General features: G+C 59.5%; 107 protein-coding genes, 1 tRNA gene and 1 pseudogene (2 of these 109 cut by a window edge). 54 read left to right on the plus strand and 55 right to left on the minus strand.

Features of this window, described 5'->3' with window-relative positions:
- The 7 genes from VWZ81_RS00280 to VWZ81_RS00310 all read right to left on the minus strand — a co-directional run.
- Positions 1-358, minus strand: partial view of a LysR family transcriptional regulator gene (locus VWZ81_RS00280; protein WP_416541724.1) — the 5' end (the start) only. It extends 533 nt beyond the left edge of the window; the window shows 358 of its 891 coding nt (coding positions 1-358); the start codon lies at positions 356-358; its stop codon lies off the left edge, out of view.
- Between the two features lie 283 nt (positions 359-641).
- Positions 642-1565 (minus strand): LysR family transcriptional regulator, encoded by a 924-nt coding sequence (locus tag VWZ81_RS00285; protein WP_416541725.1) that lies wholly within the window; start codon positions 1563-1565, stop codon positions 642-644.
- A gap of 50 nt (positions 1566-1615) precedes the next feature.
- Positions 1616-2650 (minus strand): ABC transporter ATP-binding protein, encoded by a 1035-nt coding sequence (locus VWZ81_RS00290; protein ID WP_416541726.1) that lies wholly within the window; start codon positions 2648-2650, stop codon positions 1616-1618.
- The gene (locus VWZ81_RS00295; protein ID WP_260102075.1) at positions 2647-3639 is read right to left on the minus strand and encodes an ABC transporter ATP-binding protein; all 993 of its coding nucleotides are present in this window, start codon (positions 3637-3639) and stop codon (positions 2647-2649) included. The genes VWZ81_RS00290 and VWZ81_RS00295 overlap by 4 nt, the downstream gene beginning before the upstream one ends.
- 5 nt (positions 3640-3644) lie before the next feature.
- The gene (locus VWZ81_RS00300; RefSeq protein ID WP_260102074.1) at positions 3645-4592 is read right to left on the minus strand and encodes an ABC transporter permease; all 948 of its coding nucleotides are present in this window, start codon (positions 4590-4592) and stop codon (positions 3645-3647) included.
- The gene (locus tag VWZ81_RS00305; RefSeq protein WP_340547639.1) at positions 4589-5569 is read right to left on the minus strand and encodes an ABC transporter permease; all 981 of its coding nucleotides are present in this window, start codon (positions 5567-5569) and stop codon (positions 4589-4591) included. The genes VWZ81_RS00300 and VWZ81_RS00305 overlap by 4 nt, the downstream gene beginning before the upstream one ends.
- Before the next feature lie 152 nt (positions 5570-5721).
- Positions 5722-7278: an ABC transporter substrate-binding protein gene (locus tag VWZ81_RS00310; protein ID WP_416535444.1), complete on the minus strand. Its 1557-nt coding sequence runs from the start codon at positions 7276-7278 to the stop codon at positions 5722-5724.
- A 532-nt stretch (positions 7279-7810) separates the two neighbouring features.
- On the opposite strand from VWZ81_RS00310, the gene VWZ81_RS00315 reads away from it, so the two are divergent.
- From VWZ81_RS00315 to VWZ81_RS00335, 5 genes and pseudogenes are all read left to right on the plus strand, one after another.
- The gene (locus VWZ81_RS00315) at positions 7811-8734 is read left to right on the plus strand and encodes a calcium-binding protein (RefSeq protein WP_416541727.1); all 924 of its coding nucleotides are present in this window, start codon (positions 7811-7813) and stop codon (positions 8732-8734) included.
- Positions 8735-8819: 85 nt separating this feature from the next.
- A complete protein-coding gene (locus VWZ81_RS00320; protein WP_416558261.1) occupies positions 8820-9305 on the plus strand; it encodes a DUF995 domain-containing protein in 486 nt (161 codons plus the stop codon).
- A 103-nt stretch (positions 9306-9408) separates the two neighbouring features.
- Positions 9409-9485 (plus strand) — tRNA-Arg (locus VWZ81_RS00325).
- A gap of 165 nt (positions 9486-9650) precedes the next feature.
- The gene (locus VWZ81_RS00330; protein ID WP_416541729.1) at positions 9651-9881 is read left to right on the plus strand and encodes a helix-turn-helix domain-containing protein; all 231 of its coding nucleotides are present in this window, start codon (positions 9651-9653) and stop codon (positions 9879-9881) included.
- A gap of 95 nt (positions 9882-9976) precedes the next feature.
- Positions 9977-10785 (plus strand): annotated as a pseudogene (locus VWZ81_RS00335) (IS3 family transposase).
- Between the two features lie 388 nt (positions 10786-11173).
- On the opposite strand, the gene VWZ81_RS00340 reads toward VWZ81_RS00335, so the two are convergent.
- Both VWZ81_RS00340 and VWZ81_RS00345 read right to left on the minus strand, forming a co-directional pair.
- Positions 11174-11761: a YceI family protein gene (locus tag VWZ81_RS00340; RefSeq protein ID WP_416535447.1), complete on the minus strand. Its 588-nt coding sequence runs from the start codon at positions 11759-11761 to the stop codon at positions 11174-11176.
- A gap of 43 nt (positions 11762-11804) precedes the next feature.
- Complete coding sequence (locus VWZ81_RS00345) at positions 11805-12638, minus strand: nuclear transport factor 2 family protein (protein ID WP_416541730.1); 834 nt, start codon at positions 12636-12638, stop codon at positions 11805-11807.
- 105 nt (positions 12639-12743) lie between these two features.
- Here VWZ81_RS00345 and VWZ81_RS00350 point away from each other — a divergent pair, with 105 nt between their 5' ends.
- The gene (locus VWZ81_RS00350; protein ID WP_340547645.1) at positions 12744-13118 is read left to right on the plus strand and encodes a winged helix-turn-helix transcriptional regulator; all 375 of its coding nucleotides are present in this window, start codon (positions 12744-12746) and stop codon (positions 13116-13118) included.
- Positions 13119-13146: 28 nt separating this feature from the next.
- Here VWZ81_RS00350 and VWZ81_RS00355 read toward each other — a convergent pair whose 3' ends face one another.
- Together VWZ81_RS00355 and VWZ81_RS00360 are read right to left on the minus strand one after the other, a co-directional pair.
- A complete protein-coding gene (locus VWZ81_RS00355; protein ID WP_416541731.1) occupies positions 13147-14547 on the minus strand; it encodes an aldehyde dehydrogenase family protein in 1401 nt (466 codons plus the stop codon).
- Positions 14548-14570: 23 nt separating this feature from the next.
- Positions 14571-14948: a nuclear transport factor 2 family protein gene (locus VWZ81_RS00360; protein WP_416541732.1), complete on the minus strand. Its 378-nt coding sequence runs from the start codon at positions 14946-14948 to the stop codon at positions 14571-14573.
- 139 nt (positions 14949-15087) lie between these two features.
- Here VWZ81_RS00360 and VWZ81_RS00365 point away from each other — a divergent pair, with 139 nt between their 5' ends.
- The 8 genes from VWZ81_RS00365 (at position 15088) to VWZ81_RS00400 (ending at position 23203) form a co-directional block, all read left to right on the plus strand.
- Positions 15088-16035 (plus strand): helix-turn-helix transcriptional regulator, encoded by a 948-nt coding sequence (locus VWZ81_RS00365; protein ID WP_416541733.1) that lies wholly within the window; start codon positions 15088-15090, stop codon positions 16033-16035.
- A gap of 180 nt (positions 16036-16215) precedes the next feature.
- Positions 16216-17496, plus strand: coding sequence for an ABC transporter substrate-binding protein (locus VWZ81_RS00370; RefSeq protein WP_416541734.1), 1281 nt, complete (start codon positions 16216-16218; stop codon positions 17494-17496).
- Positions 17497-17499: 3 nt separating this feature from the next.
- The gene (locus VWZ81_RS00375; protein WP_416537994.1) at positions 17500-18213 is read left to right on the plus strand and encodes an ABC transporter ATP-binding protein; all 714 of its coding nucleotides are present in this window, start codon (positions 17500-17502) and stop codon (positions 18211-18213) included.
- The gene (locus tag VWZ81_RS00380) at positions 18210-18914 is read left to right on the plus strand and encodes an ABC transporter ATP-binding protein (protein WP_416541735.1); all 705 of its coding nucleotides are present in this window, start codon (positions 18210-18212) and stop codon (positions 18912-18914) included. The genes VWZ81_RS00375 and VWZ81_RS00380 overlap by 4 nt, the downstream gene beginning before the upstream one ends.
- Positions 18911-19780, plus strand: coding sequence for a branched-chain amino acid ABC transporter permease (locus VWZ81_RS00385; protein ID WP_416541736.1), 870 nt, complete (start codon positions 18911-18913; stop codon positions 19778-19780). The genes VWZ81_RS00380 and VWZ81_RS00385 overlap by 4 nt, the downstream gene beginning before the upstream one ends.
- Complete coding sequence (locus tag VWZ81_RS00390; RefSeq protein WP_416537997.1) at positions 19777-20703, plus strand: branched-chain amino acid ABC transporter permease; 927 nt, start codon at positions 19777-19779, stop codon at positions 20701-20703. Before VWZ81_RS00385 ends, VWZ81_RS00390 begins: the two co-directional genes overlap by 4 nt.
- A gap of 32 nt (positions 20704-20735) precedes the next feature.
- A complete protein-coding gene (locus tag VWZ81_RS00395; RefSeq protein ID WP_416537998.1) occupies positions 20736-22064 on the plus strand; it encodes an outer membrane beta-barrel protein in 1329 nt (442 codons plus the stop codon).
- Positions 22065-22090: 26 nt separating this feature from the next.
- A complete protein-coding gene (locus VWZ81_RS00400; protein ID WP_416541737.1) occupies positions 22091-23203 on the plus strand; it encodes a class II histone deacetylase in 1113 nt (370 codons plus the stop codon).
- 177 nt (positions 23204-23380) lie between these two features.
- Here VWZ81_RS00400 and VWZ81_RS00405 read toward each other — a convergent pair whose 3' ends face one another.
- The 7 genes from VWZ81_RS00405 to VWZ81_RS00435 all read right to left on the minus strand — a co-directional run bounded on the left by VWZ81_RS00405 (position 23381) and on the right by VWZ81_RS00435 (position 30490).
- Positions 23381-23881 (minus strand): DUF3299 domain-containing protein, encoded by a 501-nt coding sequence (locus VWZ81_RS00405; RefSeq protein ID WP_340547655.1) that lies wholly within the window; start codon positions 23879-23881, stop codon positions 23381-23383.
- A gap of 22 nt (positions 23882-23903) precedes the next feature.
- Positions 23904-25154 carry an ABC transporter permease gene (locus VWZ81_RS00410; RefSeq protein ID WP_416541738.1) on the minus strand — a complete coding sequence of 417 codons (1251 nt, stop codon included), beginning with the start codon at positions 25152-25154 and terminating at the stop codon, positions 23904-23906.
- Positions 25151-25846, minus strand: coding sequence for an ABC transporter ATP-binding protein (locus tag VWZ81_RS00415; RefSeq protein ID WP_416541739.1), 696 nt, complete (start codon positions 25844-25846; stop codon positions 25151-25153). The genes VWZ81_RS00410 and VWZ81_RS00415 overlap by 4 nt, the downstream gene beginning before the upstream one ends.
- A gap of 6 nt (positions 25847-25852) precedes the next feature.
- The gene (gene zrgA, locus VWZ81_RS00420) at positions 25853-26506 is read right to left on the minus strand and encodes a zinc uptake protein ZrgA (protein WP_416541740.1); all 654 of its coding nucleotides are present in this window, start codon (positions 26504-26506) and stop codon (positions 25853-25855) included.
- A 24-nt stretch (positions 26507-26530) separates the two neighbouring features.
- Complete coding sequence (locus VWZ81_RS00425) at positions 26531-26917, minus strand: Fur family transcriptional regulator (RefSeq protein ID WP_340547659.1); 387 nt, start codon at positions 26915-26917, stop codon at positions 26531-26533.
- 110 nt (positions 26918-27027) lie between these two features.
- A complete protein-coding gene (locus VWZ81_RS00430) occupies positions 27028-29298 on the minus strand; it encodes a glycosyltransferase family 2 protein (RefSeq protein ID WP_416541741.1) in 2271 nt (756 codons plus the stop codon).
- A 154-nt stretch (positions 29299-29452) separates the two neighbouring features.
- A complete protein-coding gene (locus VWZ81_RS00435) occupies positions 29453-30490 on the minus strand; it encodes an AraC family transcriptional regulator ligand-binding domain-containing protein (RefSeq protein ID WP_416541742.1) in 1038 nt (345 codons plus the stop codon).
- Positions 30491-30611: 121 nt separating this feature from the next.
- Here VWZ81_RS00435 and VWZ81_RS00440 point away from each other — a divergent pair, with 121 nt between their 5' ends.
- The 3 genes from VWZ81_RS00440 to VWZ81_RS00450 all read left to right on the plus strand — a co-directional run bounded on the left by VWZ81_RS00440 (position 30612) and on the right by VWZ81_RS00450 (position 34823).
- Positions 30612-32384 carry an acyl-CoA dehydrogenase gene (locus VWZ81_RS00440; protein ID WP_416541743.1) on the plus strand — a complete coding sequence of 591 codons (1773 nt, stop codon included), beginning with the start codon at positions 30612-30614 and terminating at the stop codon, positions 32382-32384.
- Positions 32385-32439: 55 nt separating this feature from the next.
- Entirely contained in the window at positions 32440-33246 is an 807-nt protein-coding gene (gene dmdD, locus VWZ81_RS00445; RefSeq protein WP_416541744.1) for a methylthioacryloyl-CoA hydratase, read from the plus strand.
- 83 nt (positions 33247-33329) lie between these two features.
- Complete coding sequence (locus tag VWZ81_RS00450) at positions 33330-34823, plus strand: PLP-dependent aminotransferase family protein (RefSeq protein ID WP_416541745.1); 1494 nt, start codon at positions 33330-33332, stop codon at positions 34821-34823.
- A gap of 80 nt (positions 34824-34903) precedes the next feature.
- Here VWZ81_RS00450 and VWZ81_RS00455 read toward each other — a convergent pair whose 3' ends face one another.
- The 5 genes from VWZ81_RS00455 to VWZ81_RS00475 are packed head-to-tail and all read right to left on the minus strand — an operon-like array spanning position 34904 to position 41179.
- Complete coding sequence (locus VWZ81_RS00455) at positions 34904-35971, minus strand: dihydroorotate dehydrogenase (RefSeq protein WP_416541746.1); 1068 nt, start codon at positions 35969-35971, stop codon at positions 34904-34906.
- Positions 35972-35974: 3 nt separating this feature from the next.
- Positions 35975-36871 carry a 3-keto-5-aminohexanoate cleavage protein gene (locus VWZ81_RS00460; RefSeq protein ID WP_416541747.1) on the minus strand — a complete coding sequence of 299 codons (897 nt, stop codon included), beginning with the start codon at positions 36869-36871 and terminating at the stop codon, positions 35975-35977.
- Positions 36868-38070 carry a pyridoxal-phosphate-dependent aminotransferase family protein gene (locus tag VWZ81_RS00465; protein ID WP_416541748.1) on the minus strand — a complete coding sequence of 401 codons (1203 nt, stop codon included), beginning with the start codon at positions 38068-38070 and terminating at the stop codon, positions 36868-36870. Before VWZ81_RS00465 ends, VWZ81_RS00460 begins: the two co-directional genes overlap by 4 nt.
- Positions 38063-40036: a TRAP transporter permease gene (locus VWZ81_RS00470; protein ID WP_416541749.1), complete on the minus strand. Its 1974-nt coding sequence runs from the start codon at positions 40034-40036 to the stop codon at positions 38063-38065. Before VWZ81_RS00470 ends, VWZ81_RS00465 begins: the two co-directional genes overlap by 8 nt.
- Positions 40037-40039: 3 nt before the next feature.
- The gene (locus VWZ81_RS00475) at positions 40040-41179 is read right to left on the minus strand and encodes a TAXI family TRAP transporter solute-binding subunit (protein WP_416538049.1); all 1140 of its coding nucleotides are present in this window, start codon (positions 41177-41179) and stop codon (positions 40040-40042) included.
- 245 nt (positions 41180-41424) lie between these two features.
- Between VWZ81_RS00475 and VWZ81_RS00480 the strand changes: the two genes are divergently transcribed.
- The gene (locus VWZ81_RS00480) at positions 41425-42201 is read left to right on the plus strand and encodes a DNA-binding transcriptional regulator (RefSeq protein WP_416541750.1); all 777 of its coding nucleotides are present in this window, start codon (positions 41425-41427) and stop codon (positions 42199-42201) included.
- An 8-nt stretch (positions 42202-42209) separates the two neighbouring features.
- On the opposite strand, the gene VWZ81_RS00485 is transcribed toward VWZ81_RS00480, so the two are convergent.
- From VWZ81_RS00485 to VWZ81_RS00515, 7 genes are read right to left on the minus strand one after another with little or no spacing between them, the layout of a single operon-like run.
- Positions 42210-42839, minus strand: a complete 630-nt coding sequence (locus VWZ81_RS00485; RefSeq protein WP_416541751.1) for a fumarate hydratase C-terminal domain-containing protein — start codon at positions 42837-42839, stop codon at positions 42210-42212.
- Positions 42836-43702, minus strand: coding sequence for a fumarate hydratase (locus VWZ81_RS00490; protein ID WP_340547671.1), 867 nt, complete (start codon positions 43700-43702; stop codon positions 42836-42838). The genes VWZ81_RS00485 and VWZ81_RS00490 overlap by 4 nt, the downstream gene beginning before the upstream one ends.
- Before the next feature lies 1 nt (position 43703).
- Entirely contained in the window at positions 43704-44333 is a 630-nt protein-coding gene (locus tag VWZ81_RS00495; protein WP_416558263.1) for a flavin reductase family protein, read from the minus strand.
- Positions 44323-45204, minus strand: coding sequence for an NAD(P)-dependent oxidoreductase (locus VWZ81_RS00500; RefSeq protein WP_416549215.1), 882 nt, complete (start codon positions 45202-45204; stop codon positions 44323-44325). Before VWZ81_RS00500 ends, VWZ81_RS00495 begins: the two co-directional genes overlap by 11 nt.
- Positions 45205-45230: 26 nt before the next feature.
- The gene (locus VWZ81_RS00505; protein WP_416541754.1) at positions 45231-46130 is read right to left on the minus strand and encodes a hypothetical protein; all 900 of its coding nucleotides are present in this window, start codon (positions 46128-46130) and stop codon (positions 45231-45233) included.
- A 3-nt stretch (positions 46131-46133) separates the two neighbouring features.
- A complete protein-coding gene (locus tag VWZ81_RS00510; RefSeq protein WP_416541755.1) occupies positions 46134-46919 on the minus strand; it encodes an HpcH/HpaI aldolase family protein in 786 nt (261 codons plus the stop codon).
- Positions 46920-46930: 11 nt separating this feature from the next.
- Entirely contained in the window at positions 46931-47878 is a 948-nt protein-coding gene (locus VWZ81_RS00515) for a DUF6282 family protein (RefSeq protein WP_416541756.1), read from the minus strand.
- A gap of 314 nt (positions 47879-48192) precedes the next feature.
- Here VWZ81_RS00515 and VWZ81_RS00520 point away from each other — a divergent pair, with 314 nt between their 5' ends.
- The 4 genes from VWZ81_RS00520 to VWZ81_RS00535 are packed head-to-tail and all read left to right on the plus strand — an operon-like array spanning position 48193 to position 53283.
- Complete coding sequence (locus VWZ81_RS00520; protein ID WP_416541757.1) at positions 48193-49443, plus strand: sarcosine oxidase subunit beta family protein; 1251 nt, start codon at positions 48193-48195, stop codon at positions 49441-49443.
- 12 nt (positions 49444-49455) lie between these two features.
- Positions 49456-49764, plus strand: a complete 309-nt coding sequence (locus VWZ81_RS00525) for a sarcosine oxidase subunit delta (RefSeq protein WP_340547678.1) — start codon at positions 49456-49458, stop codon at positions 49762-49764.
- Positions 49761-52727: a sarcosine oxidase subunit alpha family protein gene (locus VWZ81_RS00530; RefSeq protein ID WP_416541758.1), complete on the plus strand. Its 2967-nt coding sequence runs from the start codon at positions 49761-49763 to the stop codon at positions 52725-52727. The genes VWZ81_RS00525 and VWZ81_RS00530 overlap by 4 nt, the downstream gene beginning before the upstream one ends.
- Entirely contained in the window at positions 52720-53283 is a 564-nt protein-coding gene (locus VWZ81_RS00535; RefSeq protein ID WP_416541759.1) for a sarcosine oxidase subunit gamma, read from the plus strand. Before VWZ81_RS00530 ends, VWZ81_RS00535 begins: the two co-directional genes overlap by 8 nt.
- A 21-nt stretch (positions 53284-53304) precedes the next feature.
- On the opposite strand, the gene VWZ81_RS00540 is transcribed toward VWZ81_RS00535, so the two are convergent.
- Entirely contained in the window at positions 53305-54312 is a 1008-nt protein-coding gene (locus tag VWZ81_RS00540) for a GlxA family transcriptional regulator (protein ID WP_416538060.1), read from the minus strand.
- Positions 54309-55205, minus strand: coding sequence for a LysR family transcriptional regulator (locus tag VWZ81_RS00545; RefSeq protein WP_416538061.1), 897 nt, complete (start codon positions 55203-55205; stop codon positions 54309-54311). The genes VWZ81_RS00540 and VWZ81_RS00545 overlap by 4 nt, the downstream gene beginning before the upstream one ends.
- A gap of 110 nt (positions 55206-55315) precedes the next feature.
- On the opposite strand from VWZ81_RS00545, the gene VWZ81_RS00550 reads away from it, so the two are divergent.
- From VWZ81_RS00550 to VWZ81_RS00575, 6 genes are all read left to right on the plus strand, one after another.
- Positions 55316-56767 carry an aldehyde dehydrogenase family protein gene (locus VWZ81_RS00550; RefSeq protein WP_416539610.1) on the plus strand — a complete coding sequence of 484 codons (1452 nt, stop codon included), beginning with the start codon at positions 55316-55318 and terminating at the stop codon, positions 56765-56767.
- 137 nt (positions 56768-56904) lie between these two features.
- On the plus strand, positions 56905-57894 hold the full coding sequence (locus VWZ81_RS00555; protein WP_416535481.1) for a membrane dipeptidase: 990 nt from the start codon (positions 56905-56907) through the stop codon (positions 57892-57894).
- 62 nt (positions 57895-57956) lie between these two features.
- Entirely contained in the window at positions 57957-59501 is a 1545-nt protein-coding gene (locus tag VWZ81_RS00560; protein ID WP_416538064.1) for a BCCT family transporter, read from the plus strand.
- A gap of 105 nt (positions 59502-59606) precedes the next feature.
- The gene (locus tag VWZ81_RS00565) at positions 59607-61298 is read left to right on the plus strand and encodes a hypothetical protein (RefSeq protein WP_416538065.1); all 1692 of its coding nucleotides are present in this window, start codon (positions 59607-59609) and stop codon (positions 61296-61298) included.
- The gene (locus VWZ81_RS00570) at positions 61295-61945 is read left to right on the plus strand and encodes a DUF3726 domain-containing protein (protein WP_416541760.1); all 651 of its coding nucleotides are present in this window, start codon (positions 61295-61297) and stop codon (positions 61943-61945) included. The genes VWZ81_RS00565 and VWZ81_RS00570 overlap by 4 nt, the downstream gene beginning before the upstream one ends.
- A gap of 63 nt (positions 61946-62008) precedes the next feature.
- Positions 62009-63016 carry an Ldh family oxidoreductase gene (locus VWZ81_RS00575; protein ID WP_416535485.1) on the plus strand — a complete coding sequence of 336 codons (1008 nt, stop codon included), beginning with the start codon at positions 62009-62011 and terminating at the stop codon, positions 63014-63016.
- A 71-nt stretch (positions 63017-63087) separates the two neighbouring features.
- Here the strand turns inward: VWZ81_RS00575 and VWZ81_RS00580 are convergent, their stop codons facing one another.
- The 5 genes from VWZ81_RS00580 to VWZ81_RS00600 all read right to left on the minus strand — a co-directional run bounded on the left by VWZ81_RS00580 (position 63088) and on the right by VWZ81_RS00600 (position 69059).
- Positions 63088-65508, minus strand: a complete 2421-nt coding sequence (locus VWZ81_RS00580; protein ID WP_416541761.1) for a GcvT family protein — start codon at positions 65506-65508, stop codon at positions 63088-63090.
- 144 nt (positions 65509-65652) lie between these two features.
- On the minus strand, positions 65653-65892 hold the full coding sequence (locus VWZ81_RS00585) for a hypothetical protein (protein ID WP_340547690.1): 240 nt from the start codon (positions 65890-65892) through the stop codon (positions 65653-65655).
- 15 nt (positions 65893-65907) lie between these two features.
- Positions 65908-67062 carry an aromatic ring-hydroxylating oxygenase subunit alpha gene (locus VWZ81_RS00590; protein WP_416535488.1) on the minus strand — a complete coding sequence of 385 codons (1155 nt, stop codon included), beginning with the start codon at positions 67060-67062 and terminating at the stop codon, positions 65908-65910.
- A gap of 89 nt (positions 67063-67151) precedes the next feature.
- Positions 67152-68057: a LysR substrate-binding domain-containing protein gene (locus tag VWZ81_RS00595; protein ID WP_416539615.1), complete on the minus strand. Its 906-nt coding sequence runs from the start codon at positions 68055-68057 to the stop codon at positions 67152-67154.
- Positions 68058-68300: 243 nt separating this feature from the next.
- Positions 68301-69059, minus strand: a complete 759-nt coding sequence (locus VWZ81_RS00600) for a hypothetical protein (RefSeq protein WP_416541762.1) — start codon at positions 69057-69059, stop codon at positions 68301-68303.
- 83 nt (positions 69060-69142) lie between these two features.
- Here VWZ81_RS00600 and VWZ81_RS00605 point away from each other — a divergent pair, with 83 nt between their 5' ends.
- Both VWZ81_RS00605 and VWZ81_RS00610 read left to right on the plus strand, forming a co-directional pair.
- Positions 69143-69700, plus strand: coding sequence for a MarR family winged helix-turn-helix transcriptional regulator (locus tag VWZ81_RS00605; RefSeq protein ID WP_416539617.1), 558 nt, complete (start codon positions 69143-69145; stop codon positions 69698-69700).
- On the plus strand, positions 69687-70388 hold the full coding sequence (locus tag VWZ81_RS00610) for an MOSC domain-containing protein (protein ID WP_416541763.1): 702 nt from the start codon (positions 69687-69689) through the stop codon (positions 70386-70388). Before VWZ81_RS00605 ends, VWZ81_RS00610 begins: the two co-directional genes overlap by 14 nt.
- A gap of 77 nt (positions 70389-70465) precedes the next feature.
- Here the strand turns inward: VWZ81_RS00610 and VWZ81_RS00615 are convergent, their stop codons facing one another.
- Positions 70466-71953 (minus strand): flavin-containing monooxygenase, encoded by a 1488-nt coding sequence (locus VWZ81_RS00615; RefSeq protein WP_416541764.1) that lies wholly within the window; start codon positions 71951-71953, stop codon positions 70466-70468.
- A 131-nt stretch (positions 71954-72084) separates the two neighbouring features.
- The gene (locus VWZ81_RS00620; RefSeq protein ID WP_416541765.1) at positions 72085-72525 is read right to left on the minus strand and encodes a cupin domain-containing protein; all 441 of its coding nucleotides are present in this window, start codon (positions 72523-72525) and stop codon (positions 72085-72087) included.
- A 155-nt stretch (positions 72526-72680) separates the two neighbouring features.
- Between VWZ81_RS00620 and VWZ81_RS00625 the strand changes: the two genes are divergently transcribed.
- The gene (locus VWZ81_RS00625; protein ID WP_416541766.1) at positions 72681-73688 is read left to right on the plus strand and encodes an AraC family transcriptional regulator; all 1008 of its coding nucleotides are present in this window, start codon (positions 72681-72683) and stop codon (positions 73686-73688) included.
- Between the two features lie 97 nt (positions 73689-73785).
- On the plus strand, positions 73786-74394 hold the full coding sequence (locus VWZ81_RS00630; protein WP_416535496.1) for a TetR/AcrR family transcriptional regulator: 609 nt from the start codon (positions 73786-73788) through the stop codon (positions 74392-74394).
- A gap of 2 nt (positions 74395-74396) precedes the next feature.
- Here VWZ81_RS00630 and VWZ81_RS00635 read toward each other — a convergent pair whose 3' ends face one another.
- Both VWZ81_RS00635 and nirK read right to left on the minus strand, forming a co-directional pair.
- Positions 74397-75155, minus strand: coding sequence for a formylglycine-generating enzyme family protein (locus VWZ81_RS00635; protein ID WP_416541767.1), 759 nt, complete (start codon positions 75153-75155; stop codon positions 74397-74399).
- 38 nt (positions 75156-75193) lie between these two features.
- Entirely contained in the window at positions 75194-76417 is a 1224-nt protein-coding gene (nirK, locus tag VWZ81_RS00640; RefSeq protein ID WP_340547701.1) for a copper-containing nitrite reductase, read from the minus strand.
- A gap of 296 nt (positions 76418-76713) precedes the next feature.
- On the opposite strand from nirK, the gene VWZ81_RS00645 reads away from it, so the two are divergent.
- Positions 76714-77403, plus strand: coding sequence for a Crp/Fnr family transcriptional regulator (locus VWZ81_RS00645; protein WP_416535498.1), 690 nt, complete (start codon positions 76714-76716; stop codon positions 77401-77403).
- A 55-nt stretch (positions 77404-77458) separates the two neighbouring features.
- Here VWZ81_RS00645 and VWZ81_RS00650 read toward each other — a convergent pair whose 3' ends face one another.
- On the minus strand, positions 77459-77683 hold the full coding sequence (locus tag VWZ81_RS00650) for a DUF1858 domain-containing protein (RefSeq protein WP_340547744.1): 225 nt from the start codon (positions 77681-77683) through the stop codon (positions 77459-77461).
- A 133-nt stretch (positions 77684-77816) separates the two neighbouring features.
- On the opposite strand from VWZ81_RS00650, the gene VWZ81_RS00655 reads away from it, so the two are divergent.
- The 9 genes from VWZ81_RS00655 (at position 77817) to VWZ81_RS00695 (ending at position 85999) form a co-directional block, all read left to right on the plus strand.
- A complete protein-coding gene (locus tag VWZ81_RS00655; protein WP_340547703.1) occupies positions 77817-78269 on the plus strand; it encodes a c-type cytochrome in 453 nt (150 codons plus the stop codon).
- Positions 78270-78281: 12 nt separating this feature from the next.
- Positions 78282-79640: a cbb3-type cytochrome c oxidase subunit I gene (locus VWZ81_RS00660; RefSeq protein WP_416541768.1), complete on the plus strand. Its 1359-nt coding sequence runs from the start codon at positions 78282-78284 to the stop codon at positions 79638-79640.
- Positions 79641-79642: 2 nt separating this feature from the next.
- Entirely contained in the window at positions 79643-80437 is a 795-nt protein-coding gene (locus tag VWZ81_RS00665) for a CbbQ/NirQ/NorQ/GpvN family protein (protein WP_416541769.1), read from the plus strand.
- Between the two features lie 4 nt (positions 80438-80441).
- Positions 80442-82379 carry a nitric oxide reductase activation protein NorD gene (locus tag VWZ81_RS00670; RefSeq protein WP_416541770.1) on the plus strand — a complete coding sequence of 646 codons (1938 nt, stop codon included), beginning with the start codon at positions 80442-80444 and terminating at the stop codon, positions 82377-82379.
- A 1-nt stretch (position 82380) separates the two neighbouring features.
- The gene (locus VWZ81_RS00675; protein WP_416538079.1) at positions 82381-82563 is read left to right on the plus strand and encodes a protein NnrT; all 183 of its coding nucleotides are present in this window, start codon (positions 82381-82383) and stop codon (positions 82561-82563) included.
- A gap of 65 nt (positions 82564-82628) precedes the next feature.
- Positions 82629-82799 carry an NnrT protein gene (locus VWZ81_RS00680; RefSeq protein ID WP_416535503.1) on the plus strand — a complete coding sequence of 57 codons (171 nt, stop codon included), beginning with the start codon at positions 82629-82631 and terminating at the stop codon, positions 82797-82799.
- A gap of 32 nt (positions 82800-82831) precedes the next feature.
- On the plus strand, positions 82832-84055 hold the full coding sequence (locus VWZ81_RS00685; protein WP_416541771.1) for an NnrS family protein: 1224 nt from the start codon (positions 82832-82834) through the stop codon (positions 84053-84055).
- A gap of 115 nt (positions 84056-84170) precedes the next feature.
- Entirely contained in the window at positions 84171-84551 is a 381-nt protein-coding gene (locus tag VWZ81_RS00690; RefSeq protein WP_416541772.1) for a DUF2946 family protein, read from the plus strand.
- 59 nt (positions 84552-84610) lie between these two features.
- On the plus strand, positions 84611-85999 hold the full coding sequence (locus tag VWZ81_RS00695; RefSeq protein WP_416541773.1) for a PepSY-associated TM helix domain-containing protein: 1389 nt from the start codon (positions 84611-84613) through the stop codon (positions 85997-85999).
- 93 nt (positions 86000-86092) lie between these two features.
- Here the strand turns inward: VWZ81_RS00695 and VWZ81_RS00700 are convergent, their stop codons facing one another.
- The 7 genes from VWZ81_RS00700 to VWZ81_RS00730 are packed head-to-tail and all read right to left on the minus strand — an operon-like array spanning position 86093 to position 90985.
- Positions 86093-86398 (minus strand): hypothetical protein, encoded by a 306-nt coding sequence (locus tag VWZ81_RS00700; protein ID WP_340547712.1) that lies wholly within the window; start codon positions 86396-86398, stop codon positions 86093-86095.
- A gap of 35 nt (positions 86399-86433) precedes the next feature.
- Positions 86434-86820, minus strand: coding sequence for a response regulator (locus tag VWZ81_RS00705; protein WP_340547713.1), 387 nt, complete (start codon positions 86818-86820; stop codon positions 86434-86436).
- A 37-nt stretch (positions 86821-86857) separates the two neighbouring features.
- Positions 86858-87721 carry a CheR family methyltransferase gene (locus VWZ81_RS00710; RefSeq protein ID WP_340547714.1) on the minus strand — a complete coding sequence of 288 codons (864 nt, stop codon included), beginning with the start codon at positions 87719-87721 and terminating at the stop codon, positions 86858-86860.
- Entirely contained in the window at positions 87718-88206 is a 489-nt protein-coding gene (locus tag VWZ81_RS00715) for a chemotaxis protein CheW (protein ID WP_340547715.1), read from the minus strand. The genes VWZ81_RS00710 and VWZ81_RS00715 overlap by 4 nt, the downstream gene beginning before the upstream one ends.
- Positions 88190-90325 carry a chemotaxis protein CheA gene (locus VWZ81_RS00720; protein ID WP_416535507.1) on the minus strand — a complete coding sequence of 712 codons (2136 nt, stop codon included), beginning with the start codon at positions 90323-90325 and terminating at the stop codon, positions 88190-88192. Before VWZ81_RS00720 ends, VWZ81_RS00715 begins: the two co-directional genes overlap by 17 nt.
- A 1-nt stretch (position 90326) precedes the next feature.
- On the minus strand, positions 90327-90701 hold the full coding sequence (locus tag VWZ81_RS00725; RefSeq protein ID WP_340547717.1) for a response regulator: 375 nt from the start codon (positions 90699-90701) through the stop codon (positions 90327-90329).
- Positions 90698-90985: an STAS domain-containing protein gene (locus tag VWZ81_RS00730; protein WP_340547718.1), complete on the minus strand. Its 288-nt coding sequence runs from the start codon at positions 90983-90985 to the stop codon at positions 90698-90700. Before VWZ81_RS00730 ends, VWZ81_RS00725 begins: the two co-directional genes overlap by 4 nt.
- Before the next feature lie 389 nt (positions 90986-91374).
- Here VWZ81_RS00730 and VWZ81_RS00735 point away from each other — a divergent pair, with 389 nt between their 5' ends.
- The 7 genes from VWZ81_RS00735 to VWZ81_RS00765 all read left to right on the plus strand — a co-directional run bounded on the left by VWZ81_RS00735 (position 91375) and on the right by VWZ81_RS00765 (position 99777).
- A complete protein-coding gene (locus VWZ81_RS00735; RefSeq protein WP_416541774.1) occupies positions 91375-93807 on the plus strand; it encodes a methyl-accepting chemotaxis protein in 2433 nt (810 codons plus the stop codon).
- A 156-nt stretch (positions 93808-93963) separates the two neighbouring features.
- Positions 93964-94902, plus strand: coding sequence for a CheB methylesterase domain-containing protein (locus VWZ81_RS00740; protein WP_340547745.1), 939 nt, complete (start codon positions 93964-93966; stop codon positions 94900-94902).
- Positions 94903-94926: 24 nt separating this feature from the next.
- Positions 94927-95481 (plus strand): chemotaxis protein CheD, encoded by a 555-nt coding sequence (locus VWZ81_RS00745; protein WP_340547720.1) that lies wholly within the window; start codon positions 94927-94929, stop codon positions 95479-95481.
- Positions 95482-95668: 187 nt separating this feature from the next.
- On the plus strand, positions 95669-96484 hold the full coding sequence (modA, locus tag VWZ81_RS00750) for a molybdate ABC transporter substrate-binding protein (RefSeq protein ID WP_416541775.1): 816 nt from the start codon (positions 95669-95671) through the stop codon (positions 96482-96484).
- A 9-nt stretch (positions 96485-96493) separates the two neighbouring features.
- On the plus strand, positions 96494-97192 hold the full coding sequence (gene modB / locus VWZ81_RS00755) for a molybdate ABC transporter permease subunit (RefSeq protein WP_416535347.1): 699 nt from the start codon (positions 96494-96496) through the stop codon (positions 97190-97192).
- Positions 97186-98304 (plus strand): molybdenum ABC transporter ATP-binding protein, encoded by a 1119-nt coding sequence (gene modC, locus VWZ81_RS00760; RefSeq protein WP_416541776.1) that lies wholly within the window; start codon positions 97186-97188, stop codon positions 98302-98304. Before modB ends, modC begins: the two co-directional genes overlap by 7 nt.
- A 171-nt stretch (positions 98305-98475) precedes the next feature.
- Positions 98476-99777, plus strand: coding sequence for an NAD(P)/FAD-dependent oxidoreductase (locus tag VWZ81_RS00765; RefSeq protein ID WP_416541777.1), 1302 nt, complete (start codon positions 98476-98478; stop codon positions 99775-99777).
- Here the strand turns inward: VWZ81_RS00765 and VWZ81_RS00770 are convergent.
- Positions 99771-100775 (minus strand): zinc ABC transporter substrate-binding protein, encoded by a 1005-nt coding sequence (locus VWZ81_RS00770; protein ID WP_416541778.1) that lies wholly within the window; start codon positions 100773-100775, stop codon positions 99771-99773. The genes VWZ81_RS00765 and VWZ81_RS00770 overlap by 7 nt on opposite strands.
- Before the next feature lie 96 nt (positions 100776-100871).
- Here VWZ81_RS00770 and VWZ81_RS00775 point away from each other — a divergent pair, with 96 nt between their 5' ends.
- The 3 genes from VWZ81_RS00775 to VWZ81_RS00785 are packed head-to-tail and all read left to right on the plus strand — an operon-like array spanning position 100872 to position 102924.
- Positions 100872-101354, plus strand: a complete 483-nt coding sequence (locus VWZ81_RS00775; RefSeq protein WP_340547726.1) for a Fur family transcriptional regulator — start codon at positions 100872-100874, stop codon at positions 101352-101354.
- Positions 101351-102130 (plus strand): metal ABC transporter ATP-binding protein, encoded by a 780-nt coding sequence (locus VWZ81_RS00780; RefSeq protein ID WP_340547727.1) that lies wholly within the window; start codon positions 101351-101353, stop codon positions 102128-102130. The genes VWZ81_RS00775 and VWZ81_RS00780 overlap by 4 nt, the downstream gene beginning before the upstream one ends.
- Positions 102127-102924 (plus strand): metal ABC transporter permease, encoded by a 798-nt coding sequence (locus VWZ81_RS00785; protein ID WP_416541779.1) that lies wholly within the window; start codon positions 102127-102129, stop codon positions 102922-102924. Before VWZ81_RS00780 ends, VWZ81_RS00785 begins: the two co-directional genes overlap by 4 nt.
- A 148-nt stretch (positions 102925-103072) precedes the next feature.
- On the opposite strand, the gene VWZ81_RS00790 is transcribed toward VWZ81_RS00785, so the two are convergent.
- Positions 103073-105355 carry a response regulator gene (locus VWZ81_RS00790; protein ID WP_416541780.1) on the minus strand — a complete coding sequence of 761 codons (2283 nt, stop codon included), beginning with the start codon at positions 105353-105355 and terminating at the stop codon, positions 103073-103075.
- 20 nt (positions 105356-105375) lie between these two features.
- Positions 105376-106257, minus strand: coding sequence for a PhnD/SsuA/transferrin family substrate-binding protein (locus VWZ81_RS00795; protein ID WP_416541815.1), 882 nt, complete (start codon positions 106255-106257; stop codon positions 105376-105378).
- 392 nt (positions 106258-106649) lie between these two features.
- On the opposite strand from VWZ81_RS00795, the gene VWZ81_RS00800 reads away from it, so the two are divergent.
- Together VWZ81_RS00800 and VWZ81_RS00805 are read left to right on the plus strand one after the other, a co-directional pair.
- Entirely contained in the window at positions 106650-110510 is a 3861-nt protein-coding gene (locus tag VWZ81_RS00800) for a PEP/pyruvate-binding domain-containing protein (RefSeq protein WP_416541816.1), read from the plus strand.
- Positions 110511-110616: 106 nt separating this feature from the next.
- Positions 110617-111525, plus strand: coding sequence for a MurR/RpiR family transcriptional regulator (locus VWZ81_RS00805; RefSeq protein WP_416541781.1), 909 nt, complete (start codon positions 110617-110619; stop codon positions 111523-111525).
- Between the two features lie 25 nt (positions 111526-111550).
- Here the strand turns inward: VWZ81_RS00805 and tviB are convergent, their stop codons facing one another.
- The 3 genes from tviB to VWZ81_RS00820 form a co-directional block, all read right to left on the minus strand.
- Positions 111551-112822 carry a Vi polysaccharide biosynthesis UDP-N-acetylglucosamine C-6 dehydrogenase TviB gene (gene tviB, locus VWZ81_RS00810; RefSeq protein WP_416541782.1) on the minus strand — a complete coding sequence of 424 codons (1272 nt, stop codon included), beginning with the start codon at positions 112820-112822 and terminating at the stop codon, positions 111551-111553.
- Positions 112823-112944: 122 nt separating this feature from the next.
- Positions 112945-113727 (minus strand): dimethylarginine dimethylaminohydrolase family protein, encoded by a 783-nt coding sequence (locus tag VWZ81_RS00815; protein ID WP_416541783.1) that lies wholly within the window; start codon positions 113725-113727, stop codon positions 112945-112947.
- A 3-nt stretch (positions 113728-113730) separates the two neighbouring features.
- Positions 113731-114391, minus strand: the final stretch of a protein-coding gene (locus tag VWZ81_RS00820) for a 5-guanidino-2-oxopentanoate decarboxylase (protein WP_416541784.1). Its footprint extends 995 nt past the window's final position; 661 of the gene's 1656 nt are visible here — the last part of the coding sequence; its start codon lies beyond the right edge, outside the window — the gene reads right to left on this strand; it ends in the stop codon at positions 113731-113733.

Below are 114391 nucleotides of genomic sequence, written 5' to 3' on the forward strand. Positions count from 1 at the left end.
GATCTGGAAAGTTCTTTGAAAGATCAGCGAGCAGGCGGCTCACCTCGGTCGACCCCAGGTTGCGCCCGGCGCCGACTCGCAGCTGGCCGGCCAAACGCCCACGCAACCGGGAGGCCTCTTCCAGAAATTTCTGATGATTATCAAGCAGCTGCCTGGCCTCTACCAGAAGCCGCTGTCCGTCGGTGGTGACACTCATCCCGCGCGGTGTACGCTGGAATAGTGTCAGGCCCAGCGTGTCTTCCATCGTTTTGATATGGGCGCTGACGGCCGGTTGACTGCGAAACAACAGCTCGGACGCGCGCGTGATACTGCCTTCCCTTGCCACTGTGACAAAGGTCTTGAGTTGACTGATATCCATGGTTACCCCTTCAAATGCCATAGGGCGCATCGAATGCCTGCGCCTCTATTAGATGGCGCGCCACCACCCCTGGCTGACACGCGCGAGACAACTTTTATGCCCTCTTTGCGAGAAGTCAAAATATAAACACCCGCAATAGATGAGTTGGGCTGTATTCCGCCGGTTAGGAGAGAAACGTCATGACCAGCGCCTTTTTGCCTACCCTGGATTGCGAGGGGTTCAAAACATTCCTAGCATGAGGCCGACCGGTAACAGTCAGATAACAGTCCGCGCGTTGTTGCTGTCAGCCGACGATCGCTGCATTGTTGCCCATCTTGCGCCAAAGGCTATTCAATGTGGGTTTGGTATTCTCGGTCTCGCGGTACAGACGGACCGAAATTGGCGTGACAAACGACTCTCCGCCGGCAAGCGCCAGACGCCCATCGCTCAATTCATCCTCGCACAGCTTGCGCGGCAGCCAGCCAAGGCCGAACCCCTCCAGGATCATCGCCTTGACCGAATTCGCGAGAGAGTTCTGGTTTACAACCAGCAGATTTGGAGGCGAGATTTGCTGGCGCAAGGTGTGATCCAGAACCGATCTCAGCGCGGATGCGCTGCCATAAGACAGCAGCGGAATCTGTCGTTTGGTATCGCGGCCGAGGTGGAAAAGCGGGTGTCCACCTGCATCCGTTTTTGACACCGGGATGAATTCATCCTCTGATAGCGTCAAGTAATCGCATTTGCTGACCTCCAGCGGCGACAGGAAATCCATTGCGGGATGCCAGTAGGTCAGGATCACGTCGCAATAGCGCTGCTGCAAGGCAGTGACGAATTGATCTGCCGCCCAACTGGTGGAGTTGAGATCGACATCCAACCCGCCGGCCTCCATCAACGGTTCGATATGGTCCCGGAAATGGGTCATGTAAAGCGACTGAGATGACGCAAAGCGGATGACATTTTCCCCTGCAGCATCAATCGTTTGGCAGCGTTCCAGCGTCTCGGAGTAGGTGCGTAGGATGATTTTGGCCTGCGATAGAAACACATCCCCAGCAGGCGTCAGCGACAGCGGGAAGGTCTGTCGATTGATCAGCTTCACACCAACCTCATCCTCCAGGGCGCGGATACGCCTGGAGAATGCGGGTTGGCTGACATTCCGCTCTTCTGCAGCACGCGAAAAATTCTTGTGCGTTGTCAGCGCTTCAAAGTCTCTGAGCCAGATTATATCCAACTTGCCTAGGTCCGTTCTGGGGTCATCCAGTGGGCCGGGGGTCCCGGTGTTTAGCCGTCGAGCCGGTTCTCTTCGACCGCGTGGCAGGCAACGGTGCTGCCATCTGCTTGCCGTAGTGGACGCGGACGCGACTCGCGACATCTAGCATTCGCAAATGCGCAGCGCGTTTGAAAGGGGCAACCTTGAGGCAAGTTGATGGGTGTCGGGATTTCGCCCTGCAGCCGGATGTGACTTGGCCCTTCATCCTTGAGCTGTGGCACCGCGGACAACAGCGCCTTGGTATAGGGGTGTTTGGGGTTTTCGAACAATGTCCGGGTATCGGCCAACTCACACAGCGTACCAAGATAGAGCACCGCAACGCGCGTTCCGAAATGCTCCACCACGCTGAGGTCGTGGGTGATGAAGAAATAGGTCAGTCCCCGCTGGTCCTTGGCTTCCAACATCAGGTTCAAAACCTGTGCCTGGATCGAGACATCCAGTGCCGAAATCGGTTCATCCGCGATGATGAACTCGGGGTCGACAGTCAATGCCCGGGCGATTGCGATCCGCTGGCGCTGGCCACCCGAGAATTCATGCGGATAGCGGCTGGACCAGCTCGGATCCACACCAACAGACCGCATGACCTCCGACACTTTATCACGCACTTCGCCACGCGACAGCGACGGATTGTGGTGGCGAACGGGTTCTTCCAACGCCTGCTGGATTGTCATGCGCGGGTTCAGGGAGGCATAGGGATTCTGAAAGATCATTTGCATCTTCTTGCGCAGGGGCATCATTTCCCCGCGGGAGCGATCGTCGATCCGTTCACCATCATAGTGGATTTCGCCGCCGCTAGGCGTCAGCAGCCCGGCAACCAGCCGCGCTACAGTAGATTTTCCGCAGCCGGATTCACCAACAATACACAGCGCTTCGCCACGGTCGGCGGTGAGCGAGACATTGTTGACCGCATGCACCGCGCGTTTCTCACGGGTGATGCGACCACCGCGCAGCTTGATGGTTTCTAGAAACCCGCGGTCCAGTTCAAAGCGTTTCTCAAGATTCTTCAGCTCAAGCAAAGGTTTGCTGTCTTGTGTCTGGATTGTCATACGCTTGCCTCCTCAAGGCTGGTATTCTGCAGGCGGGAGACTTCGTGGCAGGCGACCTCGACCTGGCGATAGCTTACTGTTTCCGGCAACACCTTGCGGCAGTGGTCGACAGCATATTCGCAGCGAGGGCTGAAGGGACAGCCGGGGGGGATGGATGTCAGCCCTGGCATGTTGCCCGGGATCTGTTTCAGTCGTTGGCCGGGCAGGGTCTGTTGCGGCAACGCGTTGATCAGCCCTTGGGTATAGGGGTGTTGCGGGTCGTTGATAATCTCGCGCGTCGGACCTGCCTCGATCAGACGACCGGCGTACATGACGAGGGTGCGCTCGGTCATCTGACTGACCACGCCAAGATCATGAGTGATCAGGATCAGGCCCACCTTGTTGGACTGGCAGAGTTCCAGCAGCAACTCCATGATGTCCGCCTGAATTGTCACATCCAGCGCAGTTGTCGGTTCATCTGCGATGATCAGCTCCGGATCCAGAAGCAGCGCCATCGCGATGATGATCCGTTGCCGCATGCCGCCGGACAGCTCGTGGGGATATTGGTTCAGCCGTTCTTCGGGCGAGGGGATATAGACCTCCCGCAACTTCAGAATAGCGATCTGTTCCGCTTCAGACTGGCTGAGCGAGCGGTGCGCCTTGAGCGTTTCGACCATTTGCTGGCCGATCGTCAGGACCGGGTTCAGAGTGACCATCGGATCCTGAAAGATCATCGCCATGCGATTGCCACGGATCGTACGCATCTCGGCGTCGGACAGTTTGACGATATCCTTGCCACCAAAAAGGATCTCACCACTGTCGATATATCCGGGCCGGCTGAGAAGGTTCATCAGAGAGAAACCGGTGATGGATTTACCGGCCCCGGATTCACCTACGATGCCCAGACGCTCGCCTTTTCCAAGGTCGAAGGAAATCTGGTTCAATGCGGTGACGGTGTGATCACGCATCGCAAATTTGACCGTGAGGTCGCGAACGGAAAGCAACGACATCGCTATTATCCTTTGTAGAGTTTCGGGTTCAGCACGTCACGCATCCAGTCACCCAAGAGGTTGATGACAAGAACGAGGACAACGAGAACCACACCGGGGATGGCGGTGATCCACCAGCTGCCGGAGAAGATATAGTCAAAACCGGAGGAGATCAGAGATCCGAGCGAGGGCTGACTGGGGGGCATCCCAAGACCCAGGAAGCTGAGTGACGCCTCGGAAATAATCGCATTCGCCACCTGCACCGTCGAAATCACAAAGATCGGCGACAGCGAGTTCGGCAGAATATGCCGCACCATAATCCGCATCGGGCCGAAGCCCAGCACGCGGGCGCTGTCGATATATTCCTTCTTTTTCTCAGCAAGAACAGTGGCGCGTACCGTTCGGGCATATTGCGGCCATTCGGCGACGCCGATCACTGCAATCAGGAAGTAGATCGCATATTGGTTGAAGGTCTCGCTGCCAAACATCGCCTGTGTCACCGCGAGGAAGATGATAGCGACCATCAACGTCGAGAAAGACAGCTGGATATCGGCAAAGCGCATCAGAAGGCTGTCGAGCCGCCCACCGACATAGCCGGCCACCAACCCGATTGAGATCCCGAGGAAGGCTTGCAAGGCGACGGCGCAAAGACCGATCAGCAGGGACAGGCGGGTGCCGTAGAGGATCGTCGACCACAGATCCCGTCCCTGATCATCGGTGCCAAACACGAACTGGGGGTCGGCTCCGTCAATCCAGGCTGGCGGGTATTCGCTGTTCATAATGTCGATCTGGGCCGGATCATAGGGATCAAACGGTGCCAGCACCGGTGCCAGGATCGAGGCGAGGGTGATGACCATGAACACCGCAAAGGATACCATCGCCACGGGGTTGCGCCGGAAGCTGTAGCCCATGTTGGAGTTCCACAGGCGACTAAACCGCGACGGGGTGGTTTGGTTTGTACTAAGGCTGCTCATGCGCCCATCCTCGCAATATTGACTGTTGGATTGACGAGCCCATAGATCAGGTCGACGATTGTGTTGGTCACCACAAAGATGAAGCCCACAATGATGAGATATGCCACGATCAACGGGGTATCGACGCGGTTCACCGCCTCAAGGAACATGAACCCCATGCCTGGCCACTGGAAGACGGTCTCCGTCAGAATAGTGTAGGCGACCATAGTTCCGATCTGCACACCACCAACGGTGATCACCGGCAACAAGGTATTCTTCAGCGCATGCACAAAATAGATGCGTCCGGGGCGGATGCCCTTGGCGCGGGCATATTTCACGTATTCGCTTTGCAGCACTTCCATCATCTCAGCCCGGATCAGGCGTACGAACAGCGGCAGCATGATCGATGCCAGCGCGACCGAAGGCAGCAGGATGTGCACCCAGCCATCTGCGGTAGCAAAATTAGTTTCCCAATAGCCAAAGACATGCACCACATCGCCCCGCCCGTAAGATGGGAACCATCCGAGTTCCACCGAGAAGACAAAAATCATCAGGATTGCGGTCAGGAAAACCGGGATCGAGATGCCGACAATCGAGACCCCCATGATCAAGCGGCTGAAGAACGCATTCGGTTTGATCGCTGTATAAACGCCCAAGGGTACGGAGAGGCCGACGATGATCAGGGTTGCACCCATAACCAGTTCCAAAGTGGCGGGCAGCTTCTTCAGGATCACGTCGAGTGCGGGTTCTTTGAAGAAATAGCTGGTGCCGAGGTCGCCCTGAAGGGCATTTCCAAGAAATCGGATGTACTGTGTCACGAAACTGTCGTTCAGACCCAATTCGTCGCGCAGTTGCTGGCGGACCTCTTCCGAAACGGACTGACCGACCAGTTCGCGCAGGGGGTCGCCGAGATTGTCCTGGATGGCAAAGCCGATCAGCGAGATGGCAAACATCACCGCGATAGCCTGAAACACGCGTTTCACGAGGTAGGCGAGCATGTTGGAGTTACCTTGTATCAGTCACTTGTTGATGGGCACAACGCCATTGACGCCCGACGGGCGGCAGGGACATGCCCATAAAGAAGTGGTGAAAATCTGGGAATTGGTGGCAAATCGGCCGGGGCAGCGACGCCGCCCCGGCCTAAGAGTTATCAGTCTACTTTCAGATCGCCGAAGTAGGGGAAGTTCAGAGCGTTCACGATCTTCTCAGCGTGGACACCATCACGAGCACCCCAGGCCAGATTCTGCCAGTGCAGCGGAATGAAGGCCGCGTCTTCATAAAGGATGCCTTCCAGCTTGCGCAGCAGTTCGCCACGTTTCGCCTGATCGGTTGTCGCATTGGCTTCAGCCATCAGAGCATCGGCTTCCGGGTTGCAGTAGTTGCCGGAATTGTACTGACCGTTGCCGGTGGCTTCGTCCGGGCAATGCGTCAGGAACTGGTGGAAGTTCGCGGAGTCTTCGGTGTCGGAGTGCCAGCCGATCATCATCATGTCGGCAGCGCGTTCGTCAAATGTCGGCCAGTACTGCGCTTTGGGCATGGTCTGCAGGTCAACTTTGATGTTGATCTTTGCCAGCATCGAAGCAACGGCCTGAGCGATTTTATCGTCGTTCACATAGCGGTTGTTCGGCGCCATCATGGTGACCGAGAAACCATCGGCGTAACCAGCTTCGGCCATCAGAGCCTTGGCTTTTTCAACGTCAAAGCGCGGTGTCAGGTTCTCGTCATAGCCGAGATAGCCGGCCGGGCTTGCCTGGGCGCCAACGGTGCCAAAGCCGCGCATAATGCGATCCACGATGCCGGCGTTGTTCACCGCATAGTCGATCGCCTTGCGAACACGTGCGTCTTTGAACGCTTCAACACGGTTCTGGTTCAGTTGGAACGTGATGATACGGGTGCCGGGTTCGGTGATCAGGGTGGTGCCTTCGTGTTCTTCGACACGCTTCAGATCAGTTGGCGGAACCGGTGCGATAAAATCAACGTCACCAGACAGCAGGGCTGCGACACGTGTCGGGTCTTCCTTGATCGGCGTCAGGATAATCTTGTCGACGTTGCCTTCGGAAGCGGTGTCCCAGTAGCCATCAAAGCGATCAAAGACGACTTTCACGCCCTGTTCACGCTCGGTGACAGTGAAGGGGCCGGTGCCGGACAGGTTGCGCGATGCAAAGCTGTCGCCGTGCTTGACCAGCTCAGCCTTTTCTTTGCCATCCTCGGTGGTGCCGGAGTAAAACTGGCTGTCCATCGGGAAGATGTAGGTCGCCGTGTGCAGGACCAGCGGATACGGCTCGGAGGTCTTCAGGTCGAAAGTCAGCTCGTCGATGACTTCGACGTCAGTGAAAGACGCGAAGATACCCTTGAAATCGGGGCTGGACTTCAGACGATCAAACGTCCAGTCAACATCTGCCGAGGTCAGCGGGTTGCCGCTGTGGAACGTGACACCGTCGCGCAGCTTGAACCGCATGGTGGTTTCATCGATCTGCTCCCAGCTTTCTGCCAGCCGCGGAGCGAACTGCAGATCCTTGGTCCAGCGGACCAGCGGATCAAATACCATGTGCGACAGCTGCAGCGTGCCGCCGGAAAGCTGCTCATGCGGATCCAGCGAAACCGGATCAGCGTCATAGGCGACCTTGATGGTCACCTCGGCCATCGCGGCCGTGCTCAGGGTTGCCGTCAGAGTGGCAACAGCGAGCGTACTCGCAAAATGTTTCATTATTCGTCCTCCCGTTACTGTATTGTTACTTCATCGGTATCGCAGGGGTCGCGAACAATCCAATGCCGATTGCAAAGCGGCTATGCAAAATGCGTATAGCTTGTTTTTCAAAAATATTTCAAAAGCTTATGGGACATTTGCTGGCTCAATCACCTCGGCGGATGCGCATTCTGCATAGCAAGAACCTATCAGAGGGTGGACGGGAATCGGCGGTTCTGACTGCTATACTGAGCACCTCAGCGGCGAAAAACAGCGCATCGAGGCGACGCATTGGCGCAGAAGACCGCCGGCCGAATCGAGATGAGAAAAACGACCTAAACTAAGAGAATCAGTGTTCCCCCTAGAGCGGAGAGCGCGGGTCGTTCCATGGCGGCATTGGAAACAGTCGCACGAAATTTCGTCGTTTGTACGTCGCAGACGCCCATTAACAGTCCGTTAATATGGTTAAGGCGCCAAATATTTGCCCGCAGCGCCGAATAAACCTATCAGCTTTTAGTCAAATCGTTCCAACCAGTGTGAAAGAGAGCCCACAATGGCAAATGTATTCGTTGCGTCGTTTCCAGGCGTATCTTCACTGAGTAACTATCTGGCCTTTGACAGCTTTGAAACCTCGCGCGACTCTTTCGGTACCGTTGTTTCTGCCACCGAGCTTGAACAGACGGGCGCCGATGGATCCGTGCTGCGCCTCGGCGGGGATTTTTCCAGCGAGGACCAGGCGGATTGGCAGATCTACTCGATGGACCACTCCCTGAACGGCACCCCAATCGTATCAGTTTCCAATATCTCGATGACCTTTGATCGCTTTGCCTCACTGCCTGCCGACGATTTGGCCCGTGAGTTGCTCTCTGGTGACGACGAGATCACTGCCCTCCTCAACAGCAATGTGACTGCCATCCGTACCTATGGCGGCGGCGATCGCATTTCACTTGGCGCCGGAAACGACACGGTCGCTGCCGGCGGGGGTAATGATTTCGTGACGGGTGGTCTGGGGATCGACAACCTCCGCGGAGGCTCCGGTGCAGATACGCTCCACGGGAACGGCGGCGACGATATCCTGCGCGGCGGAATCGGCCGTGACCGTATCTTTGGCGGTCTTGGTGACGATTTCATCGGGGGCGGACGGGGCAACGATCGTTTGATCGGTGGGGCTGGCAACGACACGATTCGTGGCGGCGCCGGTGTGGACCGACTATTTGGCGGGGCCGGTGATGACGTGATGACCGGCGGCGCGGGGGCGGATATATTTATCTTCAATGAGGGCGATCACACTGATCGCATCACCGATTTTGAGGCGGGGGTGGACCGCATCAAGCTTGGCCGCGGAGCGGAGAGCATGCAGGATGTCGATTTTGGTCAGGTCGGCGATGATGCGGCAATCTATTTTGCCGATGTCACCGTGCTCGTCGAAAACATGACATACACAGAGTTGCAGGACGCCGATCACTTCTTGTTCTGATATACTGACGCTCCAAGCTTCGCGCCTGGAGAGCGGTTCAGCAGATCAAGATGACAGATCCCAGGTAGACCCGAGGAGGTAAATGATGACTAGTGTTAAACGTAACCTGATTGCTGCGGCGCTGCTTTGCACTCTACCTGCGGTGACATCCGCAGACCCGTTGCCGCGCAGTGCAAAAATTGCCAATCCGCAGAAAATTGCAAAAATATACTCGGGAAAGACTGAACTCTGGACCAACAACTGCGGCGGAGGCATCTATTTCGCACCGGGCGGTCAGGCGCGCGCCTGGTGTGCCGACCGAAGCGATAACCTGGGCGCAGGAACCTGGGCGGTCGATGCAAACGGGCAGATGTGCCAGGATCTCGTTTGGTACTACCCAAGCGGACGCCGTGCCGGAGCCAGCTCGAACGACAAATCCTGCATCAGCCATGTGGTTGACGCCTGGGGTGTCATCTGGCGAAGCTGGCCGAACGATCCCGAATGGTGGCCGATGGGGAAAGATGCGGGTCTCGTCCGTGGATATAAATTCCAGGCCCAGGTTCAACAGACCCGGTCCAAACTGGGGTTCTGATTGATCCGGGTAAGAAGCCGTTTCAGGGGTCAGCCAAAAAAAGGGCCGACCCCTCGCTTTTGACTTGCACCCCCGCGCCGCTACGCTTAAACCCCGCCGGAGTGGACCGATAGCTCAGCTGGATAGAGTACTTGACTACGAATCAAGGGGTCGGGGGTTCGAATCCTCCTCGGTCCGCCACTTTCCCCATTTGTATGACGTCAGAGGTGTTTGACTTTTCCGTCACATCATTGACCCAACAGAGTCCCGGCCGAACTCATCCGCCGCAACATTCAGCCAGCATCCGAACACTGCTCGCTGGCGTTCCGTGTTGTCCTAAAACTTGCGCTACGTCATTGTGCCAACATGCGTCAGCCCACAAAACAACAGTTAGATCGACTTGAACGCCTCAGGGCCGATCTTCGCGTCCGGGGAAGCTCTCTCACAAAGATCGCCCGCGAATTGGGCGTGACTGACTCTGCTGTCACTTTGGTAGGAAAAAGAATGTGTCGATCTGCGAAGATTGAGCAGGCTTTGGCGGACGCTTTACAAACTACGCGAGAGCAGCTTTTCCCTGATCTTTGCGAAGAGAGATAGAGCGGCCATTAGATTTGGCCCGAGAAATATGGACAGTTGAGCTAGGTGGATTTTCCGCTCCTGATCCGGCAGCGTGCTGGGACGAAGGAGCAACGATGGCAAGGCGATCCAGACAGAACCACAGCCCGGCATTCAAGGCGAAAGTCGCATTGTCAGCTTTGAAGGGCGACAAAACGATGAGCGAATTGGCGACGCAGTTTGACGTTCACCCAAATCAGATCAAGCAATGGAATGACCAGCTCCTAGACGGCGTGACAGACGTTTTTGACGACAAGCCGAAGGCGTCGAAGGAGCTCGAGATCGATGTGAAATCGTTGCACGCGACGATAGGCCAGTTGACGCTGGAAAACGATTTTTTGGGCGAAGCGCTCGCCAAGGCCGGTCTGCTAAGAACGCATGCTGTGACACGGCCAAACCAGGTCTGGCGATGGACATTACCTACATCCCCATGGCGCGCGGATTTGTTTATCTCGTTGCGGTGCTGGACTGGTTCAGCCGAAAGATTCTGGTCTGGCGATTGTCGACAACGCTGGAAACCGGCCCGGGCATCGAGGCTTTGAAAGATGCCTTGCGCGGTCATGGCAAGCCCGAGATCATGAACACGGATCAGGGCAGCCAGTTCACGTCCATCGACTTCATCAAGACGCTGAAGGACGCGGGCATCCAGATCAGCATGGATGGCAAAGGTGCGTGGCGGGACGACGTCTTTGTCGAACGGCTGTGGCGGACGATCAAATACGAGGAGGTCTACCTGCGCGCGTATGAAAGCGTGTCAGCAGCCCGCGAGAGCCTGTGCCGATATCTGGCGTTCTATAACAGCAGGAGGCCGCACTCATCGCTGGACGGGCAGACGCCCGATCAGGCCTATCTCAAACCGTTGCGACAAATCCCGGTCGCAGCATAATCGAGCGGGAAATCTACCTACGAAACGGCCGGAAACTGTTCAAACGACCCGAACCACCTCTGCTTAGGGTGTCCAGTCGCTTGAAGAACCTTAGAATGCGTTGCAGCTGTGCGGCTCCTTTGACTTAGAACGCTCGCTAAGCTTGCTGCAGCGCAGTAAAGCGCAAGTGATTACCTACGTTCTGAATGGTCAATAACTGAACAGCACGATGGATGTCGGCTTCAGGCATTTCGCGAACCCTTGATTCGCAGCCGCAAGCTGTGACCAATTCCATGGTGGATATACTCCATTATGGACCGTCTCGCTGAATCTACCAGTCTGATGTGCAGACTCCGACCCCGAAGCTGGCGCCCCGGCGTCGGTATATTTGGTATATTGAGACCTGAGCTTATTCGGCAGCTTTAAGCTCGGTGTCGATTTCGATGGTCAGCTGGCCCACCGGGATGCTGCTGCCGACGCCGAAATCTGCCGGGTCGATTGTGCCCGACGCGGAGAAAGCCACCCAGTCGCCTTTGTAGTAATCAAAGAACTGACCGACCGGATGCGCGCCAAGGTGTGTCAGGCGGGCCTCAAGCATCACCGGTTTGGTGACACCGTGCAAGGTCAGATCGCCGGTAATCTCGGCTGTATCCTCACCGGTGAGTTTTACACCGGTGCTGGTAAAGGTGATCTCCGGATAGGTGCCTGCGTCCAGGAAATCCGGACTTTTGGCATGTTGATCAAGCGCCTCGACACCGGAGAAGAAGCTGTCCGTTGCGATGGCCGCTGTGACGCTGGCGGTCTCCGGGTTTGCAGGATCCAGTTCCAGCGTGCCGCTGACCGCAGTGAATTCGCCGTGCTGCATTGAGACGCCGGCGTGGTTCCAGCCCACGCGAACCTCAGTGTGGCCAGGATCTGTCTTGTAAGTTGCTGCAGCGGCTGCGCCTGTCATGATGGCAAGAGCGGCGAGGGCGCTGAGAAAGTGGATTTTGGTCATTGCGTATCCTTTCCGTTGGACGTGAAGTTAAAGGGGTTGTGAATCAAAACATGCCGTTGCCGTGGGCGAATTCGGCGGGGATTTCCTGCACCGCGTCCCAATGCTCGGCGATCAGCCCGTCCTCGACGCGCCAGAGGTCATAGAAAGCGGTGGGTTTGCCGTCGTAGATGCCTGCAGCTTGGGTCATTACGAAATTGCCTTCAGCCACCACGTTGTGCAGTTCGGTGTAGCCGAAGGAGATTTCGTTCTCGGCCAGATAGGCGATGAACCCCTTCAGCCCGTCGCGGGTGTCTGGCACATAAGGATTGTGCTGCATGTAATCGGCGCGGATGTAGTCGTCGATCCTGGCAAGGTCGCCGCCCATCAGCACGTCGGTGACGAGGCCGGTAACCAGTGCCTTGTTGGCTTCGGTCTTGTCCAGATCTGTGATTTCGGTGGTGCCATCAATCATGGAACGGCCGCTGGCGGTCTCAGTCACTTCATCCTGGATCGCATCCCAATGCTCTACCAGCTTGCCGTCTTCAAAGCGGAACAGGTCGATGATCACCTTCGGCCCGAAGAATTCCGCTGTCTGATGGATCACCACAAAGCTGTCATCACCGAACACCCGGATGGGGTTGACCTGCACGGGCGGATCCAGCGTTTCAAGGAAGTCCACAAAGCCCAACAGCCCTTCGCGCCCATCGGCGGCCTGCGGGTTGTGCTGGATGTAATTCTCGGCGACATGCGCGCGGATAAACTCGCGGTCGCCTTTGGCGAGGCCCTGCTCAAGAAGAGCCCGGGCGGTGGCCTTGTTTTCTGCGGGATCAGCGGCTGCAGAGGTTGCTACGGCTGCGGCCAGCACCGCTGTTGTTGCCGCTTTCTCGAAAATGGTCATTCAAGTCTCCTTCGTGGCTGTTGCCTGAGTCGGTCACATAAGTTACTATTAAGAAGTGTGGTTCCTATGTGGAAGAAGGCACTTTTTAGTAACTAAGGAAAATTCATGAAGCGGCGTGAGGAAATCGAACGAGAGCTGGGGCTGGATCTTTGCCCGATCCGAACCGTGCTGGCGCAGATCAGCGGCAAATGGAGCCTGCTGGTGATCCTGTTGCTGCGGGACGGGGAATACCGGTTTTCAGAAATTCAACGGGCAATCCCCGATGTTTCGCAGCGGATGCTGACCCAGACCCTGCGGCAGCTAGAACGCGATGGGCTGGTGGCGCGCAAGGTCACACCGGTGATCCCGCCGCGGGTTGATTATGCCATTACCGAGCTGGGCAGATCCTTGTTTGACCCTATCGGCGCGATGGCCGCCTGGGCGGTAGAGAAGCACCCGGAAATCATGACTGCAAGGGAACGCTACGACAACGCAGGATAGGGCCGGGGCTGCGACCCCGGCCGCCCGTTCAGGTGAACACCACTTGGATATCGGTGTATTCTGCCAGTCCTTCCTCGCCGAATTCCACGCCGAGGCCGGAGGATTTCACCCCGCCGAATGGCGCGTTGGGCTGGATTGCCCCGTGCTTGTTGATCCAGACTGAGCCGCACTCCAGTCGTGCCGCCACTGTTCGCGCCTTGGCAATATCGCTGGACCAGACCGATCCGCCCAGCCCGTTGGGGCTGTCATTGGCGGCTGCAATCGCCTCCTCAACGTCACGGAATTTGATAACCGGCAGGGCTGGACCGAACTGCTCCTCATCCACCAGCGCATCACCATTGGCGAGGCCGGCAATGATGGTCGGCTCAAAAAACAGCCCTTCACCAGGGTTGCCGCCCAGCAGCAACTGGCCTTTATCGCGGGCCGCGGCTACGAGACGGGACACCTTGGCGTGCTGCATCGGATTTTGCAGCGGGCCAAGGATGGAGGACTCGTCGGATCCCGGACCCACAGGAATGGTGCGGGCAAATTCCACCAGCGCGGCACAGACTGCATCGTGAATGTCTTCATGCACATAAAGGCGCTTCAGCGCAGCGCAGGTCTGGCCGTTGTTGATGAAGGCGCCCCAGAACAGCCCCTCGGCGATTGCTTGCGGATCGGCGTCCGGCAGCACGATGCCCGCGTCATTGCCGCCCATTTCCAGCGTCAGCCGCTTCATTGTCGGCGCGGCCGAGGCCATGATCTTCTCGCCCGTTGCACAAGAGCCGGTGAAGACAATTTTGCGGATCCCCGGATGGGCAGACATTGCTGCCCCCAGGTTGTCAGTCTGGTCGTCGCCGGTGATACAATTAAGAACACCCGCTGGCAGCACCTCGTTCAGCAAAGCCACAAGCCGCAGCGTGCTGAGCGGAGTCAGCGGCGAGGGTTTTATCACCACGGTATTGCCGGTCCGCAGCGCGGGCAGAATGTGCCAAATCGCAATCATCACCGGGTAGTTCCAAGGGGTGATCGAGCCGACGACACCAAGCGGTTTGCGATGCAGCTCAATCCGACCTTCGGCGTCTTCCTGCAGAACTTTGACCGGCAGCGACAGCTGAGCGGTGTAACCGGCCCAGGCCTGAGCTCCACCCATCTCAAAACGTGATCCGAGGCCATTGAGCGGCTTGCCCTGTTCGGCGGTGATTAGCTGCGCGAGCTCCTCGGCGTGCTCCGCGATCTTGTCCGTGACGGCTTCGCAATAGCACCGCAGTTCGGTGTCGGGCAGCTGCGACCAGCTGGCAAAGGCTGCTTGCGCGGCTGCCACCGCACGATCCAGGTCCGCCAGCGTTCCGTTTGGTGCTTGGCCTGCCAGCCCGCCTGCCGGGTTGGCAACGTCGAAACTGGCGGCAGCTGGCGCGGGCGCGCCGCCGATTGTCATCTCAAATGTCATAGGGTGTCCTCCTTGGCTGCAGGTCAGGCGGCGGGCATGAAATAGTCCATATGGACCTTCCAGCCGTCGTCACCGTTCTGCCAGACAACCACATAGGCCAGATGGATATCGGCTGCGCCCTCGGCCCGCGGCGTCAGTACCACGCGGCCTGTCTCAATCGCGCTGCAGCCTTCTTGCTGCACCGATGTTGTTGAGAGCTGGGCCAACTTCATGTCTTGCACCGCGCCCAGGAAGTAGGCTGAGGCACCGTCGCGCCCGGTAAAGGTTCCGATCCCCTGGCCAATCACCACCGGGTCGGCGGTGTAGTAGCCCTCCACCAGCGCGGCGACATCGCCAGCGGCAAAGTCCGCCTCGAACTGGCGCGACTTCTCGGCGATCACGTCTTTCAGGGTTGCAGTCATGGTGTAATCCTCCCTTGGATTTGCGCATGCCCTCGGCAGTCCCGGGGTGCTGACGCCAACGCTAGCCAGGGAAAGGGAGGTGCAGTATAGTGCAGATGCACTATGTGTTTGGCAGCTTGGCGCGGGATACCCGGACCCCATGAACCGCTATGATCTAAGTGAATTTGTACTGAGCCTGATGGACAAGGCCAACACCCACACGCCGCTGCATTTCCAGCAGTACATGATCGGGCTGATGCGCGGCATTACGGTGTTTGATTCCGCCTGGTGGGGCTGGTCGGTGTTCCGGGGCGGCAAGATCGCCATGGTCCATACGATGGTCAGCGGTTTGCCGGAGGGGTTCGAGCCCAAGGTCAAAGCGCATCTGGTGAATGACCCCTTTGTGCGCACCGGCCGTTCCCTGAAACGGTACGCCCGGTCGCTGTCGGTCGAGGATGCTGTGACAGATCCCGGGTTTAAGGTCTTCGCCGAGGAATTCGATCTGACTCAGATGCTGAACGGCCATTGCAAGGTGCGCGAAGGGCCGTTCAACTTTTTCATGTCGCTTTACCGGCATGGCCAGAAGCCAGCCTTTACCGACACAGAGACTGCGGATTTTCTGGCCATCCTACGGCATCTGGAGCAGGCGTTGTCGATGTGCTTACAGCTGGACCTAGGATTGCGGGTGGACCCCTGCAACGAATGGGCGCTGCTGGACCATGAGGGCGAATTGTTCTTGTGCTCTTCCGGCTTCAATGCGGCGGTGAAAGACGGGCTTGAGCCGGGGCAGAAGCCGACGGCCATGATGCGGGAACTGGCGGGTCATACTGTGATCACCGCGCCCTCCGGGACGACCTTCGGCCGCTCCCGTTACTCTGACGACCTTTGGCTGATTTCGGCACAGCCGGTCAGCCCCCTGAGCCGCCTGTCCCCGAAGGAACGCCATGTTGCGGAGCTGCTGATTTCCGGCGCGACGATGCGGGCGATTGCCGAAGACGTCGGCGTTTCGGTCAATACCGTGCGGAATCAGGCGGCCTCCATCTATCGGAAAACCGGCGTTCACAGCAAAGTCGAACTGCTGCGACTGGCGGGCAGCCAGCTGCGCTAGAGCTGCACCCGTAGCGTTTCAGGCACCTTCATTCCTTCGCTATGCCGCTGATTTCATGTGGCTCCATCGACGTTCCTGCGAGCGCTGCAAAGCTGTAAACAATCCGGTCGATGATAGTGCATATGCACTATGTCTGAGCCGCGGGCCCTTCCGTACCGTTTTGGAAAAGGGAGGATCACCATGACCAAACTCACATCTTTCAGCCGCCGCAGTTTCCTCGCCGGAACGGCCGCCGCAACCGGCGCACTGGCGATGCCGTCCATTGCAACCGCCGCCTCCAAGAAGGTGCGGATCGGATTCATCTCGCCGCTGAGCGGACCGCGCGCCTCGTTCGGGACATCGGATCAGTGGATGGTCGACAGCATCCGCAAGCAGCTGGAGGGCGGGCTGAACGCTGGCGGCAGCACCCATGAAGTCGAGATCATCGTGAAGGACAATCAGTCCAACATGAACCGGTCGATCTCTGCGGGCAATGAGCTGATCCTGCGCGATCAGGTCGATATGCTGCTGATCAACGACGGCGATGCGGCGGTGGCTTTGGGCGAGATCGCCGATATTCATGGCATCCCGACGATGAGCACGATGCAGCCCTGGCAAGCCTGGATGTTCCCGCGCGGCTCCAACCCGGAACAGGGCTTTCCCTGGACCTTCCATTTCTTTTGGGGCGCAGATGACGCCATGAGCACCTTTGTGCGGCTTTGGGATCAGATCGACACCAACAAGAGCGTTGGCGATTTCTATCTCGACAACCCGGTCGGACAGGCCTTTGCCGATCCGGCGATGGGGTTGCCTGGCTTCATCGAGCGGGGCGGTTATTCGCGTACCGATGGCGGCATGTTCAAGATCGACGCGGATGACTATTCCGCTCAGGTCAGCCGTTTCCGCGACGCCAGCGCCGATATTGTGACCGGCTTCGGCTTCCCGCCGCATTGGATCACCTTCTGGAATCAGGCGGGGCAGGCGGGCTACACCCCCAAGGCCTGCACCTTTGCTGCGGCCTTTCTGTTCCCACAGGCGATTGAAGCGATGGGCGCGCGCGGCGATGGCATGACGACTGAGGTCTGGTGGACCCCGAATATGCCCTTCGCCTCCTCCTTCACCGGGCAAAGCGCCCGCGAACTGGCCGGTGCCTGGGAAGCAGACAGCAACGCGCAATGGGTGCAGACGCTGGGCTACAGCCATGCGCTGTTCGAGGTGGGCCTGAATGCGCTGGTGCAGTCCGGCGCCCCCAAGGACCGCGCCGCAGTCCGCGACGTGTTTGCTGCCACAAAAATGGACACGGTTGTGGGGCCGGTGGATTTTGCCTCCAGCCCTGTCAAAAACGTGGCGAAGACCCAGCTGGCGGGCGGCCAGTGGCGCAAGTCCTCGGGCAAGCATGCGTTTGAACTGGTGATTACCGAAAACACCCTCGCGCCTGACATTCGCGTCGAAAGCGAAACCATCGCACTGCCCAAGGTCTGAGCCATGTTGGAAGCACGCAATCTCAGCAAGGCGTTTGGCGGCCTGCGGGTGATCGAGGATGTCTCGGTCACCGTCGCACCGGGCAGCTGCCTTGGGATCATGGGGGGCAATGGCGCGGGCAAGAGCACGTTCTTTGACCTCTTGACCGACGTCACACGCGCCGATGGCGGATCGGTCCATGTGGCAGGGCGGGATGTAACCGGGCTGGACACAGCCGGGCGGGTCCGTGCCGGGCTGGCACGTGCCTTTCAGGTGCCGCGCGCATTTGCCTCTCTCAGCGTTCAAGAGACACTCTATCTGGCACAGCACGCAAGCCACGGCATCGCGCCCAAGGCCGCACGGGCGCGGGTGGAGGAGATCCTGGAGATCACCGGTCTGGGACCACACCGCAACAATCCCGGCACCGCGCTGCGGTTGTTGGACCGCAAACGGCTCGAACTGGCAAAGGCGCTGGCCTCTGATCCCAAAGTGATCCTGCTGGACGAGGTGTCCGGCGGGCTGACCGATCAGGAAACCGCCGAGATGGTGCTACTGGTCAAGCGGCTGAAGGAAGCGGGGCTGGCGGTCCTGTGGATTGAGCATATCGCCCACGCACTGCAGGAAGCGTCTGACAGGATCATGATGCTGGCGCTGGGGCGCAAGCTGATTGAGGACCGCCCGGAGGTGGTTGCAGCCGACCCGCAGGTGCGCGCGCTGTATCTGGGGGCGGCGGCATGACCCTGTTGCAGATGCAGAACCTGACCGCGCGCTATGGCGATTTCCAGGCCCTGTTTGGAATTGATGCGCATGTAGCCAAGGGCGAGACCGTCGCGCTGATCGGTGCCAATGGCGCGGGAAAGACCACGCTGCTGCGGGCGATTGCAGGCTTGGGCACACGCGAGGCGGGGCAGCTGACCTTTGCCGGGCAGGACATTCTGGCGCTGGATCCCGGCGCGCTGGCGCAGCGCGGCATTGCCATGGTGCCGGAAGGCCGTCGGCTGTTTCCCAGCCTGACCGTGGCGGAAAACCTGATGATCGGCGGCGATGTCGGACGGCGCGGCCACTGGACCCTGCCGCGGGTGCTGCAGCTGTTCGACGAAATCGCGCCGATGGCGCAGCGACCTGCAGGTCTGCTGTCGGGCGGCCAGCAGCAAATGGTGGCCATCGGCCGCGCGCTGATGACCAACCCGGAGCTTTTGCTGGTGGATGAGGCCTCCCTCGGGCTGGCGCCGGTGATTGTTGATCGGGTGTATGAGGCTTTGGCCGACCTCAAGGCGCGCGGCACCACAATTGTGCTGGTCGAACAGGATATCCGCAGGGCGCTGGCAGCCTCTGACCGTTTCTACTGCCTGCTGGCAGGGCAAGTGTCGCTGGCAGGCGCTTCGGATGGTGCCTGTTTCGAGCAGGTGAGTCAGGCCTATTTCGGAGAGAACCAATGAGCACAGCCATAGAAATCCTGATGAACGGGCTGTTCCTGGGCGGGCTCTATGCGCTGTTCGGGCTGGGGCTGTCGCTGATCTTCGGTGTCATGCGAATTGCCAATATTGCTCATGGAGAGCTGGCCATTGCCGGCGCGCTGGCGCTGTTTACCCTCAGCGCGGACTGGCCGGTCAGCCCATTTCTGCTGATGCCGCTGGTCTGCCTGGGCGCTTTCGCCTTTGGCTGGCTGCTGCAGACCCAGCTGCTGAACCGGGTGCTGAGCCCCGATCCGATGCCCGCGCTGCTGGTCACCTTCGGCCTGTCGGTGGTGATGCAGAATGCGATGGTCGGCTTATACGGCGCCAACAGCCGCAGCATCGACCTAGGCGCGGTCAAAACCGCCAATCTCACCATTGCTGGCCAGACAATCGGCTGGCTGCCGCTGGGCATCTTTCTGCTGTCGCTGTCGCTGTTCGGCGGGCTGCATCTGATCCTGAGCAAAACCCGGCTGGGCCGTGCCGTGCGCGCAACCTCTGATGATGCGGAAACCGTGGCGCTGTTTGCAATCCGCCGCCGGCGCATCTTTGCCATTGCCATGGCAGTCTCCGCCGCCTGTGCGGCGCTGGCAGGAATGCTGCTGGCCTCACGCAGTTCGATCACGCCGTTTTCCGGTGCGGAGCGGCTGCTCATCGCCTTTGAGGTGATCGTGATCGGCGGCCTTGGCTCAATCTGGGCCAGCTATCTTGGCGGCATCGCCCTGGCGCTGGTGCATGTGGCGGGCTTCTACTTTGATCCGGCGTCGGGGCTGCTCTACGGGCACCTGCTTCTGCTGGTCTTCCTTCTCATCCGCCCGCAGGGGCTTGCCGGAAAGGTGGTGACACGATGACCCGCGCTATTCTTGCCCTTTTGCTGACGGCACTTACCGCCGCGCCTTTTGCGCTGAATGCAGGCGGGCTGGCGCTGCTGACCGAAATGCTGGTGCTGCTGGCCATCGCCCAAAGCTGGAACCTGCTGGCGGGTTATGGCGGCCTCCTGTCGCTTGGCCACCACGCTTTTGTCGCCACCGGGGCGTACCTCTTGTTTGCTGTCACACGGGACCTGCCTGTCTCTCCCTACATCATGGTCCCGTTGTCCGGGGCCGGGGCGGCGCTGCTGGCGCTTGCCCTGACCCCGGTTCTGTTCCGCCTGCGCGAGGTCTATTTCGCCATCGGCATGTGGGTGGCGGCAGAGATCATAAAAATCGTTGTCGGCCGGCTGGACTACTTCGGAAGCTCGTCCGGCCTGCCGCTTTATGCGGCTCGGCGGATCGACACCAGCTGGCTGCCCGCGTCGGCGCACTGGTTTGCGCTGGCACTGTCCGCGGGGCTGTGTCTGGGGCTGTGGCTGCTGCAGCAAAGCCCCTATGGCCTGCATGTCCATGCGATGCGCGATGACGAAACCGCCGCCCGCTCGCTGGGGGTGAAAACCCGGCGGATCAAAGGGACCATCTTTGTCCTTTCGGCGGCGGGGTGCGGCATGGCCGGCGCCATCAGTTTTCTTGGCACGCTCTATGTCTCGCCAATCGCCGCCTTCGACATCAACTGGACGGTGAACGCGATCTTTATCTGCGTTATCGGCGGGCTTGGCACCATCCGCGGCCCGGTGCTGGGCGTGCTGCTGTTCGTTCTCCTGCGGGAGGGGCTCGCCGCCTATCCCGGCTGGAGCCAGATTGCCCTCGGCCTCATCGCGGTTGCGGTGATGCTGTTGGCGCCGCGGGGGCTGAGCGGCCTGCTGGACCGCCTGCTCCCCAATATCAGAAGGGCCGTCTGAGGCCTGCAAGACCATACCTTCAGGAGGGGAAAATGAAGAAGAGTTTGACGCTGGCCGCCTGGCTGGCCGGATCACTGCTGCCTGCCGCTACCCGTGCTCAGGATGCGCCGCCACCGGACGCCTACGGCTCCTTGTTCCGCAGCATCGCGGGTGACGGCCTGGAAAAGAACCACCGTATTGGTGTCTTGGGCTGGGTGGATGCAACCGCCATCACGGCGTCCAGCACTGGCGTGGACGGAGCGCTCGGCAATGGCGCGTTCTTCTCCGGCGAGGAGGGGCTGAACCTCAACCAGCTGGGATTGGTGTTCTGCCGCGGCATCAGCTGCCCCGGTCCGCTGGCCGGCCGCCCGCAAGGCGTTATCGCCCGGGTCGGCCCGTTTCCGGGGCCGCGCGGCGAGCAGGTGGAGTTCGGTTTCAATATCACCGCGACCTATGGGAGGGATTCCGACTTCTTCCGTACTGCGGGGTTTGACGACTTCACCTCCGATCTGGACGATGACAACAAGCTGGCCTTCCCGCAGGCCTATGCTGAGGTCTATCTGCCGGTGCTGGGCGGCACCACGGTCTTGGCGGGGAACTTCCTGTCGCCAGTCTCTGGTAAGGAAATCGGCCTGCCGTTCACCCCGCCCAACTGGTTTTCCACCCATACCTACAGCCTGCAGCATGGGCCTGGGACCCATACCGGCGTGCTGATCAGCTCTCGTCTGCCCACGCGGGAGGGAGCCGGACTCTGGGGCTTTGAGCTGGGCGCCGTGACCGGCTGGAGCACGGTGGAAGACAGCCGCCTGACGCTGATCGGCGCGCTGCGCTGGCGCAGTGCGGATTTCCGAACCTGGGTCGACTTCGAGGCGATCTATGGAAACGGCGAGGGCGATGCCTACGGCCCGTCCCGCGGCGGTTCCGCCTATATCGCGCTCAGCAGCACCGGTGAACGGCTCGACCGGGCGGCGGCCTACCTGACGGTTGGCCATCAGGTGAACCCTGATCTGTCCCTGGCTTTTGAGGCCAGCTACGGCTTTCAGGAGGGCGGCGATATTCCGGCCCCCGGCGCGATCACCCAGAAAAGCGAATGGTACGGCCTCAATGCCCAGGCCCGTTACCAGCTTGCGGACAATCTGCACCTGAACGGGCGTGCCGAATGGTTTCGCGACGACAACGCCGCCAACATCCTGTGGGCCGCGAACGGCGCCACCGGCGGCAATGTCTATGCGGTGACGGCGGGGCTGGAGTGGCAGGCAACCCCCGCGCTGCGGATCCGGCCAGAGCTTCGCTACGACACCTATGACGGCGGCGGCACACTGTTTGGCGGCGGCCGCAACGACCAGTTCACCGCGCTGCTGAACGCAACGCTGCGCTTCTGAAACCTGCACATCGAGGAGAGACGACAATGCCGGGTACAGGATTTTACTTTGACGAGCATTGCCTGTGGCACACCACTGGCGAACACGCGCTGATCATGCCGGTCGGGGGCTGGGTGCAGCCGCCCGCTGGCGCCGGTCACGCGGAATCGCCAGAATCCAAGCGGCGGCTGAAGTCGCTGATGGATGTGTCCGGACTGACCGCCCAACTGGGCGTGCAGTCCGCCCGGCCCGTCACCGAATGCGAAATGGCGCGAGTCCACAGCAGTGACTACATTGAGCGTTTCAAGGCGCTCAGCGATGCGGGCGGCGGAAACGCTGGTCTGTTCTCACCTTTCGGAGCTGGCAGCTACGAAATTGCCGCGCTGTCGGCCGGGCTGGCGCGACAGGCGGTTTTCGATGTGCTGGACGGGACCTATCAGAACGCCTATGCCCTGTCGCGCCCGCCGGGCCACCATGCCGGGCGCGACGGCTCCATGGGCTTCTGCCTGCTGGCCAATATCCCGATCGCCATCGAGGCTGCGAAGGCTGAAAAGGGGCTGGGCCGGGTGGCAGTGCTGGATTGGGATGTGCATCACGGCAACGGCACGCAGGACATATTTTATGAGCGCGGTGATGTTCTGACGATTTCGATTCACCAGCAAAGCTGCTTCCCACCTGGCTCCGGCTTGGGGGAGGAGCGCGGCGCGGGAGCAGGAGCCGACTGCAACTTGAACGTGGAGCTGCTGCCGGGCGCAGGCCACCAGTCTTACGCCGATGCGATGGAGCTGCTGGTGTTGCCCGCGCTTTACGAATTCAAACCGGATCTGATCATCATCGCCTGCGGGCTGGATGCCAATAACTTCGATCCGCTCAGCCGAATGACGGCCCACAGCGGCACATTCGCCTATCTCACCCGCACGGTGATGAAGGCCGCGCGCGATCTATGTGGTGGCAGACTGGTTGCGGTACATGAAGGCGGCTACGCGGAGGCGGTGGTTCCCTTCTGTGCGCACGAAGTGATCGCGACGATGGCAGGCATCAAGAGCGATGTCGAAGACCCCTTCCGCGGCGTTGCCGAGGCCAACCAGCCCGCAGCCGATTTCGTCGAATTTCAGCGGAACCGGCTGATAAAGTTCGCGGAGCAGATTGCATCAACATAGTCAGGAGCTCTGGCTCACGGCGCCGGCCGGTTTCCTGGTCTTCGCCTCACCGCTCAATTGCAAGACTACCCCGCGATCACACGCGGCAGTTTGTTAAAAAGTAACTGCGACCGATTGGGCTTCAAGCGGGGTATTCTTGCCTCGCTTGGAGCTTTCGGAAAACGGCGAGCTGCTTCATCACCAGACGTAGACCTCCATCTTGTCGGCGGCTATGGAATAGCCCGTTTGGCCAAGCGCGGTAGATTGCAGTTGCGTCCGCAGTGTTCCCGTAACCCAAACCGGATCCCAGAGCTGATCCCCCGGCCATGGTTCTGTCGCGGTGACCATCACAAGCTGGTTAGCCGGGGGCGGGGGCGTATGGATGCAGGCGCCGACATAGGGCACCAGCATGAACTCCGTCACGCCCTTTGCTCCGACGTCGAAGGGGATGATGAAACCTGGCATCTTGATATACACACCGTTCAGCTCTTCGTTCAGCTTCGTCGCATTTGCGTCGTAGATCGGCCGCCAAGTGTCATTCTCAACGTCCATATCGCCTTCGCCGGTGATCTCCGAATAGGGAACTCCCGGCGGGATCAGGTCATCCCACATGATCTCGCGCGGCGTCGCTGCAGAGGCCACCGTTGGGGCAACCACTGATCCAGACAAGAGCATCAACGCCGTTCTGCGGTTCATCATTTGGTCCACCTCGCTTAGTCCACTACGTCCTTACCATCATACCATCGGCAACGGACATTCTATAGGCTCTCATCGCAGGTATGAGGCTGACAACCATGCCGGCACAGATAACGCTCAGAATGACCCAAAACTCGCGCAGTGTTGGCGCATCAATCGGCAACCACAAGCCAAGCGCGCTGTCGAGAAGGGGTTGGGAGATGATCAACCCTACATATACCAACCCCAATCCAAGTGTTGCCCCGAGAGTGGCCATCATCATCGCCTCCAACACCAGCAGGCTAAGTATTGTTAGCGGACCTGCACCCATCGCGCGAAAGATCGCCATTTCGCGGCGCCGTTCATTCAGACTGGAAAAGATCGTGGCCATCATTCCAATCAGCGCGGTCACAACCACCATAGCCGAGACTGCAACAAGCGCGGTTTCGGCTATGCCAACAATACCCCATAGCTCTTGCAAAGCCACACCCGGCAGGATCGCCAGCAACGGCTCTTCGCGATATTCGTTGATGGAACGTTGCAGAGAAAATGTCTGGAGCGGGCTTTTGACACTGACGAGGGCCGCCGTTATCGCTTTCGGTGTCAGGTCCATCTGACGGATGACATCCACCGGCGTCGCCTGACCGGGGATCTGTGCGCCACTCTGCCAGTCGACATGGATGGCTTCTATTGCCTCCATGCTTATGATGACGGTACGGTCAACCGGCGTACCGGTCTTTCCCAGAATTCCAGAGACCCGGAATGGCTGATCTTTGTGTTCGGTGAAAGACGCAAGGCCATGCGCCACGATGATCGGGTCGCCGACCTTGTAACCCAATGCGGACGCGACGTCGGCCCCAACCACCGCATCAAAAAGATCATCCATGACGGCGCCATTTGCCAGCGTCAACGACCTGCCTTGCCGATATCTATAATGCTCAAAAAACTCTTGGGTGGTGCCCATCACACGGAACTGCCGGTGGCTGTCGCCAAGGGAGATCGGCACAATCCAGTCCACATCGGACCGGCCCGCGATGTCCTGATAGCTTTGCCAGCTGACGTTGTTTGTCGCATTCCCTATACGAAATACTGAGTAGAGCAACAACTGCACAGATCCCGAGCGGGCGCCGACAATCAGATCGGTCCCGGAAATCGTGTCGGCAAAGCTCGCCTTGGCCCCGGTTCGCACCTTTTCGACGCCAAGAAAAAGGGCGACCGACAAAGCGATAGCGAGGATTGTCATGCCCACCGTCAGCGCACGCGCAAACAGCGACGCAATCGCCAGCCGCAAAATCATGATACACCTTTCTGAACTTCGGCGATGTCCTCAAGGGTGATGACCCGGTCGAACCTTTTGCCCAGACGGGGATCATGACTCACCATCAATAGTGAAGAGCCCGTAGACGCAGTCTGTGTGAACAGCACATCGAGAAAGGCGTACTGGGCGTTGCTATCGAGGGCAGAGGTCGGCTCATCCGCGATGATCAGTGGGGGCTGGCCAATCAAGGCACGGGCCACCGCGACGCGTTGTTGCTGACCCACGCTGAGCGTCCTGGCCTTTGCGTTGATAAGATGCTCCGGCAGACCCAGGGCAGAACACAAGCGTGCTGCCTCCGCGGCGGGCTGGCTGACCCGCCTGCGGCGTGAGGGCGCAAAGCGGAGGGGCAGCAGGATATTGTCGATCACGGATCCAAATGGGAGCAAGTTGAACTGCTGGAAGATAACGCCGATATGCTCCGCCCTGAACGTATCTCTCGCGCCTCCGCTCAATCGGGAAATATCTCTGTCGGCAACAGAAATCTCGCCGCGATCCGGCAGGATTGTACCGCAGATCAATGACAGCAGCGTTGATTTTCCCGACCCGCTTTTGCCCAGAAGCAGGACTGTTTCACCCGCTGCAAGAGAGAATTGCGGAACACTCAGCGAGAACCCGGTTCGTCCGCGCCAACGATAGGCCAGTCCAGTGATTTCGAGCGTTGCATCCGTCACCTACGTTCAACGCTCCAACGTCAGGATCGGGGTGCCACGTTCGATCTGATATGCGTGCGCGCCGGATGCACCGACCAGTTGCACCTGAACCTTCTGCGCGTTGGGAAAGGCGTCGAAGTAAGCGAAGCTGATATTCGTCAGGGATGCAGGTTCGGCGCAGTTTAGCATGTAATTTGCATGAAACTCGGCGTGATCTGCTTCTTCGGTGTGATGCTCAGCATGGCCTTCATGCTCATGGTCATCATGCTTGTCGTCCGCGTGGTCTTCGTGGTCGTTATGACCGTGTTGGTTGTTATCATGCCCGGCATCTTCGGCATGATCCTCATGCACATCTTGACCGTGGTCACTGGCAGTCTCCAGCTTTGCGCTCGCCTCGCCAACGCTGCACCGAGCGGCGTCCGGCACAATGAACAGGGCCAACGGATCACTGAGCCGGGCGATTGCAGCATCAACTGCTGAACGATCCGCGGCACTCTTTGCGGCATGTTCAAACCCGACCAGGTCAGCTCCGGGCGCCTGGAACTCCATCAATACCGTGCTCCCGTCGATCGCAATGTTCAGCGTGCCAACGCCGTGTTCATGCGCGCCAAGTTGACGGGTGCCCTCGGCCAACGCCGGCAAGGCAGTAACGATTGCGAGAAGAGAGAGAGTTCGTTTCATAACAATGTCCAATGTGGAAAATGATCAGGCAGCACAGGTGCCACATAGGCCGTGGATTTCGACGATATGGCGCAGGGCTTTAAAGGCATTTCTATCGGTCAGTTCTGTAAGCTTCGGAAGCAGGTCACTGCCGTCGTGTTCCTCTACCGATCCGCAGTCTTCGCAGATGGCCAGAACAGGCACGCTTTCAGCATGGTCGCAGCGACAGGGGACAAAGGCGTTGATTGACTCAAGGCGATGCGCACGCCCCTGATCGGTCAGAGCCGACAGCGTACGATAGACTGTCGGCGGCGCAATACTTGGCTCGCTCAGCTGGAGCTGTTCAAGAATTTGATAGGCCGTCATCGGCCTGTCGCAGGCCTTCAACACGGTCAGGACATCTGATTGGCGTGTCGTTGCGCGTTTTCGCATGATGGCCCCCTTTGTTGCTCCAGGTTATTATTTTATAATATAACAAACCGCAAGACTTAAAACACCAGACACCGGGACAGCCATACGCAAATCCCGGATCGCTTCTGTCCTTAATGGTTGGTCTCGCCCCGCTTCACGCTGAAAAAAAAGTCGCTCCCTAAGGGGCGTTCGGCAACCTCGTCAGGTATCACCTCGGGGCCGCCCAGAAACACGTTGGTGCAGAAATGGGCGTGCATCCTCGAGAGTTTTCGCAACTTTTCACCTGTGATGTCCTGAAACAGCGCAAGCATATCCTCGCGCGCCTTGAGTTCGCTGATCCTCTCGCGATGCCTTCGGCAGCAGTCCTCATGCGCAGCGGCAATGTCTGGATCTGTCAGCAATCGGGCCAGTTCCTCCTCAAGCGCAGGCATCATGCGCTGGATCGAGCGATCGTCTTCAGCGTTGTTGTTCATTCTGAACCAGTAGGACAATCCCTGATCGCGCTCGACGTGATTCACCCGACCACGGTCGCGTTTGACCAGAAAACTCTCTGCACTGCGCACCGCGTAATGGTTGAGCTGGACCAGATCGTATCCATAGGTTGCGATGGTCGAGCGCCAGCCATTCCGAAATATGTCCCGTGGCATCGGGCGACCCGATCCGTTGACCCATCGAATGTCCTGCCAGTGCTGTGATTGCAGCCCCTTTGGCCGGTGAACGCCGAGACGTTTGAAGACACCGTTATTTCGAAACAGCGTTTTAAAGCCCCAAGCCTGATGCGGCCTGCGCGTGACTTCATGGGCGCAGCGCGTAAACTCTCGTGTGACTAACGCGCCGGAGAACCTGGACACATCACTGTTTCCGAACAAGCGCCAGGTCATAGCGATCATATTCGCGTCACCGATCGCAGCATATAGGTCGCTGAGCCGCCCATTTCCGCATCTAATATTGATGAATTCATCCACATCCATACAGACAAGCCAATCCGCGGCGCGAACGACAGGTTCTTCTTCCGCCGCTTGAAACGCGGCGTGCTGCGGCTTCAGGTCGGTTCCGCGATATGGGTTATCCCTGTGCTGGACGTAGCCCTTGTCCTGTAAAACCCGCAAAAGACTGTCGGTGCCATCGCTGCAGTCATTTGTATAAACAAGGACCTCATCGACGCCGATGGCACGGTGGTAGGCCAGCCACTCCAGCACGAAAGGCCCTTCATTCTTCATCGTTGTGACCACAACCGTCCGCGTTCCACTGCCGCCAGTGGGCAAAAGCTTTGCCTTAGGCATACGAACCGGATCTGCGCCGAAATGCTGCAACGACACATCAAGGAGTTCCGGCGCCTCAACGAGGCCAGCCTTCGGGACAATCTGCGATAGCTTCTCAGTTGGATGGCGCAGGAGCATACTGCGGGAGAACTTGGCGATGCGATCCGTGTCGGGCGTCGCCCCTACGATCTGTGACTGATGCCAAATGCTGTCAGCGCGGCAGTCTTGCGGGGCGACGCACCAACGCAGGTGGCGTATGTCGCTATCAAACCGCGTACAGATATGATCGGAAAATGAGGCGTCTCTGCCGCGACGCACCCGCCAAGGATAGCTCTGCACCCCATGCAGGCACGTGTAGCTACCAGGGACCTGAACCGCGCGATCAAAAATCGTTGGACCTTTGTTACAGGCCAGCAGGTCGCATAAATCAAGATTGGCCACTGCACGGGCGCTGGCCAAAAAACGCGCCCGAATGATCTCATAGATCACGAACTCACCGAGCGGCGCCCTCCAGGGGTCATCCGGCGGCGCTGTCTGCCTGCGTTTCGGTGCACCCAACACATTCAGTGGATGAGCTTCAGCTGGCAGGCCTTTTTTGCCAAGCGGGCAGGCAGAATGAACCACGACCACGCGCACGAGCCCCTCAATCTCTTTAGCAAAGCCTTGCAAAGCCGCGATAAACTGCCGACTTTCATCAGGTGGCGCTTGATCTAGGATGACGGCTGCCTGCATCCCATGCTGAGACACATGGTAGGTCAGCCAGTCAAAGGCCGTTTCGGCACTTTCACCATTGCGCGTCGCTATAATCACGTTCAGCCCGAAAAAAAGGTCCGTCTCAGCAGCTTGGGCCTCAACACGGCATTCTTGACCGTTGACGGCGATAACGACCGGGTCCATCGGGCTATTCAACCCGACATCGAGGGACTGAACGCAATCCGGGCGATGTCTCAGGGTGGTGTTTTCGTCGGAAGCCAAAATATCGTTGCAATGGGTCCCTGATTTGAAGAACAGCCTGGCGGCATGGCTGTTGCCTGCGGGGATCACAACGCAGTCTAGCAGAATGGTTTCACCAAACTGCTGCACACCCAACTGGCGCTCCAGAACTTTGTCCGATCCTGTCCCGAGGTCTGAATGCGTCATAGAAGGCCCGTTGATATTTGTCTTTGGATAGCACGAATTTTTTCGTACTGCCCTGAAAAATCCGAACGCCACCAATCATTAACGGCCTCACCGCCCTCGGGTCGATCCTCGATTATGCGTCGCGCCTGTATCCTGAACCCGAGCAGCCCGGTGCCTATGTATCAAGGGCTCGATAGGAGCTGGTTGTGCCGCCTGTCCAGCGCCGGAAAGCACGATGAAAGTTTGCCGCAGAGGAAAATCCAAGATCCTGCGATATCTCTTCAATCGACTTCTGCCCGGCTCGCAAATCACGGATCGCGATATCGCGGCGCAGTGCATCCTTGATGGACTGGAAGGACGCTCCCTCAGCATCTAATCGCCGCATCAATGTTCGAGGTGTCACATTTAGCATTGCCGCAGCATCGCTCAGTCGGCAGTTTTCCCAGTTGGATTGGTAGAGGAATTCTCGGATCTGAAGCGAAAGCCGGTGCTCCCGAAAGCCGGTGAAGATCCAGTCACGCGGAGCGCGGTCCAGGAATTCCGCCAACTCCGCAGCAGTGCGGGGCTGAGGTGCGCCCAGCTGCTGGGCGTCGAATGAGATGGCCGAGCAGCCTTGAGAAAATGTTACGGCGGCTGGAAAGACGACACCATAATCCTGCGCGAATTCGGGGCGATCAAAGGCAAATTGCACGGCCTTCACCGGCACTTCGTAGCCCGCCAGCCAAGAGAGCAGACCATGCGCCAGCTTAAGCATAAGCATATGCCCGAACCGTTGGATCTCAGGCGATCCGCGGGGGACGATATTGAGAATGAGATCTTTATTTTCAGATTTTAAATCAACCTGATAGTCATCAAGTATCAAATTCCAGAATGTGGAGAACCGATAGAGGGCCGCCGGGAGGGTTCCAGCTGCACGCACCGTGGTCAACAGGTGTTGCAGCGCGCGAGGCCGGACAGTGCGGTCCCACAAACCGGTCATTTCATCACCAGTTTCAACGGCGGCAACCTGATAGAGCTGCACGATCTGGTCAAGGGTTACCCGCTGCGCGCCCATGTGTTTGACAGTCTCCGGCTTGACCAGCGGGGCAAGACCGCAGCGTTGCAGAATAGCGCTCATCTGATCTCCGTTGCAGCAGGTCTGCAAAGCCAGAAGCCAGTCTTCTATGAATGGCAGAGATACGGTCGCCAGCGTGTCTGGATCGGAGTGTGTCATCACTGCGTCAGATTAGGTTGTTTTGTCACTTTCGGAAAGTCGTTTGTCAAATTCTGGAATGGGCAGCAAACTGGCCGTACCGTAGATACGCGACAGCAGGTAGCACAGCAGCGAGGCGCCAATGACTTATCAAGCTCCAATCCGTGACCTGATGTTCAATCTCGAACATCTTTCCCAATGGCCGCAGATCGTGTCCTTGGACAAGTACAGCGAAATTGAACGCGCTGACGCTCAGGCTGCATTGGAAGAATTTGGCAGGTTCTGCGGGGATCTCATCGCGCCGCTGTCACATGATGCCGACACGGCGGGCGCGCGACTTGAGGGGAACAAAGTCGTTCTCCCAAGAGCCTATGAAAAAGCCTACGCGCAGTTTGTCGACATGGGGTGGCAAAGCCTGGCACACCCTGCGGACCATGGCGGAATGGGCTTGCCGCGAGCCGTCGGAGCTGCCGCGACGGAGATCCTGAATGCGTCGGACATGAGCTTTGGCCTGTGCCCACTTCTGACCGATGGTGCCATCGACGCGCTGGAGCTCTCCGGCACGGATGAACAGAAGGAAATTTATCTCCGGCCGCTGGTGTCCGGCAAGTGGAGCGGGACAATGAACCTGACCGAGCCTCAGGCCGGCAGTGATCTTGGTCGCGTGCGTTGCAAAGCTGAGCCGCGCGAGGACGGCAGCTACAGCATCAGTGGCACCAAGATTTTCATCACCTATGGCGAACATGATCTCTCCGAGAACATTATTCATCTGGTTCTCGCGCGCACTCCCGACGCCCCGGAGGGGCACAGGGGGCTGAGCCTGTTTCTGGTGCCGAAATACCTCGTTGATGAGAATGGCCACCCCGGCGACCGCAACCGTGTCAACTGTGTGAGCATCGAACACAAGCTGGGGGTGCGGGCAAGTCCGACAGCGGTTCTGGAATATGCAGGTGCCACCGGATATCTGATCGGGGCAGAAAACCGCGGGTTGGAATATATGTTCACCATGATGAATGCCGCGCGCTTTGCCGTCGGCGTTCAGGGGGTCGCCTTGTCCGACCGCGCCTATCAGCACGCGCTTGCCTACGCCCAGGAGCGGGTTCAGGGACAAGGCATCGGGCTGGACCCTGAACAGGTTCCGACCATCATCGGCCATCCCGATGTGCGCCGGCTGGTGCTGCGGATGCGGGCTCTGGTCGAAGGTGGCCGGTCGCTCAGCATGGCAGCGGCTGGCTGGTTGGACCTGTCTCGGAACGGGACCAACAGCACGCGCGCAGAGGCAACGCCGATCGCCGAATTCTTCGTCCCTCTGGTCAAAGCCTTCTGCACCGAGCGAGCGGTCGAAGTGGCCTCCCTCGGCGTGCAGGTCCATGGCGGAATGGGCTTCATCGAAGAGACCGGCGTCGCGCAATTCTACCGGGATGCCAGGATCTTGCCGATTTACGAAGGAACCACGGCAATTCAAGCGAATGACCTATTGGGACGCAAGGTGCTGCGAGACGGCGGACAGACAGCGCGCCGGTTCTCGGCCATGGTTGCAGAGACCGAAAGCGCCCTGAAAACTGGAAGCCCGAAAGCGCAGGACATCGCGAAATGTCTTGGCGATGCGCGGGAAGCGTTTGACGCCAGCCTGGACTGGCTGCTGGACATTGGCAGCGATGATCTCAGGTCCGCCTTTGCCGGCAGCGTCCCTTTCCTCAATCTAACCGGGACGCTTGCGGCCGGATGGCAATTGGCACGCGCGGCGCGTGCTGCCGAGATTGAGTTGGAACAGGGCAGCGATCCTGAATTCATGGCACAAAAAATCACCACCGCCCAGATCTTCGCCCGGCATGTCCTGGTCGAATGCGAAAGCGACCGGGCCCGGATCATCAACGGTGCATCGAGTATCCTCGACGAGACAAGCCGACTCTGACCTTCCGCAGCATACCCGCCCAAGGGCACCCATTTAATCCGAAAAGGATCCCGCCATGTTGGCAAAAGACAGCTTCAGCTCCTATCAGAACCTCGCCATCGACGTGCGCGACAACGGTGTCTGTGTCGTAAAACTCAACCGCCCCTCGAAACGAAACGCGCTGGACACCGCAACCATTGAAGAGCTGGTTCAGTTCTTCAGCGGTGCACATCGCAACGGTGTAAAGGCGGTGGTGCTGGCCGGGGCGGGGGACCATTTCTGTGCAGGTCTGGACCTCGTCGAACATTGGAAAGAGGATCGCAGCCCGGACGAATTCATGCATGTCTGCCTGCGCTGGCACGAAGCATTCAACAAGATGGAATATGGCGGGGTTCCCGTCATCGCAGCCCTGCAGGGCGCGGTTGTTGGCGGCGGTCTTGAGCTGGCCAGCGCAGCCCATATCCGGGTGATGGACCAGACCACATACTTCGCGCTGCCAGAGGGCCAGCGTGGCATTTTCACCGGTGGCGGCGCGACCATCCGTGTCTCTGATTTGATTGGCAAATCACGGATGATCGACATGATCCTGATGGGACGTGTTTATCAGGGGCAGGAAGCCGTTGACCTTGGGCTGGCGCAATACATCACTGAAGGATCCAGCTTTGACAAGGCATTGGAACTTGCCGATCGCGCGGCGGAAAACCTGCCGTTGACCAACTACGCGATCTGTTCCGCAATCAGCCATCTCAACAATATGTCCGGTATGGATGCCGCCTATGCCGAAGCGGTGGTCGCCGGTGTTGTGAACACGCAGCCCGCGGCACGGGCACGGCTTGAAGCCTTTGCGAACAAAACGGCTGCACGCGTTCGTCCGAATGAATAACACAGCATTCCTCTCGCCCATCCGGATCAGGGTCGGGGGGACCTACCGTTCGGGGGGCAGCGGCCACAAAGACAGTTCTCGCCTTGACTGGTCTGATCGAACTTATCAATAGTTGCGCTATGACTAAGGCCAGAACAGGAGCGGCACTGCTCTCCCTTTCGCTGGATCGCGACGGACCAGAAACGTTGCAGGCACAGCTGCTGTCTCAATTGAGACGCCTGATTCTCGAGCATGTGCTTTCGCCAGGGTCAAAGCTCCCGTCAAGCCGGACATTGGCTGATGAACTCTCGGTGTCACGGGTGACGGTCTCCGCCGTGATCGATCAGTTGATCAGCGAGGGCTATCTGGAAGGGCGCGCCAGATCCGGTGTCTACGTCGAAGCAGAATTGCCCGAACAGCTGCCGGGATTGGCAGGAGCACCAGGCCCGCAGGATACAGACGCAGCCATGCCGGACGCTACTCCCGACATGCCCGCACAGTTACGAACCTTTGATATCTCCGCATCTGAGATCGCACTGTTTCCATACCGCCAATGGAGCCGCCACCACGACAAAACCTGGCGTATGCCCGAAGCCGCGTTGCTGGCGCGCGTCGATCCTTTTGGTTGGCCGCCGCTGCGCAGCGCGATTGCCGATCATTTGCGAGAATGGCGTGGCTTGCCCTGCACGCCAGAGCAGATCTTCATCACCTCCGGTGTCGTCGAAGCGATTGGCCTGATCGCGGCTGCCGTGTTGAGGGAAGGCGATGAGGTCCTGACCGAAGATCCCGGGTATATGATCCTCAATCGCGCCTTGCATCACAACCGGCTAATCCCAGTGCCGTCGCCGGTTGATCAGTCGGGCTTCGACATCAAGAGCGCACTGCTAGCCACACCGAGGGCAAAAGCGGCGATTGTGACACCGTCGCGTCAGTACCCGCTGGGCGTGACATTGCCGCTTTCCCGCCGACTGGAACTGATCGAATGGGCCGTCGCGAGACAGGCCTATGTGATCGAGGACGACTTTGACAGTGAGTATCGATTTCAGGGTCGACCGCTCCCGGCGATGATGAGCCTCAACAATCAGGATCGGGTGATCTACGTCGGCAGCTTCTCCAAGGTGGTCTTTTCTGCACTAAGGCTAGGGTTTGTGGTTCTTCCAAAACCGCTCTTGTCGCAGGTCAGAGCCGTGCTGGAACAGACCGACCCGCAGGCGTCACTCATGCTGCAACCCGTGCTGGCCCGTTTCATGCAGAGCGGCGATTTTGCCACCCATATCCGGCGGATGCGACGCCTCTACGCAAAACGACATGCGGCGCTGCTGCGGGCGATCTGCGTCCATGCAGGCGAACTACTGACCGTGGATCCGGTACCTGCCGGAATGCACTTGGTGGCAAGGCTCACATCTTCGCTCGAGAGCCGCATGAGCGATGTCGAGGCTGCAAAGCGCGCCGATTTGGCCGGGGTTTCCGTCAGACCGCTGTCGTCATTTTTTGCACAGACGCCCAACATGCAAGGGCTGGTCATGGGCTTTGCAGGGTTCTCAGAAGACACACTTGACCAAGGCGTTCAGGATCTAGCGGCGGCCTTACGTGCATGAAACCAGACCTGTCTTGTCAACTCAATCAATCCTATTTTTAACATAACTACCATTATCAATCATCTTGTGGGCGCAATTCCTCATCCCTCGGGCGCGGCATCCGCTGTTGATGGGATAAAATTGCGCCAGTGATCCCCGACGGTGGGCAGTTCTGTATAGGTCCGCCGTGCGTCGGCGGCGCGACCGATGAGATCGGCGGCAGACATGCCCATTTTGTCGCAATAGGCTTCCAGTTCATCCACCGCGTCCGTGATCACCCTCCAGCCGCGCAGCATCACCTCGGAGGATAGCCCTACGGCACTGCTACCAGCCAGCATCATCCGGGCAACGTCCCGACCATTTGTCGCGCCGTTGGTGCCAATCAATGGACAGCCTAGACCAAGACGCCGTCGGCTTGTTGCCAACCAATGGCAAGTAATCGGCAGGTTCCAATACCCCCCGATACCGCAGCTTGTGTCCAGCACAGGTTTTTGTGTTTCAAGATCAGGCACCAACCCGAGCGACCGGCCTGCCATAACCACGCTTTGGGCGCCTGCGGAAAAGGCTGCTTCAGCGAGGTCGCCTACGCGTTCGCTTTGACCTGAGATCTTGATCCAGACCGGAATATCTAATGCTTCAACCATCATTCCGGTGAGCTTTGCCACCCGTTCGGGGACCAACTCCGTGCTGACGGCGCAGCGCGCCGCCTGGCTGGCGTAGGGCGTACCGATGTTCAGTTCCAGCAGCTTCAGCCCGGCGGCCTGGATCGCGCGCGCCATGTCCAGGGCTGCGGCTGGCTGGGCCAGGACCAGTGACGGTACGAACAGACAGTCGTGTTGACCTGCCAGACGGTCCATATTCACAGCTTGCAAGAGCCAAGCATCAAAGGTCAGTGACGGTAGCCCAGATCGGGTAAACACCGTCAGTCCGCGCGGAGCATCCTCGGACCAATCCACCTTGTTCCAGTCTCGATCCAGCAAAGTGTATTCAGCCTGCTGCAACTGGTGCCTGGCGGCTTGCGACTCGTTGATAGATTTGCCGACCACCGCACCCGCGCCGGCTTCAATCGCAGCACGGACCCCCTCGATATCAATCAGATGTTCTCCCGGCGCCGCGATCACCGGGTTCTTCAGGCAAAGATCTCCAATGCGGGTCTCAAGCTTGGCCATGCGTCACCCGCCGACTTCCAGCCGTTCCCCTGAGCACACAGTCTCCTTGACCTGCGGCCCTGGCGTCGACGCCCGCAATCCCAGAATGCAGCGTGCCTCATCTGTGGTCGCGACAGGACGCTCGTATTTTTCGCAGAGCGCTGTCACACGCTCCACGAGTGCAGCGTTCGACGGCGCCAGCGTATTGCGGTCGAGCCTGACATTATCCTCAAGACCCGTTCGCGTGTGTCCACCTGTCGAGATTGCCCATTCATTGACAACCAACTGGGCAGCGCCAATGCCGGCAGCGCACCACGGCGATGTCGGCGACAGCCGTTGCAGCGTTGCCCGGTAGATATCAAATATGGCCCTGTCTGCGGGCATCGCATTGCGCACCCCCATGACAAACTGCACATAAGGCGGGTCATGCAACTTACCCTCTTGCGCCATGGTGCACGCATTTACGATATGGCTAAGATCAAAGGCTTCAATCTCCGGCATCACACCGTAGGCCGCCATCTCGCTTGCCAGCCAATCCACCAGCTCGGGCGGGTTTTCGTAGACCCGTGTTGGGAAGTTGTTTGATCCGACCGAAAGCGACGCCATATCGGGCCGCAGTGACAGCATACCGCCCCGCGTCCGGCCAGACCCGGACCGGCCACCTGTGGACAGCTGGACGATCATGCCATCACAGTGCTTGCGGATTCCTTCCATCAGGCGCGCGAATTTCTCAGGTTCCGAACTGGGTGTTTCGTCTTGGTTCCGAACATGACAATGCGCAATCGCGGCACCGGCCTCAAACGCGGCCTGGGTGCTTTCGATCTGTTCATCAACGGAAATTGGAACCGCCGGATTGTCGGACTTGCGGGGCAGTGACCCGGTAATTGCCACACAGATTATGCAGGGTGCTTGGTCGGTCATGCGCGGGATTCTTCCAGATTGGCCAAGGCCTCTATCGCCGCCCCTGCTCCGCCTGCATCGGCCTGTATGCCGAGCACCTTCAGAGCCAAATCAATGCTTGATATCGCCCCCAGAATGGTCGGTGCATTGATGTGCCCCATATGCCCGATCCGTATCGACTTGTTGGCCCAGTCGCCCAGTCCCCGGCCCAGCGTAACACCGCAATGTTGCTTGCAGAAAGCGATGATCCTATGCGCGTGTGTATCGGCAAAGTTCAGCACCGATACCGATGGCGCGCGAGCAGACGGGTCTATAATATTCGCCATCGCGCCCGCCGCCGACCATTGGCCAATTGCGGCCAGTGTCGCATCTCTAAGCGCTGCGTGACGTGCAAAGACCGCGCCGAGCCCCTCCCGCTCCATTATGTCTAGTGCTGCCGCGAGCCCGAACAAGAGCTGTTCGGGCGGCGTGCCACAGTATTTAGAGTAGTGATCACCCGTCATTCGCGCGGTCCAATCCCAGTAGCGGGACCGCAGACCCGCTGAGGCATGGGCCGCCAATGCACGCGGTCCTGCCACCACGAAACCCAGTCCCGCTGGACACATCAGACCTTTCTGTGACGCTGATACCGCAACATCCACGTGCCATTCGTCGAAAGCAAATGGCATGGTGCCCAGCGACGCGATGGCATCCACCATCAGCAGAGCAGAATGACCAGTGACGTCTATGGCCTGCCGGATGGCACCGATCTTGTTGCAGACGCCTGAGGCGGTATCGACCTGAACACAAAGGATGGCGGCAATCTCGTTCGCGCTGTCTTCTGTCAATCGCCGTATCAGCGCGTCGGTGTCGATGGGTCGGTGCCAGTCGCCCGGCAGGATCTCGATCTGTAATCCCATCGCCTCTGCCATGTCTCCCCAGCCAAGCGCGAACCGGCCGGATTCCAAGACCAGAATTCGATCTCCGCGCGACAACGTATTGCAAAGCGCCGCATCCCAGACGCCATGACCGTTGGCCGCATAGAGAAAGACCCGCTGCGATGTGCCGAATGCTTTCTGCAAGCCTGCCTCGCACCGGGCCGTCACGTCGAGAAGCGGCCCGGAATAGATGTCGATGGAGGGGCGCTGGATCGCCGTGCGCACGGCATCGGGAAGGATCGACGGCCCAGGGATCAGAATGGTTTCCGGTCCGGCGGCCAGTTTTGGGAAAGCATCAATCATGGCTTAGCTCGATCTTGCCAAGCCGCCGCTCCCGCAGAAAGGCAGAGGCCACCACCGGGATGATCACAAGCCCCGCCAAACCCAGGATTTCATGCTTTTCAAGCGGGATGACCGTGTGCCCGGGGAGCGGCATGATGATCGAACCCGCAATGAGCAGCAGCCGATCGTGTAGCTTCAGACGACCAACACCCGCCAGATAGCCCTGCATACCGCTGGCAAAGCACATCACACCCAAGACCGCGATGCTAAGTGCGATCACGATTTCACCCGGGCTGCCGACCAGAATTAACGCCGGATCCAGCACGAAGAAGAAGGGGATGAAGTAGATGACGCTGCCAAGTCTCATCGCCTCAACTCCCGTGGCCATTGGCGGTGCCTTTGCGACCGAGGCGGCGGCAAACGCCCCCAGCGCAACAGGCGGCGTGATGAACGACAGCATACCCCAGTAGAAAATGAACATATGGACGGCCATTGCATTCATTCCGGTCGCAACCAGTGCGGGAGCAAGAATAATCGCAAGAAAGATGTAGGCCGCCGTCACCGTCATACCGATACCAAGCACAAAGCTGGTCATCGCCCCGATGATCAAAAGCACCATAGGCGAGCCGCCAGCGATCGACAGCAGGTCATTCACCAACGTTCCGGCAAGCCCGGTCATCGAGAGGGCACCAACAATCAAACCAATCCCCGCCAATACGCTAACGAGTTCGGCAAAAAGCTTCGTCAGCGTGTCAACAAAAGCAAGCAGCTCGTCACGTCCCCAGCGCGTGTTCTTTGAGAACAGCTGATTGATGATCAGCAGCACTGGAGTTGCATAGAACGGCGCCAGCATTTCGCGGCGAAGGAAAAGCAGCAGATAAACAAGGAGAGCGAAGGCAAAGATATAGAACCACCCTTCTTTCAGCGTCTGTCGCACCGATGGCAATTCCGCGGCCTCAAGCCCCTTGATACCTTCGCGCGCCGCGCGCGCGTCGATCTGGATGAAAAGCCCGAAGAAATATAAGAACGACGGGATAATCGCGGCCATTGCAACACTGGCGTAAGAGACCTCGAGAAAATTGGCCATGATGAAGGCTGTGGCGCCCATAACTGGCGGCATCAGCACACCACCCGTTGAAGCGCAGGCCTCGACCCCGGCGGCAAAGGGTGCCTTAAGCTTGATACGGCGCATCGCAGGGATGGTCATCACACCGGTGGTCATGACATTGGTCACAACCGAACCGCTCATCGAGCCCATCAGGCCGCTTGCTACAATCGCAACCTTCGCTGGCCCGCCACGAATATGTCCCAGCAGAGCAAAGGCAAGATTAATGAAGAATGTGCCGGCCCCGGTATGCTGTAGCGCTGCACCAAAGATCAGAAACCCGATGACCAGATTGGCGAACGCCCGCATCGGGATGCCCACAATGCTCTCGTTGCTCATGGCATGGTAACCCGCCGCAGTCTCCAGCGGGTAGGAAAACCCGCGAATGGGGCCGGGCATGGCATCCGCAAACAATGGATAGAGGGACACGACGCCCACAATAACGGCGAGTGCCGTGCCGCCGGCGCGGCGCGAGGCCTCAAAGATCAGGACCCAGAGTGCCATCGAAACATAGGTGGCGCGCGCGGGTGCCGCGAGTTCCCAGCCATTTTGCATCATGTTGAGCGAGTTTGCGATAAACCAGCACAGCACAGATCCGGTCAGGACCGCCAGGACGATATCGTAGAACGGCACCCTGGTGTCGGTCGCAGCCTTGCCAATGGGCAAGATGATGAAGACGGACGGGATGATCAAAAGCAAAAGCAGATACATATACTGATTTGCAAGAAGTGTATGGCCCACAAAGAAATGCAGATTGAAGGCCTGATTGATCGAAAGAAACACTACGGCGCAGGTGCTTGCCCGCAGCAACCAGAGCCAGGCATTGCCGACAGGTCGGAAACGGCTGACCGACGCTTCTAGGTCGTCCATCTTCGTACTCATGGATCAGTTATCCCAAACTGTCGGCATATTTGCCGCTCGCAGCGCATCTGCACGCGCGGCCATCCAGCGCTTCTGGAAGTCATCGGCGCTTTTGTCTTCCAGGTCTTGCCACGCATTTGCGATCACAGCCTGCCGGCTCAGAAGATACCGGTTGTGCGCTTCATTTTCGTCAGACCACAGGCCAACCGACTTCCAATACGCAACCGCTCCTTCATGATACGGCAAGACCCATTGGAAATTCTGCCGATCCTTGGCCCAGCCACTGGCGGAGGGCTCGGCGGCTACAAATCTCTCGAACTGCTCGTCGATGCCCTTTGCCATGTTCATCACAAGCTCAGCATCGCGATCCGGCGCGGTCACGAGAATTGGATAGGGAAAGCCGCTGCATTGCAACGGGTTAGCATCCGAGATGTTGGTACCGGCCGTTGCGATCCGTTTGGCCATATGAGGGGCCACGGCCTGCATTCTCGCCCAATTTTCGGTTTCATCATGTGGAGTTTCAAGCCAGCGCAAACCCCGCGGAGACGCGTCAACTTCGGTGCCGCCGCCTGTGGTAAATGAAGTCATCGCATCGGCCTGATCATTCAGGATGGCTTTCCATGCCGCGTCAAACCCGCTTACCTCGACTTTGGTGACATCGTCCCAAGTCAATCCGCCATATGCGAGAAAGGCCGTCACATTGGTCTGTAGCGCGGGTGAACCGACAACCCAAGGCAACCGCTTGCCCTTGAGATCTGCCGCAGTCACGATATTCGCGTCTGCCGCAGTTCCAAGCGCGAGACAGTTGTTGCCGGATGCGCTCATCACCATTTGCAGGGGTTGTGGTCCCAGTTCCGGTTTCGCCCACCCGAGGACGCCCTCAGCTGCATAGAACACGCCAGATCCGGCAGCGGCAAAATCGATCTGACCGCTCACCACTGGCACAACGCGAGAGACGTCATTTTTAGCCGGAACAACGCGCAGCGTAACGCCGTATTCGTCCTGGAGCGCCTTGCCGATAGCAACCGACTGGCTATAGCCCGAGCTTCCGACATTATAGGCTGTCCACGACAACGTATCGGGCAGCTTGGTCTCTTCCGCCGCGGCGGCACCGCCCAGGCACATCGCCAAAAGCGGACCCATAATTCTAAGCGTTTTGGTCATTTCTATTTCTCACACTTCCTAGTCGGTTACGCGGTCCGGTTTCCGCCCTTTGTTCTGGTTAGAGCTCAGTCGCCCTGGCCTTTGCCCCATTGAAAACCCTTGGTCGAAAACCAGGACGAGCGTCTGAGTTAACCTGTGATTTACTGTCAGGTCTTGCCTGCGACCTCTCAACGATTGCGCAGGGATGTTCCACTGTGTGGAACAATATGGTAAGCGTTCCGGACATCGCATAAGGGAGCAGGTTATTGGTACGGTATACTCCGGTCAGATCCGTCGAGCGGGCGATGGCGGTGCTTGAGGAAATGAACCGCGTCAAAAGCTCCACGGTTGCTCAACTGCATCTCCGCACCAAACTCGCAAAGCCGACAATCGTGCGGTTGCTCCAGACGCTGGAACACATGGGTTATGTGAGCAGAGATGAACGCCAGTCGGGCTATGTTCTGACCTCAAAGGTCATGTCGCTTAGTGCCGGGTTTCACAATGACCCGCTGGTTGTCGAAGCCGGGCGTGCCTATGCCATTGCCCTGACAAAGCAGGTTACTTGGCCGGTCTCAATCGCCATTCCAGATCAGGGCGACGTCGTGGTTCGGTTCTCAACCATTCCCGACAGCCCGATTTCACCGTTTCACGCAACGGTGAATATGCGCCTGTCATTGGATCTTCATGGGCTGGGACTTGCCTATCTGGCTTTCTGTCCGGAGGACGAGCAGCGCATTTTGTTGAAATCGATATTGGAACGCGGCAAGAGTGAGACGCTGCAATCAGGCGACACAGAAACCGGGCTGCAAGGGCGACTGGCCCTCATCAAGCAGCAGGGATTTGCGGAGCGGCTGCGCGCCGCCGGCAACGAAAGCTCCAACACGATCGCGGTTCCGATCCTTGGCGAAGGCCGCGTACTGGGGACTTTGGGTATTACCTATTTCCGCTCGGCCGTCCGGCGCGCGGATGCCGTTCGCGACTTTCTGCGCCCGCTACAGGATGCGGCCAAACAGATCGCCAGCAATGTCCGCGATCTGACCTGAGAGCTGTGTCAACGTGCTCGGGTTTCGTTCAACTCTTTCATCAGCGCCTCGAAGCGGGAATCCGCTTGGGCCTGCAACTCGGAATAGAGAGAATTGCCACGCACATCGACACCAACGGTCAAGGGGCCCAATTGCTTCACGCGCAAGCGCGTCAGCCGAAATTGCAGGATGAGATCTGTCCACGCCACGTCGATTACATCTTCGACCGCCTCTGACGTCAATGCGCTGGCCCCACCCACAAATGACAGATAAACACAGCGCATCTCGCGCATTGCCTCTACCGTCTGCGGACCGACACCGCCTTTTCCACCGATCGCCTTTACCCCACTGGCGCGAATGATCGCTGGCAGATGGGGCTCAAATCGCGTGCTGGTTGACGGGTTGATGTAGCGACATGTTTTGTCGGATCCACTCTGTTCGATATAAGCACCGACCTGACACCACATACCGTCTTTGAGGTCTATCGGCAGCTCAACCCCCGCTTGCAGATAGTCCTTCATCCGCTTATGCGTCGGCAGACCAACGGTTACAACGATATCCCCTGTGAGATAGACAAGGTCACCGATCCTAAGCCTGTCCAGACAATCCTGTTGCAACGGCAAGGTCAAATTGTGGCTCTGGGATTGGGTATTGGTCATTCGATCCGCTCGATTTTGCCTGAGTTATAGAGGCGCGCGCGGGTTCTCCGGTTGATCCAGCAGTTGAAGCACACTGCCACTGGCGTAAACCCATGACCGGCGGAATAATCGATATGGATGCCCAGTGCTGTCGTATCGCCGCCCTGCCCCATTGGACCGAAACCCAGCTTGTTGATTGCCTTCAGCAAACGCTTTTCCATATCTGCCAGGATCGGCTCGGGGTTTGTCGTACCCATCGGTCGCAAGGTCGCATTCTTTGCGATTTTTGCAGCCTGATCGAAAGACCCGCCAATACCGACGCCAATCATGACGGGCGGGCAATGCTGCGAGCCGGCCTTAATCACCGTCTTGAGGATGAACTCCTCAATATCGGCCAGTCCAGGATAAACAAAGATCTCCAGCGCCGCCCAACGACCTGAGCCGAGCGCCTTGGGTGAACATGTGATGTCAATGTAATCCGCGCCATCGACGATATCCCAGTTGATGATGGGCATATCCTTGCCCTGATAGGAGCGTTCGTTTGTCAGAGGGTTCTGAACAAATTTCAAAAGCGGCGGATCGATACGCTCAACAAGATCGCCAAAACCATCGACGAAGGCAGATTTCACATCCCCTTCGAACCGTGCCTGACTGCCGATCTTAACAGAATAGACCGGCACACCCGCATCCGAGCACAAAAACCGGTCGTGTTCTTCGGCCAGCTCCGAACTGCGGATCATGAAGTTCAGCACCTTCTTAGCGTTCTCACCGGTTTCCTCGGCATAGGCTTCGGCAAGCCGTGCTTTCGTGTCCTCGGGGATCTTCTTTAATGACCAATCATAAAGATCGCCGGTCAGCCGCCGCAGCGCATCGTGTCTGATCATCTCAATCCTGTTCTTTCTTGACGTAGACCCGAGGCAACTGAAATCGCGGCCCCATTTCGGCGAAATCCAGATAGCCCAGGCGACTGATGTGCCTGACCTTGTTGTAGTCCACCATCCCGTCGGTGAGGCAGGCATCGTCAATATGAACACCAACCACATGGCCAAACACGATCGTATTGGGGTTCTCAGGACGTTCAGTTGGCAAGTGCAGCACCTCGATGGTCTTGCACTCAAACTGAATGGGAGAAGCTGCAACCCGCAACGGTTGGACCAGCCTAGACTGGATCGAAGCTAGCCCCACCTCGTCGATCTCGCTAACCTCGCTGCCCCAAGCAGTCGAGGACAGGTTGACCTCCTCGCGCAGATCATAGGTGGCGACATTGTAGACGAATTCACCCGTATTCTCAGCGTTGACCCAACTGTCCTTGGGCGTGCCGTCCGGCTTCAACCCATTGCACGAGAACATGACGGTGGGAGGAAAATTATGCACGAGATTAAAGTAACTGAACGGCGCAAGGTTATGGATGCCATCGGCACTCACAGTCGAAATCCAGCCAATAGGCCGTGGCGCAACGCAGGCAGAGATAGGGCTATGTGGCAAGCCGTGCCCTTTTGACGGTTCAAAGAACATCATTGCCATCCTTCAGAATTGCACCTGGCATGGCCGCGAAATCGCGATCTGCATACCCGGCATCCCGAAACTGGGTGAAGCTTTCAAGCGCAGCCTGCAAGGCTGGCGTCGCGACTCCGCCTTGGGCTGCCACCTCGCAAAACACCCCTAGGTCCTTGGCAATGCCGGCGACTGTAAAGCTCGCCGGGCTCTCTTTGCCCAAAATAATCTCGGACTTCCCGGAAAGAGCACCATTTGCTGCAGGGCCGCTTATCAGAATGTCCAACATCAACTCACCCGGTAGGCCGATGCTGCGCCCTACACCGAGCGCTTCGCGCAGCGACTGCCAATAGCTGGCCAGCATGATGTTATTGACGATTTTTGCCGCCAACCCCTGGCCCAACGGGCCGACGTGAAAAACCCGGTTTGCAAAGAGTTCGGCCACCGGCACGAAGCGGGCCACATCAACAGGCTCACCGCCGATAAAGACGCCTGCCTGTCCCATCGAGACAACCTTGGGCCAGCCCGAAACAGGCGCGTCCAGAACCCCAGCTCCGGCAGCCGTGATCCTGTCGGCATATCCTTTCAGCGTGGCCGGATTAACCGTGCTGGTGTCGACAACCAGCTTGCCACGCAAATCACAGGTTATCAGCCGGTCCAGCACTGCCGCGACCGCCCCGTCGTCAAACAGCGACAATAGGACAATATCGACCTCCGCAACCAGATCGTCCAATATGGCAGGGGCACCAATTCCCCGCGCATCGGCCCAATCCAGGTCCACCCCGCTCCGCGTCCAGCCCGAAACTGAACAGCCCTGTTCAGCCAATCTTGCCGCAAGTGCCGCGCCCATCTTGCCAAGCCCAACAACGCCAACTCGTTCGTTCATCGCCATTTCCTTCAAAGACTTTTCCGATCCGGTCAGCCCGCGATCGGATAGTCAGCCGCATTCAACACCCAACCGGGTTTCAGACTGAAATCCTCACGCGGGGGACAGAAGACATCAACCATTGCGTTTCTGTCAGCACCCGTCGCCCGACTGGTATGGATGACGGGCGGAGGAATAACAGTCACCGACGGGGCGCCCACTTTGACCTCCTGATCAGAGCGCCAATCCGCCATATCCGTGGTCCAGGGCCAGCGCAAATGATGCGAATAAGCGCCCTCAAGCACCAGTGAGCATTGCTCGAAATCATCATGATGATGTGGCGACATTTTGGTTGTGTCGCGTGGCCCGTCATAAGGATCAAGCACATTGACCATGAAGGTGGTGCATCGAAAAATCCGGCCAAATCGACCCGGCTCTGGCGGGACATCCAACGAGTAATGCCGGAGTAGCCACCCATCGGTGGGCTTAGGCCAGTCTTGCAAGGGCGGAATATGACTGCGCAGCGATTGATACGCGTCACCATTGGTGCAAAGCGCCACCAGATCCTTTGATCGGCTGGTGAACAGCCGGAAAAAACGCCCCCCTTCGGGAAGGATCACTGCGCTGTCGCCGGGTGGCACGAAGGCAATGGAGTTCCCAGGCACGTCGCAGGAATTGCCGCCGACAGTGATCGTCGCGCCGTTCTCCGGCAGCAGGACAACGTATTCGTCGCACTGATTTTGTCTGGTAAAACTGCCTCCCGGTTCCGCTTCGGTGCGCATGACAACAAAGTTCTGGCCTCTCAGGCACCATGTCAGGCCGTCGCTGCTGCGAACAGCGGGGTCGATCCTGTCGAACTCACCAATCTGCGGAATCGCTACTAGCCCCGTTCTGGGCTTGGCCGCGGCTTTTGTGCGCAGCGCCGACCGCGGGTCTGTCTTGTCATAGGCCATCAGTCACTCCTGTACTGCGGGAAGGGCATTGCGAAGCTCGGCAAGCCACGCGCGGGCCGCATCGCGGACGAACGTCTGATCAGACGCGAGCACGAAGGCGGTCGCTCCCAGTTCGCAGAGCCATCCGGCATCCTTGGCCGAACCCGCCATGGCGCAGATCGCCACCCCGTGCGCCCGCGCCGTTGCGCAGATGGTTTTTGTCGCCCGCAATACAGGCTCTGACCCGGGCTTTGTTTCGCCATAGGCAACGGTCAGATCGCCGCGCCCGATAAACACACCATCCAGCCCATCGGTCGTCACTATCGCGTCAATCTGCTCGACCGCCAAAGGATCCTCGATCATCGCGATGACCAGGCCCCTGTTGTCTTCCTTTTCAACATGCTCGGCGAGCGTGACCTCCCCAAATCGACCCGCACGCGTCGTCGGCGAATAGCCCCGCGATCCGCCGCGATAGCGCGCGGCGGAGACGATCGCCCTGGCTTTCTGTGCTGTGTCAACATGCGGAACAAGAATCCCGTCTGCACCGCAATCCAAAGCCGACAGGATGTCCGCCGGTTCGGCGCTCTTTACCCGAACAAGACAGCCAATATCTGCCGCCTTGCAGGCCAGAACGATCCGATCCGTGGCCTCACGAGAAATCGGAGCGTGCTCCTCGTCGACCACTACAAAGTCATAGCCGACCACCCCGAGGATTTCCGCAGGCATGGTATGCGCAATCTTCAGAAAACTCCCGGTCAGATTGGTTTCGTGTAGAAACCTCTGACGAAATCCGCCCTTAACATAGGTCATATCCTGCCCTTTCACACGTCGGAGGCCAGCGGCAGACCAACAAGACGCGACGGGTTATCCCGCACCAGCAGGCGAATTTCATCCTCGCTGAAGCCGCTGACGAGGCACAGCTTGATCGCCTGTCGCATTCCTTCGACCGGAGTTGGATTGTCGATCTGACCCAAATCTGATCCGATCGAAGAATGTTCGACACCGGCAGCGCGGATGTGCTCAGCCAGAAGATGCGGTTCGAACACGTTAAAGCGGCTATCAACATACAGGCAGGCAGATTGCTCAACCAGCGCACCAAATTCGGCGATCTCGCGAATGTCGTCGTAGGTAAAGTGAAGCCCGTACATTGGGTGATTGACGATCAGTTTTTTCACCCCACGCGTTTTGGCTTCCTCAAACAGCTTCCATATCTCCCAGACGTGAAGATGCCCTGAGGACAGAACCGCATCGAACTCGGCAATTGAATCCAATATCTCTTTGACCGGATCAATGATGGCCCCCCGATCGTCCACGACGGTCAAAAGCCGTGGAGGCTTGAGCTTCACATTCATCGCCAACCGCGATTTCCGAAAGGACGAACGGATATGATTGGCCGATTGCGCCGTCGGCATCCAAATCATCGTACCGCCATGTTTCAACTGGGAATCAACCACATGCGGGTTGAACCCCCCGGTCGTGTTGTTCAGAACCAACCCGCCATACATCGCTACGCCCAGATCCCCGACCAGACGCTTCATCATCGGCAGAAAGGGTGCAGCCGAGTAATGGTGGTCCTTGAACAGGATGCCACGCATTCCGGCAGCCGCCGCTTGCTCGACCGCCTGAATATGGTCGATCTGGCGTTCCATGATCGAGGGTCCTGAATGCACGTGGAGATCAACGGCACCGACCATTAAGCGGTCCACAACCACATCATCGACATCAGCTATCAACGCGCGGAACTCTTCTCGATTTTGGCTCTGTGTCATCTTGGTACCGTTTTTGTGGGTAATCGGGACCGATGATCGGGTAAATCCAGACCCGCATCCATGACGCCAGAGCCGTATTCCACGTAGTGGAATTCATGCGCCTCGCCCGCCAATACCGACTGGACCCGCTCCGGAATCATCGCCACTTTCGGCCCTGTAGGATGACCCCTCCAAGCACTCGGGATCGAAGATTGCAAAGACTGGCGAGGGGCCCAGGCCCCGAATGTCGATTCTGACCTGAATCTTGTCCGAAAGCGCATCGGCAAAATCCTCCGAATTCGCGGCAACTGGTGCGGCAAGAAACAGGAGCCCCCATGCGATACTCTGCGTTTGGACTGATCAAGGAAGCTCTGAGCGGGCACAAAGGCTGGCGCCCGCAATGGCGCGATGCAGCGCCACAGCCCGCCTACGATTACGTCATCATCGGGGGCGGCGGCCATGGTCTGGCCACCGCCTATTACCTCGCCAAGGAGTTCGGCGGCGCGCGGATCGCGGTGCTGGAAAAGGGCTGGATTGGTGGCGGCAACGTCGGACGCAATACAACCATCATCCGATCCAACTACCTGCTGGATGGCAATGAGCCTTTTTACGAGTTCTCGCTCAAGCTTTGGGAAAACCTGGAGCAGGATCTGAACTACAATGCGATGGTCAGTCAGCGTGGGATCCTGAACCTGATCCACAGCGATGCGCAGCGCGACGCAGCCCGGCGCCGCGGCAATGCGATGATCCTGAACGGCTCGGACGCGGAACTGCTGGATACCGCCGGTGTACGCGCCATGTATCCCTTCCTGAACTTCGACGATGCCCGCTTCCCGATCAAGGGCGGGTTGCTGCACCGGCGCGGCGGAACGGTGCGCCACGATGCGGTGGCCTGGGGCTATGCCCGGGGCGCGGATCAGCGCGGCGTCGATATCATTCAGAATTGCGAGGTCACAGGCCTGCGTATCGACGGAGGCAAGGTGTGCGGTGTCGAAACCTCTCGCGGCTACATTGGCGCGGGAAAGGTGGGCGTTTCGGTTGCTGGCAATTCCAGCCGGGTCATGGCCCTCGCCGGGATGCGCCTGCCCATCGAGAGCCATGTTCTGCAGGCCTTCGTCTCCGAGGGGCTGAAGCCCTTCATTCCTGGGGTGATCACCTATGGCGCCGGGCATTTTTATTGCAGCCAGTCAGACAAGGGCGGGCTCGTCTTTGGCGGCGATATCGACATGTATAACTCCTACGCACAACGTGGGAATTTGCCAGTGGTCGAGGATGTGGTGGAAAGCGGCATGTCCCTGATCCCGGCTCTTGGTCGCGCGCGTCTCCTGCGCAGCTGGGGCGGCATCATGGATATGTCGATGGACGGCTCTCCCTTCATCGACAAGACCCATATCGACGGGCTCTATTTCAACGGGGGCTGGTGCTACGGCGGCTTCAAGGCCACGCCAGCTGCGGGCTATTGCTTTGCCCATCTGCTGAAAACAGACCGCCCGCATGAGACGGCAACCGCCTACCGGCTGGATCGCTTCATGACTGGCCGCATGATCGACGAAAAGGGCCAGGGCGCCCAACCGAACCTGCATTGAGGACTTGTCCAGATGATCATCAACCATCCGCTACTCGGCCCACGCGACGCGCAGGAATTCACCTATCTGGGCGATGCTGGCCTTATGAACCGCCCCTATTGGCTTTCGGAGACCGCGCTGCAGCAATTCCACGATTACCTCTATCTGCGTCAGAACCCGGCTGGGGAGCATCGCGAATTGTGGTTTCATGAACAGGGCGATCGTTCCTGGCTGGTCGTCACCCGCAATACGGTCACGCATGAGATACTGAAGGTTGAACTGGCGCGGGATGTTGCCCTTGCGAACAGAGCCGCAAACACGCCGCAGGAGGCGCTGCAATGAGTTCGCACCCCGCACTGAAAAACCGTCTGTCCGGCGGACTGATCGACCACGACACAGGCTTGTCGTTCCAATTCGACGGTAAGAACTACCAAGGCCATCAGGGAGATACGCTGGCGTCAGCACTGCTTGCCAATGGCGTGCGCCTTATGGGCCGCTCCTTCAAGTACCACCGCCCGCGGGGCGTGCTGACCGCGGGCAGCGAGGAGCCGAACGCCCTCGTTGAACTGCGGTCCGGTGGTCGTCAGGAACCGAATACGCGCGCCACGGTTATCGAACTCTACGCAGGATTGGAGGCCCAATCGCAGAACCGCTGGCCATCGCTCGAACATGACGTGATGGCGATCAATGACCGGTTCTCGAACTTCCTGACCGCAGGGTTCTACTACAAGACCTTCATGTGGCCCAAAGCATTCTGGGAAAAGCTCTATGAACCGATCATCCGCAAGGCAGCGGGCCTTGGCAGCCTGACCGGTGAGGCGGATCCCGACGCCTACGACAAGGGATATCTGCACTGTGATCTGTTGATCATAGGCGCCGGACCAGCCGGCCTGGCCGCAGCATTGACCGCAGGGCGCGCTGGCGCTCAGGTCATTCTCGCGGATGAAGATAGTCACCTAGGCGGTCGTCTGCTAAGTGAAACTCAGGCTTTGTCCGATATGTCAGGCCCGGACTGGGTGGCCCAGACACAGGCAGAGCTTGCGACGCTCCCGAATGTGCGGGTGATGCCCCGCACCACAGTCTTTGGCGCCTATGATCACGGTATCTATGGTGCGGTTGAGCGCAATGCCGACCATCTGCCAAAACCCGCAGCTGGCAAACCGCGTCAGACCCTTTGGCGGATCTATTCCAAACGCGCGCTGATCGCCACGGGAGCCATTGAGCGACCGATCGCCTTTGAAAATAATGATCGACCCGGCATTATGCTGGCGGGCGCGGTGCGTGCCTATGCCAATCGCTGGGCGGCGACCCCCGGCCATTCGGTCGTGGTGTTCGCCAATAATGACGATGCACATCAAACCGCTCGTGACCTCATGGCAAAGGGTGTCCAGGTCCCCGCGATCATTGACGTGCGACCGGATGCGCCAGCCCTGCCGGGAACCGAGGTTCTGGCAGGTGCCGAGATTACCGACACCAAGGGGCGGCTTGGCCTGACGTCTGTCACCCTGCGCCTGGCAAATGGGCAAACCCGAACAATCGCCTGCGACGCGCTGGCCATGTCCGGGGGTTGGAATCCCAATCTGGGCCTGACGTGCCACCAGCGTGGTCGCCCCGTCTGGAACGAGGCCATCCAGTCTTTTGTTCCGGCCGCAGGGCTGCCCACCGGTCAGCTGGTCGCCGGGGCTGCTATGGGAGATATGACCACCGCACAGGCCCTTGCGGGGGGTGCCCAGAAAACGATCGAGGCGCTTGCCGATCTCGGCATCTCGGCCGGTGCAGCCGATCTGCCCCGTGCTGAAGACGCACCCGTCTCGCTGACCCCGTTCTGGCAGGTCAAAGGCGCAAAGCGCGCTTGGCTGGATTTCCAGAATGATGTGACGGTAAAGGACGTGAAGCTGGCGCATCAGGAAAACTTCACCTCGGTGGAACATCTGAAACGCTACACCACACTCGGCATGGCCACCGACCAGGGCAAAACCTCGAACCTTGGCGCGTTGGCAGTGATGGCCGAGCTCACCGGCAAGTCAATCCCGGAAACCGGCACGACCATCTTTCGTCCGCCCTATACGCCGGTGGCGATGGGCGCTCTGGCGGGGCGAGCGGTGGGTAAGGATTTCCACCCAACCCGCCTGACACCCAGTCACAACTGGGCCGAGGAACAAGGCGCGGTGTTCGTTGAGGTCGGCAACTGGCTGCGCGCACAGTGGTTCCCGCGTGACGGTGAAACCCATTGGCGCCAATCCGTCGACCGCGAAGTGCTGCAAACGCGTAACTCGGTGGGTATTTGCGACGTAACCACTTTGGGGAAGATCGACGTTCAGGGCACGGATGCCGCGACCTTCCTCAACATGATTTATGCAAACGGGTTTGCTAAATTACCGGTTGGCAAGGTGCGCTATGGGCTCATGCTGCGTGAGGATGGTATCGCCTATGATGACGGCACTGCGGCCCGTCTTGCAGAGGATCATTTTGTCGTCACTACAACCACGGCCAATGCGGTTCTGGTCTATCGCAATATGGAATTCGTGCGTCAGTGCCTGTGTCCGGATCTGGACGTTCAACTGATTTCGACAACCGAGGCCTGGGCACAATATGCCGTCGCCGGGCCAAATGCGCGGAGATTGCTACAGAAGATTGTCGACCCAGAATTTGACATCTCAAACGAAGCGTTTCCCTTCATGGGCTGCGGCGAAATCACCGTCTGCGGCGGATGCCGCGCCCGACTGTTCCGGATCTCCTTCTCCGGTGAGCTGGCCTATGAAATCGCGGTGCCGACACGCTATGGCGACGCGCTGCTGCGGGAAATGATGGCCGCCGGTGAGGAATTCGACGTGACCCCCTATGGCACAGAAGCTCTGGGTGTCATGCGGATCGAAAAAGGACACGCCGCCGGCAATGAGCTGAACGGGACAACATCCGCACTAAACCTCGGACTCGGGCGCATGGTCTCAACCAGCAAGGACTGCATTGGCAATGTCCTCAGCCGACGCGAGGGGATGAATACCGAAGCGGCGCTGCATCTGGTAGGGCTTCGCCCCGTCAACAGCAGCGACAGCCTGCCCGCCGGGGGGCATCTGATGGCAGCCGACGGCCCCGTGGATGCGGCACATGATCAGGGATATGTCACCTCCGCGGCCTATTCACCCATCCTGAAAAGCGCGATTGGCCTGGCTTTTGTCAAAGGTGGGTCGGACCGCACAGGAGAACGGCTGCGCCTTGTGAACCCGTTGGAAAACCAAACAGTCCTGGTTGAGATTGTCAGCCCACATTTTGTTGACCCGGAAGGGGAGAAGCTCCGTGCATAAGCTCAGTCCAATCAGCCCACTTGGCAGCGATACGGCCCGGATTGACCGGGTCGGCGACCTGACCATCTCAGAGGTGATAGACCAGGCCCTGGCCTCGGTTACAGCGCGCAAAGATCAGGAAACGGCACTGCGGGCGGCTCTTGGTTCGGCGCATGGCATGACGCTTCCTGATGTCGGCACATATTCAGACTCGGGGGGTATCTCCGTTTTTTGGACCGGACCCGCTCAATGGATGATCTCGGCCCCGCATGACCGCCATGAATTGCTGGCGCGTGATCTGAAACAAGTGGTGGGTGCGGCTGCCTCGGTGGTCGAACAGACCGATGGCTGGTGCCGTTTCGATGTCGCCGGTCCGACACTCTGCGATCTGTTCGAACGGCTCAGCAATGCACCTGTGCGCAATATGACAACAGGGCGCGTTATTCGGGGCACGTTGGAACATCTCGGCGTATTCCTCTGGCGCCGGGCAGAGGATCACATGGCAGTATTGGGACCGCGCTCCTCCGCGGCCTCCCTTCACCACGCGCTTATCAGCGCAGCTCATTCCATCGCATAAAACCCGCCTGTCTGCGGTGTCCTATCCCGCAGGCAGGGCGTCGCCGCTTTTTACGCGGAGGGAGTTTTTCGCCCGACGATCATTGATCGGCGTGACGCCAAAGCTCTCGCGGTAGATCCGCAGGAACGCGCCCGGCGTGCTGTAACCTACCATATAGGCGATTTCGGTGACCGAGGTGCTGGAATACAGCACCAGTTGCCGCGCCTGATTCATCCGCATCATCCGATAGTATTTCAGCGGGCTCTGACCCGTCGCCTCCTTGAAACTGCGTTCGAGGGATCGCGCCGATACACCAATGGCATTTGCTACATCGCTGATTTGAATAGGGTCTTCGATATGCTCGGCAAAATGTTCAATGGCCTGCGTCACCTTCTTGGGCAACAGATCCTTGCTCTTGGCTGTTGAAAACGCGGGTGTCTTTTGCGACGTCGTGGCGCTGCGCACATATGGATGCTGAAACCAGCAGGCAACTTCGGCCATGATATCGCCGCCCAGATGGTCTTCTATCAAGGTCAACATATAGTCGAAAACCGCCGTCGCCCCGGAAATCGTGGTGAAAGCCCCCTCATCGCAGATCACTGTGCTCAGCCTCTCGATCTCAGGAAATTCCGCTTCAAAAGCAGCCTCATAGCACCAGTGAACCGAGAGCGGGTCGCTCCCGACCAAACCGGTGCGTGCCAGCGGAAACACCCCCCCGCTGAAGGCGCCAAGTCGGGTCTTTTTCCGGGTAAGCCGCTGGAGCGCGGCATTGGCACGCGCCGATTGATCAAAGCGCGCATTAGGACCCGCCGCAAAGAACAGATAATCGTGATCCGTAAGATCGGCCAGCATACGATCCGGGCTGAACGTCACCCCTGCCGAGGACGCGACCGGCTCCGTTGTTTCGGCAACAACAGTCCAGCGAAACGCCTCCTTCCCCGCGATTTCATTGGCGGCCCTTAGCGGCTCGATGCAAGACGTCAGGCAAGCCATAGGGAAACCGGGAAAGATCATAATGCCAAGCGTAAGCGGCGTCTTGGTTAGGGTCACGACAGGCCTCCTTTGGTCAATTCGGCAGCACAGCTCAGGATGTGTTTTTCCAGCAAACGGGCCGCAGGAGACAGCGCCGTATCGGTTTTGCGAAGCAGGTGGATCTGGCGAGTCGCAAGCGAATCAGCCAATGGTCGGAACGCCAGCCCCGTCGCATTCGCGGCTCGCGCGGCCATCTCCGGCAAAATAGTTACCCCGATTTCAGCCTGCACCATAGCCATGATGGAGGTCAGGTTCTGTGCCTTCAACAGCGCCCTGTCGTGCAGCTCTCTGGATTGCTCCGACTTGATGCTGGCCGACAGGCTATTGGCGATCAGCCTTTCGTTGCGCAGCATCTCCCATTCGATTTTCCCCTGCTCCTGCGCCAGAGGGTGACTGGGTGCGCAGATCACTCCGAACGCATCCGACAGCAGATGCTGGCTGTGCAATCCAGAGCTGTTCTGGCCCAGTGTTGCAATGCCGATGTCGATGCGTTCACGGGACAGCTCATGCAGAACCGAGATCGAGTCCATATCTCGCAACTCAATATCTACATTCTTGAAATCGTTGATGTACCTGGAAAAGACCAAGGGCATGACGGTGCCGGCGACCGATGGAACCGTGGCTATGCGGACATGTCCGTGGGTGGCCTTGGCATAGCCTTCTATGGCTTTGACCATCGTATCGTATTGCTGCAACTCGCGCTCTGCTTGTTCCAGCACGAAGGCCCCAAGCGCGGTCAGCCTGTTCTTACGGTCGGTTTCAAACAGCGGTTCGCCAAGATGGGTTTCCAGCTGCTTGAGCATCATCGACACGGCAGAGGGCGTTCGCCCAAGAATACCGGCAGCATCGCTCAGGTTTCCACTTCGAGCGACTGCAGCAAAACCGCGGAGCAATTCAATTTTCAAAGCCATGAGCACTAACTTCAGAGTTTCTGAAATGATGTTCAGTAATTTGAGTTTGATTGAAGTGGCCGCGCATGTCCATACCCATGGAAACTGAATTCTGTGTGAGGCCTCCGACCATGACTGATATCCAAAAGAACCTGATTGCCGGTGAATGGCTGGCTGGTGAGAGCGAAGTCGAGAACCGCAACCCATCGGATCTTAGCGACCTCGTTGGTATCTTCGCGCAGGCCAGCGCCGATCAACTGGATGCGACATTGGACCAGGCGCAGGTGGCCCAGCGTGAATGGGCGGCCTATGGGCTTGAGCGTAAGCAGGCCGTGCTGAACGCAATAGGCAACGAGATGATGGCCCGCGCCGAAGAACTCGGCACGCTCCTGAGCCGTGAAGAAGGCAAGCCGCTGGCCGAGGGTAAAGGCGAAGTTTACCGCGCCGGCCAGTTCTTCACCTATTACGCCGCCGAATGCCTGCGCCAGATCGGAGAAAACGCCGACTCCGTGCGTCCCGACATCGAGGTGGATGTGCGCCGGGAAGCGGTCGGTACGGTGGCGATCATCAGCCCTTGGAACTTCCCGACCGCTACCGCCTCCTGGAAAATCGCGCCGGCGCTTTGCTATGGCAACGCCGTGGTGTGGAAACCGGCCAACATCACCCCGGCATCAGCCGTCGCGCTGGCCGAGATCATCAACCGGCAGGATATCCCCAAGGGCCTGTTCTCGCTGGTCATGGGCTCCGGCCGTTCCATCGGCCAGCGTCTGGTCGAAAGCCCCAAAGTGAACGCGATCTCCTTCACCGGCTCGGTGCCGGTGGGCAAAGGGATTGCTGCCGCCGCCATCCAGAACCTGACCAAGGTGCAGATGGAGATGGGCTCCAAGAACGCGCTGGCGGTGATGGACGACGCAGATCTGGATCTGGCCGTCACGCTGGCCCTCGGTGGCGCCTTTGGCGGCACCGGACAGAAATGCACCGCCTCCTCCCGGCTCGTGGTCCACGCGGCCATTCATGATGCCTTTGTCGACAAGCTTGTCGCCGGGGCACAGGCCATGAAAGTGGGCCACGCGCTGGAAGCGGGCGTGCAGATGGGGCCGGTGGTCAGCGAGCAGCAGCTGAACGAGAACCTGGCCTATGTCGATCTGGGCAAATCCGAAGGTGCAGAACTCGCCTGCGGCGGCCAGCGTCTGCAGATGCCGCACGAGGGCTTCTACATGTCCCCTGGCGTTTTCCTCAACACCACCAACGACATGCGCATCAACCGCGAGGAAATGTTCGCGCCGCTGACCAGCGTGATCAAGGTCGGCAGCTATGACGAGGCGCTGTCGGTGGTGAATGACACCAACTTCGGCCTGACCTCGGGCATTGTCACCCAGTCGCTGGCCCGCGCCACCCACTTCCGCCGCAACGCGCGCACCGGTGTGGTCACTGTCAACCTGCCAACCGCAGGCACCGACTACCACGTGCCCTTCGGTGGCCGCGGCGACAGTTCCTATGGCCCGCGCGAGCAGGGTAAGGCAGCGGCGGAGTTCTATACCACCGTCAAAACCGCCTACATCAGCGCCGGCAAGCCGGTCTGAGACTGAATTCTTGGCAGTGCCGCATCGCCGGCCTGCCAGTTTGCGGACGCGCCCGCCCTCCTTGTTTCCCCCGAGGCGGGCGCATCCTGCCTGGCATTACAGGCCGGGTAGTGGACTTTGAAAACCGAGGTGCTTGAATGACCGGATATCGTATCGACTGCCTGCAATATGCCAATTGGTCGGAAAAAATCTTCCGCCAGCTGCGCGAGGGCAACGTGGACGCAATCCATGTCACCATTGCCTATCATGAGAACTTCCGCGAGACGGTCCTGAACTTCGAAAAATGGAACCGCTGGTTCGAACAGTTCCCCGACCTGATCATGAAGGGGCAGTGGGCCTCTGATATCGACAAGGCCCGCGAAACCGGCCGCACCGCTGTGTTCTTCGGTTTCCAGAACCCCTCGCCGATAGAGGACGACATCGGCCTGGTGGAGATCCTGCACACGCTCGGCGCCCGCTTCATGCAGCTCACCTACAACAACCAGTCGCTGCTGGCGACGGGGTGTTATGAGGCCGAGGACATGGGCATCACCCGCATGGGCAAGCAGGTGATCAAGGAGATGAACCGGGTCGGCCTGGTCGTGGACATGAGCCATTCCGCCGACCGCTCCACCATCGAAGCAGCGGAAATTTCCAGCCGCCCGATCGCCATTACTCATGCCAACCCGCATGAATGGTCGCCGGCCCTGCGCAATAAGAAGGATGATGTCATCCGCGCAGTGACCGGCCATGGCGGGATGCTGGGCTTCTCGGTCTATCCGCATCACCTGAAGGACAAGTCCAACTGCACGCTGCAAAGCTTCTGCGAGATGATTGCCCGAACCGCCGAGAAATTCGGCGTTGAACATCTCGGGATCGGCACTGACCTTTGCCAGGACCAGCCGGACAGCGTCGTCGAATGGATGCGTGTGGGTCGCTGGACCAAGGAGATCGACTACGGCGAAGGCTCCAAATCCGCGCCGGGTTTCCCGCCAATGCCCAGCTGGTTCGAAGACAACCGCGACTTCGGAAATATCGAAGACGGGCTGCGCAAGGTCGGCATGAACAACGACGAGGTATCAGCTGTCATGGGAGGCAACTGGTATCGCTTCTTTGAAGAGAATTTCGGTCCAAAATCGGGGGATTAAAGACCGGGATAGACAGAAATATCGGCCCGACCAGTGCGCGGGCCAACCAATGGGAGGGAAAGATGTCAGAGACATCTATGGAGACAACACCGCAGGAGAGCCGGATCAACAAGCCGCTATTTCTGCTTTCAGGCGGTTTTATCGCGCTATTCTGTGCCGCAGCACTGGTCAATCTTGACGGGCTGTCGGCACTGGTCGACTGGGGGTTCAACATCTCGGCGACCTATTTTGGCCTGTACTGGCAAATTCTACTGCTTGCGACCTTTCTGATCGGTTTGCTGCTCTGCGTCCTGCCCGGTGGGCGCGCTATTCTCGGCGGGCTGGCCGCGCCTGAATTCACCACGTTCCAGTGGGGATCCATGGTCATGTGTACTCTGCTTGCTGGTGGTGGCGTGTTCTGGGCGGCCGGGGAGCCTATTGCGCATTTCCTCTACTCGCCTCCCCTCTACGGGGCCGAAGGCGGTAGCGAAGCCGCCGTTACCCCCGCTATCGCACAAAGCTTCATGCATTGGGGGTTTCTGGCATGGGCGATCCTCGGTTCGCTTTCCACGGTCATGCTGATGCATTATCACTATGAAAAGGGCCTGCCGCTGGCCCCCCGGACGCTGCTCTATCCGGTGTTCAAGGACAAGGCTATCAACGGCCCCATCGGGGTGATCGCCGACGCATCATCGATTATCGCCGTGGTAGCGGGTACCGTCGGTCCGATCGGCTTTCTTGGGCTTCAGGTGAGCTATGGTCTCTCCGATCTCTTCGGCATCCCGGACGTTTTTGCCACTCAGTTCGTGGTGATCGGCGCATTGGTGGCACTCTACACGATCTCGGCGATGACCGGCCTGTCGCGCGGCATCCAGATGCTGTCCAAGATCAATGTGATCCTGGCCGCCGTGTTGCTGGTCTATGTGCTCATTGCCGGGCCTACCGGTTTCATCTTCGGATCGTTCTTCTCAGGTTTTACGACCTATCTGGGCAACTTCTTCCAGATGGCGCTCTATCGCGGTGATGCAGGCATATTCGGCGCTCCCGGCTGGCTGGGATGGTGGACCGTGTTCTTCTGGGGCTGGTTCATGGGCTACGGGCCACTGATGGCAATGTTCATTGCCCGCGTGTCACGCGGACGGTCGATCCGGTCCATCATCATCATGCTGTCGATCATCGCACCCATCGTGACCAACTTCTGGTTCACCATCATCGGGGGCACGGGCATTGCGATGGAACTGGCTGAGCCCGGCACCATCTCCGCAGCTTTCGAAGGCTTCAACCTGCCTGCGGCACTGCTGGCAATCACGAACAATCTGCCGATGGGTTTCTTGATCTCAATCCTGTTCTTGATCCTGACCACGATCTTTGTGGCCACGACCGGAGATTCGATGAGCTATGTGATTTCCGCTACAATGACCAACGGCGACACACCAAGCATCGCTGTACGTGTTTTCTGGGGCATCGCCATGGGTGTGATGGCGATCATTTTGATCTCCGTCGGTTCCGGTGGCGTATCAAAACTACAGAGCTTCATCGTGGTCACCGCGGTTCCGGTGTCGCTCATTCTTCTGCCATCGCTCTGGGATGCTCTGCGCATCACATTGGCAAAAGGCAAAGAGAACTGAATAGCTGCCGGGCGCTGCTGGCGCCCGGCCCACCTATCCAAACTGCCCGACCTGTTCAGATCATACGGGATACGACTAACGACCTGATTACAAAGGCCAATCCGAATGACCGACATTCTCTGCCGTGAACCGAACACCGTCATGCGTCTGGCACGCCTTGGCTCTATGCACCAGTCGCGCCTGTCATTCATGCGGGTGCTGACCCGTCGTCTGGCGCGCGAAGGCTGGCGATTTGAACAGACCGCATTTGACATAGACGACAGCGGTCAGGGCCATGCAGTCTACACCGCATATGGGCCGGAGCGCGCATATTCCCTGGTCGCCTTTGCCCATGACCTGCCACCTGAAAAACGCTCCGACCGAGTGATTGCAGAGGCCTGGGACGCCACTTTCACACTATTTGACGGCATTCCTTCTGGCGCGGATATCGCCCGGCTGTCACAGAATATCCCCGTGCAGGAAGCCGGACGTGTGTCCGGGTCGGAGCTTTCTGTATCCCGTGCCAACCGGTCGGTGCGCCTCTGGGAACATGTGGTCAGCGCATTGGCCTCTGGCCAGCAGCCCTCCGCAGAGCAGATCGACGCCGTCGGCTATCTGATGCGGACAACGGCGGTCTACGGGTCCGGCAAACTGGGTGCGGCTGACCGCGAGATGATCGCGGAACGCCCCGAATTCCGTGCGCCGTTCCAGGTTGAGATGCTATCGGTCTACCTGACCCGCTGGTTTGTCACCGATCTGGTCCAGCATATGGCCGATTGTCGCGCCAAGGCTGAGGGCACCACCGCCGCAAAACTGGCTCCGGATCTGGCCCGGTCAATGGGGATCGGCAATTCCACCGGCCTTGGAATGGCGCCGTTTCTGCTCAACCACCCGGTGCTGTTCAACAACTGGGTCGCGGCGCGCGAAAAGGCGATCCAGGCGGTGCGCAATATCGAGGAAGCGCATCCGGACGATATCGCTGTGTTCCGCTCTCTGGTGGCACGCAGCAAGCTGACAATTGCAGATTGGCAGTCACAGCATCCGATTCAGATCCAGAAACTGAGCGCGCTGCGCGCCGACGCTGATCAGGTGACCAGCTACCTAGAAATCCAGACGCTGGCCGGTCCGAAGCCCTGGGATGCCCTCTACCGCTGGGCCGAAGAGACGCTCTCGCTCGAGGGTCAGGAATGGATCGCGTCGCTGATGCTGGAGCCCTACGGCGGGCTTGTCGATGGCTTCGCCGAAGATATGTCAGCAGATAACACCGCAACCTTTCGCATTGCGGGTGCTATGACCATTGGCGATCTTCGCAAGATCCTGCGGGACGTATACGCTTGGGCCATCGACACAAACTGGCAGGCCCCAGAGAACAAGGCACGCGCCTGGTATGTTTCGGAGGAAAAGCTCGAACCCCGTCTGGGTGAGCGCTTTGAGGAGCCCATCGAAGAATATGAGCAGCCGCTGGCACCGGGTCGAGATGCCGCGATGTTGTACCAGGCTCTGGCCCACTGGCCAGACGAGGCGCAGGTTGCAGATTTCCTGTTGCGCCATTCCGAACACCGCCATGTTCTGCGCCGTGTTCAGATCGTCGGCCGCGCGCCCTACGCGGAAATCCGTGACAACACGATTTCCGATCAGGTCCTGCCGATCGATATGCTGCGCTGCAAGCTGGCATTCTTTGGCGCGACGAAATTTGATCCCCGGTCAGATCGTTGGGTGCGGATTTGCATGTATGGCAATGCTCCGCTGCCCACCGAACTCACCGTTGAGAACGCGGAATTCTGGGTATTCCCCGAACTGGAAGAGGGTCTGGCATGAGCCATTCGTTGAATGAAATCGAGGCCATGAGCAAGCGCGCCGCCCGTGGCGCGGGCCTGTCCTGGGGATTGGCAGAAGAGGCCGCCAAGGGCACGCGCTGGCTTTCGTCTTTTGGGTTTCCCGGCACCGAGATGCTGGCAGATCTGCTGACGATGAATGATCGCATTCCCTCGATTGACGTATCGCCCGTTTCGCTGCGGGCCGAGGTCTGGCACGCCCCTGCCCGCCGGATGAGTCCCTTGATCGCCGGTGCAGCACTCAGCGATTGTGCCGTGCGCCTGCTGGAGCGTGGCAAGATCACGATGGAAAACGTCAATTTTCCCTTGCTGGCGGTGCCCTTCATGGGCGGCGCGGCCTTGCGACTGGGCCGACCGGTTGCCGCCGAATGGCAGGGCGCGCGCCTGGCCACCGATGGCAAGCGGCTCTGCATGCAGGGCTCCAGCGAGACGCTGCACAGCCGGCTGGCGGAACGGATGGTATTCTCCGCCCCTGCGGAGATGACCGGCCAGCAAGAACCGGTGATGCGCGCAAGCGTCTCCAACGCAAGCTGGGACCAGCTGGGCAAGTTTGCCCATCGCACCTTTGCCCCGGCGACCGAGGAAAGCCGCCTGCGCGGCGCCGGGGCCGGCCTCAGCGACAACGACTGATCCACCCATCGACTGCCGGTCAGCCCGGCATTGACCCGAAGACTGAAAAACAGAAAGCCCGATATGACCGCAACCGAAACCCTGACCCTTGCCGAAATCGAAGACCTGGCCTTCCGCGTGTTGGTCAAGGCCGGCACCTCCGAAGCCAACGCCCGCCCCCTTGCTGTTGCAACCGCCATGACCGAAGCCGATGGCGTCGCCTCGCACGGGCTGGCCTATATCCCGATCTATGCCCAGCATGTCGAATGTGGAAAGGTGGATGGTCAGGCAAAGCCGGTTGTGGATCAGCCCCGCCCGGCGGTTGTCACCGTGGACGCAGAGACCGGTTTTGCCCATAGCGCCATTGATCTCGGCTTTGAAAAACTGATCCCGCTGGCCCGCGAGATGGGGGTTGCGGTTCTGGCGGTGAACAACTCCTACAACTGCGGTGTCCTCGGAGTTCACACGCAACGGCTGGCGCAGGCAGGATTGCTTGGCGTCGGTTTCACCAATGCGCCCGCCTCGATCGCGCCCTCCGGCGGTGCGAAGCCGGTTGTCGGCACCAACCCCTTCTCGATCGCGGCCCCGGACGCAGACGGGAATGCCGCGCTGCTGATCGACCAGTCCGCCAGCACAATCGCCAAGAGCGAAGTGATGAAACACGCCCGGGAGGGCAAAGCGGTTCCCGAAGGCTGGGTGCTGGATGCTGACGGGCAACCAACCACCAATCCCGAGGCCGGGCTCAAGGGGTCAATGGTTCCTTCCGGCGGATACAAGGGCGTCGGCATCGCCTTGACTGTTGAACTGATGGCGGCTGCCATGACCGGCGCGACCCTCGGCTCTGTCGCCAGCCCCTTCTCTGGCACCGCGGGTGGGCCACCAAAAACCGGCCAGTTCTTCATTGCGATCGATCCGGCAGCGACCTCGGGCGGCGCATTCCACGACCGGCTGACCGACCTGATCGCATCAATCCATGATCAGGATGGCGCACGGCTGCCGGGCGATGGTCGTCGTGGCTGCCGCACACGCGCCGCGTCTGAAGGCGTCGCCGTGAACGCCGCACTGCTGGAGAAGGTCCGCGACCTTCTCTGATCCGTCGCGAGGAACACAAGACACCACGATAAAGGAGGCCATATGGCCTCCTTTATTCGTTCTCCTGAGCGCTAGCCCCGCAGAATGGCACCATCTGCGTCGAACGGCGGTCGTTCCAGAATGACCGCCCGGTGTGGACGCCCCAGGACCATGACCTCCACCGCATCACCGGGCATTGCCTCTCGAACAAAGCCAAGCGCCAGCGACATGCCCACGCTATATCCATAGGCGCCCGAGGTTACGCGGCCGATCCCATTACCATCCTTGAAAATAGGCTCTCCGCCGGTCGCATCAGCATTGGAAGCTGCCGTTCCGGCCTCATCCAGATGCAGCAGAACCATCCGTTCACGTGCCGGGTTCTCGAGGACCTTTTCTGCGGCAGCTTTGTTCAGGAAGTCTTTTTGCAACTTGCAAAGCCGGTCCAGCCCGACCTCCTGCGGCCAGTATTCCGGGCTATATTCCCGGCTCCAAGAGCCGTAACCTTTTTCGATCCGCAAGGACATCAACGCCCGACTCCCGACAGGACCTGCGCCGAACTCCTCACCAGCAGCCAGGAGCGCCGAGTAGAGACGCGGCTGATCTTCGCGCCTGCAATGCAGCTCCCATCCCAGATCGCCGGTGAAAGAAACCCGCAGTGCAAGCACCTGAATCCCGGCAAGATCAATCCAGGCCGAACGCATGAACGGAAACTCATCGGTCGAGAGGGAGGTATTTGTCAGGCGTTGCAGCATCTCACGTGATTTCGGCCCCGCGACATTGAAACCGCAGATCTCGTCTGTCAGCGACACGAACATAGTGCCTTCTGGCAGCGGCACCTCCTTGAAGAATCGCTTGTGATAGCGCTCGGCCATGCCGGATCCGATGATCCAGAACTCATCCTCAGAAACACGGGTCACCGTGAAATCCCCGGCAATCCCACCGCGTTTCGAAATCAGCGGCGTGAGGCAGGACCGTCCCACCGCATTTGGCATCGCATTGGCAAAGACCGCGTTCAGCCATTCTTCGGCCCCGGGCCCCGCACACCGGTATTTGGCAAAGTTGGATATGTCGATAATGCCCGCACGGGACCGCAACATTCTGCACTCATCGCCAACGGGTCCCCACCAGTTCTGACGGGTGAACCCATTGGTATCCTTGGCGCCGGGCGCTTCTGCAAACCAGAGGGGATGTTCCCAACCGGCGTTGAGGCCAAAGACCGCGCCCATTTCCGCCTGTTGCTCATATATCGGCCGCGTCCGTGCCGGGCGACCAGCGCTGCGTTCTTCATTGGGAAAATGGATGGCAAAGCGATGGGCATATTGATCCCGCACCCGCGCCTTGGTGAAATCTTTGGTCGCCCAACTGCCAAACCGCGCCATGTCCCAGGCGAACATATCATATTGGGTCTCACCCTCGATGATCCATTGCGCCGCCATCAGCCCCATACCGCCGGACTGCGAGAAACCCGGAATAATGCCATTGCAGCAGAAATATCCATCAATTTCGGGCACCGGCCCCATCAGGACATTGGCGTCCGGCGACCAGATCATCGGACCATTGATGACACGCTTGATGCCAGCGTCACCAACCGCAGGCAGGCGTTCAATGGCGTTCATCATGTTCTCTTCGATCCGCTCCAGATCATCTGGAAAGAGATCATGTGCAAAGTCGAGCGGCGTGCCCTCCTCGGCCCAGAACTTCATATCCTTTTCATAGGCGCCAACCAGCAGCCCCTGCCCTTCTTGCCGCAGATAATACTCACCGTCCCGGTCACTGACGGATGGCAGGCGGGTCCCATGCGCGGCCACGGCAGCCATGGTCTCGGTAACGAAATACTGATGCTCAGTTGGCTGCAACGGCAGCTCGATCCCCGCCAGCGCCGCGACCTCGCGGCCCCAGAGCCCTGCCGCATTCACCACCCAAGGCGTGCGGATATCTCCTTTGGGCGTCTTAACAATCCAGCTGCCATCGTCTTGCTGCTCGGTCGCCGTCACAGGGGTGAAACGATGGATTTCGGCGCCCCGCTGGCGCGCCCCGACGGCATAGGCATTCGTCACGCCAGAGGGATCCACATTTCCACCATCGGGTTCATACATAACACAGCGGATGCCATCGTAATTGACCAGCGGGTTCAGGCGCCTGGCCTCCTCGATGCTGATCTCGTAGAAATTCATCCCATAGAGCTTGGCCTTTGCGGCCTGCAATCTCAGCTGGTGTTCACGTTCCACTGTCTGCGCCAAATAGAGGGACCCAGGCTGAAACACGCCGCAGCTCTGTCCGGTCTCAGCTTCCAGTTCCTTGTAGAGAGACATCGTATAGTGCTGGATACGGCTGATATTGGTGCTGTCATGCAACCCGTGGATATTTGCCGCCGCGTGCCAAGTGGACCCGGACGTCAACTCGTTCCGCTCCAGCAGCACCACATCTGACCATCCCAGTTTGGTCAGGTGGTAGAGGATTGAACACCCAATAACCCCTCCACCGATGACAACTGCCTGTGCTTCTCTACGCATCTTTGCTCCCTTCAAGAGCCTATCTTAACGGAGCAGCGATCCAGACTGCCTCCGCTATCGGTTGAACCGCTTGGTGCCTGTGGCCGGTCGCACAGGTCACCATGCCAGCCGGTTTTTTCAGCACAAATACCCGTCTGTGACATGTCAGAAGCTGAGGCGCTGCACGCGCCCCCGTGCCGCAAGCCGCGCATTCAGCGGATCGGCTTCGGGCGCGCCGAGTTCCAGAGCAAAGACAAAGGCATGCGTGAGGAAAAAACAGGCCCTGTCTATATCGTCGGCCGCCTCTGCATAATCGGCGGCCAGTGAATAGAGCCGCACGAGAGCCGCGCCATCATCTGCGGCATGCGCCTGCAACAGGGCGCGATCAAGCTCATCGCGTTCCATGGCACAGGAACTCGCTCATTTTGCACGACCTTTCTGAACCTCGGTCGCCACCCAGTGATGGAAGTTATGAGTTGGCCCATCCATCACCGGAGAGAACCGGCCGCCATCGAACAACACGCCGTGACGCCCCTTCTGCATGCCCTCCACCACAAAGATATCTTCCTCGAAGACGGTCTTCCACAGCTGCGCGTTAGAGGCACGCAAACCATCAAGTTCCGGCGTGTCCCGCTCGCTTCTGGCATAGTAAAGCTCGATATGCTCGACCGTATGCCCGCAGTCCTTCGGCTCCAGAACAATCGCGAAACTATGGTCACGCTGCACCCCCAACAGAACGTTGGGATAGACCGCGACATATTCCGCACCCTCATCCCATTGATCACTCAGCCCGTCGAAATCCGGCAGTTTCGCACCGGCTTCGTCGGTCAGTTGGCGATAGACCAGCGTGCCCTGACCCGAGTATTTTCCCCGCTCTTCAATGTTGTAGTGGTCTTCCAACCGCGAATAGCTGTTAAGCCCGGGGTGAACCCACGGCAGATGATAGCTCTCGCAGTAGTTTTCGACCGCCAGCTTCCAGTTGGTTGCCACCTCCAGCTTCAGCGATGACCCTTCGCCACCGTGGTAAATCGGTGTCTCAAATTCGCGCCAGCGGTCCAGCAATGCGGCATGGGCTTCGGCGAACTCAGGCGCCTCGCCATCGACATTCACAAAAATCACATCTCGCCAGATATGCGCCCGGACGCGGATCAGGCCAAGCTTGCTGATGTCGACATCGTCATGGGTACTCTGCCCGGGACCACCGATATGTGGGGTCGCACGCAATGCCCCGTCGAGCCCGTAGCACCAGCTGTGATAGGGGCAACGTATGGCCCCGCGGATCTTCTGTGGCTTGTCCACCAGGATCATACCCCGGTGGCGGCAGGTGTTTTGAAACACGCCGATGTCACCGTTTCGGTCGCGCACCAGCAGCAGCGGCATACCAAGAAAGTCGACCGGTTTGGCATCGCCTGGTTCCGGAATATCCTTGCCAAACCCAATTCCTGACCAATTGGCAAAAAGAACCGCGCGCTTTTCCTCATCGAAGACGCGGGGGTCAACATAGTGTTCATTTGGCAGGCCGTTTGCCGTGTTTACCTCGGTCAGCACGGACGACAGGGGGGTATGCGTGTTCATCGAACTCTCCATGGCGTGAGCTTTTCCCTATTGGAGGATCGGATCAATTCCGCTCAATAGGGGAAAACCTCATTCATGAATGAGCCTGACTAAACCGAACTGCGGCTTGCCTCCGACAGGATCCAGGCTTTCAACTTGCGGGCATTCGGCGACAGTTCATCATCAGGCAGACCCACCAGATAGAACTCTTGCGGTGCCGGAACGCTCTGATTGCCGACAATGGCAAGCTTCTTGCTGTCGAGCATTGGCTGGATAAGCCGCTTCCAGCCAAGCGCTACGCCCGCCCCCTTACGGGCAATTTGCAACGCCACTGAATAGCTGGTCACGCGGGTGCCAACCGAAATGTCGCCCCGATGACCCAACTCGTGGAACCAGTCGACCCAGGTGGTCCAGCTCTGACTGACGTTGTGCAGATGGATCAGCCGCTGCGCTGCCAGATCCTGTAGCGATGAGCCCGCCAGTCCTTCGGCGATATCCGGCCGGGCAACCGGGACAAGTTGATCCCGATAGATCGCCGTATGGGCCAGCGTAGCGTCGGGATCACGGCCGTACCTGATAAAGAAATCGAACTCCCGCGTGTCGTGAAATGGTCGATCCTGGGTGATCTGGTGAATGTTCAAATCCGGATGATCACGCCAAAATCGGATGATCACCGGCGACAGCCAAAGGGCTGCGACCGCCGTCGTCGATCCGACGGTCACGGCATCTTCCTCGCCCATCTGACGGGTCTTAGACAATTGCCGCGAGATCTGCCGGAACGATGTGGCCAAAGTCTCAAACAGCGCCTGACCTTCGCGCGTCAGCTCGACACCGCGATGTTTCCGCTGGAACAACGCCACACCCAGCTCGCCTTCGAGAGCCTTGATCTGGTGGCTGACCGCTCCGGGTGTCACAGACAGTTCCTGCGCCGCATTTTTGAAGCTCAGGTGCCGGGCTGCGGTTTCAAAGGCCGCCAATGTGGTTAGCGGCGGCAGGTCGTAGTGTCGTCTGGACATGATGCGCCGCCATTCGTGGGACCAGGGATTAAGTCAGTTCACCTGAATATGAGTGGTTTTCGAATTGAATGGCAAATCCAAATGCGTTGGTGAGAGATCGTATTCATCACCTCCGGCCCCTGCCGATCCAACATCGGCCGGGGCAACCGTTCCGAAATCTATTGAAACGCCTCAAATCACGATCCCAGCACCGATAGTTCATAGGCATGAGGTAGCGCGGCACATGTGCCGCGCCATTTGCGTTCAGTTGATTTTTCCCGGCAGGGTCAGGTCGCCCGACGCAATATCGAAAACATCCACCACGCAGAGCAACGGCGCATGCACATTTGCATTGACGCGCAGGGCCGACGTAACACCATCATACGCCACATCAGCCAGAGTCACATCGCTGCGAAATCCGACCGTCACAGTCACTTCCGGCCCGTTGAACAGGGGCGTAAATCCCGGGCTATCCAGATAGATCGGAAGCCCCGGCCAGGTGGCCGGCAGCTGCGGGGTGGCGCCTTCTGGAATGTCACGCACCGCCAACGCGCCCGGCCCGCAGGCTTCGGTCGGGGTCAGAACCACCCAATGACTGTGCCACAGGAGACCGTCGTTGCCGGTATCGCCGTCGTTGTTTTCATCCACCAATGGCGTGTCGTCAAAGTCCGGGTGACTGGTTGCAGCCAGCGCGAGTATTCCGCTGCCTGCCTCAAACCCGACGGCAGCCGGGTCAAGCGAGGTCGGCCAAACATAGGAGAAAACCTCAGCCCCGCCGACCGAACCGACTGCTTCGGGCGTATCCGCGCCAGCGCTGCCATTTGTCGTCATGTGGAAGGTGACAGTGTTCCCCTTGCGGTGCGCATGAGCCGCAAGAATATCAAAGGATGCCGTCTTCCCGGCATCGGATGCCGAGATAATAGCGCCCTGCTGATGCACCGCATGATCGCCATCGGCGAACGCGCCGGTCGCGCCCGCCGCACCGAGGCCCAGGATCGCAGCCGTCACTAGAAATCGTGTCATTTTCGTCTCCATCTTAGTTCGTAGCGACTCGCTACCAAATAAGAGTTATTGCAGTTTTGATTTCGAGTCGATATCAATTTTTCATGACATCACACCACCGCATCCGCGCGCTCATCAATCGTCTGGCCCGTCTCGACGCCGCCGGGGGATGGTCTGACAGCCTGAATCCGGCCCAAACAGCGGCGCTGGACTACCTCGCGCGCGCCAATCGCTACTCACGGGCGCCCTCGCATGTGGCCGATTATCTGGGCACCACACGCGGCACCATGTCGCAAACGCTCAAGACACTCGCCCGAAAAGGGTTCGTGCGCGAAGAGCCAAAAACTGGCGATCAGCGTTCGATTTCTTACGGGGTGACAGCTGAGGGGCAGGCACTGGCCGAAGCGCCTTCGGTCATCGGCGGCGCATTGACCACAATGCAGGACGCGGAAACCGCCGCGTTGGAAGAGGCGCTCAGCGCGACCCTGCGTGCGGCTTTGGAAGCCCGTGGCGGGCGCCCCTTTGGCCTGTGCAGGACCTGCGCCTATCACGACGCAGGCCCTGCCAATGGGTATTGCACCCTGTTGCAGCTACCGCTGCAGCCCGGCGATCGAGATTTAATATGTGTTGAACATAAGGCGCTTTCAGATGACACGACCTGACCTATCCGCCCCGATCGCGGGCATTTTTCATGGCGCTGTCCACAGCCCATGGGCCGACAAACCGCCAACCGCCATTCACAAGTCCCCAGTCGCCGGATCTCAGATGATCGACATCAACGGCTTCACCGGCGACTCGCAGGCCGATCTGACGGTGCATGGTGGAGCGGACAAGGCAATCCACCACTACGCCAGCGAGCACTACCACCTGTGGCAGGACGAGGCCGAGCTGCCTCCGACAGCGGTTCCGGCAGCTTTTGGCGAAAACATCGCCAGTTACGGGCTGACTGAGGACACCCTCTGCATCGGAGACATCCTGCGACTGGGAAGTGCTGTCGTTCAGATCAGCCAGGGCAGACAGCCCTGCTGGAAACTCGGTCTCTATACTCAGAACAAGCGGATGCCCTACCTGTTCCAGAAGACCGGCCGCACCGGATGGTACTACCGCGTCCTTGAGCCGGGGGCGGCACAGACGCACGACGAGATCAGGCTTATCGAACGGCGCCATCCCGAATGGACCGTACACCGCGTGACCCATGCGAGGCTGACTCGCAAGATCACAGCCGGAGAGGCCGCCAGCCTGGCTGATCTCGCTGATCTCGCCGCAGGCTGGCGCGCTGCCTTTGCGCGAATGGCAGGCGGCGACACGGGCGAAGACACCAGCGCCCGACTGGGCGGCGTGCAGGCTTAGGCGCTGTGAAACCCGGCGTCCAGGACGCAGCCGTGAGCGCCGCCCTGGACGCCAGCCTATTTCCCGATCTGGCAGCGTTAGCCGGCCTGATACTGCGGGGCCGAGGCCAGAAACTGCCCATAAGCCGCCGCATCCGGGGGCGAGAATTGCTCGACCAGGGGATTCTTGCGCTTGCGCAGCTGTGCTCCCATGTCGGCCAAAAGCTCGTCGAAGTGTTTGAAATGAAACGGTGCTGAGCACAGACCGCCATAGACCTGCGCCGCAGGTCGCTCCCGGCGGCGCCAGTCCAGCATCATCTCGATATTCTGCTCCATCTCCGCCCGGCTGGGCTGGTGAGTCAGTTTGCCATCGGCATAGCGAACCAGCCAATTGGCAATCATCTCGGCCGACAGGACCGTGCAAAAGCTGGAGTTGAAACCAACAAACCCCATATCGGGCAGATCCGGGTTCACCGACAGGCGATAAACGCGATACTGCCCATCGTCTTCGATCAGCTTGTCACGATACTCCTGCGCCAGATAGGGTACACCCAGCTTCCAGCCAACCGCCAGCACCGCCACATCACATGGCACCACCTCGCCGGTGCTCAGCCGCAAACCTTCCTCCTGATAACTCTCAAACGTGCCGATAACGGGCTTGATACTGCCATCGTTCAACGCCTCAAACAGACCTGGAGTCACAATCGGGACCGAGCAGGACACCTCTTTTTCAATTGGCGTGGTGGGGACCATATTGTGCTTCTTCAGACCCAGTTGCAGCTTCAGCAGGGTCTCCAAACCGCGAAAATTGGCCCAGACCAGAGGCTTCAGCAGCGCGGCGATACCGCGTTGAAAAGGCGACTTACCCCATTGATTGAACTGCTGCTCCTGCGCCCGCATATATAGCAGTTTCTTGAAGTTGATGCCGCCGACATAATAGGGCACCCGCCAGACATTCTCCCGATAGACCAGCCGAACAGATCTCGCCCCACTCTTGGCCGCATTGACAGCAATATCGGTGGCCGATTTAGAGCCGCCCAGCACCACCACATGTTTGCCCACAATCATGCCGGGATCCGTATAATCAGATGAATGTATCACCTGTCCGCCACGGGCGATGAATGCGTCCTGACCGGGATGGGTGATGATGTTCTTTTCCGAAAACTGACCCGTACAGACCGCAACAAAATCGAAATCCTGTTGCCAGCTCTTCCCGGCGGCCTCCAGGGTCAGGGTCCAGCCGGGCTGCCCATCCTGACGCCGCTCCATCGCCGTAACGGAAGTGTTGAGCCGGAACAGTCGCGCCAGCCGGTGTTTCTGCGCGTAAGAATGCAGATAGGCATGAACCTGCGGACCTTTCGGCCATTCCGGGTAATCTGCGGGCATCGGATGATCGGTGTAGCAATATAGATCCTTCGGCGACTGTGTCTGCACATCCGGGTATGACCGCGACAGCTCCCAGACACCGCCGAAATCATGGCTGCGTTCATAACCGATCACCCGGTGGCCGCGTTCATCAAAGGCTTTGGCCGCAGCCAGACCACTGACACCGCCGCCGATAACCGCAACTGTTTTGCGTGTTGTCATATCCTGTTCTCCCCTCTCGATCCAATCTGCGATGAACCGTTCTGTCCCTCACCTGCCTCCCAGCAGGCCGGTGTGTTTCCTGCCAGAACGGGGTTGGACGGTGGCACCGCCCCACCCGCGCTCCGGATTGCTCATGCGTCAGCCGGGGGTGGCAGAAAATCGACCTCATGCAGCGCAGAGAGACGCACCAGCTCCCCCGGGTCGGTCACACCGTCCAGCTCAATGAACAGGTCGAACAGTTTGCGCGCGGGCGCGACGCCGAAAATACAATGCGCCTCAGCACCGGAACGGTTGAATATCGCATGTGCTTCGCCCTTGGGCATACGCACTGTATCCCCCGGCCCCGCCTTATGCACATCGCCCGAAAATTCCACCTCAAGCTCCCCCAACAGGACACTGATCCATTCATCCTGGGTTGGATGGATGTGCGGCGGTACAAAGGTGTCGGCCGGCAGAACCGCATCCCATATGAAGGCATCGGTGCTGAGCAACTTGGGCACATAGGTCTGCCCGACAACGGTCCAGGACATGCCGCGAATCCCGTCTTTTGCCTTGGTGATCCCTTTTTCCATGAGGTCTCCTCCCTGAAATTGATCTAAGGCCGCCAGACTGCACCAACGTCGCACATTCGATTATCCAGAAAACGAACCCAATTGATGGCAGGATGGTTGAGGCTTGAAATATCTCCGGGGCAATCTAAGCTGCAGTCCTCTGATCTGGAGGCAAGATGGCCATCCCAGCCAACCCGGACACAGTTGAGCATTTGAGCAATCATCCGCTGCTGCGCACCGGGGATCTGGACGAGGCACGCCACCGGGTGGGGCAGAAATTCTGCGATCACCGGCTGGATTTCGCCAAACGGCATCAGGATCTCGCGGTCCGCCATAATCACGCAGCCGGGCGTCACTGCTCGATCAATTACCTGCACTACGGCGCCGATGTGACTATTGCCCCCGGTATGTTGGACTCGTTCTACCTGTTGCAGATCCCGCTTTGCGGCCAGGCCAGCGTCCGGCATCGCGGCGCCGAGATCCTCGCCGACGCAACCACTGCAACGGTGCTCAATCCCGATCGGGACGCTTTGATGCGGTGGAGCACCGATTGCCGCAAGCTGCTGCTTCAGATCGACCGGAATTACCTTGAAACGGTTGCGCGGCAGCTGATCGGAGCAGAACTGCCGGGGCCAATCCGTTTTGCCAGCCGCGTCGATCTGCTTGCTCCTGGCGGGCGGCGGCTGCGGCAGATGGTTTGTGCCTGCGTTCGGGCGGCAGAAGTCGGCATTTTGTTCCAGGGGCGTTTGCGTGGTTCGGATATCCGGGTGGAACAGGATCTGGCGCGAGAGCTATTGACGCGGCTGCCCAGCAATATCTCCCACATCATTGAACGGGCTGACCACGGGTCCCTGCCACCCGGCGTTCGCGCGGCGATGGACTTCATCCACGCCAATCTCAGCAACCCAATACAGCTGACCGACATTGCGGAACATGCGGGCATGAATGTCCGCACCCTTCAAAAGGGCTTTCGCCGCGCCTTTGGGCAGAGCCCGATGCGGGTACTGCGCAACGCGCGACTGGATGCGGCTCACTATCAACTGATGGCGCAGCGCGACACACCCGACGTCACCACCGCTGCATTTTCCAACGGGTTTTCCCACCTGGGCCGTTTTGCGCGCGACTACAAGGGACGGTTCGGGCATTCGCCCAGCCAAACCGCGCGGCGGCAATACACCCCTTAGGGCCTCGACCTTGTCAGCCTGCTGCGCGGGGGCTACATCTCTCCGCAGACCGCAGACCCGCACAGCTGCGCGACAGAGCATTCACCTCAGGACACTGATGTCAGACGGCAAGCCCAAACTCACCCGGACCGAGACCACCGCCAAACGGCGGCAGCAGATCCTTGAGGCGGCAGTCAGATGTTTTCTTGAAACCGGCTATCACCAGACCGGTGTCCGCGATATCGCGACGCGCGCCGGCGTCAGCCTCGGTAATCTCTATAATCATTTCCCCGGCAAACATGATGTGCTGGTCGAAATCGCTGCGCTGGAACGACAGGAACTCTCGCCGTTTATCGACGCGCTCACCCAAGCGCGCCCGCCGCTTAAACTGCTCGACAGTTTTGTAAAATCCTATGCCAAATATCTCGCAGTGCCTGAAAACGTTATTCTGGGTCTGGAGATCACCAGCGAGGCCATCCGCAAACCCGATATCGCTCGGTTGTTTCTGGACAATCGAAACGCGCTGGTTGCGGCCCTCGCCAAGGTAATCGAACGCGGTATGTCCACAGGTGACATGCGCCGCGATCTCGATCCGGAGGGCACGGCGCAGATGATTGTCGATCTGATCGAAGGCAGCGCCTATCGCAGTGTCCTGGACAGGGTTCCGATCCGGCGTATGCGCGCAAACCTGCAAGGATTCATCACTGCGGCAGTTAGGGCAGAATAACCTCAGATGGGCGTATCACGGACAAGTCTCACGCCCAGATGCGCCGGGGGTGACCCTACTGCACAGCCCCCACGAGCGGGATCGCGGACAAGAAACGGAACTGCCGCCAGATGCTCGCCCGCAACGAAATAAGCCGGACAACGATCGAGGCTGGCCCCGGACTCGCCGGCATAGCAGTCCTGCGTCCATTCCCATACATTGCCATCCAGATCGACAACACCATCAGGCGAAGTTGCATAACTGCCCTGGGGGCGCAGCGTCCGGCTGCGCTGCTCACCAAGGAGATAGGCCGAAGCCCAGCTAAGATCGGGATCGCTAAAGATCGGTTCAGGCTCGGCTGGGAGTACCGGCTCCGCGAGATAGGCCCATTCCGCAACACTTGGCAGGCGATAGCCGCCATCGCTGCGCGCATTGATCCACGCCAGATACTGGCTCGCATCAACATGGCTCACTCCCGTTGCAGGCATTGTCTTTGCATCCTGATTGGCGCGAGTGCGCAGCTCTAGGCTGCACATCCCATCTGCGTGACAGCGGTTCCACTCGGCGACGGTGACTTCATGTCTCATGACATAAAGTCCGCGCCCAGCATCTGGCTCCATGGCGGCCAGAACTAGCTCTGGATGGACACTCTCCCCCGCCGACCCGATGGGCCCGCGAGGGAGATATTGTCCAAGCGCCCAGATCAGCGCTGCCGCCACAGCCAGGCCAAGACCCAGCAGGGCTATCCGGTTCCCGATGTCGTGCGAAATGGCGGCAGTCATGTGGGCTTTCCTTCTGCAAGCGCTGGCGGCGCAGCCGTTCAGGTTTCAAAGCTGCGGGGAGCAACCACCTGTTCCATCAGCGCATTGTTCCAGGCCCCATCGACCACAAAATGCGCTGTGGCGCCCAGTAGAACCGCCTCGATCAGATTGTGGTTCACATAGGCATAAACGCCGGGTTGTTCGAAGGTATACATCGCCGCCATGGCACTTCCGCCGCGCACGAACCAGCTCTCGATGCCAGTCAGCGGCGCATCTGTGAACGACCCTGTTTCCCACACATAGTTACCATGCCCACCAATCAGGTGCGGACGCGAGTCGCGATTGGCCTGATTGTGGATCATCAGAACGGTCTCACCGACCTTGGCCCGCAGGGCGTTTTCACCCGTCAGCGCGCCAACCGCACCATTGAACACGGAATGGGTCGGCACCAGAGTGCGCATCGCTTCGATACTGTCGGCGTAGTCGTCACCGGCCAAATCGTAGGTCCGGTAATCGCCGTTTTCATCCATCGGCAGATAGTAATCCTGCTCGCCGATATAGGCGATACTGTCATAGCGCAGCGGGTTACCCTCACCGTCTTTCAGACCATCGCGCGGCAGCACCATAATGGCACCATTCATACCATGCGTGACATGATAGGGGATCATCGCGCCGCCCGGCGCACAGTGATAGGTGAAGCAGCCGGCCTTGGTTGCCTTCCAGCGCAAGACGGTTTCTTCGCCGGGGAAGACATGGGTCAGACCGCCTCCGCCCAACGCCCCTGTTGAGGCATGGAAGTCGATATTGTGCTCCATCTGGCTATCGGTCGGATTGCGCAAAGTGAGTTCGACGTAGTCGCCTTCATGCACGATAATCAGCGGACCGGGGACCGACCCGTTGTAGGTCAACGCCCAGATTTCGGCGCCGGTATCCTCATCCACAACCATCAGTCGCTCTTCTGTGATCAACTCGATCTCGACGATTTTCGGACCACCGGTTGCGACCTGCTCGTGCTTGGGGGCAAAGGGAGGTGCAACCAGCTCCTGTTTGACGCGGGTATAGCCGGAGAGATCAACCGGCGCCGCCTCGGCCTGAGCCTGTGCTTCGGCCTGAATGAACCGTGGCGCCGCGCCGCGCAGTGGCGGAACAGCGGCCCGACGGGCTGCACCATTCGCCGCGGATGCCAGTCCGCCGGTCAGGGCCGCAGCACTCGCCAGAACTGTCCCACGCAAAACGTTGCGACGGCTTGTGGGTGCAAGTCCGGGATTGAAGCGTTTGGTCATTGTCACTCTCCTTATCATTCGATCAGCCCAAAATCGGCGGGCGTTGTGAGTGGAATAGGGGTCTCCGGCCCCTCAGGGGCGGAGGCGTCCTTTCCTGCGCCGATGCAGCCGGAAGACAGCGCATCCCGCAGGTCTTGGTGTCGCGATTAATCTAGCTCGTCACACCCGACAGAACTTTGCGGCAGCGCAAAGACGGCGCGGCTTTTTGGCTGCGAGAGCGGCAACAGACTAAAGACATGGGTGACCATCACCGCGATATCGCGATAGGATGAACCAGTTCCTTGTTCGGAGATGCCGTGCGCCACCTACATGAAAGCCTGCTTCGACCGCTGCCGCCCTTCTCGCAGCTGGAGGATATCCAGATCCGCAGAATTCTTGACCAGGCAAGCAGCCGCGGCCTCGGACCCGGAGAGACCATCTTTGAAGAAGGGGCGCCTGCTGATCGCTTCTACCTGCTTCTGGACGGCACCATCCGCGTCGTCAGGATCACCAGCGACGGCGATCAGGTCACCTCTCTCCACATCCCATCCGGGCAGCTCTTCGGTATCGCCAAGGCATTGGGACAGGACCGCTACCCTGCAACGGCTGTGACCGCCAGTGAGGCGCTGATCCTGTCATGGCCGACCTCGCTGTGGAACAGCTTCACCGCTGACTACCCGGGCTTTGCAACTGAGACATATAAAACTGTCGGCGCCCGGGTGGGTGAGATGAACACCCGCATCATGGAAATGTCGACCCAGCATGTCGAACAGCGCATCGCCCGTGCGCTGCTGCGGCTGATCAATCAATCCGGTGTCAAGGTGGCCGAGGGCATCGAGATCGGATTTCCGATCACCCGCCAGGATGTATCTGAACTGACCGGCACCACGCTGCACACGGTCAGCCGCCTGCTGAGTGCCTGGGAAAAAGACGGCATGGTCAGCAGCAAACGCAAGAAGATCACAATCTGTGATCCGCATCGACTGATGCTGCTCAGCGATCCCTGATCGCGCGGCGGGTCGGCTTGCCTGCCTAGCGTCATCGCTGGCCGCAGGAACCGACTTAACCCCGGTCGCCGCGAGCCAAGCGAACTGCCTCAGCCAGTTCGAGGCGAAACATATCCTCGTTAAGGTGATATTCGGCGCAGGCCTCTGCAACCGAATGAAATGGGCTGACCATGCAGCCGACGCACAACATGCCATGATCCATGAAAACCCGCAGTGTTTCCGGCCAGGTGGTCAGCAGCACGTCAAGCGGCAGGTCAGGGTCATCCAGTTTTGGTGGCAATTTCACAAGCCTTTCCTCTCTTCGATATCACGCTAACAGCCGCAATCGCGCCGAACCTTGCGCTTGCGCAACCTTTGCCGCTGCGCCGCGCGCTATCACCGGATGATCAGCAACTGCCGGAAAGGGCCAAGCCATGGCTGAATTTCTGACCAAGTCGCGGGCGCGCAATGTGTTCTACGGAGGGTCAATCTTCTTCGTCGTTGTGTTCATTGGCATGACCGTGCACAGCCACCGCTACGTCGTGACCACCTCGACCGCAGGAATGCCCCTGACCGAAGAGGTCAGCCTCGGCAAACGTGTCTGGGAGCGTCACTCCTGCATCAACTGTCACACGCTGCACGGCGAAGGTGCCTATTTTGCCCCCGAAGTCGGCAATGTCATGACCCGCTGGGGCGTTCAGGACGAACCGGAAGAGGCCTTCGAGACACTGAAGAACTGGATGGAGAGCCAGCCCAGCGGTGTCGAGGGTCGCCGTCAGATGCCGTATTTCCAACTCACCGACGAAGAGATCCGGGGCCTGGCCGAATTTCTGCGATGGGCCGATCAGACCGACACTCAGGGCTGGCCGCCCAATGACGCGGGCTAAGGGAGAGACACAATGAAATATCAATCTCAGAAGGTCGCTCAGGCCTATTTCATCTGCGCTCTGGCGCTGTTCGGAATTCAGGTGATCGGCGGGCTATTGGCAGGCTGGATCTATGTCGCCCCCAATTTCCTGTCCGAGCTTCTGCCGTTCAACATCATTCGCATGATCCACACCAACGCGCTGATCGTCTGGCTGTTGCTTGGGTTCTTTGGCGCTGCCTATTTCCTGATCCCTGAGGAATCCGAACGGGAGATCTTCTCGGTCAAACTTGCCTATCTGCAACTTGCCATCCTGATGATCGGCACACTTGGCGCTGTTGGCTCCTATCTGGTGGGCATCCACGGAGGGCGCGAATTTCTGGAGCAACCGCTCTGGGTGAAATTCGGCATCCTCGTGGCCGCGCTGATCTTCCTGTTCAATGTGTCGATGACCGTGCTGGCGGGCAAGAAAACCGCAATTACCAACGTTCTCCTGATGGGCCTGTGGCTGCTGTCGCTGCTCTGGGTCTTTGCCTTTATCAACCCCGAGAACCTGTCCCTCGACAAAATGTACTGGTGGTTCGTCGTCCATCTCTGGGTCGAAGCGACCTGGGAATTGGTTATGGCGGCGATTCTGGCCTTCCTGCTGCTCAAGCTGACGGGCGTGGACCGTGAAGTGGTCGAAAAATGGCTCTATGTCATCGTTGCCACTGCGCTGTTCTCGGGCATTCTCGGCACCGGACATCACTTCTACTGGATTGGCCTGCCCGGCTACTGGCAGTGGATCGGCTCGATCTTCTCCACCTTTGAGGTGATCCCCTTCTTCCTGATGATGTCCTTTGCCTTTGTGATGGTCTGGAAGGGGCGCAAGAACCACCCCAACAAGGCCGCGCTTCTGTGGTCGCTGGGATCGAGCACCGTGGCGTTCTTTGGCGCCGGTGTCTGGGGGTTCCTTCATACCCTGCATGGTGTCAACTTCTACAGCCACGGTACTCAGATCACTGCTGCACATGGGCATCTGTCCTTCTACGGGGCCTATGTGGCGCTGAATCTCGCGGTCTTCACCTATGCCATGCCGATGCTGCGTGGACGGGCACCCTATAACCAGGTCCTGAACATGGCGAGCTTCTGGCTGATGACCGGCGGCATGGCCTTCATGACCTTCGTCCTCACCTTTGCTGGCACCATCCAGACCCATATGCAGCGCGTCATTGGCGACTACTACATGGATGTTCAGGATGGTTTGGCGATTTTCTACCTGATGCGGTTTGGCGCCGGGGCCGCCGTTGTGATTGGCGCCCTCCTGTTCATCTATGCGCTGCTCGTGGTGCGTCGGGACGAGCTGATCGCACCGGGCCCGGTCCATGAGACCAGCACCATCGCAGGAGAATAGCCATGAATATGCAAACCCCCTGCGCGATCCCGCACTACTCTGAAATTGCAGGCGAATGCACCCTGTTCGAAACCGCATACAGCCAGGGTCTCCCTCTTCTGCTAAAGGGGCCAACCGGCTGCGGCAAAACACGTTTCGTCGAACATATGGCCGCCCGGCTCGGCCGCCCGCTATACACTGTGGCCTGCCACGATGACCTCTCGGCCGCCGACCTGATTGGCCGCTACCTGCTGAAGGGCGGCGACACCCAATGGGTCGACGGACCACTGACCCGGGCTGTCCGAGAAGGCGGGATCTGCTATCTCGATGAGGTCGTCGAGGCGCGCAAGGATGTGACAGTTGTGCTGCACCCTCTGACAGATAACCGCCGCAGGCTGATGATCGACCGCACCGGAGAAGAGCTGGTGGCGCCGCCAGGCTTCATGCTGGTCGCCTCCTACAATCCGGGCTACCAGAACGTGCTAAAGCGTCTCAAACCCTCAACACGTCAGCGCTTTCTCTCAGCCAGCTTCAACTTCCCGCACCCGCAGGCGGAAATCGCCATCGTTGCGCAGGAAAGCGGCCTGGATCCGTCCCGTGTTCAGCCTCTGGTCCGGCTGGCCGGGCACATCCGGTCGCTGTCGGGCATGGATCTTGAGGAAGGTGTCTCGACCCGGCTGCTGATCTACACCGCCAGCCTGATCCAAAGCGGCATGGCGATAGAAGCGGCACTGGACGCCGCGATCATCGAACCCCTCACCGATGAAGAGGATATCAAACAAGCGCTGCGCGATCTGATCGCCACGATCTACGGGTAGCGCCATGAAATTGCTCGACCTGATGGAGCCGGAGGAAACTGTTGGCAACCTCTGGCACGATATGGCCAGCAATCTCGCCGGTGAGGTCGCAACGGATGGTGAAATGCTATCTGCTGCGGCCTGCCGGTTGCAGGACCTGCGACGCAGCCTTGCCGTCCTGTTTCGCGCCTTGGGGGGATCTGCCTCTGTGGAATTGGTCGAAACCCCCGCTACCGTCGCGCAGCATCGTCGCTCTTTCGGCCATCGGATCGCCGCTGACCGGCTGCGTGAATATATCCCCTGCTATGACGGCACCCGGCTGGCCCTGCCGCCGGTGATCGCCTGCTTTCCCAGCTACGATCTGAACCGGGCCGCCTATTTCTGGCTTGTTGCGCTGGCGGCGGCAACCGATCCAGCAGAACTGCACCCGCGCGCCGACATGCCTGCGCAGGCGCTGGACATGGCCCGGATCCGGGCCAACATTGCCGCCAGCAGGCGGGCTGCCCAACATTGTCCGGGCCTGCGGCCCGCCTATCTCCGGATGGCCGCTCTATGTGTGACACAACGCCAATCACGACCGTTGCATACGGCCGAACGCGCAGTGGCAGAGCAGATCGTCGCCGCCTTGTCGTTGGATCCTTGGGCCATGGCGGCCGACTGGGGCGAATTCACTCCCTCAAGAGACAGCAGCAGGTCCCAAAGATACATGCCCTTCGCTCCGGTGCCGATCTGGCTGCGCTATTCCTCCCCCGAGAGTTCCGCCTCGGCTGCGGCCGATCCTGATGACCAAAGGACGCCACTGGCCGCCGCCACCATGAGCCAACGCAAGCTCGGCGTGCGTGCAGACCAGGAGCAGGCCCGTCGCAAGGACAGCTTCATCCTGCACCGATTTGAATCAATCCTGTCCTGGGTCGAATCCATGAATATCAACCGCAGCGTTGATGACGACGATCCGGACAATGCCCAGAAAGCCGCCGAGGATCAGGATCTGATAACTCTGACCAAACACGACCGTCGCCTTGCCTCGCGGCTTCGACTGCATTTGGACCTGTCGCCCGCAGATGCCGAACACGAAAGGTTGAGCGCTGAATTCACCTATCCCGAATGGAACCATCGTAGCCAAAGCGAGATGGCGGATCATTGCCGCGTGCTGGAGGCCGCAGCGCAGCCTGACACCACACGTCCCTTCCGCCCCGATCCGCGCCAGATCCGCAGCGTCCGTCGCCAGTTCGAGGCCCTGCGTCCACGCCGGATCCTGCAACCGCGCCAGATCGACGGCGCCGAGCTGGATCTCGATGCGGTGATCAGCGCCCGCGCCGAGCTGGCCGCAACAGGGCGCGGCAGTGACCGGCTCTGGCAGAACACACGCCAGCAACAGCGGGATTTATCGGTCGCCTTTCTGATCGACACATCGCGTTCCACCGAGGCCGCAATTGCGGACAGCAGCGTGATTGAGATTGCGCGTAATGCCATGGCGGCGCTGGCGTTCGGGATCGACGTGGCCGGCGACCGATTGGCGATCTGGGGGTTCTCCTCGCTCCGCCGCGATCGCGTTTTCCTGACCCGCTGCAAGGGGTTCGACACGCCGATGTCTGAGGACGTCACCGCCAATATCGGCGCGTTGCAACCGGGCCATTATACACGGCTTGGCGCCGCAATCCGCCACGTCAGCGCGCAGTTGGCAACGGAGTCGTCCAGCCGTAAGCTGCTGATTATCCTCACAGATGGCAAACCCAACGATCTGGACCATTACGAAGGCCAGCACGGCATCGAAGACAGCCGCATGGCCGTTCGGACAGCCCGGCGCGCAGGCCAGCGCCTGCACGGCATCATCATCGACGAAGACGGTCAGGACTGGTTTGCCCGAATTTTCGGACGCGGCGGGTTTTCACTGCTGTCGGATCCCACACGGCTGACCCGCGCGCTGCCCGACATTTACCGAACACTCACACAGGAGACCTGACATGCGCCGTATCTTGCTCATCCTATCCTGCGCCGCGACCGTCGCTTCGCCCGCCATAGCCAAGGGCTTTGACCGGCCTGTTCCGCAGGCGCAATCGGCAACTGCCGAATTCTGGTTTGCACTGGCCTGCATCGCCTTGGTTATGGCGCTTGCGGCGGTGCACATGCTGGTGATGCGGCGATGACTGCGCGAGCCGGTTGGTCGCGCTTGCGCATAGCCGTCACACTCTACCCGTTTGGCGCCGGTGCGATGGCACTGAACGTATATTTCGCTGCTCTGATCACCAGCTGGCTGGGTCTGCCCGTTCTGGGCATATCCCCGTCGATCATCATAGGTGCGGTAATCGCCCTGCCCGCCACCTACGCCTTTGCCGGACATATCCGACGCCTTATGGACAGCGCCGAAGTGCCGCAATCTTGAACCTGTTACCCGAATACCAGCGGAGCTGACCCATGGCCGCGACCACCAAGGCAGATGCCGGAAATACCACAACGACATTGCGCACCCCGCCGATACTCTCCTATGGTTTCCGGCCGTTTTTCCTGCTTGCGACGCTTTGGGCAGGACTGGCGATGATCGCCTGGATCGGGCTGCTCGGCGGAACGCTGACCCTACCGCTCAGGCTTGATCCTGTATCCTGGCACGCGAAGTCTTTTCTCTTTGGTTACCTCAGCGCCGTTCTCGCGGGCTTTCTGCTTACCGCCGTGCCAAATTGGACCGGTCGCGCTCCGCTCACCGGAGGACCGCTGCTGGCACTGGTTCTGTTGTGGATGGCGGGACGTCTCGTGACGCTATGTGGCGCATTTCTTCCGGTCTGGACCGTCACTCTGGTCGATGTGAGTTTTCCACTCATGCTTGGCGCCGTGGTCCTGCTCGAGATCATCGCAGGAAAGAACTGGCGCAACCTCGTCATCCTTCTATTGCTGGCTATACACGCATTGGCGCTGCTTCTGCTGCATCTGGAAACGGCTGCGGGCGGCTATCCCGCACAGGGGTTGGGGCTGCGTCTGGGACTGGCCAACGCGATTGGAATGATCTGCCTGATCGGCGGACGTATCATCCCCAATTTCACCCGGAACTGGTTGGTCAAACGGGGGGCTGATGTGCGCCCTGCGGATCCAATGCAATCTCTGGACAAAATCGCATTGGCACTCAGCCTGCCGACCTTGGCCATATGGGTTGCTGTACCAGATCACATCGCAGCCGCAGCGGCGCTGGCCATCTTTGGTGTTGCGCAGATGCTGCGACTGGTCCGCTGGCAGGGACATCACACAGGAGCGGAGCCACTGCTGGGCATTCTGCACCTGGCTTACGCAATGATCCCCATCGGCGCCCTCCTGATGGCCTCGATCCGGCTGCTGCGGCTGCCGCTGGATCCCGCATCCGCCCAGCATCTGTGGATGGCCGGGGCTATTGGCATAATGACGCTGGCCGTCATGATCCGCGCCACGCTCGGACATACCGGCCGCCCACTGGTCGCAGGAGCAGGCACCCGACTGCTCCTGTTGGCGATCATAATAGCCACCTTCGCGCGGCTTGTGGCGAACAGCGGGTCCGATATCGCGCATGAGCTCTATCTGATCTCGGCAATCGCGTGGTGCATCGCCTTCTTCGGCTTCGCATTGCTCTTCGGACGGGCCCTGGTCTCCACCCGACGACCGGCGACGGACACCTAGCGCGACACCATCGTCGGGACTGTACCAACCTAGTGCAATGATTTTGCTCACAAAAACTTAGGTAATACAGCAGAATCACTCGCCATCACGCCGCAGTCGAAGTAACACACTGCACATGCGATTCGCGGTACATATCCTGCCACGGCTGGCCATGATGCTAGCACTGGTGCTGGCCATGGTCGGCACCGGATTTGCACATCGCTATGACCGCGCCGTTGACTCGCCCGACTATGCCGCCTTTGTCGCCGCAGGCGGCACATTAAGCGATCTCTGTGGTGACAGCACGGACCCAGATCACGGTGCTCTTGCAAAATGTGAGGCCTGCCGACTGACCGCTGCGGCCCTGATGCCGAGCCATCCAGAAACGCCCGGCCTGAGCTTGGTACAGCGTCCGAGAACACGCGCAGCCGTCGTCAAACCGCTGCGCCGAGACCGCCCGCGTGGTCCGGCACATCGCACCCGGGCCCCTCCAGCGCCATTGACCTTCCTTCTCTGACGTCAATTGCAAACTATGCGCTGCCACACCGGCAGCCAAAAAAGGCCTGGAGCCAACCTATGACCCTGCCCCATTCCCCCGTGCAGCCGCAGGGCCGCACGCAGAAACTCTATTTTGCTGCCTGGCGGTGGCATTTCTACACCGGTCTGTTCGTCATTCCGTTTCTCGCAACACTCGCGCTAACCGGGCTGGCCATGCTGTGGATCGCCTGGGTTGACGGGCGCGATGGCGAACGTACCCCCGTCACTGCCCAAGCCCACGCCCTGCCACTTTCGGCGCAGGCCGATGCCGCGCAGGCAATCCTGCCTGATGGCATCTTGAAAACATACGTGGCCCCCCGAGGGGCCGACCTCGCCGCGCTCTTTCGCATCGATCACGACGGTGACGCAGTGATGGTTGCGGTCGACCCGTATACGGCCACGGTCATCGAAACCTTCCCGCGCCGCAGCGGATGGTATGATTTCGCCGACAGTCTGCATAGCGATCTGATGCTCGGCGTCACTGGCGACCGCATCCTGGAAACCGCTGCCTCTCTGACCATGCTGCTGATCGCGACCGGCCTATACATGTGGTGGCCCCGAAATCTGGGCTGGCGCCACGCATTGCTGCCGAGCCGGGGACGCGGCCGGACGACGTGGAGATCTCTGCACGGGGTGGTCGGTTTCGGGATTTCGCTTTTCCTTGCACTGTTTCTGGTTTCAGGCCTTGCCTGGGCCGGTCTCTGGGGTGGGAAACTGGTTCAGGCCTGGAGCCAGTTTCCGGCGGAGAAATGGGACAACGTCCCCCTGTCCGGCGATACCCATGCCAGCATGGACCACACCCGCCGCGAGGTTCCTTGGGCACTTGAGCAGACGCCGATGCCAGCTTCAGGGGGAACTGCGGGCATCAGCGGTGTTATCGGTGCAACTGTCGACATCGACAGCGTTGACGCCCTGGCGCGCCAGATCGGATTTGGCGGACGATATCAGCTCAGCATTGCACGCGGCGATACCGGTGTCTGGACCCTGAGCCGCGATTCCATGAGCACCGACAGTATCAACCCCACCTCTGACCGGACTGTCCATGTCGACCGCTACACCGGCAAGATTCTGGCGGATGTCCGATTTGCCGATTATTCTTGGCCCGGAAAGGCGATGGCCGTCGGGATTGCCCTCCATATGGGCACGTTGGGGCTGTGGAGCGTTCTGGCAAATACGCTGGTTTGCCTCTCCATCCTGTTTCTATGTGCCAGTGCCGTGGTGCTCTGGTGGAAGCGTCGTCCTGCCAAATCAGGCCGTCTCTCCGCCCCGCCGATGCCCAAGGAACTGCCTCTCTGGAAAGGCGCAGGACTGGTCGGGATTGCCGTATGCATTGCCTTTCCGATGGCGGGGCTGGCTCTTCTGTCGCTGCTGATGCTGGACGGGTTGATCCTGACGCGCCTGCCCGCGCTACGCCACCGCCTGACATAACATCAGTCGAAACATGCGACAGATACGCCAGCGACCAGGCATGCGCACGACCCAAGATATGACTGCACCGCCCGATGGGCGGTGCAGAGGGTCTCACTTCTGAGATGCGCTGGCCGGATCGCGGAGCCGGTCACGCAGTTTGTGCAATGTCACCACGGCGCTGCTATCGTTGAGATTGATACCGCCGGTTTCCTTCGCAAGCTTCTGTAGTTCCGCATAGAACTTTCCCAGGGCCGCAAGCGTCTGCACGACAAGATCGAAATCCTGCAGCGATTGCCGCTCTTCGCGGGTTGGAGGCGTCCCACGCTCAAAGATTGTAAGCACCGTATCTTCAAGCGCCTGCACCTGGGTTTGCAACCGCTGCATTTCCGCGCGTGACACATCGCAAAGATCACTCACCGTGTGACCCTTTGGCGGTGGTGTCGACTGCATGTTCATAGGCGGCCAACCACTTGCTCGATTGCCTGCTTCATAGTGGCAACGGTGAACGGCTTGCGAATGATGTTATTCATCGCCAGGCGACGACCGACTTCAACGATCTCCGGTGTCGGTTTGCCCGTGACGAGGATAAAGCCTACACGTTGTGTCACGCGGTGCTCACGCAGCGCTTTCAGCAGGCCAAGCCCATCCATGCCCGGCATGTTGTAGTCGGACAGCACCAGGTGAACCGGATTAGTCACGAGCTTCTGAAACGCAGATTGCCCGTTGTTTTCAACCATGTAGTTACTCACGCCAAGCTCGTCCAGACATTGGGTCAGGATGCCTCGGCTGGTAGACATATCGTCAACGACCATCACACGCAGAGAGTCTTTCAAGCTCATTTTTAGTTCCTCATTTTCTCTTTTTTTGCCGGACTGCTCAGGTGTTCCCACCGGCAGGAGAGTTTAAGTAAGTGGTGATCCCGACGGTCTGCAGCGCCGATGCCGCAGGGCCGGACATACGTTCCGAGTGGCCGATAAACAGATAGCCGCCCGGATTGAGACTGCGCTGAAAGGCGTGCCAGACCTTTTGCTGGGTCGGGGTGTCGAAGTAGATGGCCACGTTTCGACAGAAGATGGCGTCAAACTTTCCTTTGAACGGAAAGGGTTCGATCAGGTTGAGCACACCAAATGTCAGCAGGGCACGCAGATCTTCGCGGATCGCACCATCTTGCCCTTCGATCTTATAGTAGCCGCTGTATTTCTGCGGGATCTGCGACAGCTCTTCAGCAGAGTAGCGTGCCGACGACGCCTTGCGGACAACAACAGGATCGATATCGGTGCCAAGGATTTTGACATCCAGTTTCTCAACATCCGGGCACAGTTCCTTGAGCACCATCGCGATGGTGTAGGGTTCCTGCCCGTTCGAACACCCTGCCGACCAAATTCGCACCCGATCTCCGCGACGCGCCTTTTCCAGGAGCGGCGGCAGCACGTCGTCGCGCAAAGTGTCAAAGTGATGCGGCTCTCGAAAGAACTGCGTCACATTTGTCGTCAGCAGAGACAGCAGCTCGCTGCGCTCCACATCCGCATTTGGTCCGTTCAACTCCTTCAGGTAGGATTTGAAATCGGTATAGTTGAGCTTGCGCAACCGCCGCGCCAAGCGAGAAGAAACCAAGGGTTTCTTGCTGCTGGACATGGCCAGCCCAAAGTGCTTGTGCGCGAAATCGGCGATGGCTTCGAAATCCTGATCAGACAGGGTGAAACCATCCGCACGAGAATCAATGGGATTGGCAATGGTCACGAGATCACCTGTTCCGGTACAGTGATGACCGCATCCAGATTGATGATCCGCACCATGGTTTCATCGTGCGAAATAATCCCTTGGATGTAGTCCATCGTGTTGCGACTATCCACCGGCGGGGTGTCCTGGATATCATCCGGGTTGATCGAGATGATCTCCGATACGGACTCTGCCAGCAGACCAACCGGCTTGCCGTGCACCGAGACAACGATCACGACGTTTCGCTCGCTCGCTTCGGTCTGCTGCAGCCCAAACCGCGCGGACAGATCGTAGATCGGGATCACCGCGCCGCGTAGGTTCATCACGCCCAAGACATCTGCGGGCGCATGAGGCAGGATCGTCACCGGAGACCAGCGACGGATTTCCCGGATCTGCGTGATTTTCAGACAGAACGCCTGACCAGCAACGGTGAAACTGACAAATTCGCTGTGCTGGGCGTGTTTGACTTCTGAATCTTCATATTTGGCTTCAGCTTGCGATTGCATTGCTTATTCTCCGCTCTGTGTCGAAAGCGGCTGCAGAAGGCGAAGCCGCAAGAATACTTTCAGGATCAAGGATCATAGCGATCTTACCGTCACCAAGAATGGTGGCAGCGGCGACGCCGGGAATATTCCCGCAAACGCCATCGAGGCTTTTGATGACCACCTGGCGTTGATCGTGAATATCGTCCACGGCCAAGGCACTGCGCTGACCAGTCTCCGTTTCTACCAGAAGATAGACGCCCGGTGGCTGATCCTGGTCGGCCTTGGACAATCCAAGCGCCCCGCCCACATCGCAAACAGGGACGAAGTTACCCCTGATCGACAGCAGCGTGCCATCGGCCCCCAGATTGTTGACCATGTCATCACTGCCGCGCATTGTTTCGACAATGGACGTGATCGGGACAACCATCGTTTGGTCGGCGACCGAAACAACCATTCCATCCATGACTGCAAGTGTCAGGGGCAGGATGATGGTGAAGACCGACCCCTTGCCCGGGGTAGAGGCAATATTGATCCGCCCGCCCAAAGCCGTGACAGCGTTTTTAACCACATCCATGCCAACACCACGCCCGGAGAGATTGGAAATCTCCTTTGCTGTGGAGAAACCAGGCAAGAACAACAGGTTGTCGATCTCGCTGTCGGTCAGGTCCGCATTCTCTGGAATGAGACCTTTGTCGATCGCGATCTGCTTCACCCGCGGGCGATTAACGCCGGCACCATCGTCCTTGATCTCGATACAGACACTACCGGACCGGTGAGAGGCTGACAGACGGATCTCACCACTGCGGCTTTTGCCCGCAGCTTCGCGATCGTCGGGCTTTTCGACACCGTGATCGACCGCGTTCCGCAAGATATGGGTCAACGGATCGGAGAGTCGCTCGATGACCGTCTTGTCGACCTCGGTATTCTCACCCTCGGTGATCAGCTTAGCCGTTTTTCCAGTTGCGGCTGAGGCCTCACGAACAATCCGCGCCATACGCTGAAACAGCGGTTTGACTGGTTGCGCGCGAATAGACATGACACCTTCCTGGATATCGCGGGCAAGATTTTTAAAGCCCTCCAGTTCGGTCTCGACGTCCCGCAGATCCGCAACATCAAGGTTGGCAATTTGCTGTGCCAACATCGAATGGTTGATGATCAATTCGCCGACGGCGTTGATCAGACGATCGACGCGTTCCAGGTCGACCCGCAGCGTTGGATTTGGCCCACGCTGCTCGGACTTCGCGGCCTCAGCTTTTGGCGCAGCCGCTTTCGCGGCCACCGGGGCCGCCACAGCCTCCGGTTCTGGAGCTGAGACCGGCGGTTCAAAAGGGGCAGCCACCTGATCACCGCCTTCCTCTGGAGCGGCACCAAATGCAGCCTCCAGTGCAGCCAGAGCATTGGCCTCGTCTTCTTCATCCATGTCGGATTCGATGGACAGCTCGCACAGCCCTTCGACAAATTCAAACACAGACTCGATTGCAGACTTTGGCTCTGTTGTGGTGAGCGTCAAGGCCCAGATAAGATAGCTCTCGTCGGTATCCAGAGCATCGAAACCTGGCAACTCGCTCTCGTCAAGCGCCACCTCCAGCGTGCCCAGATCAGCTAGCGTCTGGAACAGGAAATAAGGCTCGTTACCGGTCCCGTACATGTCTTTCAATGGATGGAAACGGATCGAGTAAACCCGCTCTTTCTCCACCTCGATTGGCGACATCTCAAAGGCACCGCCCAACCCCATGGGCTGGAAAACCACCTCTTCTTCATCCTCATCGATATATTCCTCGAGAGCCGCGATGAGCACATCGTGATGGGCCTCATCGGTGCTGCCACCATCGCGCGCGGTCGAAACGAGATCAGAGAGATGATCGCTGGAGCGCAGCAACAGCTGGATCAGCTTGGTATCAAGACCAAGCCGGTTGGCCCGCACTTCGTCAAAGACGGTTTCGAATTTATGGGCAAAGGCCACCAGCTCATCCAAGCCAAATGCGCCCGCCCCCCCTTTGATCGAATGAACCGCCCGGAAGACAGCATTGACCACCTCAGGGTCATGATCGCCTCCTTCGATAGCGGTCAAACCCTCATCCATTGCTTCGAGGAGCTCTTCGCACTCCTCGAAGAATGTGTCCTGTATCGACCCGGCCATCTTATGCTGCGGCCCCGGTGACGCGTTTCAGCGCGAAAATCAGGGATGCGTCGTCGAATGGTTTGGTGATCCATCCGGTCGCGCCGGCACCGCGGGCGCGGGCCTTCAGTTCGGGCGCGCTCTCGGTGGTCAGGACCAGGATTGGAACCTTGGAATTGATGCCTTCCCCGCGCAGCTCTTCGATGACGCCGAACCCGTCGAGGTTTGGCATGTTGATGTCGGTAATCACCACATCCGGAGCCACGTCGGCATACATGTCCACACCTTCGCGGCCATCCACCGCGCAATGGTATTCAAAACCGGCCTCTTCAAGAGCGGCGGCCAGGAGATTCCGGATCGTGCGGGAATCGTCGATTGCCAGAACTTTCGTCTTCATGCTGTTTCCTCGTCTTCAAATCGGTTGGGCTCGAGCCCCAAAAGAGTGAGCGATTTCCGGCACCCTTCAGTGATCTTAGAGACTGAGAACCCCAGCCCCTCCGATCGCCATTGCTGTTCTGCGCTCAGCAGAAGCTGCAGGCAGCGTGACGGCATGACCGCCACACTGCTGCAATCAATCTCCACTGCCTGAGTGCGCGCCCCGCGCAAGAATGAAATCAGCGGATCAAGATCCGAGAAAGCATTGGGCAGGTCCAAGATGTGTTTTTGCGTTTCCGTCGTCATGGTCAGCGATTCGCACCCCCGTATTCGGCGACAGGTTTCAAGTCGATACGGTAGGAGTAGACGCCGGGCCTTAATATTTGATTGCCGGACCGGCGCCCCGGGGCCCGGAATTAGCGAGGATTTGGCGGTAAAAACCAACTGCAATTTCGCAAAATTTTACCGGCTGCAAATCGTCTGAATTTTTCCGCCGGGCGTACCGCCACAAAAACAGCAGCAGCGTAGGGTAATATAATTATACGGACTCCGGCGGTGCCCCGGCTGTGGAGTTTTACCGGGAAATTGCCGTGAAAAACCAACCGCTCGTAAGCTCGAAATTAACTCCTAGCAGGCATCAAGAAGGGAAAGCAGAGGCCACCATCCTCTTCTTGTGCCTGTGAATGGAGTGTCCGATGAAAATTATTCCCACCTTGCGTCTGGCGTATAAGTTGCCCCTCTTCATTGTGGGGTTCGGTGTGCTGATAACGGCGGCTTTCGTCACGATCAGCTCGGTTGCGCTGCAAAATGCGGCGATAAAACACGCCGAACAACAATTCCACGCGATGACAGAGGATCGCCGTGTTGCCCTGCGTGCGCTGATGGAGGGTATCGAGGCGGATGCGTCGACCTTGGCCACCATTCCGTCGACGGCCACCGCGCTGGAGTGGTTCACGATGACCTGGGACGGGATCGAAGGTGACGCACAGAAGGTTCTGCGGAACGCCTATGTTGACGCCAACCCGAACAAAGCCGGCGAAAAACACCTCCTTAACCGGGGGGTCGGCGATTCGCCTTATCACATGCACCATGCCCGTTTTCATCCATCACTGACTGCCGTTCTGCAGAACAAGGGGTATTACGACGTCTTCTTGATCAACCCGGCAGGCGACATCGTTTATTCCGTGACGAAGGAAGCGGACTATGCCTCTAATCTGGTTGATGGCGCCTATGCCGCATCAGGTCTGGGCAAGGCATTCCGCTCGGCCATCAAGGCATCGGCGGGAACCGTGATCTTTGCCGATCTCGAAGGCTATGCGCCCAGCAACGGCGATCCGGCCGCATTTGTTGCGACTCCAGTGTTCGATGGTGCAGGAAAACTTCAGGGTGTCCTGGCGTTGCAAGTGCCCGTCGAGATGCTGACGAATATCGTAAACCCGGCAAGCGAGATGACCGAAACGCTGAATGTGTTCATCGTCGGTCAGGATATGAAAGTCCGCACCAAATCGCGCCATGACGACCATCACAAGGTTCTTGACGAACTGGACACAGCCGAGCACCTGTCTGACGCCCTCGCTGGCAATTCAGGCTTCTATGCCAACACAACTGGTGTGACCGGCAGTGCTGTAGTCGCCTACTCTGAGCCCGTAGGCCTGCCGCAGGCCAACTGGGCGATCGTGGCCGAACAGGACCGCGCAGAGCTGTTTGCCCCCGTAAACCGCGATCGCAATCGTCTGCTGTTGATCTCGCTGGCCTGTGCCGCAGGTATGTCTGTATTCGGCTGGCTGTTTGCGCGCTCGATCACCAAGCCGATCAACCGGATCTGCGGTCGAATCGAAGAGGTTGCCTCCGGGAATCTCGAATCACCGATCCCGGAAGCGAATCAAAACGATGAAATCGGCGATATCGGCAAGCAGTTGATCAGCCTGCAGGATGATCTGAAACAGGCCCGCTCGGCGGAACTGGAGCGCGCGGAACTGCAGCGGCAACAGGAAATCGTCGTCGAACAGCTGAGCTCCGGCCTGGTGCGTCTTGCCGGTGGCGATTTCTCCCAGCCGATCAGCGATCCGTTCCCGGCGCATCACGAGAAGCTGCGGGAGAATTTCAACCGCACCGCGGACACGCTGAGCGCCACTGTGACCCAGGTGATCGACACCGCCGAAAGCATCCGCAACGGCGCCAATGAGATCAGCCAGGCCTCTGACGACCTGTCCAACCGCACCGAAAGCCAGGCCGCCACGCTGGAGGAAACCGCCGCCGCCCTGGACGAGATGACGGCCAGCGTGAAATCCGCCGCCGAAGGCGCCCGCAGTGTCGAAAGCATCATGCAGGAAGCCAAACAGGAGGCCGAAACCAGTGGCACCGTGGTGCAGAGCGCCGTCTCCGCAATGACCGAGATCGAGCAGTCCTCGACCCATATTTCGCAGATCATCGGGGTGATTGACGACATCGCCTTCCAGACCAACCTCCTGGCGCTGAACGCCGGTGTCGAGGCCGCGCGGGCCGGCGAGGCGGGCAAGGGCTTTGCCGTGGTCGCCAGCGAGGTGCGCGCCCTGGCGCAGCGGTCCTCGGATGCGGCGATGGAGATCAAGACGCTGATCGGCGACAGCACCAAGCAGGTGGAGCGGGGCGTTGATCTGGTGGGCAAAACCGGCGACGCGCTGCAAAGCATCGTGGAGCGGGTCGGTCATATCTCGAAACTGGTTTCGGGCATCGCAACCGGTGCCAGCGAACAGTCGACCGGTCTGCATGAGATCAACACCGGCGTGACCCAGCTTGACCAGGTCACCCAGCAGAACGCCGCCATGGTCGAAGAGGCCACTGCCGCCGGACATATGCTCAATGCCGATGCCACCAAGCTGGCCCAGCTGGTCGCCCATTTCCGGGTCGCGGCGGGCGCAGCTCAATCGCGCGGCAATACAGCCCCCATGCCAAAATCGACTGAAGGCCAGACCGGAGCGATGCAGAAGCCGCCAACCATGGCGTTTGACGAAGCTCCTGACGAGGCGCCCTCTGCCCCCAGCGCCCATGGCGACGACTGGGATATGGAGGCGGTCACACCGCAACCGGCACCGGCAGCTGCCAGCACCAATGGCAACGCGGCCAGGGACATCTGGCAGGATTTCTGATCCTGCGGAAGGCGCCCGGACCGTAGTTGGACCGGGCGCCCCTACATCTGAAACACTTCGGCCCTTGTCCGAACGCAACAAGCGGAATGAGCATTGTCACAGAGCCTATTGATCATCACCACGGACCGGCGTTTTGCGCAGACCATACAACACCACATGGAGGCCACCTATCCTGGCCTCCAAGTGCTCTTGGCCAATAATTTGATGATGGCCTATAATCAGGCGGAAGCCGGGCAACCCACATTCGCCTTTGTCGAAGATGGGTTCACCAAACTGCCCGAATTCGAAATGATGCTGGCCCTGTTCTCTGCGCTGGATATCCGTTGGGTATCTGTGATGGACAGCCAGACATCGACGCCGGCGCGCAGCTCATCCCCCCTGCTCGATGTGGGTGCCGGGATCTTCGAACTCACAAAATCCGACAATCCGCGTGATTTTGCCCGCTACTTCGACATGATGGTCAAGGCCCCGCGACGGGATCAGGCCTCTCCCATGCAAAAGGGCACTGCCGCTGCCGCAGGCCCCGGCAGCGACAAGATCATCCTCATCGGTTCATCCACCGGCGGTGTCGAAGCCCTGCGCAGCGTATTGGTCGGATTTCCGCTGAACTGTCCGCCAACATTGATTGTTCAGCACACCGGCAAGAATTTTGGGCGCGGGCTGGTCTCGCTTCTGGATCGCATCTGTCCGGCAAAGGTGCTGTCTGCGGATGACAATATGAACTTGTCGCCCGGCCATGTATATGTGGCCGCAGGGCAGCCCCGCCACATGGGGCTCACCCCTCGCAAACCCTATCGCACACGCTTCAAGGAAGGCCCGCCGATTTCGGGTCACATGCCGTCGGTTGATGCGCTTTTTATGTCTGCAGTCCCGATGGCAAAGAGCGTTGTTGCGACAATCTTAACCGGTATGGGCCAAGATGGGGCGCAAGGGCTGCTTGAACTGCGCAAAGCTGGGGCGAAAACCTTTGCTCAGGACGAAAAAAGCAGCGTCGTCTACGGGATGCCACGTGTCGCCTGGGAAATGGGCGCCGCGCAGCAACAGGTCTCGCTTGCGCGAATGGCCGGAACATTGATTCAGGCTTGCAAGACCTGACAGATAACTGGGAAGGAAATCACCTTGAGCGTATTTGCTAACTCCACCACGGTGACCGTCCTACAGGGCGAGTATCGCGTATCGACATCACCAACCGTGGTCTTCTCTACCGTGCTTGGGTCCTGTATCGCGGCATGTATCTACGATGACCAAGTGGGCGTCGGCGGCATGAACCATTTCCTGCTGGCCTCCTCGACGGCCAGCGATAGCGTCAATGCCCGCTATGGGATCCACGCGATGGAACTGCTGATCAACGGCATCATGAAAAAGGGCGCTCGCCGCGAAAACCTGAAGGCAAAGGTCTTTGGCGGCGCCAAGATGTCGGCCAACCTCTCCGATATCGGGGCCTCAAATGCGGATTTTGTCCAGCGCTTTCTGAGGGATGAGGGCATCGCTGTTGTCTCCTCCAGCGTCGGTGGAACCTCGGCACGACGGGTCCGCTTCCACGCTGTTTCGGGTGCTGCACAGCAGACACAGGTGAAGGATGATCGGCGTCTGGGCGAACAGGAACGGGTCGCGGCACGTCCGGCACCGGCTGCCAAGCCTGCGGCAGATGTTGGCGCAGTGACGCTGTTCTAAGGCAGAAAGGGACGGGCAACACGCCTGTGTCCCGTGTCCGCAATCGCCAGAAATTTCAGGAAGGGTCCGCTAGTTTCGGACCCTTCTTTTTGGTCATGGGTTGTGGCTTTACCAACCCTCTTGCGCCTTGCAGCCTGCCAGGATGAGCCGCTATGATCCAATGTGTCATCCGACGACAGGATCTACCGTGCAACACAACCAGCAGTTCACCCTGCCCAAGGGTCTGGGATCGTGGATAATTCGGTGCGTTGCTTGCCTTGCCCTTGCCCTCACCTTCGTGCTGCCCCGGGCAGCATTGGCCGATCGGTTGACCATCTTTGGCGCAGCCAGTCTCAAAACCGCGTTGGAGCAGATATCGCAGGTCTATGAGGAGCAAACCGGCATCGCCGTTGATCTGTCCCTGGCCGGGTCCTCCCTTCTGGCCCGGCAGCTGCAATATGGTGCACCGGCGGATGTCTTCATTTCTGCCAACGCAGCCTGGATGGACTGGGCCCAGAGCCAAGACCTGATTGCTGCGGATACCCGGTTCGATCTGCTCGGCAACTCTCTGCTCCTGATTGCACCCGCCGCCGCACAACAAAAAAGTGACGCGCTGTCACTGAACGACGGGTCAGGGCTTCTGGAACAGGTCCAGGATCGCCCGCTGGCGATGGCGTTGGTTGATGCGGTGCCAGCAGGCATCTACGGCAAATCCGCGTTGCAGCACCTCGGGCTCTGGGATCAATTGCACCCACATATTGCCCAGACAGACAATGTTCGGGCAGCCTTGGCGCTTGTCCGCCGTGGAGCGGCCGGGCTTGGCATCGTCTACGGCTCCGACATTGTCGGAGTGAGCGACGTTACCGTCGTTGACCGGTTCCCGGCAGACAGCCACGGGCCGATAGTCTACCCTGCCGCGGCAACCCACAATGGGCAGAAGGCCATGGATTTCCTCAACTTCTTAAGCAGCCCGATTGCGAAAGACATCTTTGTCGGGCAAGGTTTCACCGTTCTAGTGGAGTGATCCTTCGACATGCAGTGGCTTGGTCCCGAGGAATGGCAGGCGGTCGCCCTGTCCTTGAAAGTGTCGTTCTGGGCAACCCTGCTGTCGCTTCCTCTGGGGCTGATGGTGGCGCTGGCGCTGGCGCGCGGGCAGTTTCGGGGCAAGGCCCTGCTGAACGGGGTGGTCCATCTGCCTCTGATCCTGCCACCGGTGGTGACCGGCTACATTCTGTTGATTGTTTTCAGTGGCCCCAGCCCGGTCGGCACGGCCTTGAATGCGGTCGGGATCACATTTGCCTTTCGCTGGACCGGCGCTGCGCTCGCCGCCGCGATCATGGGGTTCCCGCTGATGGTGCGCGCCATGCGCCTGTCGCTGGAGGCCGTAGATCCAAGACTGGAACAGGCCGCTGCAACGCTTGGCGCATCGCGGTTCTGGGTTTTCGTGACCATCACGCTGCCCCTGATCCTGCCCGGCGTGCTTGCGGGTGCTGTGCTTGGCTTTGCCAAGGCGATGGGCGAGTTTGGAGCAACGATCACCTTCGTCTCCAACATCCCCGGCCAGACGCGGACCATTCCCTCGGCGATCTACGCCTTCCTGCAGGTTCCTGACGGTGAAAATGCCGCGCTGCGTCTGGTGATCGTCTCCGTTGTCATCGCCATGGCAGCTTTGCTGGCCTCCGAATGGCTGGCGCGACGGGTGGCAAAACGTGTGCGGGGCGCCACATGCTAGAGGTCAAGCTCACCCATCAACTGGGGCAACTTGCCGTTGATGTCGATTTTGCAGCGCCGGCCGGGGTGACCGTCCTGTTTGGCCGCTCCGGCGCCGGGAAAACCACCGTCACCAACGCGGTCGCAGGCCTTTTGAAACCGGCCACTGGCAAGATCCGCGTAAAGGATCGCATTGTTCTGGACACCAGTGCCGACATCAACATCCCGCCTCATCGACGCCGCATCGGTTATATCTTTCAGGATGCCCGGCTCTTCCCGCATATGACGGTGGCAAAAAACCTCTCTTACGGTCAACGGTTTATCGGCAAGAACCGTAAGGCAGCGCCATTTGACACCGTGGTCGACATGCTAGGGCTGGGCGGGCTGCTGAAACGCCACCCGACACATCTCTCCGGGGGCGAGAAACAGCGCGTGGCCATTGGCCGTGCATTGCTGGCCGCACCGGACATGATACTGGCGGATGAGCCTCTTGCCGCGTTGGACGAGGCGCGAAAGGCAGAGATCCTGCCCTATCTTGAGCGGCTGCGCGACGAATTCTCGGTGCCGATACTCTATGTGACTCATTCCGTTGCCGAGGTTGCCCGCCTGGCAACGACAGTGGTCGCCCTGCAGGATGGAAAATGCAGTCGCGTTGGTCCTGCCGATGTTGTCCTCGCTGATCCGGCCATCATGCCGACCGGCGTGCGCGGCGCGGGCGCTATCCTTCAGGCCGTCGTTGAGCAGCACCATCCAGATGGGCTGAGCGAACTGAATGCCGGTGGCATTGCGCTGTTCCTGCCGCAGGTGCCACATCCGCCGGGTCAAACCGTGCGTGTGCGAATATCGGCACACGAGGTGATCCTCTCGCGTGAGCGCCCCATCGGCCTGTCTGCGCTGAACATTCTTCCGGGCCGGATCACCGCCCTGCGCAGCGGCGGGGGACCGGGTATTATGATATCATTGCAGACGCCCGCCGGCGCCCTGTTGGCGCGGGTCACCCGACGATCTGCCGTTGCGCTGAACCTCGCGGTTGGGACACAGTGCCATGCTATCGTTAAATCCGTGTCCGTCGCACCCGAGGACGTGGGCGGTGCGCACACGGGCAAACATATGCCGAATGAAATCTCACGGTAAACCGTGTGCCCTCTGCTGATTTCTCTCGGCAGAGGCCAGTCGCTGCGGTATGCCCGAAGGGTGACAGGCCATCAGCAAACGGTGTCCGACACCCGTCACGCCAAGGAGGGAGGCGCAAGTGCAGCACCAGACAATCGAGACGACGTCTCCCGAGGTTATAGGCCGTCGGTCATGACGCACGAGCCGGGTCGCAGCCTCTGGCAGGAAACCACCCGCGAGGTGCTCTCGGCCCCCGTTTTGACGGGCGAGGTTTCGGCCGATCTCGTTGTCATCGGCGGCGGCTACACCGGCTGCTCCGCCGCTTTGCGCGCGGCAGAGATGGGTGCTGATGTCTGCCTGCTGGAGGCCGATAGCTTTGGCGCAGGCGGATCCGGGCGGAATGTCGGGCTGGTCAACGCCGGTCTCTGGCTGCCGCCAGAAGAGATCAACGCCGCATTGGGAACTGTGGCTGGCGCGCGGCTTTCGGAGCTGCTGGCAGCAGCGCCCGCAGCTGTCTTTGATCTGATCAAGACCCATCAGATCGACTGTGAACCGGTCCATAATGGAACATTGCACTGCGCCCATGCGCCCTCTGGGTTGAAGGATCTGCACAATCGCCACCGGCAGCTGGCTGCGATTGGCGCTTCGGTCAGGTTGCTGTCGCGCAGCGAGGCAATTGCTCGGGTCGGCAGCGACGCGGTCCATGGCGCGTTGTTCGACCCCCGGGCCGGCACGATTCAACCGCTGGCCTATGCCATCGGATTGGCCCGCGCCGCGATGGCCCAGGGGGCCCGTCTGCACGCCCAGTCTCCGGTCGTGACTCTTGACCGTCACGCCACTGGCTGGCTCGTCGCGACGCCCGGTGGCACGGTGCGCGCCAGACATCTGATCATGGCGACCAATGCCTATCCGCAACCCATCGCGGGCTACGCAGCACCGGCGTCTATTCCGGTCAGCTATTTTCAGGCGGCAACAGCGCCGCTGCCCGATGATTTGGCCAACGAGATCCTGCCGCAGGGCGAAGGCTGCTGGGACACGGGTCTGATCATGTCTTCCTGGCGCCGCGACCGTGCGGGGAGGCTGATCATCGGCGGCATGGGGGAACTCTCACACCCAGCCGGCCGTGTGCACAGCAACTGGTTGCGGCGCAAACTGGCGCGCATGTTCCCTGCTCTTGCAGACTACCCGCTCGAGACGCAATGGGCAGGCAAAATCGCCATGACAACGGAGCACATCCCCAAGATTATAGATCTTGGTCAAGGGTTTGCCTGTTTTGGATATTCGGGCCGGGGCATCGGTCCCGGCACGCTCTTTGGCAGACGCATGGCAGACGCGCTGATTGGTGAAGACCCATCCCTGCTGCCAGTCCCATTGAGCCACCATCACCGGTTGCCCTTCGCAGGTTTGCGTGGCGCCTATTACGAAACAGGGGCCACGCTGATCCATCTGTTGGCCGAACGCTCGGGCTCAAGATCGCCAGCTGCTGATCAATAGCAGCTGGCGATGGCCGCGCCGACAGATGTCAGAAGCTTCGGATAGAAATCCGGGCCAAGATCCAGCGTTACACCCAGTGGATCAACAACAGCAGTGCGCGCCTCCGTACCGTCCAGAACCGTCGCAACCAGGCCCGGGTTAAACTGCGGCTCTGACAGCACACATCGCACTTTCATCTCTTGGACCGTCGCGCGAATCTCCGCGATCCGCGCCGGGCTTGGATCAGAGGCATCGCTGAGCGAGATCGCACCGGCGGCCTGAACACCGAACCCGGTTTCAAAATACTGATAAGCATCGTGAAAAACCACAAACGGCTTGCCCGCAACCGGGGTCAGTTTGGCGGAGATTTCAGCGGTCGCCGCCGCAATTTCAGCCTGCCCCTCTGCGGCGTTCCGCAGGTATAGCGCTTCATTGTCAGGATCGGCGTCAGCCAGGGCCTCGGCGATGACCTGCAACCAGGCGCTGCCGTTCTCCGCCATCAACCAGGCATGCGGATCCAGGCTTCCCGGCTCGTGCCTGTGGCCGTGATCGTCGTGCCCCTCCTCATCGTGATGGGCATCATTGTGGTCATCCCCATGCCCCTCATGATGGTCATCGGAGTGTTCTTCTGCGTGCTCATCGTGATCACCGCGCCCGAACTGAACTGTGTCACGCACCCTCAGCTGCCGCGTTGTGTCAGCCTCAAGCAGGGAAATAACCGTGGCGTCAGAGGCCAGCGTCGCGATAGGCCCCTCCAACCATGGGGTCAGCCTCGGGCCAACCCAGAACACCAGATTCGCCTGATCCAATGCCCGCGCTTCCGAGGGGCGCATCGCGTGGCTATGCGGCGAAGCGCCGGGCGGCACCACAAGCTCAGGGGCACCAACCCCCTGCATCACCCGCGAGACGAGGCCATGGACTGGCGTGATATCAGCCGCGACCGTCGGAACCTCGGCGAGAGCTGTCGTCGCTGTGGTACAGACAGTTGCGGCAATTGCAAGATAGCGGAGATGTCCCATGATGGCCTCATGTAATTGTATAACATTACGGCGGTTGATAAACGTCATAACATAACATATCAACCCCGAAAGAGAGACCGCCCAACGGAGCCTCAGATGGACCCCATCGGATTTCATGCGCACGACCACAGCCATTGCATAAACGACGGTATCGCCGTTGCAGATGCCCATTGCCGTGCACATGGCCTGCAATTCACCCCGGTACGCCGCCGCGTGCTGGAAATCCTGCTCCAGGCCCATCGCGCCATGGGCGCCTATGATCTGCTCGACATCCTGCGCGACGAAGGGCTTGGATCACAGCCACCAATCGCCTATCGCGCCTTGGATTTTCTGGTGAAGAACGGCTTTGTGCACAAGATCGAACGACTCAACGCCTTTGTGGCCTGTAGCCATCCCGGCGACGATCACGCGCCGGTCTTCATGATCTGCCGCACCTGCAACGCGGTTGCCGAAGCCCCCTCGCAAACCACCAACGGTCGTCTGGGAACTGCCGCCCGCGAGGCAGGATTCCTGATCGAACGGACGGTGATGGAGGCCGAGGGCCTGTGCCCCAAATGCCAGCAGGACGACGCGCAATGACACTGGTCAATCTGGACGGCGTCACCGTACGCCACAATGCAAACCCCGTGCTGCACAACGTCGACTTTGCCATTAACCCCGGAGAGATTGTTACGATCGTTGGCCCCAATGGTTCCGGCAAATCGACCTTTTTGCGCACCATCATCGGCGCGCTGAGTCCCACCCGCGGCACCGTGTCAAAGGCGCCGGGACTTCGGATCGGCTATGTGCCGCAAAAACTGCATATCGACCCGACGCTCCCGCTGACAGTGCGCCGCTTCCTGAGCCTGCCCAGCCCCGTGACCGACGCCGCAGCACGAACAGCGCTAGAGCAAGCGGGCGCCGGGCAGCTGATGAAACGCCAGATGACCGGTCTTTCGGGAGGTCAGTTCCAGCGAGTTCTGCTGGCGCGCGCCCTGCTGTGCGATCCACAGCTGTTGATCCTTGATGAGGCCACGCAGGGGCTGGACCAGCCCGGATCAGCCGCCTTCTACCAGCAGATTGAACAGCTGCGCCGCGATCTGGGCTGCGCCATTCTGATGGTCAGTCACGAATTGCACGTGGTTATGGCCGCGTCGGACCGGGTGATTTGCCTCAACGGTCATATCTGTTGCGAAGGCGCGCCTGCGCATGTCGCCTCCGCCCCGGAATACCGGGCGCTGTTCGGCACCGGGACCCAAGGCGCTCTGGCGCTATACCGGCACGAACACAATCATTCCCATGATCACAGCTGCGGTCATGATCACGCGCATGACCCGCAACCTGCAACGCCCGATCTGGTGAGACAACAGTCATGACAATCTTCGACAGCTTTCTGATCCGCGCCGCTTTTGCAGGCGTCGGTGTTGCCCTTGCGGCGGCCCCTTTGGGCTGTTTCGTGGTCTGGCGACGGATGGCGTATTTTGGTGATGCCACGGCCCACGCCTCCATCCTCGGCATCGCAATTGCGCTCAGCTTCGACACGTCGATTTTTGTCGGCGTCCTTGCCATGGCCCTGATCATGGCGACGGTTGTCTCAACCCTCAGCGGTCGGGGCTACGCCGTTGACACGCTGCTCGGGGTGCTCGCTCATTCATCGCTGGCATTTGGTCTTGTGGCCGTCTCTTTCCTGCATGGTGTACGGCTGGATCTGATGGCCTATCTCTTCGGCGATATCCTTGCGGTCAATGGTCAGGATCTCATGATCATCTGGGGCGGCGCGATCCTTGTTGTGGCCCTGTTGTGGTGGCGTTGGTCCGCCCTGCTGACCGCGACCTTGAACCCGGATCTGGCCTACGCCGCAGGCATTGATCCGCGCCGCGAACAACTGGTGCTGACCCTGGCGCTGGCGGTTGTGGTCGCCGTAGCGATCAAGGTTGTCGGAGTTCTGCTGATTGCAGCCATGCTGATTATCCCGGCCGCCACCGCGCGCCCGTTTGCCGCGACACCGGAACGCATGACGGTGATTGCAGCCATCACGGGCGCGATCTCGGCGTTGGGTGGATTGCAACTGGCGTTCATGTTCGACACGCCCACCGGGCCGACAATTGTCTGCCTCGCCGCGAGCCTGTTTGCCCTGTCGAGCATCAAGCAGCTCTTCAGCCGAGCCTGAGGCAACGCCGCAGCACCAGGAAGATGCGCCAGGAAACCCTCATCAGCAAACACCGCAGGCCGGATCAGCAATCGGTCGCCGTCAACCAGGGGGTTATTGTCTGATCGCGGCGGTTCTGTCGGCTGGCGCCCGGTGCCATCAGGTGGCGTCAGGTTCCGGTCTTCAGCAACGGGCCGCATTCCACCCATTTGCTTACCGCTCCAAGCAGGGCCTTCTTATTGATCGGTTTGCTCAGGAAGTCATCCATGCCTGCGGCAAGGCATTCCTCGCGGTGGGACTGCAGGGCATTTGCCGTCAACGCGACGACCGGACAGCGGCGCATCCCCTGCTCCCGTTCGAGCTGACGGATTTCAGCCGTCGCATCTATCCCGTCTTTGACCGGCATCATCATATCCATCAGCACGATATCCGGCTGGTGTTCCGCAAACATGGTCACCGCCTCCTCACCATTCGCGGCGATCAAGACTTCGATGGGAGCCGCCTTCAACATGCGTGATACGACGAGCTGGTTGGTTCGATTGTCCTCCGCCAGCAGCAGTTTCACCTGCGGTATGGCCTCCATATCATCCGCGACCGGTGGCTGAACCGTGTCCTGAGGCGCATCGGCGGATATCTCGAGCACCCGACTCATAACCGACTGGAGCTGCGCTGCACGCAGTGGCTTCAGCGCAACTTCGCAGCGACCCAGATGTTCGCGTGCTGCCCGGTCCAGCGTATTTTCAACCGAGGACAGGATAACGATCGGCAGATCGCGATATTCCGGGATATCTCGGATCCGCTCTGCCAACTCTTTCCCATCCATCCCGGGCATCTGGAAATCTTGCAGAATGACGTCGAAACGCACACCGTCGTGACGTGCATCCAGCAGAATCTCCAGTGCCTGATGGGCCGATCCGGCGGCGATGCTTTTCACCCCCCAGGTCGCCAACCGCTCAGTCAGAATAATCCTGTTGAGTTCCAGATCATCAACAACCAGTGCCCGCAGCCCCTTGAAATCCCGCTCATCCTGAACAGGCTTCGGCTGGTTGGGCCGGATCCGCAGTGGCAGCTCAATGGTGAACACCGAGCCCTTGCCCAGTTCCGACCGTACAGAGATCCGCCCGCCCATCAGCGCAAGCAAGCGCGTGGATATCGCAAGGCCCAGTCCGGTGCCCTCATAATTGCGGGTCGCGGCTCCGTCGGCCTGCTCAAAGGCATTGAAAATCAGGTCCAGCCGGTCCTCCGGTATGCCGGTGCCGGTATCGGTGACCGAAATACGCAGATCCGTGTAGCCATCCTCAGACTCGCCTGAGACCTCGATATAGACATAGCCGCTGCCGGTGAACTTCACCGCGTTACCCGCCACATTGGTCAGGATCTGGCGGATACGACCAACGTCGCCGTCGTAACATTCCGGCAGGTTCGGATCATAGCGAAGTGTCACCTCGACATTCTTCTCCGCGGCTTTGGGCGACAACAGTGTCACGACGTCCTCAATTGCGGTCTGCAAGTTGAAGGGCGCGCGGTCCAGCTCCATCTTGCCCGCCTCGATCTTCGAAAAATTCAGAATGTCGTTGATGATCGTCAGCAGCGCCGAGCCAGACTTGGCAATCGTCTCGGCATACATGGTCTGGTCTTCGTCCAGATCCGTCTCCAGGATCAGTTCCGCCATGCCGATGACGCCATTCATCGGAGTGCGGATTTCATGGGACATATTGGCCAGGAATTCGGATTTGGCCCGATTGGCGATATCAGCCGATTTCCGCGCCTCATCCAATGCGTACTCACGCTCGTCCCGCTCTTCAAAGGTATCCTCAAGCACACCGACGGAGAAATCCAAGGCCCGAAACTCGCGCGAGGCAAACCAGGGCAGCCGGGCCTGCCGGTTCGACAAGCCGGCGATCGCATCCGACATGCGCTGGTGAATGATCTGCAATGGGCGCAATGCCAGCACGCTCACCAGTATCAGCACCAGAATGGACAGCACTGCCACGGCCACCACCGTCCACATGATGGTCTGGCTGACCTTGTGCTGAACCATTGCCTGCCCCTCACGGGTAGACCAGTGAACAACCATATTGCCAAAATCGAACCCGTCGAGCGTGATCGGGCGGTCATACATCACAAAGTCATCCGGCCCCACCTGATCCGTACGGCCCGCCTCCGCGATCGGAGTACCCGCGCTATCTTGGATCTGGATCTTCAGGAGTTTGGGATTACGGGTAATCGCCTCGGTCAATCCGGTTTCCAGCACCGGCACATCTTCGACGATGATCGATTCAAGCATCAGCCCGCTCAGCAACGAGATGGTCAGCTCAGCCTGCTCTTTCAATTGGTCCTGCAGGTTGCGGGTCTCGTAGCGACGCGCAACATCGCCGATCGCCACCGCCACCAGCAGGGCAGCCAGCGACAATGACAAGACGATCTGAAAGAGTATGCCCGTACGTTTCATGGGAGACCTCGGTGACGACGCTAAAATGCCTGGCTCTGCTCCATCGCATCGCGGATCAGGTCGTAGTCGGAGTCGGCCCCCTGAAGAAAGCCGTTTTTGGACACTCGGCGCACGATCTCTTCATTTTCTGACGACAGCATGATCTCCCGCATGGCCAGCAGCACCTCCTCCGAGAGGGTCGAGGATGCAAGCCAGGGTTTTGTCACATTATCAAAGCTCGCCAAGATCCGAATCGGCACCCCTTTGGCGATCAGTTTCTTGTAGGTGCTCTCTTTCAGGGCACCTGCCGTGAATTTTCCGGCGCCAACTGCCTCCCCCACCAGATCGTGGCGGCCGAGGTACTCATAGGTATGCAGATCACCGCTGTCGATCCCGGCCTCAAGCAGCTGGCTTTGGGCGAGGTAGCGCCCGATCGTCGACAGCTCATCCCCGAAGGCAAAGCTGAGCCCCGCAAGATCCGACAGTTGAGTGATGGTGCTGTCGCGATGCACGACGATCACACCCTTAAAACGCTTGCGCCCCTTCTTGGATTCCATGGCAACGATCCTGATGTCGGGGTTCTGTTTCATCACATGCACATAAGAGGCCGGACCGAAACGCGCGAAATCCACCTCGCCATTGGCGAGGTGGTCGATACCCTCTTGATATTCCTTGGCAACTGTCATCCGAATGACAACTTTTTCGCCCAGCACCTCGCCCAGTCGGTTCGACAGGAACGTCAGGAAGGGGCGGTATTTCTTAACCGTTACCGTCGGTTTATCCGCGGCATAGGTCCCAAACGTCAGGGTTATTTCGGCGCGTGCTGTCATCGGCGCCAGCAGCGCCATCAGACAGACACAGAATACCAACCACAGGCGGCCCATGCCGGCTGGCTTATTATGATGTTTCGAAGCGGTGTGCATCATCGTCTCCAGTCTGAATCCAGGCGCTGCCCGATCGGTGGTCTCGCGCATCTGTTTACCCTGAATAGTGAGAAAATTTGGTTAAGTGGCCCTGAAATAGTATAAATAATTTTACGGCTCGCCTCAGAGCGTGGCATGAATATTAACGTTTCAGTAACGATTTCAGCGCTCTTTTATAAAATTCATCATAAATTTGAAGATCGGGCAGAAGCCCGGCAGGACCTCCCGTGATCAAAAACCACATAATTTCCCGCAGACCCGTTCCCCGCCTATTGCTTGCGGCCGCCCTTTTTTCCGGCTTCGCCCCCGCTGCTGCCTGGGCCATTCCCTCACCGGAACTGGTGATCGGATCGGTATCATCCCTGTCGCAGGTGCTGGCCGTGGCGATCGCGATGATGTCGGGTCTCGGCGCGGTGGTTGCGGCGAAGCTTGGTCTGAAGCCGAAGAGCACTGCGGTGGCAACACGTTATCCGGTCCGATTGATCACCGGTCTGGTGCTGGCGGCGCTGACACTGGCCGTTATGAATTACTGGCAGTTCAGCAGCCAGCGGGCGGCGGAGCAGGCGCGTCTGCAGGCAACGCTCATGCGGCCGGCGCAGTTTGACGGAACCAAAATCAAGGACGCGGCGCTGAAAGAGACAAGTTTTGCGCGCCAGTCAGATCATCCGCTTGCGATGTCGACAGCCGACGCCGCCGCCGCGTTGGAGGATGGCAACACATTGTTCTACGACATCCGCGAAACCGGCGAAAACGCCATGGGCACCCTGCCCGGCGCGACCCATATCCGTTTTCCGGACTTCGTCGAGAGCCAGCCGGTCAAACCCGGCCAGAAGGTCGTGCTGTTCTGCCATAACGGCAACCGCAGCTCGGAAACCTGTGCCAAGCTGGCGGCGATGGGCATCGACTGCAGCTTCATCGCCGGCGGAATCGAGAAATGGATTGTCGAAGGGCGCGCGTTCTCTGACAAGGCCGTGAAATCCCTCTCTGACCTGCGTGCCATTCCGGAATATCCCGGTCGTGATGTGCTGCTCAACACTGCGGATTTCACCGAATTGATGAACACCGAGGACCTGCAGATCGTCGATACCCGCTACCCCGGGGATTTTGAGGCGGGCCACCTTCCCGGCGCGGTGAACATTCCGATCCGCAAGATGACAACCGCCGATCTGATGCAGCGCATCAGTGAACTTGATCCGACCAAACCAACGCTGGCGGCCTGCTACGACCGTCGCAGCTGTTTCATGAGCCAGGTTCTGGGGCTGGAGCTGTCGCAGAAAGGGTTCGATTTCCGTGGCCGCTACACCCTGCCATGGGAGTATTTTGTCGCCCCCAAGCCGAAGCCTCATGTGCAGGCCTGGCTTGCCGATCAGCAAAGCGGCCTCTGGGACAAGGCGATCTCGGCGCTGGCCGCCGCGCTGCTCTGGGTGCATGAGCGCAGCCATATCCTGCTGGGTCTGCTCGCCCTCTCCCTGATTACCCGGATCATGATCCTGCCAGTGGCGTTGAAATCTGAACGCGACCAGATCACCACCAGTGAGACCGCCGATGAGATGAAGGCGCTGAAGGAAAAACTGGCCCATGACCCGGTGCGCAAGGCGCGCGCGGTGCAGGCATTCTACAAGGACAAGGGCCTGACGCCGATGAAGAACCTCACCGCGCTGCTGTTCCTGCCGGTGATGATGCTGGGCGTCTCCGCCGCGCAACAGGCCAGCGCCAGCCTTCAGACCCCGTTCCTGTGGATGGCCGACCTTGGCCTGCCCGATCCTCTGTTCATCATGCCGGTGCTGTTCTGCGCGCTCGCCGCCGTCTATCTGCTCTGGGCCGTGGCCAAGACCCCGCGCCAGAAAACCCTGTGGATGGTGCTGGGCATGCCTGCGCTATTTGCCATGGTGTTCAGCCTCTCGGGCGCCGCCAATGCCTATCTCTGCTTCAGCCTGACGCTCTTGCTGATGCAGCGCGCCTATGTCACCGGCATGCACCGCAAACTGGCTGAGGCGCTGTCGCTGCGCGCCCACAAGCGCCGCCTCGCCAAACTGCCGCGCGGTGTGATCCCGATGGGCTACACCGAGGAGCTGGAGCACGCCGGCAACAAGGCCCTGCGCCTGTCCATTCTCAAAAACGCAGGGCTACCGGTGCCGGGCGGCGTAGTCTTGCGCTCCGATGCAATTCACGATTATCGCGAGATGCCTGACGCCCGAAAAGACGCATTTGCCGCATATGTTTATCGGCTGGCTGGCGGCAAGCCGGTCGCCGTGCGCTCCTCGGCCAGCAACGAAGATGGCGCTGACCAGAGTTTTGCTGGAGTGTTCGAATCCGTGCTGGACGTCACCGCGGAGACCATGCGCGCCGCCTTGGATGAAGTTGTGACCAGCTTCTCGTCCGAGCGCGCCGCCAGCTATTCGGGCGAGGGCGACAGCACCGATCAGGGCAACATCGTAGTGCAGGAAATGGTGCAGGCCGACTACGCCGGCGTTCTCTTCACCCAGGATCCGATGGCCCCCGGCATGTGCATGATCGAATGGGTCGAAGGCTGCGGCGAGGATCTGGTCTCTGGCCGCGTCACCCCGACGTCCTTGCGCTTTGGCCGCTATTCGGGCTTGCCAGCGGCGGAAGATCAGGACCAGACGCTGGACATGGCGCCGCTGCTGGCGCTTGGCCGCCAGATCGAGGAGACCTTTGGCTGCCCGCAGGATGTGGAATGGGCCTATGCAAACGGCCAGTTCCAGATCGTGCAAAGCCGCGACATCACCACCCTGTCGCTTGGAACCGAAGCTGAGCGGATCCGGCTTCAGGAATGGCGCGATCTGCTGGACCATTACGCCGGGGTGGATCCGGATAAGCCGCTGCTGGAACAGGATGAGATGTCCGAAGTGCTGCCGCGCCCAACCCCGCTGTCTTTCTCGCTGATGGGCAGCCTCTGGGCGCCGGGCGGCAGCGTCGATCTGGCCTGCCGCGCCTTGAGCGTCCCCTATAACCTGCCGGAAGGCCGGGCGGGCCATCTGGTGAACCTCTTTGGCAAGACCTACGTCGATGTCGGCCTAAAAGAGCAGATGACGCTGAAACTGACCGCCGCCAAGGCCAAGCAGCTGCGCAGGCAGGCCCGCCCGATGATCACCCGCATGCGCGAGGAGGTGCTGCCCCAGCTCACCGATCAGCTGGCGTTCTGGCAGGCTGTGGACTACACCGCCCTGCCCCGCCAGAAACAGCTCGAGGCGATTGCGACCCTGCGCGATCTCTTTGTCACCGACATCTATGTCGAGGCGGAGAAGGTGAATATTGTCGCAGGCTTTACCATGGGCGAAGCCAGCGCCGCCGCCGCAGGCGATCCGGCCCTGCGCGCCCATCTGATGCACGCCGAACTGCCCCACGCCCCGTCCAGCCTGCTGGCCTCCTGTATCGGTGCCAATGCAGAAACCCATGCGCAGTTGCTGATGGGGCATCGCTCGATCTTTGATTACGAACTGTCGGCACCCCGCTATAGCGAAGCACCCGGCCTGCTGGCCTCCCTGCTCGACAGTTCGGTTGAGCCGATCAGCGGCACCGTGGCCACTCCGGCAAACCTGCCGGAAGATCTGCGCGACACGCTAGAGCTTGCGATCGCCTATCAGGACCTCAAGGAACAGGCCAAACACGAGGCACTGCGGGTTCTGGCGGAGCTGCGCCGGGCGTTGCTGGCCCTGGGGATCGACACCGAGCTGGAGGATCTGATCTTCTACCTGACCATGGAAGAGATCATGACCGGCGACTGGACCCGACCTGAGCTGCTGAAAGACCGCGCCGCCAGCCGCAAACACATCGAAGATCTGCGCAAGGCCTCGGCGCCAACCGATGTCAGCCTCACCCTGCGTGACTGCGAGCTGCTCTCGCTCGGCGTGCAGGCGGGGTCCGCTGATGGGCATCTGGGCGGCACCTGTGTCGCCGGCAGCGGCACCGTGGAGGCCCGCGTATTCTGGGTTGAAGACGAAACCGCCATCGGCCCGGAGGTCTTTGACGGGTTTCAGGACGGCGACATCCTGGCATGTCGCATGATCAACCCGGCCTGGCTTCCTTATGTCCAGCGCTCCGGCGCTGTCCTCAGCGAGGTGGGCGGCTGGCTTAGCCATATGGCGATTGTCGCGCGGGAAAAGAACATCCTGATGCTGGTGGCCTGCAAGGGGCTCGACCAGCTGTCCCGTGGTGAGCTGATCATGGTTGGCGAGGACGGCTCGATCACCCCGAGCGAGACGCCGGATCTGCAACAGGTCTCCGCCTGATTCACCATCCGTTTTTGCCCCTGCCTGACCCTTCCGGTCTCAAAGGCAGGGGCAGAACATATGTTCCATCTTGCATCTTTTCGCGCAAACGGTCTGAACTGTGGCCATGGACCAGCATCTTGATCCCCGACAGACCCATCGCCTGCTCGACCAGCTGAAGACCGAGATCGACAGCCTGCCCCCCGCCCTCTCGGCGGCGGCGAAATACATCATCGACACCCCCGGCGACTTTGGTCTTGATCCGATCCGTGTCTCGGCGACCAAGGCAGGGGTCAGCGCGAATTCTCTGGTGCGACTGGCCGCACATCTTGGATTTGACAGTTTCGAGGCGTTGCGCGCGCCCTTTCGGGCCGCGCTGACAACCGAGCGTGAGGGCGGATTGGGCCTTGGCTGGCTCGACCGGCTGGAACAGGCCCCCGAAACCACCCGCCATGGCCGCATCGCTCGCAATGAGGTGAACATCGTCGCCCGCTCGCTGCGCCTGATGACCCCCGGGCGCACTGCGGCCATCGTTGCGGCGCTGACCTCGGCGCGACGATGCTATGTTACTGCAACCCGCGCCAGTTACGCATTGGCCTATTACTTCCACTACGTCGGACGAATGGCCTTGCCGGGGCTTGATCTGGTGCCGCGCCACATGAGCACCGCCGTGGACGAGCTGATGGATATCGGCGCCGGGGACTGTCTGATTGCCATGACCTTCGCGCCATATTCATCGGAGACGCTGCAGGCGCTGAGACAGGCGCGCAACAAAGGTGCGACGCTGATCCTCATCTCAGATAGCGAGGTAATCGCGCCCGGATTGCAGCCCGACCACCTGCTGCTGGTGGCCGACAATACGCTGCATCCTTTTGGTGGCTATGGCGGCGCGATGGCAGTGCTTGATTGTCTGCTGACCCATCTGGTCGATGCCGGAGGAGAGGCGGCGCAGGACAGGTTCCGCACCTACGAGACCCTGCGGGAAGACACCGGCGCCTATTGGCGCGGCGGCAAATTGCCAAAGGTCCCGAAGTAGCCCGCTTCAGAGCCTGATCGGCCGGTCAGAGCCGTAGGTCGGACTGGTCCGGCGTCAGCACATACTTCAGATCATACAGCAGCGCATGGTCCCGACCCAAGGCCCGGATCCGGGCGGCCCCCATATCGCGGAATTCCTGATGGGCCACCGCCAGAACCAAACCGTCATAGGCCCCTGGCTGCGGAGTTGTCACCAGATTGACGCCGTATTCCTGCCGCGCCTCATCTGGATCGGCATGGGGGTCATGCACATCCACCGTCAGACCGTATTCTTCAAGGCAGCGCACCACGTCAATAACCCGTGTATTGCGCAGATCGGGGCAGTTTTCCTTGAAGGTCAACCCCATCACAAGAACCCGCGCATCGGCAATGGCCATCTTGCGTTTCAGCATGGATTTGACCATCTGGCTCGCCACATAGGCTCCCATGCCGTCATTCAGCCGCCGCCCTGCCAACAGGATCTCGGGGTGATAGCCCAGCTGCTCTGCCTTGTGGGTCAGGTAATAGGGGTCGACCCCAATACAATGGCCCCCGACCAGACCCGGACGAAAGTTAAGGAAGTTCCACTTGGTTCCGGCAGCACGCAGCACTGCTTCGGTATCAATATCCATGCGGTTGAAAATCTTGGCCAGCTCATTGATCAGAGCGATGTTGATATCGCGCTGGCTGTTCTCGATCACCTTGGCCGCTTCGGCGACGCGGATGCTCTCGGCCTGATGGGTGCCCGCCGTCACGATCTCACGGTAGAGCGCATCGACACGCGCCGCAATTTCAGGCGTTGAGCCGGAGGTCACCTTGACGATATCCGGCAGACGCCGCGTCTTATCGCCGGGATTGATCCGCTCGGGGCTGTAGCCTGCAAAGAAATCGCGATTGAATGTCAGCCCGGACACGCGCTCCAGAACCGGGACGCAGTCCTCCTCGGTGGCGCCGGGATAGACCGTGGATTCATAGATCACCAGATCGCCGGGTTTGAGCACGCCACCAACCGTTTCAGACGCCCGCAGCAGTGGCGTCAGATCCGGGCGACGGCTGCTGTCGATCGGTGTTGGAACGGTGACGATAAAGATCGTGCAATCGGCAATCTCTGCCGGGTCGCTGGTCAATGTCAGATGCGACGCAGCCGCCAACGCCTCGGCGCTGATCTCGCGGGTATTGTCCTGCCCTGAGCGCAGCGCCGCAATCCGGTCGTCGCTGATGTCAAAGCCCACTACCGGGCGCGATCGGCCAAATTCCACCGCCAGCGGCAGACCGACATAGCCAAGCCCGATCACGCAAATCCGTTCTGTCCCGCTCATACCGCCGCCTCAATGGTCTCTGTCTGCCCGATTGCCTTTCATAAGGGGCGGCGGCGCCAGGTTTCAACCTCATGTGGCCAGATCCCTCCCGAAACCGGGAGAGATCCACCGTTTGGGCCAGTTCAGAAGCGCAGTGACAGGCAGGACATGCCGCCATCCAGCTTGGCGCACTCGGTATTGCTGATCTGAACAACCTCATAGCCTTCGCGATCCAGCATCTCGGCGGTGCGCGGGAAACCTGCCGCCATGATCACCAGATTGTTGTAGCGGATGGCATTGGCCGCAGCCTCTTCGCCCTCGGCGACATGCAGCACGCGGTAGCCCTCAAAACAGCCCGATGCGTCCAGCCGTTTGGTGGCAAGGATGGTCTCACCATCCATCAGCGAACAGTCGGTCTTGAAATGCAGCACGCCCTCTGGCGTGAAAACCTCGCGCAGGCTGTGGCCCCAGTCAGACACGATCTCTGCCAGTTCCGCCACGCCGGCCGCATCGGTCCGCGCTGAACGACCGACAAGGATTTCGCGGTCCGTCACAAGAATGTCGCCGCCTTCGATAAAGCCGGGACCGTTGATTTCGCGCAGCTCGCCGTAGCATTGCCGCAGGGTCGGTGCCATCTCGGCCACCTCCCCCAGACGCGACGGCGCGCCGGGGCGCATCAGAACCGCGCCCTTGGGCAGGCAGAGGGCGGTGTCCTCGACAAACACCGCATCGGGAAAGGCCTCGAGCGGCGGCAGCTCGATCACCTCGGCGCCCGTGCTTTTCAGTGCGGCAACATAATCGGCATGAGCGGCCAGCATCCGGTCCAGATCGGGCGTACCGATATCCTCGGCCCGCAGGCCGTCGGTGATACTGGACGCGGGACGGCGGGTGATGGCGCGGGAGAATTCATATGTTGGGTTTGTCATGTCTCAGTCCTTTGTAGCCTGTGTCGGCACGTATTTGGGCGTGATGATCTCAATGATGCTGGGGCCTGCCTGCGCGGCGCGGTCTTTGATGGCCGCGGCAACCTCTTGCGGATCGGCGGAAACCGCCCGATGCAAGATCCCGAAGGACCGCGCCGCCGCAGCGAAATCCGGCGGTGTCGGATCACAGCCCACCACAGCCACGCCCACCTCCTGCATCGAGCGGGCAATTTCCTGATAGCCGTGGTTGTTCCAGACGATGAACGTGATCGGCAAGGCTTCATCCACGGCTGTCATGATCTCGGGCAGGGAAAACTGCGCGCCACCATCACCGACGATGCAGATAACCGGCGTCTGCGGTGCCGCAACGGCGGCGCCGATCGCGGCCGGAATGCCATAACCAAGCGCACCATAGCCGGTGGCCGCATTGAACCAGCCGCCTGGGCGGTCGTGATCGTAGTAGAGATTGCCCGCATAGATCGGTTGCGCAGAATCGCCAACGATGATTGCCCCCGGAACTGCTGCGCGCAGCGCATTCAGCACCTCGACCTGCGCGCGGTAACCCTCGCCGATTTCCTCCCAGGCTGCCGCGCGGGTCAGACCCGCCTGTGTGAGGCCCCAGTCGCCGGAGGGGCTGGCAACTGACGGCAGATCGGCGAGAACCGCA

Origin of the sequence: Phaeobacter sp. JH20_34 (genome assembly GCF_048056095.1) — a bacterium.
GTDB lineage: Bacteria > Pseudomonadota > Alphaproteobacteria > Rhodobacterales > Rhodobacteraceae > Phaeobacter > Phaeobacter bryozoorum.

Excerpts from the sequence above, each read along its gene's own strand:
- VWZ81_RS00290 (WP_416541726.1), bottom strand. The coding sequence starts at position 2,650 with ATGACAATCCAGACACAAGACAGCAAACCTTTGCTTGAGCTGAAGAAT.
- VWZ81_RS00295 (WP_260102075.1), bottom strand. The coding sequence starts at position 3,639 with ATGTCGTTGCTTTCCGTTCGCGACCTCACGGTCAAATTTGCGATGCGT.
- VWZ81_RS00300 (WP_260102074.1), bottom strand. The coding sequence starts at position 4,592 with ATGAGCAGCCTTAGTACAAACCAAACCACCCCGTCGCGGTTTAGTCGC.
- VWZ81_RS00305 (WP_340547639.1), bottom strand. The coding sequence starts at position 5,569 with ATGCTCGCCTACCTCGTGAAACGCGTGTTTCAGGCTATCGCGGTGATG.
- VWZ81_RS00310 (WP_416535444.1), bottom strand. The coding sequence starts at position 7,278 with ATGAAACATTTTGCGAGTACGCTCGCTGTTGCCACTCTGACGGCAACC.
- VWZ81_RS00315 (WP_416541727.1), top strand. The coding sequence starts at position 7,811 with ATGGCAAATGTATTCGTTGCGTCGTTTCCAGGCGTATCTTCACTGAGT.
- VWZ81_RS00320 (WP_416558261.1), top strand. The coding sequence starts at position 8,820 with ATGACTAGTGTTAAACGTAACCTGATTGCTGCGGCGCTGCTTTGCACT.
- VWZ81_RS00330 (WP_416541729.1), top strand. The coding sequence starts at position 9,651 with ATGCGTCAGCCCACAAAACAACAGTTAGATCGACTTGAACGCCTCAGG.
- VWZ81_RS00340 (WP_416535447.1), bottom strand. The coding sequence starts at position 11,761 with ATGACCAAAATCCACTTTCTCAGCGCCCTCGCCGCTCTTGCCATCATG.
- VWZ81_RS00345 (WP_416541730.1), bottom strand. The coding sequence starts at position 12,638 with ATGACCATTTTCGAGAAAGCGGCAACAACAGCGGTGCTGGCCGCAGCC.
- VWZ81_RS00350 (WP_340547645.1), top strand. The coding sequence starts at position 12,744 with ATGAAGCGGCGTGAGGAAATCGAACGAGAGCTGGGGCTGGATCTTTGC.
- VWZ81_RS00355 (WP_416541731.1), bottom strand. The coding sequence starts at position 14,547 with ATGACATTTGAGATGACAATCGGCGGCGCGCCCGCGCCAGCTGCCGCC.
- VWZ81_RS00360 (WP_416541732.1), bottom strand. The coding sequence starts at position 14,948 with ATGACTGCAACCCTGAAAGACGTGATCGCCGAGAAGTCGCGCCAGTTC.
- VWZ81_RS00365 (WP_416541733.1), top strand. The coding sequence starts at position 15,088 with ATGAACCGCTATGATCTAAGTGAATTTGTACTGAGCCTGATGGACAAG.
- VWZ81_RS00370 (WP_416541734.1), top strand. The coding sequence starts at position 16,216 with ATGACCAAACTCACATCTTTCAGCCGCCGCAGTTTCCTCGCCGGAACG.
- VWZ81_RS00375 (WP_416537994.1), top strand. The coding sequence starts at position 17,500 with ATGTTGGAAGCACGCAATCTCAGCAAGGCGTTTGGCGGCCTGCGGGTG.
- VWZ81_RS00380 (WP_416541735.1), top strand. The coding sequence starts at position 18,210 with ATGACCCTGTTGCAGATGCAGAACCTGACCGCGCGCTATGGCGATTTC.
- VWZ81_RS00385 (WP_416541736.1), top strand. The coding sequence starts at position 18,911 with ATGAGCACAGCCATAGAAATCCTGATGAACGGGCTGTTCCTGGGCGGG.
- VWZ81_RS00390 (WP_416537997.1), top strand. The coding sequence starts at position 19,777 with ATGACCCGCGCTATTCTTGCCCTTTTGCTGACGGCACTTACCGCCGCG.
- VWZ81_RS00395 (WP_416537998.1), top strand. The coding sequence starts at position 20,736 with ATGAAGAAGAGTTTGACGCTGGCCGCCTGGCTGGCCGGATCACTGCTG.
- VWZ81_RS00400 (WP_416541737.1), top strand. The coding sequence starts at position 22,091 with ATGCCGGGTACAGGATTTTACTTTGACGAGCATTGCCTGTGGCACACC.
- VWZ81_RS00405 (WP_340547655.1), bottom strand. The coding sequence starts at position 23,881 with ATGATGAACCGCAGAACGGCGTTGATGCTCTTGTCTGGATCAGTGGTT.
- VWZ81_RS00410 (WP_416541738.1), bottom strand. The coding sequence starts at position 25,154 with ATGATTTTGCGGCTGGCGATTGCGTCGCTGTTTGCGCGTGCGCTGACG.
- zrgA (WP_416541740.1), bottom strand. The coding sequence starts at position 26,506 with ATGAAACGAACTCTCTCTCTTCTCGCAATCGTTACTGCCTTGCCGGCG.
- VWZ81_RS00425 (WP_340547659.1), bottom strand. The coding sequence starts at position 26,917 with ATGCGAAAACGCGCAACGACACGCCAATCAGATGTCCTGACCGTGTTG.
- VWZ81_RS00430 (WP_416541741.1), bottom strand. The coding sequence starts at position 29,298 with ATGACGCATTCAGACCTCGGGACAGGATCGGACAAAGTTCTGGAGCGC.
- VWZ81_RS00435 (WP_416541742.1), bottom strand. The coding sequence starts at position 30,490 with ATGACACACTCCGATCCAGACACGCTGGCGACCGTATCTCTGCCATTC.
- VWZ81_RS00440 (WP_416541743.1), top strand. The coding sequence starts at position 30,612 with ATGACTTATCAAGCTCCAATCCGTGACCTGATGTTCAATCTCGAACAT.
- dmdD (WP_416541744.1), top strand. The coding sequence starts at position 32,440 with ATGTTGGCAAAAGACAGCTTCAGCTCCTATCAGAACCTCGCCATCGAC.
- VWZ81_RS00455 (WP_416541746.1), bottom strand. The coding sequence starts at position 35,971 with ATGGCCAAGCTTGAGACCCGCATTGGAGATCTTTGCCTGAAGAACCCG.
- VWZ81_RS00460 (WP_416541747.1), bottom strand. The coding sequence starts at position 36,871 with ATGACCGACCAAGCACCCTGCATAATCTGTGTGGCAATTACCGGGTCA.
- VWZ81_RS00465 (WP_416541748.1), bottom strand. The coding sequence starts at position 38,070 with ATGATTGATGCTTTCCCAAAACTGGCCGCCGGACCGGAAACCATTCTG.
- VWZ81_RS00470 (WP_416541749.1), bottom strand. The coding sequence starts at position 40,036 with ATGAGTACGAAGATGGACGACCTAGAAGCGTCGGTCAGCCGTTTCCGA.
- VWZ81_RS00475 (WP_416538049.1), bottom strand. The coding sequence starts at position 41,179 with ATGACCAAAACGCTTAGAATTATGGGTCCGCTTTTGGCGATGTGCCTG.
- VWZ81_RS00485 (WP_416541751.1), bottom strand. The coding sequence starts at position 42,839 with ATGACCAATACCCAATCCCAGAGCCACAATTTGACCTTGCCGTTGCAA.
- VWZ81_RS00490 (WP_340547671.1), bottom strand. The coding sequence starts at position 43,702 with ATGATCAGACACGATGCGCTGCGGCGGCTGACCGGCGATCTTTATGAT.
- VWZ81_RS00495 (WP_416558263.1), bottom strand. The coding sequence starts at position 44,333 with ATGTTCTTTGAACCGTCAAAAGGGCACGGCTTGCCACATAGCCCTATC.
- VWZ81_RS00500 (WP_416549215.1), bottom strand. The coding sequence starts at position 45,204 with ATGGCGATGAACGAACGAGTTGGCGTTGTTGGGCTTGGCAAGATGGGC.
- VWZ81_RS00505 (WP_416541754.1), bottom strand. The coding sequence starts at position 46,130 with ATGGCCTATGACAAGACAGACCCGCGGTCGGCGCTGCGCACAAAAGCC.
- VWZ81_RS00510 (WP_416541755.1), bottom strand. The coding sequence starts at position 46,919 with ATGACCTATGTTAAGGGCGGATTTCGTCAGAGGTTTCTACACGAAACC.
- VWZ81_RS00515 (WP_416541756.1), bottom strand. The coding sequence starts at position 47,878 with ATGACACAGAGCCAAAATCGAGAAGAGTTCCGCGCGTTGATAGCTGAT.
- VWZ81_RS00520 (WP_416541757.1), top strand. The coding sequence starts at position 48,193 with ATGCGATACTCTGCGTTTGGACTGATCAAGGAAGCTCTGAGCGGGCAC.
- VWZ81_RS00525 (WP_340547678.1), top strand. The coding sequence starts at position 49,456 with ATGATCATCAACCATCCGCTACTCGGCCCACGCGACGCGCAGGAATTC.
- VWZ81_RS00530 (WP_416541758.1), top strand. The coding sequence starts at position 49,761 with ATGAGTTCGCACCCCGCACTGAAAAACCGTCTGTCCGGCGGACTGATC.
- VWZ81_RS00545 (WP_416538061.1), bottom strand. The coding sequence starts at position 55,205 with ATGGCTTTGAAAATTGAATTGCTCCGCGGTTTTGCTGCAGTCGCTCGA.
- VWZ81_RS00550 (WP_416539610.1), top strand. The coding sequence starts at position 55,316 with ATGACTGATATCCAAAAGAACCTGATTGCCGGTGAATGGCTGGCTGGT.
- VWZ81_RS00555 (WP_416535481.1), top strand. The coding sequence starts at position 56,905 with ATGACCGGATATCGTATCGACTGCCTGCAATATGCCAATTGGTCGGAA.
- VWZ81_RS00560 (WP_416538064.1), top strand. The coding sequence starts at position 57,957 with ATGTCAGAGACATCTATGGAGACAACACCGCAGGAGAGCCGGATCAAC.
- VWZ81_RS00565 (WP_416538065.1), top strand. The coding sequence starts at position 59,607 with ATGACCGACATTCTCTGCCGTGAACCGAACACCGTCATGCGTCTGGCA.
- VWZ81_RS00570 (WP_416541760.1), top strand. The coding sequence starts at position 61,295 with ATGAGCCATTCGTTGAATGAAATCGAGGCCATGAGCAAGCGCGCCGCC.
- VWZ81_RS00575 (WP_416535485.1), top strand. The coding sequence starts at position 62,009 with ATGACCGCAACCGAAACCCTGACCCTTGCCGAAATCGAAGACCTGGCC.
- VWZ81_RS00580 (WP_416541761.1), bottom strand. The coding sequence starts at position 65,508 with ATGCGTAGAGAAGCACAGGCAGTTGTCATCGGTGGAGGGGTTATTGGG.
- VWZ81_RS00585 (WP_340547690.1), bottom strand. The coding sequence starts at position 65,892 with ATGGAACGCGATGAGCTTGATCGCGCCCTGTTGCAGGCGCATGCCGCA.
- VWZ81_RS00590 (WP_416535488.1), bottom strand. The coding sequence starts at position 67,062 with ATGAACACGCATACCCCCCTGTCGTCCGTGCTGACCGAGGTAAACACG.
- VWZ81_RS00595 (WP_416539615.1), bottom strand. The coding sequence starts at position 68,057 with ATGTCCAGACGACACTACGACCTGCCGCCGCTAACCACATTGGCGGCC.
- VWZ81_RS00600 (WP_416541762.1), bottom strand. The coding sequence starts at position 69,059 with ATGACACGATTTCTAGTGACGGCTGCGATCCTGGGCCTCGGTGCGGCG.
- VWZ81_RS00605 (WP_416539617.1), top strand. The coding sequence starts at position 69,143 with ATGACATCACACCACCGCATCCGCGCGCTCATCAATCGTCTGGCCCGT.
- VWZ81_RS00610 (WP_416541763.1), top strand. The coding sequence starts at position 69,687 with ATGACACGACCTGACCTATCCGCCCCGATCGCGGGCATTTTTCATGGC.
- VWZ81_RS00615 (WP_416541764.1), bottom strand. The coding sequence starts at position 71,953 with ATGACAACACGCAAAACAGTTGCGGTTATCGGCGGCGGTGTCAGTGGT.
- VWZ81_RS00620 (WP_416541765.1), bottom strand. The coding sequence starts at position 72,525 with ATGGAAAAAGGGATCACCAAGGCAAAAGACGGGATTCGCGGCATGTCC.
- VWZ81_RS00625 (WP_416541766.1), top strand. The coding sequence starts at position 72,681 with ATGGCCATCCCAGCCAACCCGGACACAGTTGAGCATTTGAGCAATCAT.
- VWZ81_RS00630 (WP_416535496.1), top strand. The coding sequence starts at position 73,786 with ATGTCAGACGGCAAGCCCAAACTCACCCGGACCGAGACCACCGCCAAA.
- VWZ81_RS00635 (WP_416541767.1), bottom strand. The coding sequence starts at position 75,155 with ATGACTGCCGCCATTTCGCACGACATCGGGAACCGGATAGCCCTGCTG.
- nirK (WP_340547701.1), bottom strand. The coding sequence starts at position 76,417 with ATGACCAAACGCTTCAATCCCGGACTTGCACCCACAAGCCGTCGCAAC.
- VWZ81_RS00655 (WP_340547703.1), top strand. The coding sequence starts at position 77,817 with ATGGCTGAATTTCTGACCAAGTCGCGGGCGCGCAATGTGTTCTACGGA.
- VWZ81_RS00660 (WP_416541768.1), top strand. The coding sequence starts at position 78,282 with ATGAAATATCAATCTCAGAAGGTCGCTCAGGCCTATTTCATCTGCGCT.
- VWZ81_RS00665 (WP_416541769.1), top strand. The coding sequence starts at position 79,643 with ATGAATATGCAAACCCCCTGCGCGATCCCGCACTACTCTGAAATTGCA.
- VWZ81_RS00670 (WP_416541770.1), top strand. The coding sequence starts at position 80,442 with ATGAAATTGCTCGACCTGATGGAGCCGGAGGAAACTGTTGGCAACCTC.
- VWZ81_RS00675 (WP_416538079.1), top strand. The coding sequence starts at position 82,381 with ATGCGCCGTATCTTGCTCATCCTATCCTGCGCCGCGACCGTCGCTTCG.
- VWZ81_RS00680 (WP_416535503.1), top strand. The coding sequence starts at position 82,629 with ATGGCACTGAACGTATATTTCGCTGCTCTGATCACCAGCTGGCTGGGT.
- VWZ81_RS00685 (WP_416541771.1), top strand. The coding sequence starts at position 82,832 with ATGGCCGCGACCACCAAGGCAGATGCCGGAAATACCACAACGACATTG.
- VWZ81_RS00690 (WP_416541772.1), top strand. The coding sequence starts at position 84,171 with ATGCGATTCGCGGTACATATCCTGCCACGGCTGGCCATGATGCTAGCA.
- VWZ81_RS00695 (WP_416541773.1), top strand. The coding sequence starts at position 84,611 with ATGACCCTGCCCCATTCCCCCGTGCAGCCGCAGGGCCGCACGCAGAAA.
- VWZ81_RS00705 (WP_340547713.1), bottom strand. The coding sequence starts at position 86,820 with ATGAGCTTGAAAGACTCTCTGCGTGTGATGGTCGTTGACGATATGTCT.
- VWZ81_RS00715 (WP_340547715.1), bottom strand. The coding sequence starts at position 88,206 with ATGCAATCGCAAGCTGAAGCCAAATATGAAGATTCAGAAGTCAAACAC.
- VWZ81_RS00720 (WP_416535507.1), bottom strand. The coding sequence starts at position 90,325 with ATGGCCGGGTCGATACAGGACACATTCTTCGAGGAGTGCGAAGAGCTC.
- VWZ81_RS00725 (WP_340547717.1), bottom strand. The coding sequence starts at position 90,701 with ATGAAGACGAAAGTTCTGGCAATCGACGATTCCCGCACGATCCGGAAT.
- VWZ81_RS00730 (WP_340547718.1), bottom strand. The coding sequence starts at position 90,985 with ATGACGACGGAAACGCAAAAACACATCTTGGACCTGCCCAATGCTTTC.
- VWZ81_RS00735 (WP_416541774.1), top strand. The coding sequence starts at position 91,375 with ATGAAAATTATTCCCACCTTGCGTCTGGCGTATAAGTTGCCCCTCTTC.
- VWZ81_RS00740 (WP_340547745.1), top strand. The coding sequence starts at position 93,964 with ATGGAGGCCACCTATCCTGGCCTCCAAGTGCTCTTGGCCAATAATTTG.
- modB (WP_416535347.1), top strand. The coding sequence starts at position 96,494 with ATGCAGTGGCTTGGTCCCGAGGAATGGCAGGCGGTCGCCCTGTCCTTG.
- modC (WP_416541776.1), top strand. The coding sequence starts at position 97,186 with ATGCTAGAGGTCAAGCTCACCCATCAACTGGGGCAACTTGCCGTTGAT.
- VWZ81_RS00765 (WP_416541777.1), top strand. The coding sequence starts at position 98,476 with ATGACGCACGAGCCGGGTCGCAGCCTCTGGCAGGAAACCACCCGCGAG.
- VWZ81_RS00770 (WP_416541778.1), bottom strand. The coding sequence starts at position 100,775 with ATGGGACATCTCCGCTATCTTGCAATTGCCGCAACTGTCTGTACCACA.
- VWZ81_RS00775 (WP_340547726.1), top strand. The coding sequence starts at position 100,872 with ATGGACCCCATCGGATTTCATGCGCACGACCACAGCCATTGCATAAAC.
- VWZ81_RS00780 (WP_340547727.1), top strand. The coding sequence starts at position 101,351 with ATGACACTGGTCAATCTGGACGGCGTCACCGTACGCCACAATGCAAAC.
- VWZ81_RS00785 (WP_416541779.1), top strand. The coding sequence starts at position 102,127 with ATGACAATCTTCGACAGCTTTCTGATCCGCGCCGCTTTTGCAGGCGTC.
- VWZ81_RS00790 (WP_416541780.1), bottom strand. The coding sequence starts at position 105,355 with ATGAAACGTACGGGCATACTCTTTCAGATCGTCTTGTCATTGTCGCTG.
- VWZ81_RS00795 (WP_416541815.1), bottom strand. The coding sequence starts at position 106,257 with ATGCACACCGCTTCGAAACATCATAATAAGCCAGCCGGCATGGGCCGC.
- VWZ81_RS00800 (WP_416541816.1), top strand. The coding sequence starts at position 106,650 with ATGATGTCGGGTCTCGGCGCGGTGGTTGCGGCGAAGCTTGGTCTGAAG.
- VWZ81_RS00805 (WP_416541781.1), top strand. The coding sequence starts at position 110,617 with ATGGACCAGCATCTTGATCCCCGACAGACCCATCGCCTGCTCGACCAG.
- tviB (WP_416541782.1), bottom strand. The coding sequence starts at position 112,822 with ATGAGCGGGACAGAACGGATTTGCGTGATCGGGCTTGGCTATGTCGGT.
- VWZ81_RS00815 (WP_416541783.1), bottom strand. The coding sequence starts at position 113,727 with ATGACAAACCCAACATATGAATTCTCCCGCGCCATCACCCGCCGTCCC.